The sequence below is a fragment of the Bradyrhizobium sp. URHA0013 genome, from assembly GCF_000518345.1.
Lineage (GTDB): Bacteria > Pseudomonadota > Alphaproteobacteria > Rhizobiales > Xanthobacteraceae > Bradyrhizobium.
The window spans coordinates 325593-439662 of the sequence record NZ_KI912427.1 but is presented as its reverse complement, the minus strand read 5'-3'; the positions used below and the strand labels follow the sequence as shown (position 1 = coordinate 439662).

106 protein-coding genes, 1 other RNA gene and 1 pseudogene (2 of these 108 only partly in view) are annotated in these 114070 nt (G+C 64.7%); 42 read left to right on the top strand and 66 right to left on the bottom strand.

Going from position 1 to position 114070, the window contains the following annotated elements; all coding sequences use genetic code 11:
- The 6 genes in view from N551_RS0131450 to N551_RS0131425 are tightly spaced (at most 23 nt apart) and all read right to left on the bottom strand, a layout consistent with a single transcriptional unit that may run on beyond the window.
- On the bottom strand, nt 1–178 hold the 5' portion of the coding sequence (locus N551_RS0131450) for a (2Fe-2S)-binding protein (RefSeq protein WP_027570302.1). It extends 119 nt beyond the left edge of the window; only the first 178 of its 297 coding nucleotides appear in the window; the start codon lies at nt 176–178; its stop codon lies beyond the left edge, outside the window.
- A 19-nt stretch (nt 179–197) separates the two neighbouring features.
- Nucleotides 198–1334 carry an FAD-binding oxidoreductase gene (locus N551_RS0131445; protein WP_027570301.1) on the bottom strand — a complete coding sequence of 379 codons (1137 nt, stop codon included), beginning with the start codon at nt 1332–1334 and terminating at the stop codon, nt 198–200.
- 8 nt (nt 1335–1342) lie between these two features.
- Nucleotides 1343–2149 carry an ABC transporter permease gene (locus tag N551_RS0131440; RefSeq protein WP_027570300.1) on the bottom strand — a complete coding sequence of 269 codons (807 nt, stop codon included), beginning with the start codon at nt 2147–2149 and terminating at the stop codon, nt 1343–1345.
- Entirely contained in the window at nt 2146–3021 is an 876-nt protein-coding gene (locus tag N551_RS0131435; RefSeq protein ID WP_027570299.1) for an ABC transporter permease, read from the bottom strand. The genes N551_RS0131440 and N551_RS0131435 overlap by 4 nt, the downstream gene beginning before the upstream one ends.
- A complete protein-coding gene (locus tag N551_RS0131430; RefSeq protein ID WP_027570298.1) occupies nt 3018–4052 on the bottom strand; it encodes an ABC transporter ATP-binding protein in 1035 nt (344 codons plus the stop codon). Before N551_RS0131430 ends, N551_RS0131435 begins: the two co-directional genes overlap by 4 nt.
- A gap of 23 nt (nt 4053–4075) precedes the next feature.
- Nucleotides 4076–5110, bottom strand: a complete 1035-nt coding sequence (locus tag N551_RS0131425) for an ABC transporter substrate-binding protein (RefSeq protein ID WP_027570297.1) — start codon at nt 5108–5110, stop codon at nt 4076–4078.
- Between the two features lie 271 nt (nt 5111–5381).
- Here N551_RS0131425 and N551_RS0131420 point away from each other — a divergent pair, with 271 nt between their 5' ends.
- Nucleotides 5382–6296: a LysR substrate-binding domain-containing protein gene (locus N551_RS0131420; RefSeq protein WP_027570296.1), complete on the top strand. Its 915-nt coding sequence runs from the start codon at nt 5382–5384 to the stop codon at nt 6294–6296.
- On the opposite strand, the gene N551_RS0131415 is transcribed toward N551_RS0131420, so the two are convergent.
- Genes N551_RS0131415 through N551_RS0131375 form a run of 9 tightly spaced genes read right to left on the bottom strand, consistent with a single transcriptional unit; the run spans nt 6286 to nt 15053 of the window.
- Nucleotides 6286–7659 (bottom strand): amidohydrolase family protein, encoded by a 1374-nt coding sequence (locus N551_RS0131415; protein ID WP_027570295.1) that lies wholly within the window; start codon nt 7657–7659, stop codon nt 6286–6288. The two genes, N551_RS0131420 and N551_RS0131415, sit on opposite strands and share 11 nt — an antisense overlap.
- Nucleotides 7656–9239 carry an ABC transporter substrate-binding protein gene (locus N551_RS0131410; protein ID WP_027570294.1) on the bottom strand — a complete coding sequence of 528 codons (1584 nt, stop codon included), beginning with the start codon at nt 9237–9239 and terminating at the stop codon, nt 7656–7658. The genes N551_RS0131415 and N551_RS0131410 overlap by 4 nt, the downstream gene beginning before the upstream one ends.
- 22 nt (nt 9240–9261) lie before the next feature.
- Complete coding sequence (locus tag N551_RS0131405; RefSeq protein ID WP_027570293.1) at nt 9262–9912, bottom strand: aspartate/glutamate racemase family protein; 651 nt, start codon at nt 9910–9912, stop codon at nt 9262–9264.
- Nucleotides 9913–9920: 8 nt separating this feature from the next.
- On the bottom strand, nt 9921–10805 hold the full coding sequence (locus tag N551_RS0131400) for a polysaccharide deacetylase (protein ID WP_027570292.1): 885 nt from the start codon (nt 10803–10805) through the stop codon (nt 9921–9923).
- On the bottom strand, nt 10792–11607 hold the full coding sequence (locus N551_RS0131395; RefSeq protein WP_027570291.1) for an ABC transporter substrate-binding protein: 816 nt from the start codon (nt 11605–11607) through the stop codon (nt 10792–10794). The genes N551_RS0131400 and N551_RS0131395 overlap by 14 nt, the downstream gene beginning before the upstream one ends.
- A gap of 14 nt (nt 11608–11621) precedes the next feature.
- Complete coding sequence (locus tag N551_RS0131390; protein WP_027570290.1) at nt 11622–12386, bottom strand: amino acid ABC transporter ATP-binding protein; 765 nt, start codon at nt 12384–12386, stop codon at nt 11622–11624.
- Complete coding sequence (locus N551_RS0131385; protein ID WP_027570289.1) at nt 12383–13240, bottom strand: amino acid ABC transporter permease; 858 nt, start codon at nt 13238–13240, stop codon at nt 12383–12385. Before N551_RS0131385 ends, N551_RS0131390 begins: the two co-directional genes overlap by 4 nt.
- Nucleotides 13237–14061 (bottom strand): ABC transporter substrate-binding protein, encoded by an 825-nt coding sequence (locus N551_RS0131380; RefSeq protein WP_027570288.1) that lies wholly within the window; start codon nt 14059–14061, stop codon nt 13237–13239. The genes N551_RS0131385 and N551_RS0131380 overlap by 4 nt, the downstream gene beginning before the upstream one ends.
- A gap of 35 nt (nt 14062–14096) precedes the next feature.
- Nucleotides 14097–15053: an N-carbamoyl-D-amino-acid hydrolase gene (locus N551_RS0131375; protein WP_081747991.1), complete on the bottom strand. Its 957-nt coding sequence runs from the start codon at nt 15051–15053 to the stop codon at nt 14097–14099.
- A 151-nt stretch (nt 15054–15204) separates the two neighbouring features.
- On the opposite strand from N551_RS0131375, the gene N551_RS0131370 reads away from it, so the two are divergent.
- Together N551_RS0131370 and N551_RS0131365 are read left to right on the top strand one after the other, a co-directional pair.
- Nucleotides 15205–16131, top strand: a complete 927-nt coding sequence (locus tag N551_RS0131370) for a LysR family transcriptional regulator (protein ID WP_027570286.1) — start codon at nt 15205–15207, stop codon at nt 16129–16131.
- Nucleotides 16132–16154: 23 nt separating this feature from the next.
- Nucleotides 16155–16874 carry a type 1 glutamine amidotransferase gene (locus N551_RS0131365; protein WP_027570285.1) on the top strand — a complete coding sequence of 240 codons (720 nt, stop codon included), beginning with the start codon at nt 16155–16157 and terminating at the stop codon, nt 16872–16874.
- A gap of 117 nt (nt 16875–16991) precedes the next feature.
- Here N551_RS0131365 and N551_RS0131360 read toward each other — a convergent pair whose 3' ends face one another.
- From N551_RS0131360 to N551_RS0131330, 7 genes are all read right to left on the bottom strand, one after another.
- Nucleotides 16992–17459 (bottom strand): nuclear transport factor 2 family protein, encoded by a 468-nt coding sequence (locus N551_RS0131360; protein ID WP_027570284.1) that lies wholly within the window; start codon nt 17457–17459, stop codon nt 16992–16994.
- Nucleotides 17460–17536: 77 nt separating this feature from the next.
- Nucleotides 17537–17941: a tol-pal system-associated acyl-CoA thioesterase gene (gene ybgC, locus N551_RS0131355; RefSeq protein WP_051462976.1), complete on the bottom strand. Its 405-nt coding sequence runs from the start codon at nt 17939–17941 to the stop codon at nt 17537–17539.
- 113 nt (nt 17942–18054) lie between these two features.
- Nucleotides 18055–18972 (bottom strand): metallophosphoesterase, encoded by a 918-nt coding sequence (locus N551_RS0131350; protein WP_027570282.1) that lies wholly within the window; start codon nt 18970–18972, stop codon nt 18055–18057.
- A gap of 129 nt (nt 18973–19101) precedes the next feature.
- Nucleotides 19102–20136 (bottom strand): Holliday junction branch migration DNA helicase RuvB, encoded by a 1035-nt coding sequence (gene ruvB / locus N551_RS0131345; protein WP_197031222.1) that lies wholly within the window; start codon nt 20134–20136, stop codon nt 19102–19104.
- Between the two features lie 155 nt (nt 20137–20291).
- On the bottom strand, nt 20292–20909 hold the full coding sequence (ruvA, locus tag N551_RS0131340; protein WP_027570280.1) for a Holliday junction branch migration protein RuvA: 618 nt from the start codon (nt 20907–20909) through the stop codon (nt 20292–20294).
- Nucleotides 20906–21433 (bottom strand): crossover junction endodeoxyribonuclease RuvC, encoded by a 528-nt coding sequence (gene ruvC, locus N551_RS0131335; protein WP_007599969.1) that lies wholly within the window; start codon nt 21431–21433, stop codon nt 20906–20908. Before ruvC ends, ruvA begins: the two co-directional genes overlap by 4 nt.
- Before the next feature lie 71 nt (nt 21434–21504).
- Nucleotides 21505–22251 carry a YebC/PmpR family DNA-binding transcriptional regulator gene (locus N551_RS0131330; protein WP_027570279.1) on the bottom strand — a complete coding sequence of 249 codons (747 nt, stop codon included), beginning with the start codon at nt 22249–22251 and terminating at the stop codon, nt 21505–21507.
- A gap of 206 nt (nt 22252–22457) precedes the next feature.
- Between N551_RS0131330 and N551_RS0131325 the strand changes: the two genes are divergently transcribed.
- On the top strand, nt 22458–24206 hold the full coding sequence (locus N551_RS0131325; RefSeq protein ID WP_027570278.1) for a methyl-accepting chemotaxis protein: 1749 nt from the start codon (nt 22458–22460) through the stop codon (nt 24204–24206).
- A gap of 109 nt (nt 24207–24315) precedes the next feature.
- Entirely contained in the window at nt 24316–25740 is a 1425-nt protein-coding gene (locus N551_RS0131320) for a methyl-accepting chemotaxis protein (protein WP_027570277.1), read from the top strand.
- Between the two features lie 322 nt (nt 25741–26062).
- On the opposite strand, the gene N551_RS39505 is transcribed toward N551_RS0131320, so the two are convergent.
- The gene (locus N551_RS39505) at nt 26063–26326 is read right to left on the bottom strand and encodes a hypothetical protein (RefSeq protein WP_007599963.1); all 264 of its coding nucleotides are present in this window, start codon (nt 26324–26326) and stop codon (nt 26063–26065) included.
- A 576-nt stretch (nt 26327–26902) separates the two neighbouring features.
- Here N551_RS39505 and N551_RS37560 point away from each other — a divergent pair.
- The 4 genes and pseudogenes from N551_RS37560 to N551_RS0131290 all read left to right on the top strand — a co-directional run.
- Nucleotides 26903–27043: pseudogene (locus N551_RS37560) on the top strand (ATP-binding protein); the annotation flags it as partial.
- A gap of 448 nt (nt 27044–27491) precedes the next feature.
- A complete protein-coding gene (locus N551_RS0131300; RefSeq protein ID WP_027570276.1) occupies nt 27492–27953 on the top strand; it encodes a (2Fe-2S)-binding protein in 462 nt (153 codons plus the stop codon).
- An 8-nt stretch (nt 27954–27961) separates the two neighbouring features.
- Complete coding sequence (locus N551_RS0131295; protein WP_027570275.1) at nt 27962–30130, top strand: xanthine dehydrogenase family protein molybdopterin-binding subunit; 2169 nt, start codon at nt 27962–27964, stop codon at nt 30128–30130.
- A complete protein-coding gene (locus N551_RS0131290; protein WP_027570274.1) occupies nt 30127–31470 on the top strand; it encodes a cytochrome c in 1344 nt (447 codons plus the stop codon). Before N551_RS0131295 ends, N551_RS0131290 begins: the two co-directional genes overlap by 4 nt.
- 49 nt (nt 31471–31519) lie before the next feature.
- On the opposite strand, the gene N551_RS0131285 is transcribed toward N551_RS0131290, so the two are convergent.
- The 5 genes from N551_RS0131285 to N551_RS0131270 form a co-directional block, all read right to left on the bottom strand.
- Nucleotides 31520–32344 (bottom strand): TIGR00282 family metallophosphoesterase, encoded by an 825-nt coding sequence (locus tag N551_RS0131285; protein ID WP_027570273.1) that lies wholly within the window; start codon nt 32342–32344, stop codon nt 31520–31522.
- Nucleotides 32322–32918 (bottom strand): 5-formyltetrahydrofolate cyclo-ligase, encoded by a 597-nt coding sequence (locus tag N551_RS0131280; protein WP_027570272.1) that lies wholly within the window; start codon nt 32916–32918, stop codon nt 32322–32324. Before N551_RS0131280 ends, N551_RS0131285 begins: the two co-directional genes overlap by 23 nt.
- Nucleotides 32919–33117: 199 nt before the next feature.
- Nucleotides 33118–33277: non-coding RNA, 6S RNA (gene ssrS / locus N551_RS37555), on the bottom strand.
- 211 nt (nt 33278–33488) lie between these two features.
- Complete coding sequence (locus tag N551_RS0131275) at nt 33489–33872, bottom strand: cell division protein ZapA (RefSeq protein ID WP_007599950.1); 384 nt, start codon at nt 33870–33872, stop codon at nt 33489–33491.
- Nucleotides 33869–34189: a DUF4164 domain-containing protein gene (locus N551_RS0131270; protein WP_026232773.1), complete on the bottom strand. Its 321-nt coding sequence runs from the start codon at nt 34187–34189 to the stop codon at nt 33869–33871. Before N551_RS0131270 ends, N551_RS0131275 begins: the two co-directional genes overlap by 4 nt.
- Before the next feature lie 411 nt (nt 34190–34600).
- Between N551_RS0131270 and tkt the strand changes: the two genes are divergently transcribed.
- The 9 genes from tkt to N551_RS0131225 all read left to right on the top strand — a co-directional run bounded on the left by tkt (nt 34601) and on the right by N551_RS0131225 (nt 44111).
- A complete protein-coding gene (tkt, locus tag N551_RS0131265; RefSeq protein WP_027570271.1) occupies nt 34601–36586 on the top strand; it encodes a transketolase in 1986 nt (661 codons plus the stop codon).
- 146 nt (nt 36587–36732) lie between these two features.
- Nucleotides 36733–37740: a type I glyceraldehyde-3-phosphate dehydrogenase gene (gene gap, locus N551_RS0131260; protein WP_027515515.1), complete on the top strand. Its 1008-nt coding sequence runs from the start codon at nt 36733–36735 to the stop codon at nt 37738–37740.
- Between the two features lie 33 nt (nt 37741–37773).
- Nucleotides 37774–37932, top strand: coding sequence for a hypothetical protein (locus N551_RS38500; RefSeq protein WP_155810047.1), 159 nt, complete (start codon nt 37774–37776; stop codon nt 37930–37932).
- Nucleotides 37929–39125 (top strand): phosphoglycerate kinase, encoded by a 1197-nt coding sequence (pgk, locus tag N551_RS0131250; protein ID WP_027570270.1) that lies wholly within the window; start codon nt 37929–37931, stop codon nt 39123–39125. The genes N551_RS38500 and pgk overlap by 4 nt, the downstream gene beginning before the upstream one ends.
- 66 nt (nt 39126–39191) lie before the next feature.
- On the top strand, nt 39192–40259 hold the full coding sequence (gene fba, locus N551_RS0131245) for a class II fructose-bisphosphate aldolase (RefSeq protein ID WP_027570269.1): 1068 nt from the start codon (nt 39192–39194) through the stop codon (nt 40257–40259).
- 168 nt (nt 40260–40427) lie between these two features.
- On the top strand, nt 40428–41453 hold the full coding sequence (locus N551_RS0131240) for a class I fructose-bisphosphate aldolase (protein WP_027570268.1): 1026 nt from the start codon (nt 40428–40430) through the stop codon (nt 41451–41453).
- A gap of 3 nt (nt 41454–41456) precedes the next feature.
- The gene (locus N551_RS0131235; protein ID WP_027570267.1) at nt 41457–42131 is read left to right on the top strand and encodes a thiamine phosphate synthase; all 675 of its coding nucleotides are present in this window, start codon (nt 41457–41459) and stop codon (nt 42129–42131) included.
- Between the two features lie 8 nt (nt 42132–42139).
- Nucleotides 42140–43234, top strand: coding sequence for a tetratricopeptide repeat protein (locus tag N551_RS0131230; RefSeq protein ID WP_027570266.1), 1095 nt, complete (start codon nt 42140–42142; stop codon nt 43232–43234).
- 85 nt (nt 43235–43319) lie between these two features.
- Complete coding sequence (locus N551_RS0131225; RefSeq protein WP_027570265.1) at nt 43320–44111, top strand: inositol monophosphatase family protein; 792 nt, start codon at nt 43320–43322, stop codon at nt 44109–44111.
- A 26-nt stretch (nt 44112–44137) separates the two neighbouring features.
- On the opposite strand, the gene N551_RS0131220 is transcribed toward N551_RS0131225, so the two are convergent.
- The 5 genes from N551_RS0131220 to N551_RS0131200 all read right to left on the bottom strand — a co-directional run bounded on the left by N551_RS0131220 (nt 44138) and on the right by N551_RS0131200 (nt 54090).
- Nucleotides 44138–45274, bottom strand: a complete 1137-nt coding sequence (locus N551_RS0131220; protein WP_027570264.1) for an AAA family ATPase — start codon at nt 45272–45274, stop codon at nt 44138–44140.
- Between the two features lie 281 nt (nt 45275–45555).
- Nucleotides 45556–48708, bottom strand: coding sequence for a multidrug efflux RND transporter permease subunit (locus N551_RS0131215; RefSeq protein ID WP_027570263.1), 3153 nt, complete (start codon nt 48706–48708; stop codon nt 45556–45558).
- 6 nt (nt 48709–48714) lie between these two features.
- Nucleotides 48715–49908 (bottom strand): efflux RND transporter periplasmic adaptor subunit, encoded by a 1194-nt coding sequence (locus tag N551_RS0131210; protein ID WP_155810045.1) that lies wholly within the window; start codon nt 49906–49908, stop codon nt 48715–48717.
- A 265-nt stretch (nt 49909–50173) separates the two neighbouring features.
- Nucleotides 50174–52774, bottom strand: a complete 2601-nt coding sequence (locus N551_RS36425) for an autotransporter outer membrane beta-barrel domain-containing protein (RefSeq protein ID WP_081747972.1) — start codon at nt 52772–52774, stop codon at nt 50174–50176.
- 296 nt (nt 52775–53070) lie between these two features.
- On the bottom strand, nt 53071–54090 hold the full coding sequence (locus tag N551_RS0131200) for a cyclopropane-fatty-acyl-phospholipid synthase family protein (protein WP_027570261.1): 1020 nt from the start codon (nt 54088–54090) through the stop codon (nt 53071–53073).
- A gap of 219 nt (nt 54091–54309) precedes the next feature.
- On the opposite strand from N551_RS0131200, the gene N551_RS0131195 reads away from it, so the two are divergent.
- The 4 genes from N551_RS0131195 (at nt 54310) to N551_RS0131180 (ending at nt 57146) form a co-directional block, all read left to right on the top strand.
- Entirely contained in the window at nt 54310–55332 is a 1023-nt protein-coding gene (locus N551_RS0131195) for a flagellar motor protein MotA (protein WP_027570260.1), read from the top strand.
- Nucleotides 55333–55336: 4 nt separating this feature from the next.
- The gene (locus N551_RS0131190; protein WP_027570259.1) at nt 55337–56365 is read left to right on the top strand and encodes a peptidoglycan -binding protein; all 1029 of its coding nucleotides are present in this window, start codon (nt 55337–55339) and stop codon (nt 56363–56365) included.
- On the top strand, nt 56365–56811 hold the full coding sequence (locus N551_RS0131185) for a GNAT family N-acetyltransferase (protein ID WP_027570258.1): 447 nt from the start codon (nt 56365–56367) through the stop codon (nt 56809–56811). Before N551_RS0131190 ends, N551_RS0131185 begins: the two co-directional genes overlap by 1 nt.
- A 113-nt stretch (nt 56812–56924) precedes the next feature.
- Nucleotides 56925–57146 (top strand): hypothetical protein, encoded by a 222-nt coding sequence (locus N551_RS0131180; protein WP_027570257.1) that lies wholly within the window; start codon nt 56925–56927, stop codon nt 57144–57146.
- Between the two features lie 331 nt (nt 57147–57477).
- Here N551_RS0131180 and N551_RS39115 read toward each other — a convergent pair whose 3' ends face one another.
- The 4 genes from N551_RS39115 to N551_RS0131160 all read right to left on the bottom strand — a co-directional run bounded on the left by N551_RS39115 (nt 57478) and on the right by N551_RS0131160 (nt 62071).
- Nucleotides 57478–57651, bottom strand: a complete 174-nt coding sequence (locus tag N551_RS39115) for a hypothetical protein (RefSeq protein WP_197031216.1) — start codon at nt 57649–57651, stop codon at nt 57478–57480.
- 343 nt (nt 57652–57994) lie between these two features.
- Complete coding sequence (locus tag N551_RS0131170) at nt 57995–58609, bottom strand: hypothetical protein (protein ID WP_027570256.1); 615 nt, start codon at nt 58607–58609, stop codon at nt 57995–57997.
- Nucleotides 58610–58905: 296 nt separating this feature from the next.
- Entirely contained in the window at nt 58906–59646 is a 741-nt protein-coding gene (locus tag N551_RS0131165; protein ID WP_027570255.1) for a hypothetical protein, read from the bottom strand.
- A 598-nt stretch (nt 59647–60244) separates the two neighbouring features.
- A complete protein-coding gene (locus tag N551_RS0131160; protein WP_027570254.1) occupies nt 60245–62071 on the bottom strand; it encodes an ABC transporter ATP-binding protein/permease in 1827 nt (608 codons plus the stop codon).
- Nucleotides 62072–62289: 218 nt separating this feature from the next.
- Here N551_RS0131160 and rpmE point away from each other — a divergent pair, with 218 nt between their 5' ends.
- Nucleotides 62290–62517 carry a 50S ribosomal protein L31 gene (gene rpmE / locus N551_RS0131155; protein WP_007599895.1) on the top strand — a complete coding sequence of 76 codons (228 nt, stop codon included), beginning with the start codon at nt 62290–62292 and terminating at the stop codon, nt 62515–62517.
- 163 nt (nt 62518–62680) lie between these two features.
- Here rpmE and N551_RS0131150 read toward each other — a convergent pair whose 3' ends face one another.
- Both N551_RS0131150 and N551_RS0131145 read right to left on the bottom strand, forming a co-directional pair.
- Nucleotides 62681–63190: a DUF1465 family protein gene (locus N551_RS0131150; protein ID WP_007599893.1), complete on the bottom strand. Its 510-nt coding sequence runs from the start codon at nt 63188–63190 to the stop codon at nt 62681–62683.
- Between the two features lie 531 nt (nt 63191–63721).
- Nucleotides 63722–63913 (bottom strand): DUF1192 domain-containing protein, encoded by a 192-nt coding sequence (locus N551_RS0131145; RefSeq protein ID WP_027570253.1) that lies wholly within the window; start codon nt 63911–63913, stop codon nt 63722–63724.
- A 111-nt stretch (nt 63914–64024) separates the two neighbouring features.
- Here N551_RS0131145 and N551_RS0131140 point away from each other — a divergent pair, with 111 nt between their 5' ends.
- Together N551_RS0131140 and N551_RS0131135 are read left to right on the top strand one after the other, a co-directional pair.
- Nucleotides 64025–65023: an NAD(P)H-quinone oxidoreductase gene (locus N551_RS0131140; RefSeq protein WP_007605500.1), complete on the top strand. Its 999-nt coding sequence runs from the start codon at nt 64025–64027 to the stop codon at nt 65021–65023.
- A 154-nt stretch (nt 65024–65177) separates the two neighbouring features.
- Entirely contained in the window at nt 65178–68054 is a 2877-nt protein-coding gene (locus N551_RS0131135) for an EAL domain-containing protein (RefSeq protein ID WP_026232774.1), read from the top strand.
- Nucleotides 68055–68066: 12 nt separating this feature from the next.
- Here the strand turns inward: N551_RS0131135 and N551_RS0131130 are convergent, their stop codons facing one another.
- The gene (locus tag N551_RS0131130; RefSeq protein ID WP_027570252.1) at nt 68067–68336 is read right to left on the bottom strand and encodes a hypothetical protein; all 270 of its coding nucleotides are present in this window, start codon (nt 68334–68336) and stop codon (nt 68067–68069) included.
- A 144-nt stretch (nt 68337–68480) separates the two neighbouring features.
- Here N551_RS0131130 and N551_RS0131125 point away from each other — a divergent pair, with 144 nt between their 5' ends.
- Complete coding sequence (locus N551_RS0131125) at nt 68481–69977, top strand: diguanylate cyclase (protein ID WP_027570251.1); 1497 nt, start codon at nt 68481–68483, stop codon at nt 69975–69977.
- A 106-nt stretch (nt 69978–70083) separates the two neighbouring features.
- On the opposite strand, the gene N551_RS0131120 is transcribed toward N551_RS0131125, so the two are convergent.
- Nucleotides 70084–70959 carry a UTP--glucose-1-phosphate uridylyltransferase gene (locus N551_RS0131120; RefSeq protein WP_007599884.1) on the bottom strand — a complete coding sequence of 292 codons (876 nt, stop codon included), beginning with the start codon at nt 70957–70959 and terminating at the stop codon, nt 70084–70086.
- A 204-nt stretch (nt 70960–71163) separates the two neighbouring features.
- Between N551_RS0131120 and N551_RS0131115 the strand changes: the two genes are divergently transcribed.
- Together N551_RS0131115 and N551_RS0131110 are read left to right on the top strand one after the other, a co-directional pair.
- Nucleotides 71164–72561, top strand: a complete 1398-nt coding sequence (locus tag N551_RS0131115) for a lytic murein transglycosylase (RefSeq protein WP_197031215.1) — start codon at nt 71164–71166, stop codon at nt 72559–72561.
- A gap of 202 nt (nt 72562–72763) precedes the next feature.
- The gene (locus N551_RS0131110; RefSeq protein WP_027570249.1) at nt 72764–74458 is read left to right on the top strand and encodes an SGNH family hydrolase; all 1695 of its coding nucleotides are present in this window, start codon (nt 72764–72766) and stop codon (nt 74456–74458) included.
- A 181-nt stretch (nt 74459–74639) separates the two neighbouring features.
- Here N551_RS0131110 and N551_RS0131105 read toward each other — a convergent pair whose 3' ends face one another.
- Together N551_RS0131105 and N551_RS0131100 are read right to left on the bottom strand one after the other, a co-directional pair.
- Entirely contained in the window at nt 74640–75014 is a 375-nt protein-coding gene (locus tag N551_RS0131105; protein WP_027570248.1) for a CsbD family protein, read from the bottom strand.
- A 73-nt stretch (nt 75015–75087) separates the two neighbouring features.
- The gene (locus tag N551_RS0131100) at nt 75088–75825 is read right to left on the bottom strand and encodes an SDR family NAD(P)-dependent oxidoreductase (RefSeq protein WP_027570247.1); all 738 of its coding nucleotides are present in this window, start codon (nt 75823–75825) and stop codon (nt 75088–75090) included.
- Nucleotides 75826–75923: 98 nt separating this feature from the next.
- On the opposite strand from N551_RS0131100, the gene N551_RS0131095 reads away from it, so the two are divergent.
- Complete coding sequence (locus N551_RS0131095; RefSeq protein WP_027570246.1) at nt 75924–76703, top strand: SDR family NAD(P)-dependent oxidoreductase; 780 nt, start codon at nt 75924–75926, stop codon at nt 76701–76703.
- A 200-nt stretch (nt 76704–76903) separates the two neighbouring features.
- Nucleotides 76904–77791, top strand: coding sequence for a TauD/TfdA family dioxygenase (locus N551_RS0131090; protein WP_027570245.1), 888 nt, complete (start codon nt 76904–76906; stop codon nt 77789–77791).
- Between the two features lie 129 nt (nt 77792–77920).
- Here the strand turns inward: N551_RS0131090 and N551_RS0131085 are convergent, their stop codons facing one another.
- A complete protein-coding gene (locus N551_RS0131085; protein ID WP_007605477.1) occupies nt 77921–78565 on the bottom strand; it encodes a YqgE/AlgH family protein in 645 nt (214 codons plus the stop codon).
- Between the two features lie 142 nt (nt 78566–78707).
- Between N551_RS0131085 and N551_RS0131080 the strand changes: the two genes are divergently transcribed.
- The 3 genes from N551_RS0131080 (at nt 78708) to N551_RS0131070 (ending at nt 82163) form a co-directional block, all read left to right on the top strand.
- Entirely contained in the window at nt 78708–79547 is an 840-nt protein-coding gene (locus N551_RS0131080) for a protein-disulfide reductase DsbD domain-containing protein (protein ID WP_027570244.1), read from the top strand.
- Between the two features lie 230 nt (nt 79548–79777).
- On the top strand, nt 79778–81145 hold the full coding sequence (locus N551_RS0131075) for a flippase (protein ID WP_027570243.1): 1368 nt from the start codon (nt 79778–79780) through the stop codon (nt 81143–81145).
- 193 nt (nt 81146–81338) lie between these two features.
- On the top strand, nt 81339–82163 hold the full coding sequence (locus N551_RS0131070; protein ID WP_027570242.1) for a sulfite exporter TauE/SafE family protein: 825 nt from the start codon (nt 81339–81341) through the stop codon (nt 82161–82163).
- Between the two features lie 46 nt (nt 82164–82209).
- On the opposite strand, the gene N551_RS0131065 is transcribed toward N551_RS0131070, so the two are convergent.
- From N551_RS0131065 to cysG, 12 genes are all read right to left on the bottom strand, one after another.
- Nucleotides 82210–82998, bottom strand: coding sequence for a 3-hydroxybutyrate dehydrogenase (locus tag N551_RS0131065; protein ID WP_027570241.1), 789 nt, complete (start codon nt 82996–82998; stop codon nt 82210–82212).
- A 1-nt stretch (nt 82999) separates the two neighbouring features.
- Nucleotides 83000–84175, bottom strand: a complete 1176-nt coding sequence (locus N551_RS0131060; RefSeq protein WP_027570240.1) for a patatin-like phospholipase family protein — start codon at nt 84173–84175, stop codon at nt 83000–83002.
- Nucleotides 84176–84253: 78 nt separating this feature from the next.
- A complete protein-coding gene (locus tag N551_RS0131055; protein ID WP_027570239.1) occupies nt 84254–84757 on the bottom strand; it encodes a CAP domain-containing protein in 504 nt (167 codons plus the stop codon).
- 91 nt (nt 84758–84848) lie between these two features.
- Nucleotides 84849–85886 carry a sulfate/molybdate ABC transporter ATP-binding protein gene (locus tag N551_RS0131050; protein WP_027570238.1) on the bottom strand — a complete coding sequence of 346 codons (1038 nt, stop codon included), beginning with the start codon at nt 85884–85886 and terminating at the stop codon, nt 84849–84851.
- Nucleotides 85876–86787 (bottom strand): sulfate ABC transporter permease subunit CysW, encoded by a 912-nt coding sequence (gene cysW / locus N551_RS0131045; RefSeq protein ID WP_027570237.1) that lies wholly within the window; start codon nt 86785–86787, stop codon nt 85876–85878. Before cysW ends, N551_RS0131050 begins: the two co-directional genes overlap by 11 nt.
- A gap of 9 nt (nt 86788–86796) precedes the next feature.
- A complete protein-coding gene (gene cysT, locus N551_RS0131040; protein WP_081747971.1) occupies nt 86797–87633 on the bottom strand; it encodes a sulfate ABC transporter permease subunit CysT in 837 nt (278 codons plus the stop codon).
- 36 nt (nt 87634–87669) lie between these two features.
- Nucleotides 87670–88671 (bottom strand): sulfate ABC transporter substrate-binding protein, encoded by a 1002-nt coding sequence (locus N551_RS0131035; protein ID WP_027570235.1) that lies wholly within the window; start codon nt 88669–88671, stop codon nt 87670–87672.
- A gap of 120 nt (nt 88672–88791) precedes the next feature.
- Complete coding sequence (locus tag N551_RS0131030) at nt 88792–89523, bottom strand: phosphoadenylyl-sulfate reductase (protein WP_027570234.1); 732 nt, start codon at nt 89521–89523, stop codon at nt 88792–88794.
- A complete protein-coding gene (locus tag N551_RS0131025; protein WP_027570233.1) occupies nt 89520–90035 on the bottom strand; it encodes a DUF934 domain-containing protein in 516 nt (171 codons plus the stop codon). Before N551_RS0131025 ends, N551_RS0131030 begins: the two co-directional genes overlap by 4 nt.
- A complete protein-coding gene (locus tag N551_RS0131020; RefSeq protein ID WP_027570232.1) occupies nt 90022–91677 on the bottom strand; it encodes a nitrite/sulfite reductase in 1656 nt (551 codons plus the stop codon). The genes N551_RS0131025 and N551_RS0131020 overlap by 14 nt, the downstream gene beginning before the upstream one ends.
- Nucleotides 91678–91688: 11 nt before the next feature.
- Entirely contained in the window at nt 91689–92006 is a 318-nt protein-coding gene (locus tag N551_RS0131015; protein ID WP_027570231.1) for a DUF2849 domain-containing protein, read from the bottom strand.
- On the bottom strand, nt 92003–93427 hold the full coding sequence (cysG, locus tag N551_RS0131010) for a siroheme synthase CysG (RefSeq protein ID WP_027570230.1): 1425 nt from the start codon (nt 93425–93427) through the stop codon (nt 92003–92005). The genes N551_RS0131015 and cysG overlap by 4 nt, the downstream gene beginning before the upstream one ends.
- A gap of 245 nt (nt 93428–93672) precedes the next feature.
- On the opposite strand from cysG, the gene cysD reads away from it, so the two are divergent.
- From cysD to N551_RS0130995, 3 genes are all read left to right on the top strand, one after another.
- Nucleotides 93673–94467 carry a sulfate adenylyltransferase subunit CysD gene (cysD, locus tag N551_RS0131005; RefSeq protein ID WP_027570229.1) on the top strand — a complete coding sequence of 265 codons (795 nt, stop codon included), beginning with the start codon at nt 93673–93675 and terminating at the stop codon, nt 94465–94467.
- Between the two features lie 19 nt (nt 94468–94486).
- Complete coding sequence (gene cysC / locus N551_RS0131000) at nt 94487–96403, top strand: adenylyl-sulfate kinase (RefSeq protein WP_027570228.1); 1917 nt, start codon at nt 94487–94489, stop codon at nt 96401–96403.
- Between the two features lie 288 nt (nt 96404–96691).
- Nucleotides 96692–98857 (top strand): malate synthase G, encoded by a 2166-nt coding sequence (locus N551_RS0130995; protein ID WP_027570227.1) that lies wholly within the window; start codon nt 96692–96694, stop codon nt 98855–98857.
- Nucleotides 98858–99007: 150 nt separating this feature from the next.
- Here the strand turns inward: N551_RS0130995 and N551_RS38490 are convergent, their stop codons facing one another.
- A complete protein-coding gene (locus N551_RS38490) occupies nt 99008–99163 on the bottom strand; it encodes a Thivi_2564 family membrane protein (protein ID WP_007599832.1) in 156 nt (51 codons plus the stop codon).
- 275 nt (nt 99164–99438) lie between these two features.
- Between N551_RS38490 and N551_RS0130985 the strand changes: the two genes are divergently transcribed.
- Nucleotides 99439–101532, top strand: coding sequence for a methyl-accepting chemotaxis protein (locus tag N551_RS0130985; RefSeq protein ID WP_027570226.1), 2094 nt, complete (start codon nt 99439–99441; stop codon nt 101530–101532).
- Between the two features lie 75 nt (nt 101533–101607).
- Here the strand turns inward: N551_RS0130985 and N551_RS0130980 are convergent, their stop codons facing one another.
- Entirely contained in the window at nt 101608–102261 is a 654-nt protein-coding gene (locus tag N551_RS0130980) for a DUF2865 domain-containing protein (protein ID WP_027570225.1), read from the bottom strand.
- A 17-nt stretch (nt 102262–102278) separates the two neighbouring features.
- Nucleotides 102279–103082 carry a L,D-transpeptidase gene (locus tag N551_RS0130975; RefSeq protein ID WP_027570224.1) on the bottom strand — a complete coding sequence of 268 codons (804 nt, stop codon included), beginning with the start codon at nt 103080–103082 and terminating at the stop codon, nt 102279–102281.
- A 212-nt stretch (nt 103083–103294) separates the two neighbouring features.
- Here N551_RS0130975 and N551_RS0130970 point away from each other — a divergent pair, with 212 nt between their 5' ends.
- The 5 genes from N551_RS0130970 to N551_RS0130950 all read left to right on the top strand — a co-directional run bounded on the left by N551_RS0130970 (nt 103295) and on the right by N551_RS0130950 (nt 107416).
- A complete protein-coding gene (locus N551_RS0130970; RefSeq protein WP_027570223.1) occupies nt 103295–104407 on the top strand; it encodes an AI-2E family transporter in 1113 nt (370 codons plus the stop codon).
- Between the two features lie 78 nt (nt 104408–104485).
- Nucleotides 104486–104857 (top strand): YqjD family protein, encoded by a 372-nt coding sequence (locus N551_RS0130965; RefSeq protein WP_027570222.1) that lies wholly within the window; start codon nt 104486–104488, stop codon nt 104855–104857.
- Nucleotides 104858–104933: 76 nt separating this feature from the next.
- Complete coding sequence (locus N551_RS0130960) at nt 104934–105389, top strand: hypothetical protein (protein ID WP_027570221.1); 456 nt, start codon at nt 104934–104936, stop codon at nt 105387–105389.
- Between the two features lie 187 nt (nt 105390–105576).
- Nucleotides 105577–106719, top strand: a complete 1143-nt coding sequence (locus N551_RS0130955) for an OpgC domain-containing protein (RefSeq protein WP_027570220.1) — start codon at nt 105577–105579, stop codon at nt 106717–106719.
- A gap of 88 nt (nt 106720–106807) precedes the next feature.
- Complete coding sequence (locus tag N551_RS0130950) at nt 106808–107416, top strand: TetR/AcrR family transcriptional regulator (RefSeq protein ID WP_027570219.1); 609 nt, start codon at nt 106808–106810, stop codon at nt 107414–107416.
- Between the two features lie 7 nt (nt 107417–107423).
- Here the strand turns inward: N551_RS0130950 and N551_RS0130945 are convergent, their stop codons facing one another.
- The 7 genes from N551_RS0130945 to N551_RS0130915 form a co-directional block, all read right to left on the bottom strand.
- Nucleotides 107424–109082 carry an HWE histidine kinase domain-containing protein gene (locus tag N551_RS0130945; protein ID WP_027570218.1) on the bottom strand — a complete coding sequence of 553 codons (1659 nt, stop codon included), beginning with the start codon at nt 109080–109082 and terminating at the stop codon, nt 107424–107426.
- Nucleotides 109083–109381: 299 nt separating this feature from the next.
- Nucleotides 109382–110005 (bottom strand): urease accessory protein UreG, encoded by a 624-nt coding sequence (ureG, locus tag N551_RS0130940; RefSeq protein WP_027570217.1) that lies wholly within the window; start codon nt 110003–110005, stop codon nt 109382–109384.
- Between the two features lie 50 nt (nt 110006–110055).
- The gene (locus N551_RS0130935; RefSeq protein WP_081747970.1) at nt 110056–110784 is read right to left on the bottom strand and encodes an urease accessory protein UreF; all 729 of its coding nucleotides are present in this window, start codon (nt 110782–110784) and stop codon (nt 110056–110058) included.
- A complete protein-coding gene (locus N551_RS0130930; RefSeq protein WP_027570215.1) occupies nt 110765–111373 on the bottom strand; it encodes an urease accessory protein UreE in 609 nt (202 codons plus the stop codon). The genes N551_RS0130935 and N551_RS0130930 overlap by 20 nt, the downstream gene beginning before the upstream one ends.
- A gap of 14 nt (nt 111374–111387) precedes the next feature.
- The gene (locus N551_RS0130925; RefSeq protein WP_007599815.1) at nt 111388–111687 is read right to left on the bottom strand and encodes a putative quinol monooxygenase; all 300 of its coding nucleotides are present in this window, start codon (nt 111685–111687) and stop codon (nt 111388–111390) included.
- 138 nt (nt 111688–111825) lie between these two features.
- Nucleotides 111826–113541 carry an urease subunit alpha gene (ureC, locus tag N551_RS0130920; RefSeq protein ID WP_027570214.1) on the bottom strand — a complete coding sequence of 572 codons (1716 nt, stop codon included), beginning with the start codon at nt 113539–113541 and terminating at the stop codon, nt 111826–111828.
- A 37-nt stretch (nt 113542–113578) separates the two neighbouring features.
- A protein-coding gene (locus tag N551_RS0130915; protein ID WP_027570213.1) for an HD domain-containing protein crosses the window boundary here: on the bottom strand, nt 113579–114070 show its 3' portion. The gene runs 48 nt beyond the window's last position; the window shows 492 of its 540 coding nt (coding positions 49–540); its start codon lies off the right edge, out of view; its stop codon occupies nt 113579–113581.

Here is a 114070-nt window from a genome sequence, read left to right as displayed (position 1 = left end):
CGCCCATCATGCAATAGGGCAAACGCAGCGCGCCGCTCACCGCGGTCGAACGGCGTGCATCGCAGCTCGAGGCCAGCAGCGCCGCAGAGACGGTGTCGCCCTGCCGCGCGGCGACGGCAACGCCATCGACGAAGATTTGCACCGGTGGCCGCTTGTCCTGCTCGGATCGTTTGAACATCCTGGCTCCTTCAATATCCCTAGTAGCCGCTGTTGTTCGCGGCACCGGCGGCGCCAAAACGGCTGGCCGAGAACGCGCCGACCAGCTCCGGCTCGAGCGCGCCCTGCTCGACCATCCGCGCGATCTCGAAAGCGTGGTTGGAGGCGAGCGTCACGCCGGAATGGCAGCAGGCGACGAAGGCGCCGGGATGCGTCTCCGACTGGTCGTAGATCGGAAAGCCGTCCTGCGGCATGACGCGGATGCCGGCCCAGCTCCTGACCACGTTGAGCCGCGACAGATGCGGAAACATGCGCTGGGCGCGATCGGTCATCACGGCGCTGATCGAATGCTTCATCGTACGATCGTCGAGCTCGTCTTCCTTGCTGTCACCGATCATCACCGTGCCTTCGTCGGTCTGCCGAATCGTGGTCAGCGGATGCGGCAGGAACGGCATGGTGCGCTCGGTCACCACGATCTGGCCACGGGTCGGGCCCATCGGGGCGTAGAGACCGACCATCGGCGCCAGCGTCTGGTTGGCATTGCCGGCGGCGAGCACGATCTTGGCGGCACGGAGCTCGCCCTGCGGCGTCGTCAGGCGGAATTCACCGCCGCTCTGGCTGATCGCCGAGACCGGACGCTCCGGAAGATAATCGATGCCGAAGGCCTTGAAGCCGGTGTGGAACGCACGAAACGTGCGCAGCGAATTGACGTGACCGTCGAGCGGACAATAACTGCCGCCCGAAACTTCAGGCCCAATCAGCGGCAGCGCCTTCTTCACCTCGGACGCCGGCAGCATCTCCATCTTGTAGTCGGCGGCGCCTGTCTGGTTGTGCATGCGCTTGACCAGCTCGGTGCGCTGACCGAATTCGTCCTCGCCGAGCGTGAGATGAAAGCCGCCATTCTGCTGAAGAGAGACATCGAGGCCAGTCTGCTGCTTCAACTCGGATGCGAGCCGGCCCCACGCCTGCGACGCCTGCACAGTCCACACCGTATAGGCCGGCATGCCGAGGCCCTTGCTCTGCACCCAGACCAGCGCAAAGTTGGCACGCGAGGCGCGCTTGGTGATGTCGCCTTCGTCGAGCACGGCGACGCGTCTGCCGAGCCGGCCGAGCCCCCAGGAGATGGCGGAGCCGAGCAATCCGCCGCCGACGACGGCGACGTCGTAATCTGTTCGCATGGATTCTCCTATCGCCCTGTATCGCCCTTGCCGGCGAGCACGCGGTCGAGCCCGTAGAAGCGGTCGAGCAGAATGAGGGCGGTCATGGTGATCGCGATCACGCAGGCCGAAACCGACGTCACCAGCGGATCGATGTTGTCCTGGATGTACAGAAACATGCGCACCGGCAGTGTTTCGGTGCCGGGTGCCGCGAGGAAGACGGTCATGGTGAGATCGTCGAAGGACTGGATGAAGGCGAGCGCCCAGCCGCTGATGACCCCGGGCAGGATCAACGGCAGCGTCACGCGGCGGAACAGCGTCCAGCCGCCGGCGCCGAGCGAGACCGCCGCCATCTCGACCGAGAGGTCCATGCCGGTCGCCGCCGCCAGCGTCAGCCGCAGCGCGAACGGAAACACGATGATGACATGCGCGATGATCAGCGCGGCGAAGCTGCCGCCGAGGCCGGCCGAGGTGAAGAAGCGCAGGAACGCGATGCCGAGCACGACATGCGGGATCATGAGCGGCGACAGGAACAGTGCCGCCAGTGCGTCTCGGCCGCGGAACCGATAGCGCGCGATCGCGAGCGCCGCAGGCACTGCGAACAGCAGCGCCACGAAGGAGGACAGTGCGCCAAGGCCAAGACTGACCCAGAAAGCATGGACGAATTCGGGATAGTTGGCGATCGCCCTGAACCAGCGCAGCGAAAAACCGTTTGTCGGCAGCGACAAGAAGCCTTCAGGCGTGAACGCGACGAGGCAGACGACGAGGATCGGCGCCACCATGACGATGACGAAGATGGTGTGGAAGATCAGCGCCAGCGGGCCATTCCGGCTCATCGGAACACCTCCGCGTAACGGCGCTCGATTAGTGCGTTGCTGCCGACGACGATCAAGACCAGCGCGGCCAGCAGCAGCGTGGCGACCGCCGCACCCAGCGGCCAGTTCAGCGTGTTGAGGAATTCGTCATAGGCGAGCGTCGCCGCCACCTTGAGTCGGCGGCCGCCAATGATGGCGGGCGTCGCAAACGCACTGGCCGAGAGCGAAAACACGATGATCGCCCCCGACAGCACGCCCGGCATGATCTGCGGCATGATGATGCGGCGGATGATGGTCACAGGGCCGGCGCCGAGCGACATCGCGGCATTCTCGATCTGCGGATCGAGACGCTGCAGCGCCGCCCACACCGACAGCACCATGAATGGCATCATCACATGCGCAAGCGCGATAACCATTCCGGTCTCGGTGAACATGAAGGGGATAGGCGCGCGGATCAACCCGACCGACATCAAGAGCTTGTTGACGAGGCCGTTATTGCCGCCGAACAGCAGCGCCCAGCCGAGCGTCCGCGCCACCACGGAAATCAACAGCGGCCCCAGGATGACCAGCAGGAAAACGCTCTTCCAGCGTCCGCCCATGCGGTTGAGGATGTAGGCTTCGGGCGCACCGAGCAGCGCGGTGAGCAGCGTGGTCAGGATCGCGATGCGAAACGTTCGCCCGAACATCTCGGCGTAATAGGGATCGGTGACGATCTCGTGCCAGTTCTTGAGGATGAAGACCGGCTCGATGCCCTTGTACTGGCCCCAGTCATGGAACGACAGCATCACGGTCATTGCCAGCGGAATCAGGAGCACGCCGACGAACAGCATCAAAGCGGGCGCGGTCAGCGCCCACGGCGTGCGTGCGTTTCGTTCCTCGGCGGAAGCGCTCATGCGACGCCTCTCACGCCCATGTCCTCCGGCCGCCAGGTGAGGTGAACTGCCTCGCCTTCGACCGGTTGCGACCGGCCGTCATTCTGGCGGATTACGGTCGCCGGGCCACATTCGCTGTCGCACTGGAACAGCCAGTGATTGCCTTGGAAGATGCGCGTGACGATCTTTGCGCTGAGGCCTGCGTCGCCAAAGTCGATCCGCTCGGGGCGAATGCTGATGGTGACGGGACCGCTGCGCCCGGCAGGCGCAGGCGCGCTCCACGAGCCGGCGATCAGTCGCGCAGGCGCACTGGTCCGATCGATCGTCGCGGCAAAGTCGTTGGTCTTGCCCAAAAACTGCGAGACGAAGGCCGAGGCCGGCTTCTCATAGGTCTCCTGCGGCGTGCCTATCTGCTCGATCCGGCCCTGGCTCATCACCACGATGCGGTCGGACAGCGACATCGCCTCGTTCTGGTCGTGGGTGACGAGGATCGTGGTGGTGCCGATGGTGCGCTGGATCTGGCGCAGCTCGATCTGCATCTCCTCGCGCAGCTTGGCGTCGAGATTGGATAGCGGCTCGTCGAGCAGCAATACGCTCGGCTTGATCACCAGCGCGCGCGCCAGCGCCACGCGCTGCTGCTGGCCGCCGGACATGCGGCGCGGATGGCGATCCTCGTAGCCGGCAAGCCCGACCATCGCGAGCGCAGCGCGGACGCGCTCGGTCCGTTCGCCGCGCGGCACATTGCGCATCTCGAGGCCGAAGGCGACATTCTCGGCCGCGGTCATGTGCGGAAACAGCGCGTAGCTCTGGAACACGATCCCAAGCCCGCGTTTGGCCGGATGGATCGCGGTCAGGTCCTTGCCTTCCAGCCGGATCGCGCCGCGGCTGGGATCGAGGAAGCCCGCAATCATTTGCAGGGTCGTTGTCTTGCCGCAGCCGGAGGGACCGAGGAAGGAGACAAACTCCCCCTTCCCCACCGCGAGACTGAAGTCGTCGACGACAGTCTGCGCGCCGAACTGTTTTGCGACCCGATCGAGCTCGAGATAAGCCATGACGCTGTCTCCGCCGCGAACGATCAGCGTTCGACCTCGCGATTCCAGCGCTTGGTCCATTCCTCACGCTTCTCGTTGATGACAGTCCAGTCCGGATTATAGAGCTTTGCCGCACGTTCGCCGATCGGCGCCATCTTGCCGAGCTCGGGCGGGATAACCAGCGATTTCAGCACCGGGCCGTAGCCGTAGTCCTTCAGCATCACGAGCTGGATCTTGGGTTCGAGCAGCATCTTGACGAAGCTGGACGCAAGCGGCGAGGCGTTCGGCTTGGTGATCGGACAGGCGGTGGTCAGCAGCGTCGCGGCGCCTTCCTTCGGGTAGACGAAGTCGACGGGGAAGCCGGTATTGGCGAAGCTCTGCACGCGGCCGGTGCCCCACACCGCGATTACAGCCTGGCCGGACTGGAACAGCTCGGTCATCTTGCCCGGCGACGGCTCATAGGCGAGCACGTTCGGATTGATCTGCTCCTTGAAGATCTTGAAGCCGGAATCGACGTTGGTTTCGCCGCCGCCGTTCATCTTCGACAGCATCACCAGCGCTTCGAGGCCATAGGTATTGTTGATCGGAGGGATCACGAGCTGCTTGGCGTATTTCGTGTCCTTTAGATCGTTCCAGGAGGTCGGCGGCGCCCAGCCCTTCTCCGCGAATACCTTGGTGTTGTACATCAGGCCGGTCGCGACGATGCCGATGGCGACCGCACGATCGTCCTTGAAGCGCGCGGTGTCGTAGAGATCGGCCGGCAAGCCATCGAGCTTGCCGCAGAAGCCGAGCTGGATCGCCTGGTACATCGGGCCGTCGTCGACGATGGCGACGTCGATCTGCTGGTTGCCCTTCTGCGCCTGGAGCTTGGCCAGCGTGTCGGTGGAGTTGCCGGCGACGTACTCGACCTTGACGCCGTTCTGCTTCTCGAAGGTCGGGATCACCTCGTCACGGATGGTCTTCTCGAACGAGCCGCCATAGCCGGCGACGTAGAGCGTCTTTTGCTGGGCCGTGGCGACCGACGGGGCGGCGATGAGGGCCGCGATGCTGACCGCTGTCAGAAGGCGAAGAGTCTTCATGTGGTCCGATCTCCATACCGGGATGAGGTGACGTGCCGACGAGTCTCGTTGGCTGAACCTTCCGCATTTCCTTCCGCGCAAAACCCCTCTCCAACAGGGCTCCGGCCCCTGCTCGACAGGTTTCGCGCGATCCGGAGGTTCGAACCCCTCCAATCTGCCGAAAAAGCGGGCCGTCTCCAGCTCTGATGAAAAAGATCGCAAACTCCGGCTTCCGTCGTCCAATGAATAATGGCACCCTCTGTATGCCTAAATGTTATGAATGGAATTCAGGATGGCGAGGATCAATTCGCGGCAGGTGGAAGCCTTCCGGGCGACGATGCTGACCGGAAGCGTGACGGAGGCGGCGGCGCTGATGAAAGTGACGCAGCCGGCGGTCAGCCGGTTGCTCCGCGACCTCCAGGCGCTGCTGAAGATGGAGCTGTTCGAGCGGCGCGGCACCGGCCTCGTGCCGACCGCTGCGGCCATGGCGCTCTACACCGAAGTCGAGCGCTCCTTCGTCGGCCTTGAACGGATCACGGCGGCAGCCGAGGAAATCCGGGGCCGCCGCACCGGCTCACTGCGGATCGCGGCACTTCCAGCATTGTCGAATGGCTATTTGCCGCGGCTCACCGGGCACTTCCTGAAGGAGCGTCCCAACCTCAACCTCGCTTTCTTCGGTGTGATCTCGCCGATCGTGGTCGATTGGGTGCTGAACAACCAATGCGACGTCGGCTTTGCCGAGGTGCCGATCGCGCATTCCGGCTTGCCGAGCCAGAAGCTGCCGGCGCCCGCGCGTGTGGCTGTACTGCCCACCGGTCACCGCCTCGCGGAAAAGGAAGTGCTGGAGCCCCGCGATTTCGAGGGCGAGACTTTCATTTCGCTGTCGGCGGGCTCGTCGAGCCGCCACCTCGTCGATCAGGTCTTCCATCGCCACGATGTCCGCCGCGTGCTCAGGGTCGAGACCACGCTCTCGGAGATCATGTGCGGCATGGTGTCGTCGGGGCTCGGGGTCGCGATCTGCGATCCCTTCACCGCGCAGGAATTTTCCACGCGCGGCGTCGTCGTCCGCCGCTTCCTGCCGCGCATCGACTTCGAATTCTCCGCCGTGTTTCCGGCGCAGCGCAGCCCCTCGCCGGTGGCGCTGGATCTGGTCGAGACCATGCGCAAGTCGCTCGCCGAATTCGACGAGGGAGCTCTCAGCCGTTGAACGCCGCCTGCGCCTCCGGCAGGTCCCAGATCTTGCCGATCGCAGCAGTCCCCGCCGCCGTGATCGCCGCCTCGTCAGCGCCGAGATAGCGGCCGGCATCGACCAGCATGCGGCCGTCGACCATGACCTGATCGATATTGGCGCGATTCGCGAGCGCGATCAGTGCGCGTCGCGGGTCGAACAGCGGCTGAAGATGCGGATGGGTGAGATCGACGATGGTGAGGTCGGCGGTCGCGCCCGGCTCGATCCGGCCGAGATCGGGCCGCTTGATGACATCGGCGGCGATTGCCGTGTTCGCCTCGATCAATTCGGGCGCGTTCGCGACGTCAGCCCGCGCCGAAGTGATCTTGGAGATCAGCGACGCCGCATTGAGCTCGCCGAGCAGGTCCATGTTGTAGCCGTCGGTGCCGACCACGGTGCGAACGCCGTGTTCCGCAAACCGGCTGAACGCGGCGGTGACGCCGGCGCGGGCGAATACGCGCGGGCAGTTGAGAACCGTCATGCCGCGCGCGGCCATCAGCTTGAGATCGTCGTCGGTGCTAAACATGCAGTGCGCCGCCATCAGATCGGGCGCCAGCAGGCCGAGCCAGTCGAGATATTGCGCCGGCGTGCGGCCGCCATAGCGCTTACCAATGGTTTCGACCTCGGCACGGCTCTGCGCCATATGCGTCGTGATGGGCACGCCAAGCTCGCGCGCCCGCGCGGCACAGGCCTTCAAGAGATCGGGCCCGCAGGTGTCGGTGGCATGCGGACTCATCGCAAGGCCGATGCGACCGTCGCCGCGATTGTTCCAGCGCTGGTAGAGTGCATCCCAGGTCGCCATGTCGGCTGTGCCGTCATCGCCGGAATAGTGCACCACGCCGTCGGGGCCGGCCTTGGCGTCCGACGTCGAGAACAGATAGGGCGCGCCATAGAAGCGGATGCCCATCTCTTCGGCGGCGTCGAACATCTCCGGGATCGAGTTCCGGAACGGCTCCATCACCGTGGTGGCGCCGCCCTTCAGGAGTTGGAGGATGCCGAGCCGCGCGACCGCCATGCGCTCTTCCGCCGACAAGATATCTGCACCGCGCTTGGTCAGCGGCAAGAGCACCGTGTAGACGATGCTCTGGTTGTTCTTGCGGCCATTGCCGTCCTCGGTGTGGCTGCGCGCCACCGCTTCCGAGAAGCAGTGATTGTGCAGGTTGAGGAGGCCCGGCAGAACGAAACGGCCGGGGCGGTCATGCACCTCGTCCGCGTGCGGCTTGTCGCGCGTGACCGCGGCGATCGTCTTTCCTTCGATCAGGACCCAGCGGTCGCGCAACACGTCCTGCGCGCCGTCCTTGCGAGACAGTACATAGCTGCCGAAAATTGCTGAGGTGCTCATGCGGGGCGTACGTTCCAGAAGACGGCGGTGCCGTCGAGAATGCCGGTGATAGCTTTGCGATAGGCGGTCGGCTGCTTGTACAGGCCGATCGGAATATAGGGGATTTCCTGAAACGCCACCGCCTGGATCTCGCGGCAGATGCGCTGCTGTTCCGCGAGCTCGGAGGCCGCGAGCCACTGGCTGCGCAAGGCTCCCATCTTCTCGCTCGCATACCAGCCGGCGACCTTGCCCTCGCCACGGATGTTGGTGTTGCCGGCCGGATTGAGCCAATCGATGCCCTGCCAGTTGCCGACCGCCGCGCTCCAGCCGCCCTGCGGAAGCGCATCCTTCTTGAGCTGGCGTTGCAGCACCACGGCGAAATCGAGCCCGGCATATTCGACGTTCATGCCGGCCTTGCGCAAGGAGTCGACGGCGATCTCGCCAAGCGGCTTCTGCGCCAGTGAGTTGGTGGGCACGAGCACCACGATCTTCTCGCCACTATACCCCGCGGCCTTGAGATCGGCCTTCACCTTGGCGTAGTCACGCGGGCCGCGGAAGACATCGAGGCCGACATCGCTGGCCATCGGGGTATTCGGCGCGAAATAGCCGATGGGGGAGACCTGGAAGTTCGGATCGGTCCCGGCGACCGCGGTCATGAAGGCGGATTGATCGATCGCCCCGAGGAGCGCGCGGCGAACGGCAGGATTGTCGAACGGCGGCTGTAGATGATTGAGGCGCAGCATGCAGGCATAGCCGCGAGGATCGAGGATGCGCGTCTCGATGTCGCCGGCAGCCTTGATGATCGGCAGCAGGTCGTGCGGCGTGGTCTCCTGCCAGTCCTGCTCGCCGGTCTGCAGCGCGGCGACGCCGGTGCCGGCATCGGGCGTGGTGGTCCAGACCACCCGATCGTAATGCACGATCTTCGGACCCGCGGTCCAATCCGGCTTGCCGTCGCTGCGCGGCTGATAGCGCTCGAACCTGGCATACGCGTTGCGCGCGCCCTGCACGCGCTCGGCGGCGAGATAGCGAAACGGGCCGCTGCCGATCACTTCGGTCAGCGGCTTGAACGGATCCTGGCTCGCCAGCCGCTCCGGCATCATGAAGCACGCGTTGATCGCGGCCTTGCCGAGCGCCTGCGGCAACAGCGGGAATGGACGCTTGAGGCGGAAGCGGATGGTGCGGTCGTCAGCGGCCGACAGCTCGTCCGTCGCCTTCATCAGCTCACCGCCAAAGCCGTCGCGCGCGGCCCAGCGGCGGATGCTGGCAACGCAGTCGCGGGCAAGCACGCGCTCGCCGTCGTGCCAGAACAGGCCGTCGCGCAAACTGAGGTCCCATTGCAGGCCGTCGCCGGAGACGACATGGCCCGACAGCATCTGCGGCGAGACTTGCAGGGAGGAGCTCATGCCATAGAGCGTGTCGTAGACCATGAAGCCATGGTTTCGCGACACCTGCGCCGTGGAATAGATGGGGTCGACGAAGGCGAGGTCGATGACGGGAATGAAGCGCAGCGTGGTCTGGGATTCGGCACGGACGATACCCGGGAATGACAGCGCCGGCACAGCGGCTGCGGCCTTGAGGAGCGAACGACGGGAGACGGGCATTGCGAGAGGCTCCTGAAGGATCTTACGTGTTCAGCAAGACCGCGCCGATCGCAGCGGCCACCGCCTGCTGCGCCGGCTCGACCACGGGCACACCGATGGCATCCGCAATCGCCGCGCGATGCGAGGCCATGCCGGCGCAGCCCATCACCACGACGTCGACACGGCATTGCGAGACAAGCGCGCGGCCGGCTTCAATCAACCGTCCCCGGATGTCCGCGCCTGCCGTCTCCGCCGCGCTCGCGCCGACCGACCAGCTTCCGGCATAGCGGCTGTCGACGCCCATGACCCGTGCCATCCGCTGCTGGCGGCGGATGCTCGACGGTGACAGCGCGATGATTCCGAAGCGCTCGCCGAGCATCAGCGCGCGAAAGATGCCGCACTCGGCGATGCCCATCACCGGGCGCCCGCCGGCCGCCTCGCGCACCGCATGCAGGCCGGGATCACTGAAGCAGGCGAGCACGAAGGCATCCGCATCGTCGCGCGACACCCGGTTGACCAGCGGCATCACAACGCTGTCGGCGTCGCGTTGCGAGCTGATGCCCGGCGGCCCCTCGGCAAGGCCGACGACCTCGATTTCGGGTCCGCCAGCGATGCGCAGCGGCGCGACGGCGTCATCGATCGCCGCCGTCACCGATGCGGAGGAGTTGGGGTTGATGACGAGGATGCGGGTCATGGCGTGGCTCAACTTTTGCCGGCCTCGTGGCGCAGGAAGTTGGCCGCGATCTTCTCACCGGTCGTGATCCAGACGTCCGGGCACGACTTTGCATAAGTCAGGAACTCACGCAGCAGGCGCAGCCGCATCGGTCGGCCGCTGCATTGCGGATGCAGGACGGTCGTCACCATCGCGCCCCAGTCTCTGGTTTCGTCGAGCTCGTCCTTCCAGATCGAAAGCACATGCTCCTTGGGAAAAATCGAGCGCGGACTGAAGCGCGCGGACAGGCCGTGCATCCAGTCGTCATAGCTTGCGGTCACCGGCAGTTCGATCGTGCCCGGCTTGCCGTCTGCGAGACGATGGCGATAGGGCCGCACGTCGTCGCGAAACGAGGAGGTGTAGACGAGGCCGTGGCGCACCAGCGCCACCCGCAGTTCCTCGGTGAACTCGCCGTAGGGCGCGCGGTAGCCGGTCGGCCTGACGCCAAGCCGGCGCTTGAGTGCCTCGAAGCCGCGCTCGAGCTCCTCCTCGATCCAGGGATCGCCGGGATCGGGAAGGAGATGGTGATAACCGTGGTGGCCGATCTCGTGACCGGCCTTGAGAATGGACTCGGCCATCGCCGGATGCGCGTCGACCGACCATCCCGTGACGAAGAAGGTCGCCTTGAGATCGAGCTGGTCGAGCAGCTCCAGCAGTTTCGGCGTGCCGACGCGCGCCTCATAGCCGCCATAGCTCATGGTGATGAGCCGCTGCGCGTGCACCGCGTCCTTGCTGGTCCAGGCGCTCTCCGCGTCCACGTCGAACGACAGGAACATCGCCGAATTGTACGGCCTCGGCCAGGGGTATTCCGGCGCAGGATCCGCGGTGTTGGCTGGGGTGAGCGGGATGCTCTGGAGTGCGTTACTGTCCAGCATTGAGGGTCGCCTTTTCGAGTGCGTTGTCGGTCAGTTTCCACTTGGCAAGCAGCGTACGATAAGTGCCGTCCGCGATCAGCGCGTCGACTGCCTCCAGCATGGCTTGCTGCAGCGCCTTTTCCTTGACCGGCAGAGCGATGCCAGTGAATTGCTGCGCGATGGGCTCGCCCACAGTCGCATAGGTGCCGGGCTCGAGGTCCATGATGTAGGGCAGCGTCTCGTTGCCCTGGGCGGCGGCATCGATGCGGCCCTGCCTGAGCTGGGTGCGGGCATCGGCCGAGCCGTCGGTCCCGACGAACTGGATCGGATTGGTGCCGCAATTCTTCTCGCTCCAGGCCGCGATCTGTGCCGGGAACATGGTGCGGCGGCTGGCGCCGACCTTCTTGCCACAGAGCGCGGCTGCGTCCTTGAACTCCGCCTTGCGCGACTGCTGCACGAAGAACTGCGGACCGCTGCGCAGATAATCGACGAAGGACGCGATTTCGTGCCGGCTGGCATAGTCGGTGAAGCCGGACAGGATGGCGTCCACCCGCCCGGTCGAGATCGACGGCATGAACTCGGCAAAGCTGGTCTCCTGCCATTCGATCTTGACGCCGAGCTTGCGGCCGATGGCCTCGCCGAGATCGATGTCGAAGCCTGACAACGCGTTGGTGGCGGGATCGCGGAACTCCATCGGCGGATAGTTCGGCACCAGCGCGACCTTGATGCTGCCGCGCTTGGCGATCTCCGCCGGCAGCTCGACTGCCATGACCGGAGCGCTCATGGCGCCAACGAGTGCCGCCGTAACCAGAAGTCTCTTCATCGATACGCCCCCATTCAGATCACTGCCGAAAGAAATGCTCTGGTACGTTCCTCGCGCGGCGCGCCCAAGACATCGGATGCGCGCCCCTGCTCGATGATCGCGCCCTGGTCCATGTAGACGACACGGTCGGCGACCTCGCGCGCGAAGCCGAGCTCGTGCGTCACGACCATCATGGTCATGCCGCTCCGCGCCAGCTCCTTCATGACCGCCAAGACCTCGCCGACGAGCTCGGGATCGAGCGCGCTGGTCGGCTCGTCGAACAGCATCAGCATCGGCTTCATGGCAAGCGCACGGGCAATCGCGACGCGCTGCTGCTGGCCGCCGGAGAGCTGGGCGGGATACCAGTCCGCTTTGGCCGACAATCCGACACGCCGCAGCAGCTCGATCGCCTCCGCACGCACCTCGTCGGATTTTCGACCCTGAACCTGGAGCGGACCTTCGGTGATGTTTTCGAGCGCGGTCTTGTGCGGAAACAAGTTGAAGCGCTGGAACACCATGCCCGTCTTCAGCCGCTGCCGCCCGATCTCGCGCTCGCTAAGCCGATGGAGCCGTCCGCCCTGCTCGCGCACGCCCAGGAGCTCGCCGTCGAGCCAGATGCCGCCGCTGTCGATCGCGGCGAGCTGGTTGATGCAGCGGAGCAGCGTGGTCTTGCCGGAGCCGGAGGCGCCGATCAGGCACATCACCTCGCGGGGCCGGATGTCGAGCGAGACATTCTTGAGAGCCTGAAACTCTCCAAAACTCTTGCTGACGGAGCGGATCGCGACGAGGGGTTTTGTCATCGCGCGAGCCGCAATGTGCCGCGCGCAAAACGGCGTTCGAGCAGCATCTGGAGCGGCGTCAGGACCGAGACGACGAGCAGGTACCAGAGCCCGGCCACGATCAGGAGCTCGATCACGCGAGAATTGGCGTAGTAGATGTTTTCCGCGTTGTGCAGCAGTTCCGGATACTGGATGACGCTGGCGAGCGAGGTCGCCTTCACCATGCCGATGAACTCGTTGCCGAGCGGCGGGATCACCACGCGCATCGCCTGCGGCAGGACGATCCGGCGCAGCGCACGCAAGCGTCCCATGCCGATCGCCTGCGCGGCCTCATATTGCCCGATATCGACCGACAGCATGCCGGCGCGCATCACTTCCGACGTATAGGCGCCCTGGTTGATGCCGAGCCCGAGCAGCGCGGCAAGGAACGGCGTCATGACGTCGACGGCGCGCGCGCTCCACAGGCCGGGAATGCCGATGGTCGGAAACACCAGCGCGAGATTGAACCACAGCAGCAGTTGCAGGATCAGCGGCGTGCCGCGGAACAGCCAGGTGTAGCCGGCGGCGACGGTCTTCAGCACCGGGTTGGGCGACAGCCGCATGATCGCGATGACGACGCCGAGGAAGATGCCGAGCGCCATCGCCAGCACCGCCATCACCATGGTGTTGACGATGCCTTCGAGAATGACCTTTGCCGTCAGGAAGCGGCTGACATAGGACCATTCGATCTGGCCGGCCGCAAACGCGCGCACGATCAATGCAAGTACAAGAACGATCAGCGCGGCGCTGAGCCAGCGAAACCAGTGCGGCTCGCGCGCGATCCGCATCCCCGACAGGTCAGGAAAACCCTCCGCGAGTGCCGGTGCCGTCTTCATTGCGACGCCGCGTTCAGCATGGGCTGGACGACCGCATTGGCGCCGAGACCCCATTTGTCGAGGACAGCCTTGTAGGAACCGTCGGCGATCATCGCCGCGAGCTTCTCCGTCACCGCCTCGCGAAGCACCGCATCGTCCTTGCGGAACATGATGCCCTGATATCCTTTGGCAAAGGGCTCGCCGATCACGCGGTATTTGCCGGGTTCCTGCGTCTGCGCATAAGGCAGCGTCTCGCTGCCCTGTACGGCGGCGTCGATGCGGCCCTGCTTGAGCTGGTTGCGGACGTCGATCGAGTTCTCGCCCGGCACGTACTGGATCACTGGCCTGCCGGCCGCCTCGCAATTCTGCTTGCTCCACTTCTCGATCTCGACCGGGAAGCTGGTGCTGCGGGTGGTCCCAACCTTCTTGCCGCAGAGATCGGTCGCAGCCTTGGCTTCGTTCTCCGCCATGACGAAGAACTGCGGGCCGGTCCCGAGATAATCGACGAAATCCGCGGTCTCGCGCCGCGAGGCGCGATCGGAGATGCCGGAGATGATGAAATCGGCGCGCTTGGTCTGAAGCGACGGGATCAATTCCGCGAACGGCGTCTCGCTCCAGACGATCTTCACGCCGAGGCGCTTGGCCAGTTCGTTTGCCAGATCGACGTCGAGCCCGACGAGCTCATTGGTCGCGGGATCGCGGTATTCCATCGGCGCGTAAGTGGAGTTGACCGTGAGCTTCAACGCGCCCGCTTGCTTGATCTCGGCTGGAAGCTCCGCCGCCTGCGCGGACGTCGCGGCCGCCAGCGCTGCGATGCCGAGGAAATACGAGAGGCGCGTCATATCGGCTCCTTTGCCAACGTTGTTGGAACGTCCTGTCAGTCTGCGTCGAGAACCGCGGGCTCGATGACGCCGGCGCGTTCGGTGATCACCCTGTATTGCTCCGGCCGCCGGTGCGCGGCGAAGTTGAACATCTTGTCCTTGCCCTGGCGGCAGAGGTCGAGATCGATGTCGGCGACGATCACCTCGTCGGTCAGCGTTGCGGCCTGCGCGACGATGCGGCCATTGGGATCGACGATGCAGGAGCCGCCGATCAGCCCGGAGCCGTCCTCCTCGCCCGCCTTCGCCACCGAGATCGCCCAGGTCGCGTTCATGTAGGCGTTGGCCTGCGTCACCAGCGTGGAGTGGAAGGTGCGCAAGGAGGCATCTTCCGTGCTGCCGCCATTGGGATCATAGGCCGCCGAATTGTAGCCGATGCAGACGAGCTCGACGCCCTGCAGGCCAAGCACGCGCCAGGATTCCGGCCAACGGCGATCGTTGCAGATCATCATACCCATGATGGCGTGGGCCCAGGCCGAGCCGGCGCGGAAGGCCGGAAAGCCGAGATCGCCATAGTCGAAATAGCGTTTCTCGAGCTGCTGGTAGCGCGCACCTTGCCGCGGCTCGACCGAGCCCGGCAGGTGCACCTTGCGATAACGGCCGAGCAGCTCGCCGTCGCGATCGACCAGGACGGCGCAATTGTAGCGGCGTCCATCCGGCGTCAGCTCGGCATAGCCGACATAGAAGCCGACGCGCAGCGCACGTGCACGGTCGAACAAGGCGGCGACGTTCGGGTTCGGCATGCCGCGTTCGAAATAATGGTCGAGCGCCTCGCCTTCGAGCAACCAGCGCGGAAAGAACGTGGTGAAGGCAAGCTCGGGAAACACCACGAGGCTGGCGCCGCGGCCGGCCGCCTCCTCCAGCAGCGCAAGCATCCGCGACAGCGTGTGCTCGCGCGTATCGGCTTTTTGCGTCGGCCCCATCTGTGCGGCGGCGGCGCGAAGGACACGAACCAAGATTGCCTCCAATCTGTGCGCAGTGGCGCCTCAATGGGCGAATGAACCCTTTGATGCGACGTGCAAATCCGCTGCCATTACGCGGAAGCGGGGCTGCAAAATCAATTCGTTCTGCTATGATGTTTTGGCCCAGAGTATAATCGGCAGTGATATGAACCTGCGCCAGCTCGAGATTCTCCGCGCCGTCATCCGCCACCGCACCACGGTTGCGGCCGCCGACGAACTGGCGTTGTCGCAGCCTGCCGTGAGCAACGCGCTGAAGACGATGGAGGCGCAGGCAGGTTTTGCGCTGTTCGAACGCGTCAACAACCGGCTGTTTCCGACCACGGAAGCGATGGCGCTCTACAAGGAGAGCGAGGCGATCTTCGCGCTGCACGCAAAGCTCGAGAGCCGCGTGCGCGATCTGCGCGAGAACCGCTCCGGGCATCTCGCGCTGGTCGCGACGCCGCCGCTCGCCTACAGCATCATCCCCTCGGCGCTGTCAGGTTTCCTGCGCCGTCGCCCGGAGACACGGGTGTTCTTCGACGTGCGGCGCTATGAGGGAATCATCGAAGGCGTGCTCAACCGCGTCGCCGAGCTCGGCTTCGCGCTCGGGCTGACACATCATCCAGGCATCGCCCACGAGGTGGTGCACACCGGCGAGATGGTGTGCGTGCTGCCGCCGCAGCACCCGCTCGCCGACCGGCCTGTGATCTCGGCAGCTGACCTGTCCGGCCTGCCCTTCATCGGGCTCGAGCGCGGCACACGGCTCGGCGAGGCCGTGCGTGACAGTTTCGCCCGTGCCGGCGCGCCGTTCCGGCCGACCGTCGAGGTGCGCTACTGCAACACGGCCTGCGTGCTCGCCGCCGCCGGCGTCGGCGCCGCGGTGGTCGATCCCTTCTCGCCGCGGCAGAACGGCGGGACCGGCCTCGTCGTGCGGCCGTTCGCGCCGACAACGCACGCGGTGGCCTATATGCTATGGTCGGAAGCAGAGCCGCTGTCGCGCCTGGCCAAGGCGTTTCTCAACGAGGTCCGGAAAGAGAGTGCGCTGCTGGAGCCCACAGCGCCACACCAGCAACATGGGGCAGGAAGCGACTGAGCTTGACCTTTACCGGAGGGCACATGGCACGCATCACCATCATCGAGACCGGGCAGGTCCCACAAAAATATCGCGAGCGCCACGGTTCATTCCCGGACATGTTCGAGCGCATGGTCCGCGCCGAGGATCCGACAGCCACGGTCGAGATCGTCAGCATCCCGAACGGCGATGCGCTTCCGGATCCGCGCAATTTGGAGGCGGTGCTGATCACCGGCGCGGCTGCCGGCGTCTATGACGGGCTCGACTGGATCGCGCCGCTGGAAGATTTCGTGCGCACCGCCTACGCCAGCAGGACACCGATGGTCGGCATCTGCTTCGGTCATCAGTTGATCGCACAGGCGCTCGGCGGCACCGTGCGCAAATCGGAGAAGGGCTGGGGCATCGGCCGGCACGTCTATCAGGTGCTGCCGGACAACGGCGTCGTCGACGGCGAAGCGGTCGCCATCGCCTGCTCGCATCAGGACCAGGTGATCGAGCCGCCGAACGATGCGCTGACCATCCTCTCCTCCGACTTCACCCCGCATGCCGGCCTGCTCTACGCCAACGGCGCGACGCTCACCCTGCAGCCGCACCCGGAGTTCGACTTGGGGTTTGCGCAAGTGTGCTGCGAGCTGCGCGACGGCAAGGCGCCGGACGCGGTCGTCGCCACCGCGAGGGAGTCGCTGGCGAAGCCGATGGACCACGCCAAGCTTGGTGGGGCGATTACGAGGTTTCTGGCACGCAAATCCATCCCCTCATCCTGAGGAGCGCGCTTGCGCGCGTCTCGAAGAATCGAGGCCCGGATGCAGCAACGGGGCCTGCATGGTTCGAGACCCCGCTTTGCGGCTCCTCACCATGAGGGCGAGAGTTGTTAGCAAGGCTCAGAACGGATCCGTCCCCAACCCCGCCACATCCGCCGGCCGCGGCCCCGGTGCCGGCCAGTGAAACCGCCGGTCCTTCTCCGCGATCACCACGTCGTTGATCGAAGCCTCGCGCCGCCGCATCAGGCCGTGCTCGTCGAACTCCCACTGCTCGTTGCCGTAGGAGCGGTACCACTGGCCGTTCGCATCGTGCCATTCGTACTGGAAGCGCACGGCGATGCAGCTATCGTCGAACGCCCAGAGGTCCTTGATCAGGCGGTAGTCGTGCTCCTTCTCCCATTTGCGGGTGAGGAACGCGACGATGGCTTCGCGACCCTGAAAAACCTCGGAGCGATTGCGCCAGCGGCTGTCCTCGGTATAGGCGAGCGAGACGCGCACCGGGTCGCGCGAATTCCAGGCATCCTCGGCCATACGCGCCTTCTGCGCGGCGGTCTCACGGGTAAAGGGCGGAAGCGGCGGGCGCGACATGATGGCCTCATCGGTTGGCGGGAGTGCAATCTATCGCCGCGCGCGGGGGAGTCGAGAGGCCGTCCGCTATCGCCCGATCACGAAATCAGATCAGCCTTCATCAAGGCGCGGATCGATTTCGGGATCGGCTGGGCGCGGCCGCCGCTGATGAAGGCGACGCGCACCTCGGCCTTCACCAACACCTCCTCGCCGCGGCGCACCTCCTGCGCCAGCATGATGGAGGCGCCCTTCACCGCGACCGGCCAGGTCACGACATCGAGCACATCGTCCATCCGGGCAGGCTTGAGGAAATCGAGATGCATCGAGCGCACCACGAAGGCGAAGCTTGCGTCTTCCGTCTCGGCCTGCTCGAACAATGCCTGCTGCTCGGCGCCCATCAGCCGCAGATGATTGGTCCGTCCGCGCTCCATGAAGCGCAAATAGTTGGCGTGATAGACGATGCCGGAAAAATCCGTGTCCTCGTAGTAGACGCGGACCTGCATGTGGTGGCGGCCGTCGCGGATCTCGCCGTCGAGATGAGCTGTCACGTCACGAGCCTCTTCGCTTTCGGTAACCAGACCGTTTTGCGCAAAAACGGCCGGCTGCGCAAGCGCGGCTAGACGATCAAAGGCCCCCGACCCAGCGTCACCTCGACGATCTCCGGCGGCACGCCGACGCGGAGCGGCATGATGCTGCAACCGAGGCCGCCGGAGATGATGACGTCGCATTTCAGCCGGACATGCCCGTAGGCGAGCCGGAGGCCGTGCTGCGGCGGAACTGCCGGCGACCAGCCGAGCAGGCGGACCTGACCGCCATGGGTGTGGCCGGACAGCTGCAACGCGACGCGGGCGGGCACGCGCGGCGCGATATTGGGCTCATGCGCGAGCAGGATGATCGGCGCATCGTCGCTGACCTTGGCAAGCGTCGCGTCGAGATCGTCGGCGCCGAAGCGCCCCGTGCTCCGGAAGCGTCGCGCCGGCAGAAAGGCGAGCTGATCACCGAGGCCGGCGAGCCAGAACGCGCGACCATCCTTGGTGAGCCGAATGACGTCGTTCTCGTAGACGGGAATACCGGCCGCCTCCAGCGCGCGATGCGCGACCGTCGGCCCGTGGCCGGCCTGCTGCACGGTCCGGTCCGCCCAATAGTCGTGGTTGCCCATGACGGCATGGACGCCGAGCGGCGCTTTCAGGCCGGCCAGCACCTTGGCCCATTCGTTCGCCGGAATGATGCGCGTGACCTGGTGCAGGCCCGCGACATAGTCGCCGAGCAGCACGATGATATCCGCGTTGAGCGCATTGGTGCGATCGACGATGGCCTCGATTCGCTCCAGCGACATCCAGGGATCGCAGGCGTGGATGTCGGCGATCACGGCGATCTTCAGCGGAAAATCCGCAGGCCATTGCCGCGGGGTTGGATGATAGCGGGTGACCCGAAGCCGCAGCATCGGCTCGACGCCGACGCCATAGGCCGCGGTCGATACACCGAGGGCGGACAGGCCGCCGATGGAACGGAAGAAATGACGGCGCGTGATCATGGCAGCCCGATCGTGATGCGGCTTCTTGATGCGATCCTATTGGAGCGGAAATGGGGTGCGTTTGTGCAGACCCTCTGCACGAGATGACCGGAAATTCATGACGGCCCGAGTAGGCTGCACTTGCCCAGATCAGTCGTCGCTCTCGTCGGTGCCGAACAGGCCGAACTGTGCCGCCGCATCGCGCGAGGGCTCGGCTATCCCGAGATGGCGGAAGGCGTGCGAGGTGAGCAGGCGGCCGCGCGGGGTCCGCTGCAGATAGCCACACTGGATCAGATAGGGCTCGATGATGTCTTCGATCGCGTCGCGCGGCTCGGACAGTGCGGCGGCCATCGTCTCGACGCCGACCGGGCCGCCGCCATAGTTCTGCGCGATGGTCGTGAGGTAGCGGCGGTCCATCGCATCGAGGCCGGCGGCATCGACCTCGAGCGCGCTCAGCGCGTGATCGGCAATCTTGCGATCGATCCTGTCGGCATCGGCTGCCGAGGCGAAATCGCGCACGCGGCGGAGCAGCCGGCCGGCGATGCGTGGCGTGCCGCGCGCGCGTCGCGCGATCTCGTTGGCGCCATCCGCGCTCATGCCGACGTTGAGCACGCGTGCGCCACGGGTGACGATGCTCTCAAGCTCTTCGATCGTGTAGAAATTCAACCGGATCGGAATGCCGAAGCGGTCGCGCAAGGGATTGGTGAGCAGGCCGGCGCGCGTGGTGGCGCCGACGAGGGTGAATTTCGACAGCTCGATCTTCACCGAGCGCGCCGCCGGGCCCTCGCCGATGATGAGGTCGAGCTGGAAATCCTCCATCGCGGGATAGAGCACCTCTTCCACTGCAGGGCTGAGGCGATGGATCTCGTCGATGAAGAGCACGTCGCGCTCTTCGAGATTGGTGAGGAGTGCGGCGAGATCGCCGGCCTTGGCGATCACCGGGCCCGACGTGGCGCGAAAGCCGACGCCGAGCTCCTTGGCCACGATCTGCGCCAGCGTGGTCTTGCCGAGGCCGGGGGGACCGACGAACAACACGTGATCCAGCGCCTCGCCGCGCTTGCGCGCCGCCTCGATGAAGATGGACAGATTCTTGCGCGCCTGCTGCTGGCCGACGAAATCGGACAGCGATTGCGGGCGCAGCGCGGTGTCGCCGACATCATCGCTGCGGCGCTCGGGCGTGACCATGCGGTTGGCCTTGGGATCGCTCACTCAGCGGACTCCCGAAAATCGTAGGGTGGGCAAAGGCGCTCTTCGCGCCGTGCCCACCATGTCGCTGATCGCTCCATAGATGGTGGGCACGCTTCGCTTTGCCCACCCTACGAGATTGACCATTTCCGCGCTCACTTCGACAGCTCCTTCAGGCCCAGCCGGATCAGCTGCGCGGTCCCGGCGCTCTCGCCTGCACTGCGCGCGGCCGATGCGATCGCGGCCGCCGCCTGCGGCTGGCCGTAGCCGAGATTGACCAGCGCTGAGATCGCGTCCGCCACGGGTCGCGGCGCGCGCTGGTCGTCGACGGCCCCGGCGAGGTGCACGACCGCCGGATCAACATTGGCGAAGGCCGGCGCCTTGTCCTTCAGTTCGGTGACGATGCGCTCCGCGACCTTGGGGCCGACACCGGGCGTGCGCGCCACCGCGGCCTTGTCGCGCAACGCGATCGCGTTGGCGAGGTCGGACGGCTGCAGCGTACCGAGCACGGCGAGCGCGACCTTGGCGCCGACGCCCTGCACGGTCTGGAGCAGGCGAAACCATTCGCGTTCCTGGTCGCTGCGGAAGCCGAACAGTTTGATCTGATCCTCACGAACATAGGTCTCGATCGACAGCACGGCGGCCTCGCCCGGCGAGGGCAGATGCTGCAGCGTGCGCGTCGAGCAATGCACCTGATAACCGACACCGCCGACGTCGAGGATGACGAAATCCTCGCCGTAGGAATCGATCAGGCCCTTGAGCTTGCCGATCATAAGCCGGCCACCTTCAGCCGCAGCGCGGTGCTCTGGCGATGATGGGCATGGGTGATGGCAATGGCGAGCGCGTCGGCGGCGTCCGCGGACGGCGGATCGGCCTTGGGCAGCAAGATCTTGAGCATCATCGCGATCTGCTGCTTGTCGGCGTGGCCGGCGCCGACCACCGTCTTTTTCACCTGGTTCGGCGCGTATTCGGCAACGCTGATGCCGAACATCGCGGGCGCGAGCATGGCGACGCCGCGGGCCTGGCCGAGCTTCAGCGTCGCGACGCCGTCCTTGTTGACGAAAGTCTGCTCGACCGCGGCTTCCATCGGCTTGTGACCGGACAGGACGGCGGCGAGCCCCTCATGGATCGCGAGCAGCCGGCTCGCCAGCGGCAAATCGTCCGGCGGCTCCACCGAGCCGCAGGCGACGTAGATCAGGCGGTTGCCCTCGGCCTCGATCACGCCCCAGCCGGTACGGCGCAGGCCAGGGTCGATGCCGATGATGCGAACGGGGCCACGAATCGGGAGCGTCGTCATGGGCCAGTGATAGCGGCTGGCCGCCGTGGGGGAAACAGAAACAGAACGGAAGTAACAGGGGAAGTGGCCCCCTACCCGCCCATCTTCGCCAGCAGCGCGTCCGACACCTCGAAATTGGCGTAGACGTGCTGGACGTCGTCGTGCTCGTTGAGCAGGTCCATCAGCTTCAACAACTTCTCGCCGGTCTCGTCGTCGACCGCGACCGTGTTCTGCGGTTTCCAGATCAGCGCGGCCTTGCGCGGCTCACCGAACTTGGCTTCCAGCGCCTTGGCGACGTCGCGATAGCCTTCCGTCGAAGCATAGATCTCGTGGCCGGCTTCGCTCGAGATCACGTCGTCGGCGCCGGCCTCGATCGCGGCATCCAGCACCGCATCGTCAGAGGCGACGCTGCGGTCGTATTCGACGATGCCGGTGCGGTCGAACATGAAGGACACCGAGCCGGTTTCGCCGAGATTGCCGCCGGACTTGGTGAAGAAGGAGCGGATGTCGGAAGCCGCGCGGTTGCGGTTGTCGGTCAGCGCCTCGACGATGACGGCAACGCCGCCGGGTCCGTAACCCTCGTAGCGGATCTCGTCATAGTTCTCGCCGTCATTACCGAGCGCCTTCTTGACGGCGCGCTCGATATTGTCCTTCGGCATGTTCTCCTGGCGCGCCGCCGTGATGGCCGCACGCAGGCGCGGGTTCATGTTGGGGTCGGGCGTCCCCAGCTTGGCCGCGACGGTGATTTCCCGCGCCAGCTTGCCGAACAGTTTCGACTTCTGGGCATCCTGCCGCCCCTTGCGGTGCATGATGTTCTTGAATTGGGAATGTCCGGCCATGCGTGATCTTCTCTAGGGGAATCGTGCGCCAAGGTGAGCGTGGGAAGCGCGGCCTTATAGGCCGCCACCCCCCCGGAAAGAAAGAGGCTCTACGACTTTAAGGTAACACCGTACGGGCCCGTGCCTAGATGTCAGGCATCGTTAACCCTGATTTCATTCCAGCCTGCGAAAATAGCGTCCGACCGTCCCCCGACAAGAGAGACCTGATGGCATTCGGACTATTTCGGAAGCGTCTGCCGGACATGACTGCAACTGCGGCTGCCCCGCAGGCTGCACAGCCGGCGGCCAATTCCGAGCCTGCCGCGGCCGTCGAAGGCGATTCGGCCAAGGAGATCCTGGAACTGTTGGAACTCGAGCTGGGCGCCATGATTCGCCAGCTCGAGCGCGCCGCCAATTCGGTGGCCGGCGGCGCCGAGGCGACCGCCACGACGCTTGCCGCCATCCGCGACCGCACCGACGCGCTGACCGGCCGGACCAACGCCGCGCAATCGAACGCCTCCACCTTCGCCCATGCCGCCGACAAATTCACCCAGTCGGCACTGGGCATCGGGGCGCAGGTTCGCGAGGCCGGCAAGCTCGCCGACGAGGCCAGCGCCGCGGCACAGGAAGCCCGCGCCAATGTCGATCGCTTGCGCGAATCCTCGGCCGCCATCGGCAACGTCGTCAATCTGATCGCACAGATCGCGCGGCAGACGACGCTGCTCGCGCTCAACTCGACGATCGAGGCCGCGCGCGCGGGTGCGGCGGGAAGAGGCTTCGCGGTCGTTGCCACCGAGGTCAAGGCACTCGCGGTGCAGACCCAGGGCGCGACCGAGGAGATCACCAAAAAGATCGACGCGCTGCAGCGCGACGCCGCCGGCTCCGCTGATGCGGTGCACCGCATCTCGCAGGCGATCGAGGCGATCCGCCCGGTGTTCGAGACCGTCAACGGCGCGGTCGCCGAACAGAACGCCACCACCAGCGAAGTCTCCGGCAACGCGACAAGCGCGTCGGAGTTCATCATCTCGGTCGGCGAAAGCGCAGCCGAGATCGATGCTGCGACCAAGGCGGCCGAGAGCCACGGCGAGAACGTCGCCAGCGCCGGCAGGGCGGTCACCACCTTCGCGCAGAAGCTGAAATCGCGCTGCGCGGTGCTGCTCAAGCAGAGCGAGCACGACGACCGCCGCAAGACCGAGCGGCTGCCCTGCCATCTCAAGCTCGAGACCGCGCGCGGCGTGATGCCGGTCTACGAGATATCGATGGACGGCGTGCTGATCGGCGGCGCGGATTCGGGCTGCCTAGCATCGCAAGCCATGGTCGAAGGCACCCTCGAAGGCGTCGGCGCCTGCCGCCTGCGCGTGGTCGAGCAATCCAAGGCCGGCGCCCGCGCGCACTTCGTTAGTCCCAATGCCGAGCTCCGCGAGAAGATCGAAGACCGGCTGTGGTCGATCCATGAGGAGAACACGGAATTCGTGACCCGCGCCATGGAAGCGGGCAACGCACTGACCGCGATCTTCGAGAAGGCGGCCGCCCGCGGCGACGTCAAGATCGACGACCTCTTCGACACCGATTATGTCGAGGTCGCCGGCACCGATCCGCAGCAGTACCGCACCAGATATCTGGACTGGGCCGACCGCGCGCTGCCGGCGTTCCAGGAAGCCTTTCTGGCAAAGGACCCGCGCATGGCGTTCTGCGCCATGGTCGATCGCAACGGCTTCCTGCCGGTGCACAACAGGATCTATTCGCATCCGCAGCGGCCGGGCGATGCCGCCTGGAACACGGCCAACAGCCGCAACCGGCGGATGTTCAACGATCCGGCTGGGTTGGCTGCCGCGCGCAACCTGCGCTCGTATCTGGTGCAGAGCTATGCGCGCGACATGGGCAACGGAAATACGGTGATGATGCGCGAGATCGACGTTCCGATCCGCGTGCAGGGCCGGCACTGGGGCGGATTCAGGACGGCCTACAAGCTCTAGTGCGCGCTCAGGCAAGACGCCAAAGCGCGAATCACCTCCTAAGATCGATATTGGAATGGGAATGCCGCGGAGAGCCGGCGAACGGCTCTGACTGGAGGACTCTCAAGACATGTCCCTCGTACAACTTGCAGTACTGGACACCGGCTCCAACCGAACGCTTGCCGAACGGCTGATCGATCAGCTCGCCGACCGCATCGGCGGCCTCGGCGTGGAACTCGCTGACATCGCCGGCAACGTCCAGGAAGTCGCCAACCGCGTCGCGAACCAGTCGGACCGGTTCCATCACCTCCAGGAAACCGCCGAGACGATGGTCTCGGCCAATCACGACATCGCCAATGCGTCGCAGGCGGTGCAAACGACGACGTCAGCGGCGGTCGGCGAGATCGCGCAGTCGCGCGGCGCGGTCGACGCCGCGGTCAGCCATATCTCCGAGCTCGTCGCGGCGGTGGACCGGATCGAGGCGCGCTTGAGCGCCGTCGGCTCCGCGCTGGCGCAAGTCGCAAAAGTGTCCGGCTCGATCGAGGCGATCGCGAAGCAGACCAATCTGCTCGCGCTCAACGCCACCATCGAGGCGGCACGCGCCGGCAATGCCGGCCGCGGCTTCGCGGTGGTCGCAAGCGAGGTCAAGAACCTCGCGGAGGCCACCCGCCAGGCCACACACCAGATCTCCGACACCGTGCGCGATCTCGACGGCCAGATCGAAGGCCTGATCGGCGAGAGCAGCGACGCCTCGCAGCGCGCGAAGACGGCCGGCGAAGGTGCCCAACGGATCTCCGGCATCATCTCGCGGGTCCAGCAGGGCTTCGCCTCCGTGGAAGCGGAGATCGGCAGCGTCACGCGCGCGGCAACCTCCAATCTCGGACATTGCGACACCGTCATCAGCGAGCTGAACGAGCTCGCCAAGGGCGTCGACCTCTCCTCACGCGATCTCAAGAACGCCGATCAGCGCGTGACCAAACTGCTCGACACGTCCGAAGGCCTGATCGCGCTGATCGCCGACAGCGGCGTCGAGACATCGGATGCGCCGCTGATCCGCACCGTTGTCGAGACCGCCAAGCGGATCTCGGATGAGTTCGAAGCCGCCATCGGCCGCGGCGAGATCACGCTCGACCAGTTCATGGACCAGAACTACCGGGAAATCCCCGGCACCGATCCCAAGCAGTACAACACCAACTACGTCGAATTCACCGACCGCGTGCTGCCCGCGATCCAGGATCCGATCCAGAAGTCCGATCCCCGCATCGTGTTCTGTGTCGCCTGGGCCAAGGGCGGTTATCTGCCGACGCACAACCCGAACTACCGCCTGCCGCAGGGCAAGGACCCGGTCTGGAATAACGCCAATTGCCGCAACCGCCGCCTGTTCACCGATCGCGCGGTGCAGAAGGTCGCGGCCAACACCAAGCCGTTCCTGCTCCAGACCTATCGCCGCGACATGGGCGGCGGGCAGTTCGTGCTGATGAAGGACTTGTCCTCGCCGATCATGATCCGCGGCAAGCACTGGGGCGCCTTCCGGATGGGCTTTCGGCAGAGCTGAGGGTCGTCGCGACGCGGTTGCGGCGGCGACGCGATGGCGTCCCTGAATCAAAAACCTCGAAAACAACCCCATGCACAGTAGCCGGGGGGAGTGAAATCAATGGCTTAAGCGCCCGATGATCGTCGATCCAGGCGTCTCTGAAGCGCTTGCGGCGTCGGGCAAAACAGGCGTAGAGTGCTATTATTCCGAAATTTCCAGTCCCTCCCTTCTCTCCTTGTCGGAGCCACGCGATGCGAGCCAGTGGCCTATCCCCGCCAGACAAAGAAAGGCCGCCACCGGAACGAAACGATGACGGCTTCTTGCTGGCTTGCGAAACCGGCCTTTATCGTCCGGCTCCAACGCGATTGACGCCACCATTCGCATTGCCACCGGCGTTATGACGGACTGCGGCGCGGGCCACCGGGCGCGGCCTGAGCACGACGCCTGCCCGAGCAACGCAACCCGCCGGATATTCTACGTACTGGCAGTAAATCACCGCCTTGGCTGGGGTTGGACTGAGCGACAGGGTTGCAAGCCCAAGCAGGCCGCTGGCGGCGATGCCCGCGACCGTCGCTGACTTGATCGAAAGAAGCTTCCTCGGATGCATGGCGGACCTCCCTCTTCGCACTTGCGTCACCGAGAGGTGACGGAAGCGCCTCAGGTGCGGCTGAACATTGCGTAGGCGTCGCAATGCGCGGGTTCGATTGATCTACATCAACCTCACGCGCGGAGTGAGCCGCAATCTCGCGAGCGGGGCTTAGGGAATTCATGGAAGGGTTTCTGTCATGCTCCGCTTCATTCTTGCTTCTCTTGCCGCTTTCGTTTTGCTCACCGCCTGCTTGATCCCCGATGATGCCGAGGCCCGGCGCGGCGGAGGTGCCTATCGGGGTGGCGGCGCTTACCGCGGCGGTGCGGTCGCAGTTCGAGGACCGCGGGGCGGCGGCGCTGTTGCAGTGCGCGGCGCAGGCTATCGGGGCGGCTATCGCGGCTACGGCTATCGGGGCTACGGTGTAGGAGCGGCAGCGGTCGGCGCGGCTGCCGTTGGCACTGCTGCGTACCGCCGCAGTTGTTACGATGCTTACGGAAACTACATTTGCGCTTATTGATCCGTGGCAACGCCCGATAGCGCGGCTTGACCTTCTGTGCGCACAACAAAGCGCCGACGATGACCGTTCGAGCCGTTTACACCAGCAAAGCGGAAGGCATGGGCATGGGCCTGTCCATTGCGCGCACCATTATCGAAGCGCACAACGGGTTCATATCAGCGAGTAATCGGGAGCACGGCGGTGCCCCGTTCACGATCAGGCTTCCCTTTGCCGGTTGATGCACAACGGTGCCCGTACGCGGAGACGGACCCCTCACCCGAGTGAGCCTGCGTCTACGGGCGTCGCTGCCCTCTCCCACAAGGTGAGAGGGCACATCAATGAGTCGCCGCAATTGATCGCGTCAGAAGTCCGCGCCGTCGATCGACTTCCATAATCGCACGAGTTTCGTCATCGCATGATTTTGCGCATTCGCACGATCATCCGCGGCGATCAATGACGCTGTGAAGAAAAAGCGTCAGAAAATGACGATTATCATATCAATTAGCCCAAAATCACTGCAGCGATCGCCGCACAAATTTGTGAACGTCATGGCCTGACGCGCTCGCTCCGCAAATATGCATTGCCGGAGATCTCGACGCTTCATCGTTTCGCATCGATATGATTATCGTCGCGCGCAAATTCGCTGACTAGATCGCCGCAAGCGATCGGGCGAGCAAGGGGATGCATATGGCAACTGTTCTCACCATCAATGGCGAAACGAAATCGTTCGACGCGCCACCTGAAATGCCCCTGCTGTGGGTGCTGCGCGACGTCCTCGGAATGACCGGCACCAAGTTCGGCTGCGGCATCGCGCAGTGTGGCGCCTGCACCGTGCACGTCGATGGCAAGGCAGTGCGCTCCTGCGTGCTGTCCGTCAGCGCCGTCGCGAACCGCGCCATCACCACCATCGAAGCCGTCGGCAACACGCCATCCGGCGCGAAGGTGCAGAAGGCCTGGCTCGATCTCGAAGTGGTCCAGTGCGGCTACTGCCAGTCCGGCCAGATCATGTCGGCCGCGGCACTGCTGGCGGCAACGCGCAATCCTGACGATTCCGACATCGACGCCGCGATGGCCGGCAACATCTGTCGCTGCGGCACCTATGTGCGCATCCGCGAGGCGATCAAGCACGCCGCCAACGGCCAGTCCTGAGGTCCGCCATGAATGCACACAACAACGTTTCCCGCCGCGCGCTTCTGACCGGCGGCCTCGCGAGCGGCTTCCTGCTCGCCTTCCACCTGCCGCTACGCGCCGCCCCCAACGAGCCGGTGCAGCCGGAGGACAAGACCGACGGCAAGTTCGCGCCGAATGCCTTCATCCGCATCGATCCTGAAGGTCTGACCACACTGGTGATGCCGCAGGTCGAGATGGGACAGGGAATCTATACCGCGGTCTCGATGATCCTGGCGGAAGAGCTCGACGCGGACTGGTCGAAAGTCCAGCTGCTGCACGCTCCGGCCAACGAGAAGCTCTACGGCAATCCCATTTTCATCATTCAGGCGACCGGAGGCTCCACGTCGGTGCGGGCGTTCTGGAAACCGCTGCGCGAAGCCGGCGCCAGCGCGCGCGCCATGCTGGTGCAGGCCGCAGCCGCGCAATGGAACGTCGATCCCGCCAGTTGCACGACCTTGAAGGGTGCGGTGACCCACAAGGCGAGCGGCCGGACGCTCGCCTACGGGGCGCTCGCGGCTGTCGCAAGCAGCCAGACGCTGCCCAAGGATGTCCCGCTCAAGGACCCCAAGGATTTCGTCTATATCGGCCAGCCGTTCAAGCGACTCGACACACCCGACAAAGTCAACGGCAAGGCCGTCTACGGCATCGACGCCATCGTGCCGGACATGAAGTTCGCAACGCTGGCGCAGTGCCCGGTTTTCGGCGGCAAGGTCGGCAAGGTCGATGACCGTGCCGCGAAGAAGATTCCGGGCGTGCGGCAGATCGTCGTGCTCGACGATCTCGTCGCAGTCGTCGGCGACCACATGTGGGCGGCGAAGAAAGGCCTCGATGAGCTCGACATCGAGTGGAACGAGGGACCGAACGCGAAGATCGATTCGAAAGCGATCTGGGACGATCTGCGCGCTGCCAGCGCAAAGGACGGCGTGGTCGCCAAATCCACCGGCGACATCGCCAAGGGCCTCGCGAGCGGCGACAAACTCGAAGCTTCGTTCGAGCTGCCGTTTCTCGCCCACGCAACGATGGAGCCGCTGAACGCCACGGTGCATTGCAAGTCAGATTCCTGCGAGATCTGGACCGGCACGCAGATCATGGCGCGCGTGCAGTCGGAAGCGGCCAAGGTGGCCGGCCTTCCGGTCGACAAAGTGACCGTCAACCAGCATCTGCTCGGTGGCGGCTTCGGCCGCAAGCTCGAGCCCGACATGGTGGTCACGGCCGTTCGCATCGCCAAGCAGGTCGACGGGCCGGTCAAGGTGGTGTGGACCCGCGAGGAGGACATTCAGCACGATATCTATCGACCGGTCTATCGCGATACGATCGCGGCGACCCTGTCGGGCGGCAAGATCGTCGGCTGGAAATACAAGATCGCCGGCGCGGCGATCATCGCGCGCTGGCTGCCGCCGGCGTTCCAGAAGGGCATCGATATCGACGCGGTCGATAGCGCCACCGACGTGCCCTACGAGATCCCGAATGTCCACGTCGAATATGTGCGGGCCGAACCGCCGGCGATACCGACCGGGTTCTGGCGCGGGGTGGGGCCCAACAACAACGTGTTTGCGATCGAATGCTTCATCGACGAGCTGGCGCGCAAGGCGGGCAAGGACCCGGTCGAGTTTCGCCGTGGCATGCTGGCCAATCGGCCGCGCTTCCTGTCCGTCCTCAATCTTGCGGCAGAAAAGGCCAATTGGGGTCAGCCGTTGCCGGCACGCGTCGGGCGCGGCGTGTGCCTGCAGCCGTCGTTCGGGAGCTTCATCGCAACCGTGGTGGAAGCGGAGGTCGACGAGCAAGGCGAGATCAATCTGCGCCGTGCGACCTCGGTGGTAGACACCGGCATCGCGGTCAATCCAGATACGATCGTGGCTCAGGTCGAGGGCGGGCTGATCTTCGGCCTGACCGCCGCGCTGTACGGCGAGATCACCATCGAGAAGGGGCGCGTCCAGCAGTCCAACTTCAATGACTACCGGATGTTGCGGATCAACCAGACGCCGAAGATCGAGGTTCACGTGGTCAAGAGCGGCGAGGCGCCCGGCGGAATTGGCGAGACCGGCACGACAGCCGGCCCGCCGGCACTGCGCAACGCCATTTACGCGGCAACCGGCGTCGCGCTGCGGCGCCTGCCGATCGATCGGAAACTGCTGGCTGCGGGGAAAAAGGCATGAGCGGCAAGATGCGTATCCTCACTGGCCTCGTCGTGATCGCCATTGTCGTGGTGGCGCTCGGCGTCTGGATCATCCGCGGGCCCGGCCCGCTCGACTTCGCGGGCGGCACCAAAGTGGCGCTGGCGGATTACCGTGCCGGCAAGCCGGCCGGCGTGCCGGCAAAGCTCGAAAAGGCTGGCATGGTCGAGCGCGGCGAATATCTCGCGAAGGCGGCCGACTGCATGGTGTGCCACACCAAGCCGGGCGAGAAGGACTATTCCGGCGGGCTCGGCTTCAAGCTGCCGTTCGGCACGCTCTATTCCACCAACATCACGCCGGACAAGGACACCGGCATCGGCAATTACAGCGACCAGGATTTCCTCAACGCCGTCCAGCGCGGCAAGCGCCATGACGGCGCCCGGCTCTATCCGGCGATGCCATACACGTCCTACACCTATATGACCGACGAGGACGTGCTGGCGGTGAAGGCGTATCTGTTCAACCTGCCTGCGGTGCGCGCGAAGCCGCCGGAGAACACGCTGTCGTTCCCGTTCAACCAGCGCTGGGCGATGATTGTCTGGTCGGTTGTGTTCAATCCAGACACGCGCTTTGCGCCCGATACATCGAAAAGCCCGGAGTGGAATCGCGGCGCCTATCTCGCGGAGGCGCTGGCGCATTGCGGCGAATGCCATACGCCGCGCAATCTCGGCTTCGCGCTGGACAACCGCAAGAAATTCGCCGGCGCGATCACGGCCGGCTGGCGCGCCTTCAACATCTCCTCCGACAAGGCCACCGGCCTCGGCGGCTGGCGCCACGAGGATCTGATCGCCTATCTGTCGCTTGGCCATGCGCCGGGCCACGGCTCGGCGTCGGGTCCGATGGGCGAAGCGGTCGATCACAGCTTCAGCCAGTTCGCGCCCGAGGACATCCGCAGCATCGTCGCCTATCTGCGCAGCGTGCCGCCGCAGCCCTCGCCCGAGCTGCCCGCAACCACCGCGCCCGTCGCGCCCGCCTCGCACAAGGACGGCGTCACGGCGGATGCGCGCGGCAAGATGGTGTTCGCCAGCGCCTGCGCCAGCTGCCACGGCTGGAGCGGCGAGAGCCCGGTCTCGCCGATGGCGACGCTGACCGGCACCTGGGCGGTGAACGATCCCGCCGCCACCAACGTCGCGCAGATCGTGCTGTCAGGCACCAAGCGCCACACGCCTGATGGTGCGCTGTCGATGCCGGCGTTCGGCAACGCCTATAGCGACGACGAGATCGCGGCGGTGGCGAATTACGTCACGGCGCGGTTCGGTGCGAAGGGTTCGAAGCTGACGGCAAAGGACGTGGCGAAGTTGCGGGAGCAGACGGCGGAGTAAATCCCGATGTCGTCCTGGCGAAAGCCAGGACGACACTGAATTTATCCCTTCAGCTCAACCAGAATTTCGGCGTCGTCGGCTCCAGCCGGCCGCCCATGCGCACCGGCGCGATACGCAGTGCGAGTCCGGTCGCGTCATCCGTCTCCACGGCTACGCCGCTCAGCGTCGCAGCGCCTGCGGCCGGCTCGAAGCGGCCTGAGGGTATCCCTGAGGTGAACCTCCGCAGCGGCTCTTCCTTCTGCATGCCGATGATGGAGTCGTAGTCGCCGGTCATGCCGGCATCGGTCATGTAGGCGGTGCCGCCCGACAGGATCTGGTGGTCGGCGGTCGGCACATGGGTGTGAGTGCCGACGACGAGGCTGGCGCGGCCGTCGCAGAAGAAGCCGATGCCCTGCTTCTCGCTGCTCGCCTCGCAATGGAAGTCGACGACGATGGCGTCGGCGGCAATGCCGAGCGGGCAGGCGCCGAGCTCGCGCTCCAGCGCTGCAAAGGGATCGTCGAACGGGGTCATGAAGACGCGCCCCAAAGCGTTGACGACCAGCGCGTGCTTGCCGTTCTTGGTCTCGACCAATGCGGCGCCGCGGCCGGGCGTGCCGCGCGGATAGTTCGCGGGCCGCACCAGGCGCTCGGCGCGCTCGATGAACACCAGCGCCTCGCGCTGGTCCCAGGAGTGATTGCCGAGCGTCACCGCGTCGGCGCCGGCGTCGAGAAACTCCTGATAGATCGCTTCCGTGATGCCGAAGCCGCCAGCGGAATTCTCGCCGTTGACGACGACGAAATCGAGCGACCAGTCCTTGACCATGCCGGGCAGATATTCGGCGATGGCATTGCGCCCGGCACGGCCGACGACATCACCCACGAAGAGAATGCGCAACTTCAGAACTCCGGAAATCGAATACGTCGGATTCCGTTAGCACATAATCCAGCGCCACGTCGTGGGCTAGTGCCGGAACCGCCTTGATCTCCTGCGCTGCAAAAGCGAGCCCGATGCCGACGATGGTCTTGGTTTTTCGCAGGTGCGCGAAGGTGTGGTCGTAGTGCCCTGCGCCATAGCCGATGCGATGGCCGAGACGATCGAAGGCAGCGAGCGGCGTCAGCATGATGTCGGGAATGACTTCAGCGGCGGCCGGCGACGGCTCGGGAATGCCGAGCGGGCCCATCATCAGCCGGTCGTTCGGATGGAAGACGCGGAAGATCAGCGACTGGCCGCGCGCGGTGACGCAAGGCAGCGCCAGCCTGGCGCCCTGCTCGGCGAGCTTCTTCAGCAGCGGCATCGGATCGATCTCGCTGCGGATCGGCGAATAGCCTGACACGATGCTGCCAGGCAGGAGCTGGAACGGCAGCCCGCGCTTGGCGAGCTTGGCGGCGGCGGCGGTGCGCTTCTTTTCGCTCAGCGCATCGCGCGCCGCGAGGGCTTTGGCACGGAGTTCGGCTTTGGTGTTGGTCATGCGCGCTTGCTCCGAAGGCTGAGCCTTGCTCCGCCGTCATCGCCCGCGGAAGCGGGCGATCCAGTATTCCAGAGACGCCAGTGCTTAGACCTCGACGCCGCGGCGTACTGGATGCCCCGGTCAAGCCGGGGCATGACACCGAGACTGACCGCAAGCGTGTCGGGGACGCAATTCGAAGGACACGAGCAGAAAACAAAAGTGCGAAGCCGCGAACGCCGTTGAAGCACTCGATCCCGGAGTTCCCTACGAAAGTAGGTGGGCACCATATGTCCGAGCCCACGGGCTCGGCCAGGGACAGTTCCCTAAAGGATCGATAAGGCCCCGGGGATAATGGCTCCTGACGCGCGTCGCAGCCCCGCTTGGGCAATGTAACAACGATGCTGACGAATCGCCATAGCGATCGCACGTGGCCGCCCGGATGCGGCAAAAACGCCGGGCCTGCATGGTTCGAGACGCCCGCCTTGGGCGGGCTCCTCACCATGAGGGTTTAGCAGCGCCACGAGGCACGACCTCATCGTGAGGAGCCCGCGAAGCGGGCGTCTCGAAGGATGGCCGCAACGAAACTGCCCCTCAGCCGATGGCGATCCCGTTGCCGACGGTCCGGTTCAGGACCTGGGTCGACTTCTCGATGCGCTCGGCCGCAGAGTTCAGTGCGTTCACGACCGCTGTCTGGGTCAGCCGGGCGCGCTCGACGGCGGCGTTGCGGAAATCCCGCAGTTCGGTCAGCTCCTGCTCCATGGTGCGGATGCGATTGCCGGCGTCGACCAATTCGTCGCAGACGGTCAGCGCCGCCATCACGGTAAGCCTGGCATCACCGATCTCGCCGAACTTTCCGCGCAGCGACTGAATCCGCGTCTCCAGGCTTTCGGCGAGCTTGAGCAGTCGCACCTCCTGGCCCTCCTCGCAGGCCATGCGATATTGCCGGCCGTTGATGGTGACGTTGATGTGGCTCATCCGTCCTCTCCGGTATCGAGCACCGAACGTATCGTGACGATCGCGGAATCCAGCCGATCGGAGATCTCGCGGCTGGAGCGCTCGAGCTTGCGCGCCTTCACCAGCGCGCCGTCGAGCTCATCGGCGAGACGCGAGCGGTCCGCGCCCAGCGCCTGAATCCGCGCCGCGAGCTCGTTCTCGTCGCGATCGGCATCGCGCCGCCGCTCCACCGCGCTTTCGAGCGAGTCGAGCGCCGCCATGAGCCTGCGGGTCGCGATCTCGATCTCGACGGCCGAGGACTCGGTCATGGCAGAGCTGTTGGATACGCGATCGTTCATGCAGTCAGCGGCGGAACCTGTGGCCTATCCCCGGGGGCATTTACCTTGGAGCTTGCCGTCCGGCAAAAGACTCGGTTCGGCAAGCGGTTAGAAGCAGAAATTTACGTGGCAAGCTAGCGGAGCGCAACGCCGCCACGAAACTATGCACTGATAGATCGGGATGGGTTCATCCCGATCTATCAGTTCCTGCCGGGCATGATCTGGCCGGAAAACCGGCCTCCACTTTGCGCTAACGCGGCCCTTCGGGTCCGGATCATGCCGTAAGCAACTTTTACCGCCAAACCGGCGTTTGATTGCCTTGGCCTGTCGGAACCGAGATGCTATCCCAGCCGCGACCCCAGCGGCCGAAAGGCTCCTTCCGGCGCGGCCAAATCCAGCCACAAGCGCCTCATTTCAGACGGATTTTCAGACATGACGCAGGTCGATCACAACCGTATGGCCAATGCGATCCGCGGCCTTGCCATGGACGGCGTCGAGAAGGCGAAATCGGGTCATCCCGGCCTGCCGATGGGCGCCGCCGACATGGCGACCGTGCTGTTCACGCAATTCCTGAAATTCGACGTCGCCGCGCTGGACTGGCCGGACCGGGACCGCTTCGTGCTTTCGGCCGGGCACGGCTCGATGCTGCTCTATTCGCTGCTGTATCTGATCGGCAGCCCCGAGATGACGATCGACCAGCTCAAGAATTTTCGCCAGTTGGGATCGCTGACGCCGGGACATCCCGAGCACGGCCACACCAAGGGCATCGAGACCACCACCGGTCCGCTCGGCCAGGGCATTTCCACCGCCGTCGGCATGGCGCTCGCCGAGAAGATGCTCGCCGCCGAGTTCGGCAAGAAGATCGTCGACCACCACACCTACGTGCTGGCCTCGGACGGCGACCTGATGGAAGGCGTGTCGCAGGAAGCCATCGCGATGGCCGGGCACTGGAAGCTCAACAAGCTGATCGTGCTCTACGACGACAACGGCATCTCGATCGACGGCCCGACCTCGATCTCCGACTCCGTCGACCAGGTGAAGCGGTTCAAGGCGTGCGGCTGGGCCGCCGAGAAGATCGACGGCCACGACCAGGCCGCAATCGCCGCCGCGATCACGCGCGCGCAGAAATCAAACAAGCCCACGCTGATCGCCTGCCGCACCACCATCGGCTTCGGCGCGCCGCACAAGGCCGGCACCAACAAGGTGCACGGCGAGGCGCTCGGCGCCGAAGAACTCAAGGCCGCCAAGGAAAATCTCGGCATTTCGCTGGAGCCGTTCTCGGTGCCCGACGACGTGCTGAAGGCCTGGCGCGCGGCCGGTAGCCGTGGCGCGGCGGCGCGACAGGAATGGGAAGCAAGGCTCGGTGAACTCGGCAGCCGCAAGCGCGCCGAGTTCGAGCGTCGCCTGCGCCACGAGCGCCCGGCCGCGCTGGCAAAGGCGTTCAAAGGCTACAAGAAGGAGCTCTTGGAAAAGCCGATGAATGCGGCGACCCGCAAATCCTCCGAAGCCGTGATCGAAGTGATTGCCGGCGCGATGCCGATGGAATTTCTGGCGGGCTCGGCCGACCTCACCGGCTCCAACAACAACAAGGCGAAGTCGGCGACCGCGTTCTCCGCCAAGACGCCGAAGGGCCGCTTCATCCATTACGGCATCCGCGAACACGGCATGTGCGCGGCGATGAACGGCATCTTCCTGCACGGCGGTTTTGCGCCGAACGGCGCGACGTTCCTGGTGTTCACGGATTATGCGCGGCCCGCGATGCGGCTCGCCGCGTTGATGGGGACCGGGGTCGTTTATGTGATGACCCATGATTCCATCGGCCTCGGCGAAGACGGCCCGACCCACCAGCCGGTCGAGCATCTCTCGGCGCTTCGCGCCATTCCCAACATGCGCGTGTTCCGCCCCTGCGATTCCATCGAGGTTGCCGAGTGCTGGGAGCTCGCGCTCAATCGCATCGACGGCCCGACGGTGCTGGCGTTGACCCGGCAGAACCTGCCGCAACTGCGCACCACCGCACCGAACGAGAGCCCCTGCCGGTTTGGTGCCTACGAGCTGGTGGCCGCCCAGGGCGAAGCCAAGGCGACGCTGTTCGCCTCGGGCTCCGAAGTGGAGATGGCCGTGGCCGCCCAGAAGCAGCTCGCCGAGCGCGGCATTCCGACCCGGGTGGTTTCGGTTCCCTCGCTCGAGCTGCTGCTAGCGCAACCAAAGGAGCGCCGCGACGAGATCATCGGCAACGCCCCCATCAAGGTCGCGATCGAGGCCGCCGTGCGCTGGGGCTGGGACGCCGTGATCGGCCAGGATGGCGAGTTTATCGGCATGCACTCCTTCGGCGCCAGCGCCCCTCTCAACAAGGTATTCCAGCACTTTGGCATTACCGCCGAGGCCGCGGTTAACGCCGTTCTGAAACGCGTTTCCTGAGAGTTGAGATTGCCGAAAAAAAGGACTACCTAACTCTCATATGATCAAGCCCCGCCCGGCCGAACCGGGCGTCCGCCCTAAAAAAACCCTCGCAGGCGCGCTAGCGCGTTGTGCGGGATGACAACGGTCATTGAAGGAGACGAAACATGGCAGTCCGCGTCGGAATCAACGGCTTTGGCCGCATCGGCCGTAACATCCTGCGGGCCATCGCCGAGTCCGGCCGCAAAGACATCGAGGTCGTCGGCATCAACGATCTCGGCCCGGTCGAGACCAACGCCCATCTGCTTCGCTTCGACAGCGTCCATGGCCGCTTCCCCGGCACCGTGACCGTCGATGGCGACACGATCAGCCTCGGCGGCAACAAGATCAAGGTGACCGCCGAGCGCGATCCCTCCAAGCTGCCCTGGAAGGATCTCGGCATCGACATCGCGATGGAATGCACCGGCATCTTCACCTCGAAGGACAAGGCCTCCGCGCATCTGACCGCCGGCGCCAAGCGCGTTCTCGTTTCTGCGCCCGCCGACGGTGCCGACGCCACCATCGTCTACGGCGTCAACCACGACACGCTGACCCGGGAACATCTGGTCGTCTCCAACGGCTCCTGCACCACCAACTGTCTCGCGCCGATCGCCAAGGTGCTGAACGACCTCGTCGGCATCGAGACCGGCTTCATGACCACGATCCACGCCTATACCGGCGACCAGCCGACGCTCGACACCATGCACAAGGATCTCTATCGCGGCCGCGCGGCTGCGATGTCGATGATCCCGACCTCGACCGGCGCCGCCAAGGCGATCGGCCTCGTGCTGCCGGAACTGAAGGGGAAGCTCGACGGCGTCGCGATCCGCGTGCCGACCCCGAACGTCTCGGTCGTCGACCTCAAGATCGTCGCGAAGCGCGCCACCGATCCGAAGGAAATCAACGAGGCGATGAAGCGTGCCTCCGAGCAGCAGCTCAAGGGCATCCTCGGCTACACCACCGCGCCGAACGTCTCGATCGACTTCAACCACGACCCGCACTCCTCGACGTTCCACATGGACCAGACCAAGGTGCAGAACGGCACGCTGGTGCGCGTGATGTCCTGGTACGACAATGAGTGGGGCTTCTCGAATCGCATGGCGGACACCGCCGTGGCGATGGCGAAAGTGATCTAACTCAGACGCGTCACGGCACAGCCGGAGAACGCCATGACCTCGCAACTCGTCGCCCTCGCGCTCCTCTTGGCGTTGATGGGCGGCCTGTTGTTCCTGTTCTTGCGATCGGCCTCGAAGATCAAGCCCGATCCGGATCGGAAGATCGAGGACTGGCCCAACATTACTCAAGGCGGTTCAGGGGATCCCTCGTGACCAACAAATTCCGCACCCTCGACGACGTCGATGTGAAGGGCAAGCGCGTGCTGCTGCGCGTCGATCTCAACGTGCCCATGGAGAACGGCCGCGTCAGCGACGCGACCCGGCTCGAGCGCGTGGCGCCGACCATCACCGAAATCTCCGACAAGGGCGGCAAGGTCATCCTGCTCGCGCATTTCGGTCGGCCGAAAGGACGCGATGCTAAGGACTCGCTCAAGCCCGTCGCCGAGGCGCTGTCGAAGGTCGTGAAGAAGCCCGTAGGCTTCGCCGACGACTGTATCGGCGAGCCCGCAGCCAAGGCCGTGGCGGCGCTGAACGACGGCGACATCCTCTGTCTGGAAAACACCCGCTTCCACAAAGAGGAAGAGAAGAACGATCCGGCCTTTGTCGCGGAGCTCGCAAAACTCGGCGACATCTGGGTCAATGACGCGTTCTCGGCCGCGCACCGCGCCCATGCCTCGACCGAAGGCCTCGGCCACAGGCTGCCCGCCTATGCCGGCCGCACCATGCAGGCCGAATTGGTCGCGCTGGAGAAGGCGCTGGGCTCACCGACCAAGCCCGTCATCGCGATCATCGGCGGCGCCAAGGTCTCGACCAAGATCGACCTGCTCGAAAACCTCGTAACCAAGGTCGACGCACTCGTGATCGGCGGCGGCATGGCCAACACCTTCCTGCACGCCCAGGGCGTCGGCATCGGCAAGTCGCTGGCCGAGAAGGATCTCGCCGCGACCGCGTTGCGCATCATGGAAAAGGCGGAAGCCGCCAACTGCGCCATCATCCTGCCGGTCGACGCTACCGTCGCCTATCATTTCGCGGCCAACGCGCCGTCGCATGCCTATGGCCTCGACGCGATCCCGGCCGACGGCATGATCCTCGACGTCGGTCCGCAGTCGATCGCGCGTGTCCATGCCGCGATCGACGATGCGGCGACGCTGGTCTGGAACGGACCGCTCGGTGCCTTCGAGATGCAGCCGTTCGACCGCGGCACGATGTCCGCCGCCAAGCATGCCGCCGAGCGCACCAAGGCCAAGAAGCTGGTCTCGATCGCGGGCGGCGGCGACACCGTTGCGGCCCTCAACCAGGCCCATGTGGCCGGTCAGTTCACCTATGTCTCGACCGCCGGTGGCGCATTTCTTGAATGGATGGAAGGCAAGCCCCTGCCCGGCGTCGAAGTTCTGCGCACCAAGTAATCGGTCGGCAAGTCGTAGCCGCCTTCAAGCAGTGGCCTTGCAGGCCCAAACGGGAGAAAAACACAGATGGCTCGGATCACGTTGCGTCAATTGCTCGACCATGCGGCGGAGAACGATTACGGCGTCCCGGCCTTCAACATCAACAACATGGAGCAGGCGCTGGCGATCATGGACGCGGCCAACCAGGTCGACGCGCCCGTCATCATCCAGGCCTCGCGCGGTGCGCGCTCCTACGCCAACGACGTCATGCTCAAGCACATGATGGACGCGGTGACCGAGATCTACCCGCACATTCCGGTCTGCGTGCATCTCGACCACGGCAACGAGCCGGCAACCTGCATGACCGCGATCCAGGCCGGCTTCACCTCGGTCATGATGGACGGCTCGCTCAAGGCGGACGGCAAGACCCCTGGCGACTGGGGCTACAATGTCGGCGTCACCAAGACCGTGACCGAGATGGCGCATCTCGGGGGCATCTCGGTCGAGGGCGAGCTCGGCGTACTCGGCTCGCTCGAGACCGGCATGGGCGACAAGGAAGACGGCCACGGCGCCGAGGGCAAGCTCAGCCACGACCAGCTCCTGACCAATCCGGATGAAGCCGTGAAGTTCGTCCAGGAGACCCAGGTCGACGCGCTCGCGATCGCGATGGGGACGTCCCACGGCGCCTACAAATTCACCCGCAAGCCCGACGGCGACATCCTCGCCATGAACGTGATCGAGGAGATCCACCGCAAGCTGCCGAACATGCATCTCGTCATGCACGGCTCCTCGTCGGTGCCCCAGGACCTCCAGGACATCATCAACGCCTATGGCGGCAAGATGAAGCCGACCTGGGGCGTGCCGGTGGCCGAGATCCAGCGCGGCATTAAGAACGGCGTGCGCAAGATCAACATCGACACCGACAACCGCATGGCGATGACCGGCCAGATCCGGAAAGTGCTCAAGGACAATCCGGAAGAGTTCGACCCGCGCAAATACCTGAAGCCCGCGATGGAAGCGATGACCAAGCTGTGCAAGCAGCGGCTCCAGGAATTCAATACCGCTGGCCAAGCCTCCAAGATCAAGAAGGTGCTGACCACGGCCGAGATGGCCAAGCGCTACGCCAAGGGCGAGCTCGCCCCGAAGGTGGCGTAAGCCAGCCCCCACTTTCTCCGTCATTCCGGGCGGTAAGCCCGGGATGACGCCTTGTTGCCGGCGCCAAAGCCCCTCCCCCCTACCCTGCGACGAACGTTAACTCGGCATTTGCCCGAGAACGGTCTATTTTCACCGGCAAGGGCAGAATCGTTTTGGGAGGACATCTCGATGAATCTGACTGAGCTGAACAGGATCGCGACCGCTCTGGTCGCGCCCGGCAAGGGCATCCTTGCCGCCGACGAATCCTCCGGCACCATCAAGAAGCGCTTCGATGCGATCGGCGTGGAATCGACCGAGGAGAACCGCCGCGACTATCGCGAGATGCTGTTCCGCTCGAACGAAGCCATGAGCCGCTATATCTCCGGCGTCATCCTCTATGACGAGACGATCTGGCAGAACGCAAAGGATGGCACGCCGCTGGTCAAGCTGATCGAACAGAGCGGCGCCATTCCCGGCATCAAGGTCGACGAAGGCACGCAACCCCTGCCGATGTGCCCGGGAGAGCTCGTCACCGTCGGGCTCGACAAGCTCGCCGAACGGCTGAAGAAGTATTATGAGCGCGGCGCGCGCTTCGCCAAATGGCGCGCGGTGATCGACATCGGCAGTGGCATCCCCTCGATGACCGCGATCAGCGTCAACGCCCACGCGCTGGCGCGTTATGCCGCGCTATGCCAGGCCGCGCAGATCGTGCCGATCGTCGAGCCCGAAGTGCTGATGGACGGCGATCACGACATCGATCGCTGCTATGAGGTGACGAGCCGTGTGCTCAACAAGACGTTTCAGGAATTGCGCGTGCAGCGCGTCGCGCTGGAGGGCATGGTGCTGAAGCCGAACATGGCCATCTCCGGCAAGAAGTCTCCGAAGCAGGCTGCCGCCGAGGAGGTCGCGGAGAAGACGATACGGCTGCTTAGAGCGTGCGTGCCCGCGGCGGTGCCCGGCATCGCCTTCCTCTCCGGCGGCCAGTCGGATGAAGAGGCAACGGCGCATCTCAACGCCATGCACAAGCTCGGCCCGCTGCCCTGGGGCCTGACCTTCTCCTACGGTCGCGCCCTCCAGGCCGCGCCGCAGAAGGCCTGGTCGGGTAAGGCCGAGAACGTCGCAGCCGGACAAAACGCATTCAGTCATCGCGCGCGCATGAATGGCCTCGCCTCTAGGGGCGAATGGCAAAGCGGCCTGGAACAGAAAGCAGCCTAGATCTTGTCGAACAAATCTCCTCCGCCGCGTCCGGCGCCGCGCCTTTATCTCGCGACGCCCGTTGTCGACGATCCCGCTTCGCTTCTGGCCGAGCTGCCCGGCCTGCTCGCCGCCGCCGACGTCGCGGCCGTGCTGTTGCGTCTGAAGGTGACCGATCAGCGCACCATGATCTCGCGGATCAAGGTTTTGGCGCCGCCGGTTCAGAAAGCGGGGGCAGCCCTGCTCGTCGACGGCCATCCTGAGCTCGTCGCACGCGGCGGCGCCGACGGCGCGCACCTGCCCGGCATCGCCGCGCTGAAAGAGGCGCTGCCATCGCTCAAGCCCGACCGCATCGCCGGCGTCGGCGGGCTGACGACGCGGCACCATTCCATGGATGCGGGCGAGATCGGCGCGGATTACGTGCTGTTCGGCGAGCCCGACGCAAAGGGCCAGCGGCCGTCGTCTCAAGCGATCGCCGAGCGGCTGGACTGGTGGGCCGAGCTGTTCGAACCGCCCTGCGTCGGCTTTGCCATCTCGCTGGAGGAGGCCCACGAATTCGCCGCCAGCGGTGCCGATTTCGTGCTGGTGGGCGACTTCATCTGGGCCGATCCGCGCGGACCCAAGGCGGCGCTGATCGAGGCCGACGCTGCGATCAAGAAGGCTCATGCGGCTGCGCTTGCAGAACAGGAGCACGGCTAGCGCCCGTCATGAAGCTCCCGCGCATCACCATCCTGGCCACGCTGCTGCTCACAGTGCCCGCGGCCGCGCAGCTCCAGATCACGCCGCCCGTGGCAACGCCGAACCCTCCGGCCGAGAAAAGCAAGGACAAGCCGAAGGCCACGCCGCACACCATCACCAAGAAGAAGGAAGCGGCGCCGGCACCAAAGCCTTCAGCTTCCCCCAAGCCTTCAGCCTCTCCAAAGCCTGCTCCGGCCGCGACCGTGATCCCGGCGCCTCCGGCCGACAATCCCAACGTTGATCTGGTGTTCGGCGCCTATCAGCGCGGCCAGTACAAGACCGCCTTCGAGCTCGCCACCGCCCGTGCCGAGACTGGCGATGCCAAGGCAATGACCATGCTGGGTGAGCTCTATTCCAACGCAATGGGCATCCGGCGCGACTACGCCAAGGCGCTGCAATGGTACAAGCGCGCGTCTGATGCCGGCGACCGCGAGGCGATGTTCGCGCTCGCCATGCTCAGGATGTCCGGCCGTGGCGGCCCGGTCGACAAGAACGAGGCGGTCAAGCTGATGGCGTCAGCCGCCAAGCTCGGCGAGCCCAAGGCGGCCTATAACCTCGCGCTGCTCTATCTCGACGGACAGACCCTGCCGCAGGACGTCAAGCGCTCCGCCGAGCTGCTGCGCCAGGCGGCTGATGCCGGCCTGCCGGAGGCGCAATACGCGCTCGCGACCTTCTACAAGGAAGGCACTGGCGTGCCGAAGGATTTGGAACGGGCGGTGCGTCTGCTCCAGGTCGCCACGCTGACCGACAATGTCGATGCCGAGGTCGAATACGCCATCGCGCTGTTCAACGGCACCGGCACGCCGAAGAACCAGCCGGCGGCCGTCGCCCTGCTCCGCAAGGCGTCCCGCCAGGGCAGCGCGATCGCGCAGAACCGGCTGGCCTGGGTGCTGATCAACGGCATGGGCACGGCCGTGGACAAGGTCGAGGGCTTCAAATGGCATCTGGTGGCCAAGACCGCCGGCAAGGGCGATCCGGAGCTGGACAAGCAATTGTCCGATTTGCCGGCCGAGGACCGGGCCAAGGCCGAGGCCGCCGCCAGGAAATGGCTCGGGGCCAAATGACTTGACGTTGAGGCCTCCGCAGGGCACCCCATCCCTCAAACAAGCGCGATTTCGCGCCATTTCCCCCGATCAAGACCGGAAGCTCATGCTGTATTCCGCAACTATCAACGTCATGGTCAAGGCCGCGCGCCGCGCCGGCCGCAGCCTCAAGCGCGATCTCGGCGAGATCGAGCATCTCCAGGTCTCGCTGAAGGGACCGGCGAATTTCGTTTCGCTGGCCGACAAGCGCGCCGAGGAGATCCTCTACCAGGACCTCGCGAAGGCGCGGCCCGGTTACGGCTTCATCGGCGAGGAAGGCGGCACGCGCGAGGGATCCGACAAGAGCCACACCTGGATCGTCGATCCGCTCGACGGCACCACCAACTTCCTACACGGCATCCCGCAATTCGCGATCTCGATCGGGCTGTCGCGCGAAGGCACGATCATCGCCGGCGTGATCTACAACCCCGCCAATGACGAGCTCTACATCGCCGAGCGCGGCAAGGGCGCCTTCCTCAACGACCAGCGCCTGCGCGTGGCCGGCCGCCGCCAGCTCAACGAATGCGTGGTGGCCTGCGGCCTGCCCCATATCGGCCGCGGCGACCACGAGGAATTCCGCCGCGAGATGACCGCGATGCAGGAGCGCGTTGCCGGCCTGCGCCGCTTCGGCGCCGCCTCGCTCGACCTCGCCTTCGTCGCCGCCGGTCGCCTCGACGGCTACTGGGAGCGCAATCTGCAATCCTGGGACATCGCGGCGGGCATGATCATGCTGCGTGAGGCCGGCGGAACGATCACCGACATCGACACGTCGGGCGATGCCCTGGTGACGGGCAATGTCGTGTGCGGGAATGAGTTCGTGCACGGGGAATTGGTGAAGATTTTGCGGAAGCCGGCGTAACAGCTCGACGGCTCGATCTACGACGCTCAAGAATCGTCGTCCTCGTCGGAATCGTCCTCGTCCTCGCGATATTCACCGCCGATGGTCAGGCCCTCGATCGCTGTGGCGCCTCTCGACTTGATGACCCGGCGAAGCGGGACCGAGCTCTCGCTTCGCAGTGCGTCCATCAGCTGTTCCGAATGGGTGACGATCCAGATGTCGGCGCGGCGCGACGCCTTGGCGATGAGCCGGGCCAGCGGCGCCAGCAGCGACGGATGCAGGCTGGTCTCGGGTTCGTTCAGCGCGATGAACGGCGGCAGCCGGTAACCCATGAACACCGCGAGCAGGCAGATGTATTTCAGCGTCCCGTCGGACAGTTCATGAGCCCTGAACGGCCGCGGCATATCGGGCAATTGCAGAGCGAATTCGCACCTGCCATTTTCTTCCCATGCGCGGAGTTCGGCGCCCGGGAATGCATCCTGGATTGCGTCCTGCAGGTCGCTGGCGTCTTCCCGAATGACATAGAGGGTCGCCAGGGTGGCAGCTAAATCGATTCCATCGGCGCTGAGCGAGGGCGTTGCGATTGCCAGACAAGGCTTTCGTATCGGCGACGCCGGATCAGTGCGAAAGTCATGATAGAATCGCCAGCCCAGCATTGCATTTCTGATCAGGTCGATTTCCGGGCATTGCTTGCCGTCGGAAAAAGCCGCAAGCGCGGTCTCTGACGGCAGCACCGCGTCCTTGTGCGCGTTCCAGGCGCCGCTCTCGCCGCGGACGCTGATGAGCGAATTGATGCGCTCCATCAGCTTGACCCTTCGTTTGCCTTGCGTCGCCTCGATCATTTCGGTCTTGATCATCGGCTCGCCGGAAAACGCGGCCTGAGCCGGGCTGGGAAACCCCAGCTCGATGGAATAGCTCATGCTGTCGAATGTGGCCGACAGCCGCAGCCGGCCATCTTCGCCTCGTTTGCGTGTGCCGGACCAGCAGACCGAATTCAATCCGCCTTCATCGGCGATCGTGCGGGTGATCTGACCGGTCGCCGCGTCGCGCAACAGCGACAAGGACTTGTAGAGATTGGATTTGCCGACACCATTTTCGCCGACAAACACCGACAAGGGATGGATGGGTATGGAGAGCCGCCGAATGGAGCGATAGTTCGAGATCGCAATGTCGGACGGACGCATCACATGCTCTCGATCGGCGGGTGACTGGGCATTCGCGCGCACGGTGCGAATACGTTGTTTCAATCCAGGGATGCAGTCTGGATTGAGGCCTCCGAGAAATCAAGCCGACCGATCCGGCGCTCAGTGGCCGACTCTCACCAGCGCAAACCCAACGGTCATCATCCGCGAAGGCGGATGATCCAGTATTCCAGAGCGTCTGTTGGGTACGGAAAGGCCGCGGCGTACTGGATGCCCCGCCCCCCGTGCGCAATTGCGCACTAGGCGGGGCATGACACCTCACCTTACGGCTTGGCCGGCGCGGGCGGCCCGTACATCTCGGCCTCCTTCGCCACCTTCTCCCGATCCCCACCCAGCACGCGTTGCACCGAGACGAAGAACACCGGCACCATCAGCAGCGCCAAAATCACCACCGCGATCATGCCGCCCATCACGATGCTGCCGAGCGCCTGCTGGCTAGCGCCGCCGGCGCCATGGGCGATGGCCATCGGCAGCACACCGCAGATGAAGGCGAGGCCCGTCATCAGGATCGGACGGAAGCGCAGGCGGCAGGCCTCGATGGTGGCATCCACCAGCGGCTTGCCTTCTTTCCGCAGATCCTTGGCGAACTCGATGATCAGGATCGCGTCCTTGGCCGCAAGCCCGATGATAGTGATCAGGCCGACGGTGAAATAGACGTCGTTGGGCAGGCCGCGCAGCATGGCGGCCACCACCGCGCCGACGATGCCGAGCGGCACGGTGAGCAGCACCGCGAGCGGAATGGTCCAGCTCTCGTAAAGCGCGGCCAGGCACAGGAACACCACGAACACCGAGAGTCCGAGCAGGAACGGCGCCTGCGAACCCGACAGTTTCTCCTGAAGCGACTGTCCGGTCCATTCATAGCCGAACCCGCGCGGCAGCTTGCCGGCGAGCCGTTCCATCTCGGCGATGGCATCGCCCGAGGTGAAGCCGGGTTTCGCCTCGCCGGAGATGCGCACCGCCGGATAATAGTTGAAGCCGGTAATCTGCGTCGGTCCGCGCGCCCATTCCACGGTGGCAAAGGACGAGAACGGCACGAGCTGGCCGCGGCTGTTCTTGACGTTGTAGTTGAGGATGTCCTCGGTCCGCATGCGGTCGCGGGCATCGGCCTGCACCACGACGCGCTGCATGCGGCCGCGGTTCGGGAAGTCGTTGATGTAGTTCGAGCCGAGATTGGTCGAGATCGTATTGTTGATGTCCTCAAAGGTGACGCCGAAGGCGCCGGCCTTTTCGCGGTCGATCACGAGATTGACCACGCCGGCCTCGGGCAGGCCTTCGACATAGACCTTCTGAAGCACAGCGCTTGCATTGGCCTCCGCGATCAACTGATCGGCGGCGCGCATCAAGGCCGGATAACCCTTCTGGCCGCGATCCTGGAGGCGGAACGAGAAGCCCGAGGAGTTGCCGAGATTGTCGATCGGCGGCGGCTGCAGCGCGGAGATCTTGGCGTCGCGGATCGACGACGACAGATCGCGGTTGATGTCGGTGACGATCGCCGCTGCAGAATCCTTCGGCCCGCGCCCCGACCAGTCCTTCAGGGTGATGAAGGCCTGCGCGGTGTTCATGCCCTGGCCGGAGAAGCTGAAGCCGGTGAGGAAGGTGACGTTGTCGACGCCCGGGCGCTGCGCCAAATATTTTTCCACTTTCTCGATCACCGCCTCGGTCCGGCCATAGGACGAATCCGACGGCGTCTGCACGTCGGTGGTGACGAAGCCCTGGTCGTCGACGGGCAGGAAGCCGCCGGGCAGGTTGACGAAGGCCCAGGACAGGCCGGCGAGCAGCGCGACATAGACCAGCATCAAGCGGCCGGTGCGCTTCAGCGAGAAGCCGACGGTGCGGGAATAGCCCTCCTTGCTGCTGTCGAGCATACGGTTGAACCAGCCGAACACGCCCTTCTTGGCATGACCGTGGCCGGCAGCGACGGGCTTGAGCAAGGTCGCACACAGCGCCGGCGTCAGCGACAGTGCGAGGAAGGCGGAGAAGCCGATCGCGGCGACCATGGTCACGGAGAACTGGCGGTAGATGATGCCGACCGAGCCCGGGAAGAACGCCATCGGCACGAACACGGCCATCAAGACCAGCGTGATGCCGATAATGGCGCCGGTGATCTGCGACATAGCTTTCCGCGTCGCTTCCTTCGGCGGCAGCCCCTCCTCCGCCATGATGCGCTCGACGTTCTCGACCACGACGATGGCATCGTCGACGAGGATGCCGACCGCGAGCACCATGCCGAACATCGAGAGCATGTTGATGGAGTAGCCGGCGAGCAGCAGCGTGGTACAGGCGCCCAGCAGCGCTACCGGCACCACGATGGTCGGAATGATGGTGTAGCGGATGTTCTGCAGGAACACGAACATCACCACGAACACCAGCACGATGGCTTCGACCAGCGTCGACAACACCTTCTTGATCGAGGCCTCGACCACGGGCGTGATGTTGTAGGGAATCTCGTAGCCGATATTGGCCGGGAAGAAGCGAGACAGCTCCTTCATCTTCTCTTCGACGGCACTCGCGGTCGCCAGCGCGTTGCCGGTCGGCGACATCAGCACGGAGAGGCCGGCGGTCGGCTTGCCGTCGAGACGGGTGTTGAACTGGTAGCTGAGGCCGCCGACCTCGATGCGCGCGACGTCGCGCAGCCGCACGGTCGAGCCGTCGGCATTGGCGCGCAGGATGATGGTGCCGAATTCGTCCGGGGACGAGAGCTGGCCCTTGACCAGCACCAGCGCGGAGGTGCGCTGGGTCGCGGTCGACGGCTCGGCGCCGATGCTGCCCGAAGCGACCTGCGCGTTCTGCGCGGCAATGGCCTTGTTGACGTCGTCGGCGGTCAGGCCATAGCCGACCAGCTTTGCCGGATCGACCCAGACGCGCAGGCTGCGTTCCGTCGAATACAGCGTGGCGCGGCCGACGCCGGGGATGCGGCGGATTTCGCCGAGCACGTTGCGGATCATGAAGTCGCCGAGGCCGACCTCGTCGAGGCTGCCGTCGGTCGAATTCAGCGTGATGATCTGGAGCACCGCGCTGGAGGCTTCCTCGATCAGGATGCCCTGCTGGATCACGGCGCGCGGCAGCCGCGCCTCGACGCGCTTGATGCGGTTCTGCACCTCGACCGAGGCGGCGCTGGTGTCGGTACCCGGCACGAAATTGGCAATGATCTCGACCTGGCCGAGCGAGTCGCTGGTCGATTCGAAATTGAGGATGCCGGAGGCGCCGTTGAGCTCCTCCTCGATCAGCCGCGTGACGCTGTTGTAGAGGTTTTCGGGCGAGGCCCCGGGATAGCTGGTCGAGATCGAGATCGAGGGCGGCGCGATGATCGGATACTGCGCGATCGGCAACAGCGGAATCGAAATTGCGCCGACCAGACAGATGAACAGCGCGACCACCCAGGCGAAGATCGGCCTGTCGATGAAGAAGCTCGCCATGGCGCGTTACCGCGTCAGCTTCTGGGCGTGCCGATTGTCGGCGGTCGCATCCGCTTCCGACCAGGATTGCGGCTTGACCCTGTCGCCGGCGGCGAACTTCTGGAAGCCTTCGACCACGACCTTGTCGCCGGCCTTCAGTCCCTCGGTGACGAACCAGATTCCGTCCTGCACCGAACCGGTGCGCACCGGCTGCACCGCGATGTGGTTGTCGTCCTTGACGACGAACACCTCGCTGCCGCCGCCGCCGTTGCGCTGGATCGCCTGCTGCGGCACCGCGATCGCGTCGCTATCGAGGCCCTGGTCGATGCGGACGCGGACATACATGCCCGGCAGCAGCTCGCGCTTGGGATTGCGGAACTCGCCGCGCAAGGTCACCTGACCGGTATTGGCGTCGACCTTGGCGTCGGAGAACAATAGTTTGCCGTCGAGCGAGTAGAGGGTGTTGTCGTCGAGCACGAGATGCACCTTGGCGGCATCGGGCGCGATGCGCTCGAGGTCGCCGCTCTCGAAGGCGCGGCGGAGCTGGTTGAGTTCATTTACCGACTGGGTGAAGTCCGCATAGATCGGATCGAGCTGCTGAATGGTGGCCAGATTGGTCTCGTTCTGGACCGCGAGCGCGCCCTCGCTGACCAGGGCGGCACCGACGACGCCGTCGATCGGCGCGCGCACGGTGGCGTAGTCGAGATTGAGCTTGGCGCGTGCGAGGTCGGCCTTGCGGCCCTCGACCTCGGCATGGGCCTGGCGCTCGGCCGCGATCGCCTTCTCGTTCTCGGCTTCGGGCGCGGCGCGCTGGGCTGTGAGCGTGGCGATGCGGCGGGCCTGCTGCTGGGACTGCATCAGCGCGGCCTCGGCCTTGGCGACCGCGGCGTCGTTGGCCATCACCTCGACCTCGAACGGACGCGGATCGATCCGGTACAGCGGATCGCCGGCCTTCACCTCGCTGCCCTGTCGGAACAGGCGCTCGACCACGATGCCGGAGACGCGCGGCCGCACGTCGGACACCCGCGTCGGCGCAATGCGGCCCGGCAGCTCGCGCACCACGGCGCGCGGCTGCGGCTTGACGATGACGATGCTGACATCGGGGTCGTTGGGCTGGGCTGCTGAAATGGCGGAGCTGGATTCGTCGCAGCCTGCCAACAGCGGCGTAAAGGCCGCGAGCATCATTGCAACGCATGCCGATCGCGCGCGAAGTCCTGACATGAAGTTAAGTGCCCCGATATTGTTGAAACTGATCACGCGCCGCGGGGCCCGTTCTGGGCCATGGCACGCGGCTGATGCCGTCAAAATAGAGGGGACGTGCTGCGACGCAACGCACCTTGCGGGCGGCCCAATGTCACACGGCCTATGCTGCTGAAGTCAGGGCGCTTTTTGCGCCTCACCCGATTGTGAGTCCGGTTCCACCGCCGCGTGCTGCGACAGAAGATCGCAACGAGCGGTGTTCCCACCCTGCTGCGGGCGGCGTGACTCACCAGGTGAGACGGAAGCCCCCCGTGCCCTTGTAGTTGCGGTTGTCCGAGCCGTTGTTGAGGCTCGCATTATAGGAGACCTCGCCGAAGACAGCGTAGCGCCCGTTGGCCCAGCTATAGGTGCCGCCGCCGCCGATGCTGCCCCACAGCCGATCTTGCGCATTGGCGAAGCTGGTGCCCGCGACATCGACGGTGGTGCCGTTGAGAAACTCGTAACGCAGATTGGCGATGCCGTAGACGTCGGAGCGCACGATGCCCGTGCCGTCGTTCCAGGTCCTCTGATGGTTGAGTGCAAGACCGGCGCGGCCGAGCAGGCTGTCACCATCGCGCAACGCGACCGGCGCGCCGAACCGATCGGCAAAGCCGTCGAAAGCGACCTTCGCATAGGAAAGCTGCGCCTGCGGCGTCAGCAGCCAGCCATTGCCCAAACCGATCCGCTTGCCGGTTTCGGCGCTGAAGGCATAACCGAGCCCTTCATTGCCGTGGATCAGGCTGCCGGCCAGCACGGAACTGAGATCGCTGCGATAGAACATCGACTGCGCCTGACCGTCGACATAGAAGCCGTTGTCGCCATACCAGGTCAGCGTGCTGCCGACGCCCGTCCCCTCGACGCGGATGCGCCCGTTGCCGAAGAACGACGCGACATCGGCGGTCGTCAGGCCGTATTGTGCCGTGAGCCCGACGAACAACCGGCCCCGCTCGTTCTCAAACGCAAGGCCATCGAGCCCGGTCTGCACTTTCAGATGGTCGGCCTTGTAGGTCGAACCCGCAGTGTTGGAGGGCTGCAAATCCGAATGCCCGCCTTCGATTCGGCCCCAGAACGCCGTCGGCGCCGGTGAAGCCGCCCCTGGCACCGGCGCGGCGCCGGCGCGCGCCATCGCATCGCTGCCGCCCCAATAGCGGTTGCCGACGCGCTGCTGCAGGGTCGGCAGATCATTCATGCCGAGCAGCACCTGCGCATAGTTTTCGTACAGCGGAACGCCCGGCTGATAGAGTGGACCGGCAGGTGTCGCGGGCGGCGGGTTGAGCAGGCTTGAGCGCAGATACCAATCGCCGTCGCCCGGGCTGGCAATGCCGTTCTTCTGCAACGTATAGGCATAGGCACCGCCGACCACCGCCTGCTCGCCGTGAAAGACATAGCTGCCCAAAAGCGAAAAGCTGCCGTTGGACGCGCCGACCACATCGATCACCTTGATGCCTTCGCCGGTCTGCGCGCCGGTGCCGCCGACATTGGTGACGCGCAACGACGACGAACCGGACGTGCTTCCCTGCACTCGCAACAGATCGGTCTGAGAGCCATCGCCGCCGAGCCGGCTGTTGAGCTGCACGGTGCCGCCACTGCCGACATAATTGCCGGCAACGCTCAGCGTGGTGCCCGGCGCGCCGCCGAGGGTGACCGTGCCGGCATTGTCGAGCGAAGCGAGCGTTTGATTGAAGCCGGCAAGGTCGAGCGTGCCGCCGGAGGCTACCGCAAAGGCCGAGGCCGCGCTGAAGGTGTTCGCGGCTCCGGCGCGCAAAGTGCCGCCGTTCACATTGGTCGCGCCGTTGTAGGTATTGGCGCCGGCCAGCGTCTGGGTGCCGCCAGTGAGCGTCAGGCCGCCGGTGCCGCCGATCACGCCGGCAAACTGATCGTTCGCGTTGGTGATGGTGAGATTCTTCGCACCCAGCGCGACGGTGCCGGTTCCTGCCAGGCTTTGAATGCTCGTGCCGGCGGCAGTGATGCCCGAGATACTGAAGGTTCCGTTTGCCACGACCCGGCTTGACGCGGCTGCCGAGCCAGTAACGGCGAGGGCAAGCGTGCCCGTCTGGATCACCGTCGCACCGGTATAGGTATTGGCTGCGCGGAGATTGAATGTACCTGTGCCGGTCTTGGTCAATCCGCCGACGCCGGAAAAACCGGAGCTCGCGCTCACGGTGAAAGCCTGGGTGTCGACGGTGAGCCCGCCTGTGGCGATGTTGAGTGTTCCCGCCGAAAATCCACCGATGAAGAAGGCGGTATTTATCCGGGCGCGCAGGATGGCGTTATCGAAATTGACCTGTCCGGTTCCGACAGCGACGCGTGCGAGAGTGTTCGTCTCGAGTGTGCCGCCACTATTGATATTGAGCGTGCCCGCGCCGCCAGCGAAGGTTCCGAGCGCAACCCCTGATTGGGCGACGACTCTGGCGCCGTTCTGGATGTTGAGTGTGCCATTGCCACTGGCGCCGATTTCGATCTGATCGCCGGATGTGATCCATTGCGATCCGGCGCCGCTGACAGTCACGGTGCCGTTGTTCCCGCCTGCGACTCCAATCGCGAGAGACGCGCCGTTGCTCGTCAGCGTGCTGCCGTTCTGAATCGTCAGACTGCTGGAAGATCCGCCAAGGAAGAGGCTTCCGGTCGCTCCGACTGCCGCGCCGCCGATGCCGAGCACGGTCGGGTTTGGCGAGGTCGTATTGATGTTGACGCCGTTGCCCGCGATTGGGACCACTCCGCCCGACCAGTTGCTGCCGACCGTCCAGTCATTGCTGGTCGTACCGGTCCAGCTTTGGGCGGAGGCGGATGCTGTGGACAGGGCTATCAGTGCCGCTGCCGAGGCGCTTGCCAGAAGCAAGCGAAGCATTCGCGTCCGGGTGTCGCTGGATCGAGAGCGCTGCGTCCGTTTCAGACTCCTCCGCAGCGGATCATCGTGGTGTCGTCGGATCGAGGCAGCACCGATGCATTCGCGCATACGTCATTCCAATTGCGTCCGCACCGTTCGGGGATGCGGATTTATGTCGTCCACGAAGGACAACCACGACGATAGGCGAGCGGAAATGATCAGACAACAATCGCAACATGTTCCTGCAAAGAAAACGCGCAGCGTGTGCCGTTTGCGCAACGAAAGACGCTTAACAAATTCTTTCGAGTGTCCGCGCCTTATCCCGCCGCCTTCATTCGATAGTGGCTGACGCCCCACTCGGTTCCGTCGGCGTAGCCGAACAGGCCCGAGGTCGCAAGAAAGAACCAGCGCCAGCGTCGCATCTGCAGGGCGGTCTCCTCGCCATGGATGTTGCGCAAGGCCGCTTCGATGAAACAGCGATGGGTGTCGAAATTCGCGAGCCAGTCGTTGGCGGTGCGCTGATAATGCGTGCCGCTCCAGCACCATTCCTTCTCGACCGTGAAGATATCGTCGAATTGCCTGACGAGGTGATGGCTCGGCATCAGCCCGCCCGTTGAGACGCGCTGCGCGATCCAGTCGTCGCGATCGGCCCGGTCGAACAGGTGAGAGCCGGAGCGATGGGCGACGATGTGCATGAAGAAGCGCCCCTCGGGCGCGAGCCATGACCGCAGGCGCGTCATCAGCTTGCGCCAGTTCATCACGTGTTCGAACATCTCGACCGAGACGATGCGGTCGAATTGGCCGTCAGGCGCGAACACGTTGATGTCCGCCGTGACCACCCGCAGGTTGAGGAGACCGCGCAGCCGTGCCTCTTCCTCGATATGGGCGCGCTGCGCCTGCGAGCTCGACACCGCCGTCACCTTGGCGTGCGGAAACTGTCGCGCCATCCACAGCGACAGCGAGCCCCAGCCGCAGCCGAGCTCGAGGATGGTCTGGCCGTCGGCGAGAGCGGCATGCTCGGCGGTCTGGCGCAACGCCTCCTCCTCGGCCTCTTGCAAGGTGGTCGCGTCCGTCTTGTAGAAGCAGCAGGAGTATTTGCGGTTTGGACCGAGCACCTTCGCAAAGACCGAAGCGGGCACCTTGTCATGCCCGGCCTCCGCGTCCTCGGCGATCGGCCGCAGCATCATCCGCCCGGCGAAGGTGGCATCGTCGGCCCCGCCCAGCGCGGACAGGCGCGTCACCGTGCGCGAGCACAGGCGCTGGATCGCCGCGCGGATCACGACATCAGGCAGCGGCACCCGTTCGGCAGTCCCGATGATCGCGGACACGACGCTCATGCGACGACTCCGTCTTGGGCGGCGGGTTTTGGGCGCCAGGGGGAAAAGTGCGATTTGAACCTGTGGAATGCCGACGATTCGCAAAGTACGTCCTTACCAAAGCCCGGTTTCAGCGTTGGGTTCCCCAGCTGTCCCCGAAATCGGCGCATCCGGCGCTTTTTTTGGGCTGGCGCTGTGCCATAGTGCGCCCCGCAAGCAAGTTAACGGATGATACCGGCCATGCCGCCAGGCGCCTCGCCCCGCTCCTCCATCGACATCGAATATACAAAGCTATCCTCGCCCAGCGTCTTCCTGGTGCGGATGCTGGTCTTCCTGGTGCTCTGCGCCCTGGTCGGGGTGGTGCTCTATAAGCAGATCATCCAGGCCTTCTTCGCCAATCCCGGGCTCAATGCCCTGATCGGCGGCGTGCTGTTCATCGGTATCATCCTGGCCTTCCGCCAGGTGATCCGGCTGTACCCCGAAGTCTCCTGGGTCAACAATTTCCGCATCGCCGATCCCGGCCTTGCGCCCGCCCGCCACCCCAAGCTGCTGGCGCCGATGGCGATGATCCTCGGCGGCGAGCGCACCGGGCGGATGTCGATCACCCAGACCACCATGCGGCACCTGCTCGATTCGATCGCGACCCGCCTCGACGAGGCCCGCGACATCTCCCGCTACATGACCGGGCTGCTGGTTTTCCTCGGCCTGCTCGGCACCTTCTGGGGCCTGATCGAGACGGTCGGCTCGGTCGGCAAGGTGATCGACGGGCTTAAGGTCGGGGGCGATTCCGGCGCCCTGTTCGACACGCTGAAGGAGGGGCTGGCCGCCCCGCTCGGCGGCATGGGCATCTCGTTCTCGAGCTCGCTGTTCGGCCTCGCCGGCTCGCTGATCCTGGGCTTTCTCGACCTGCAATCGAGCCAGGCGCAGAACCGTTTCTACACCGATCTCGAAGACTGGCTTGCCACCACCGTGCGCGAATATGGCAACGGCGAGGTGGCGGTCGCCTCCGGTGGCGGCGGTGGCATTGCCAGCGGCGAGCTTCAGGCCGTCGTCGAGCGCTTACGTTCGGTGCTCGAGGAAGGCAGCGGCAGCCGCGGCACCACCGCGGCGATGGCGAGCCTCGCCGAAGCCATCCAGGCGCTGGTCTCGCATATGCGGACCGAGCAGCAGATGATCCGCGAATGGGCCGACGGCCAGGGCGAGCAGAACCGCGAGATCCGGCGCCTGCTGGAGCGCATCGCGCGTCAGCCCGAGAAGGGTTAGCGAAATGGCACTGGCGCGCGGCCGCCGCGGCGATACCTCCTTCAATTACTGGCCCGGCTTCGTCGACGCGCTGTCGACGCTGGTGCTGTCGATCGTGTTCCTGCTGTCGGTGTTCCTGGTCGTGCAGTTCTTCCTGTCGCAGGAGGTCACCGGCAAGGACAAGGCGCTGGAGCAGCTCAACGCCAAGATCGCGCAGCTCAACGAATTGCTGTCGCTGGAGAAGCTCGGCAAGCTCACGCTCGACGACCAGGTCTCGTCGCTGAAAGCCGGCCTCGCTTCGGCCGAGAGCGAGCGCGACCGCATCAAGGGCCTCTATGACGGGCTTGCCGCCGCCGGCAACGATGCGCAGGGCAAATCCTCCGAGCTCGGCAAGGCACTGGACTCCGAGAAGGCGGTTTCCGCCCGCGCGCTGGCGCAGATCGAGGTGCTGAACCAGCAGATCAGCGCGCTGCGGCGGCAGCTAGCGGCGCTGGAAGAAGCGCTCGACGTCAGCGAGAAGCGCGATAAGGAATCGCAGAATCGAATTGCCGATCTGGGGTCTCGCCTGAATGTCGCCCTGGCGCAGCGGGTTCAGGAATTGTCGCGCTACCGCTCGGAATTCTTCGGCCGGCTGCGCGCCATCCTCGGCAACCGTCCCGACATCCGCATCGTCGGCGACCGCTTCGTATTCCAGTCCGAAGTGTTCTTCGACACCGGACAGGCGGTGCTGCTGCCCGAAGGCCGCACCGAGCTCGACACGCTGGCGACCGCACTGATCGAGCTCGACAAGAAGATCCCGAACGAGATCCCCTGGGTGCTGCGCGTCGACGGCCACACCGACGTGCGCCCGGTCAACGGTGCGAATTTCAAGTCGAATTGGGACCTCTCGGCCGCCCGTTCGATCTCGGTGGTGCAGTACCTGATCTCGCTCGGCGTGCCCGCCCAGCGCCTTGTCGCCGCCGGCTTCGGCGAATTCCAGCCGCTCGACACCGCCAACACTGAGGAAGCCTACAAGCGCAACCGCCGCATCGAGCTGAAGCTGACGGAGCGGTAGTGAGCGCCCTCCATCTTCGTCCTTACCTTCCCGCGGACGAGGCCGCCTCAATCGATCTCTGGCATCGCACCTGGCAGCAGGCCTATCCGCAGATCGACTTCGCGGCACGGCTGGACTGGTGGCGCGAACGCTGGCGCAAGGAGCTGGTGCCGAAGGCTTCGATCGTGGTGGCGGAGCAGGACGGCGCACTCACGGGCTTCGTCACCATCGACGGCGACGGCTATCTCGACCAGCTCGTTGTCGATCCCGCGCATTGGGGCTCGGATGCGGCGCGGCTGCTGGTGGACGAGGCCAAGCGCCTGTCTCCATCGGGCGTGACGCTGCTCGTTAACAAGGACAACACCCGCGCCATCCGCTTCTATGAGCGCAACGGCTTCGCGCATGCCGGCGACGAGGTGAACCCGACCTCGGGCCGGCCGGTACTGAAGATGATGTGGCAGCCTTAGATTCTGACGGTCTTGATTCTGGCGGGCGTGACGCCCGTCACGTCGGGATCCCATGGCGGCAGCTATTCGTTGTGCCTCGAGAAGGTGCGCCGGCAAGCGGATGGAGATGACCGATGAAACTGAGCGATCTGGCCAAGGGATCTTCGGTCCTGCTCGGCGTCATCGTCGCCGGATATGTCTCCACGAGCTATGTCGACCAGCGCCTCGCCACGCCGGTCAAGACGACGAGTGCTCCGACGAACGGCCTTGGGCCATCGGCCTGCGTCGATGAGGACGGGAGCTGGAAGAACTGGCCATGGCCGAATGTGCCGGCGCTGTCGCCGAAGTGTCGATGATCGGCGCTGTCGCGTAACTCGCCGTGACGCGCTCTCGGCTCAGGCGGAGTTCGAGCTCGAATTGCCAGCTCTTGGCTTTGAGGATCGCGTGGCGGCTTTCTTCGCGAAGCTCGATCGACTCGTTGATCGTTCGCTGCGCCCGCTCCAGGAGTTCGCGGGTCTCTTCGCTGTATGGCTGGGCCATGATGCGCACTCCCGTTGAGGCGGGAGCGCAAATCATCTCTCAGGCACCGACGCCTATGGACGAGCCTTTGGCCGGCGATACCTGATTAGGCGCCACATCCGGGGGAACCGCAAGGTCCATCCACTCGGCTCAGGGCGCGCGGGCGCCCTATCCGAAATTCCGGAAGCCCACGATGAGCAATCCGAAACTCAACACAGCGATCGCGCCTGTGCCCACGATAACAAGCAGGGCCGCCTTCCACCCCGCAAGGCCGCGCTTTTGCTGCCAAATAGCGAACAGGATGAGGAGGATGAAGAGTACCGGACCGATCAGAACAATCATTCAAGTATTCCAATGACAACGTCGTTTCAGATCCACCGCACGGATCGTCAAGTCCTGCTGGACCTGGACCATTCCAAATCCGACCAGGAAGGCAAGTGCGCAGCGCTCCCAATACGAACGGCACCAAGCTCCCTCCCTCGAGGGCTTGGGCGCTGGCTATCGGCCGCCGGCATCACGTCCGGGCCCGTCTTCCGCGAGAAACGTCCGCGCCCGCGCTCTGTCGGAGATTCGTGGCGCGCGGATCGTGAAGCCTCCCTCGTTGAGGGCTAGATCGGAGGACCATTGGCGAGTGGGCGGAAGCCTTCTTTGTTTCAGGGGAGGGAAGGCCGGCAATTCGCTGAGCTTAGGATCTGAGCCCCAACATCGATGAAATATCGATCAGTTTGAAATGCTTACCAAAGACTGCAATGCCGCAGCCGATCAGGGTACTGACGAGCATGGCGCAACCGACGCTGATCGAAACACTGTCGCCTCGGGAAATCAGAAAGAACGACGAGAAAACTCCGCCAAAAAATCCGGCGATACCCGCAATCAGAATGATGCGCTGATTTGACTGCTCCCATCCGGCCTTCTGCTTTTGTAGCTCGAATTCACGAGCTTCCTTTTCGTTGGAGGAGACTGCAATCCGGAGCTGTTCTTCCTTCTCGGCAATGACGCGGTTAAGTGATTGGATGTTTACGTTGAGAGTGGCAATCTCGGCGTTTTGTGCTGCGATTAGGATAGCTTGAAGTTCGTCGTGCTTAGCCTGGAGAACTGGCACCAGTTCTTCCAACTTATCGAATGACTGACTGATCGCAGCGTTGTCCTCCTCGAGGAATCTGGTGGCCAGGCGGTTCCCCTTCTTGCACCATACCTCCCAGATCCGTTTACCTAAAAGGATATGAGGACCGCAGATCTCTTCGAGTGGCTGCCCTTTATAGATCTCGTGGAATGCCCTTTCAGCCTGCGCCTCAGTCATTGGCATGGAAATCCCCCCTGAAAAGTCGGCACACTACCAGCGGTAGAATGCGCCAATCAAGCGGGTTAGCGGGCCGCTGGCCTTGTGGATTCGCGTCCCGTGCGCCGATTTCTCAGGAATGCGCACCAGCCTTCAGGATTGTTCCCGGAGTCAGATGCTGAGTCTCGACAGCAGGACGCCCACCAGCCCTTCGGTGATGGCTCCAGCTCCGATTGATCGTACTGCGCAGCCTCATTCTGGAGGCGCTAGGGGCTCTTATCGGACTTCAGAATTGGGTTGTCCGATCTTGGCCGTGATTATTCCTCTGCTTGGCTCTTTTCCACGTCTCGGTTTAGTGCCTCCTTGAACATTGGAATGTCTAGCATCGCCCCCATCGTGTGCTTACGCAGATAATCTTTTGTCATGGGAGTGTTTGAAGCAAGTTGGGCGACTGCAGGCGAAGGATCCAAATAAATCCCGTAAAGCAAGAGCAGACGGTCTGCGGCGGTGAGATCGCGAACCTCTCTCTCAAGATCAGCCTTGCGGTACGCCAGAAATGAACTGTCATCAAACTGGATGGCATTCCAGGTTTGGAGCGGGTCTACTGGACCGGGTGTCAGCGTCTGAAAGTGAGACGCCATGCGCTTCTCCCGCTGCTTCCAACTGTTCGGATCACCGAGAAGAATGAATTCTGGGTGGTCCTCGCAGCGTGCCCAAGCCCAATGCGCCAGCTTGTTCCGCGTTTTCTTTACTGCCTCTACGACCTGCAGGACCGCTGAGAAAACTCGAAATTCTGACGAAGACATCATGCTCCGTGCCGCGGCTTCAATGGCTTTGGTTTGAAGGCTTTGTGTTTGTAGGATCGAGAAGATGGCGAGGGCCGGCGCGGCATCTGCACCCAGCAGCCTTATCAACAAAACACTCAGTTCGCGTTCAACCGATGACCAACTGGCGAAGATCTGACAGACCAGCGCGGCCATTTCAGGTTTATCGGCCAAAACTTTTACGTCGAGGACGATGTGAGGGTTTTTGACAAACGCGGTTATTCGCTGCGGCATCGACGGTCCAACCATTTGCGCGTGCGGACAATAGTCTAACCGAGTCGCCGCGGGTCCTCCCAGGGCGCAAAGCAAAACCGGTGGCCCGGCTCCAAGGTCGCTAGGCTGCGGGGGTCAAATCTGATGCAACGCCCCCTGATGCAACGCCTTTGGAGCTGATTTCGATCAGCGAGGGGCCTGGAAGAGCGGGATGGACAAGTCTAACCCTTAGCCGTCAGATCGAGAGCGAGGCGGTCCGGTCCCACTGCGGAAGAGTCGCGTTGGTTCAAGTGATTGCGGACCGTAAGGCCAACGTCAGCCTGTCGCGGCGCCGGCCGGCCGAACCGAAAGCGGGGAAGGCAGCCCGATCAACCTTGCGAAGCGGCCTATCCCAATCGTGCTGCTCGATTAGATGGACAAATATCCGCTATCGACCGGCTACGAAGGGAGACCATGTGGTGCGACCCTCCCGCCAAATCTCCGCTGTCATTCCCAGCGAAGGCGGGGAATCCAGTACGCCGCGGCTTCTCGATTAATCACTGTCGTCTCGGAGTACTGGATCGCCCGCCTTCGCGGGCGATGACACTGTGAGTGGGGCAGCAGTCCGAACGCCTCCGCCTCACGCCCCCTCGAACTGCAACCTCGCCAGCCTGGCATAAAGCCCGTTCGCGGCCACGAGCTCCGCATGCGTGCCCTGCTCGACGATCCTGCCCTGGTCCATCACCAGGATGCGATCGCACGACAGCACGGTGGCGAGGCGGTGCGCGATCACCAGCGTGGTGCGGTGGCGCATCAGTTCTTCCAGCGCGGTCTGCACCAGCGTCTCGCTTTCGGCATCGAGCGCGGAGGTGGCTTCATCGAGCAGGAGAAGCGGCGCATCGCGCAGGATCGCACGCGCGATCGCGATGCGCTGGCGCTGGCCGCCGGACAGCGTCACGCCGCGCTCGCCGAGCGGGGTGTCGAAACCTTCGGGCAGGCGGCGGATGAACTCGGCGGCGTGCGCGAGCTCGGCGGCGCGCTCGACCTCGGCGTCGGTGGCATCGGGCCGGCCGAAGCGGATGTTGTCGCGGGCACTTGCCGCGAACACATTCGATTCCTGCGGCACCAGCGCGATGCGCGAACGGAATTCACGCGGATCGGCGGATTTGACCGGCACGCCGTCGAGCGAGATCGCGCCGCTGCGCGGATCGTAGAAGCGCAACAGCAGATGAAAGATCGTGCTCTTGCCGGCGCCGGACGGACCGACGATCGCGACCTTCTCGCCGGGGCGCACGGTGAACGAGACGGCATCGAGCACATTGACGTCGCGCCGTGCCGGATAGGCGAAGCTGACATGGTCGAAGCCGACTTCGCCGCGCGCCGGCACCGGCAGCGCGCGCGGCGACGCGGGCGCGGTGATATCGGGCTGCACATGCAGGATCTCGAACAGGCGCTCGGAAGCGCCTGACGCCGCCGAGATCTCGCCCCAGACCTCGCTGAGCTGGCCGAGGCCAGCAGCCGCGAAGGCCGCATAGAGCACGAATTGGCCGAGCCGGCCCGGCGTGATGGTGCCGGTCAGCACGTCGTGCGAGCCGATCCAGAGGATCGCGACCACGCTTGCGAACACGATGAAGATGATGATGGCGGTGAGCACGGCGCGCGCCTGCGTAGAGGTGCGCGCGGCCTCATAGGCCTGCTCGACCTCGCCGCCGAAGCGCCTCTCGGCGAGGCTCTCGCTGGTATAGGCCTGCACGGTACGGATCGCACCGACGAGTTCGCTCGCATAGGCGGAGGCCTCGGCCAGCGTGTCCTGCGCATTGCGCGACAGCCGCCGCACCCAGCGCCCGAAGGCGACCAGCGGCAGCACGATCAGGGGAATGGCCAGCAGCACGAAGCCTGATAGCCGCGGGCTGGTGATCACCATCATCGCCGCGGCACCGAAGAACATCATCAGGTTGCGCAGTGCGATCGAGACCGAGGCGCCGACGGAGGATTTGATCTGGGTGGTGTCGGCGGTCAGGCGCGACACCAGCTCGCCGCTGCGCGCCGAATCGAAGAAGGCCGGCGACAGCGACAACAGATGGGCGAAGACGTCGCGCCTGAGATCGGCAACGATGCGCTCGCCGATCGTCATCACGAGGTAGTAGCGCGCGGCGCTCGCGAGTGCGAGCACGGCGACGACGGCGATCATCACCGAGAAATAGCTGTTGATCAGCTCGATGCCTTCAGGCGTCAGGCCGAAGTCGATCATCCTGCGCACCGCGACTGGCACCAGCAGGGTGGTCAGCGCCGCGATCGTCAGCGCCACGAAGGCCAGCGCAGCCCGGCCGCGATAGCGCGCGACATAGGGCGCAAGCGCCAGCAGCGGCCGCAGCTTCGCGCGGCTCTTCGCCGGCGCCTCGACCAGGTCGGCCTCGATCGACGGGGCCTCCGCGGGCCCGGTTTCAAGCCGTTCTACTGCGCTCATGAGATCCGACCAAAAGACAAAGAGAGGTAGTCTGCTCCAGATAGGCCGCGCGAGCAGGCGTGGCAAATCCGGGATGTCCCTTAGGGGGCCGCCCGGTCCCCTAAGGCCCCAAAGGCTCTGCAATGGCTTGTTTTACAGGGGCCCGTGGGGTATAGACCCCGCCAAATCCGTCATTCGATAGCCACTCAAGTGAGGCGCCGGGGCGCCGAGGAATTGCCATGAAAGCCGAAATTCACCCGAACTATCATACGATTAAGGTCGTGATGACCGACGGAACCGAGTACCTGACCCGCTCCACCTGGGGCAAGGAAGGCGACACGCTGAACCTCGACATCGACCCCAAGTCGCACCCGGCCTGGACCGGCGGCAACGCGCAGCTGATGGATCGCGGCGGCCGCGTCTCGCGCTTCCAGAAGAAGTTTTCGGGCTTTCTCAAAAAGGATTGATCCGGCCGCAAGGCTGGAGACGAAAAACGCCCCCGAAGAGCCGGGGGCGTTTTTCGTTTTGGGTGACGCTCGTCATTGCGAGGAGCTCTTGCGACGAAGCAGTCCAGACTGTCTCCGCGGAGGGATTTCTGGATTGCTTCGCTACGCTCGCAATGACGGGGGCTTACCGCTCGAACGCGGCCTTCAGCGCGTTGAGATGCGGCACCAGCGGGTTGCCGATCGAGGAATGATCGACCGGCGGGGTGTGGATGGTGGTGTCCAGGCGGCGCACGCGGGTCTGGAGGCTCATCGAGCGATGGATCAGATCCTGGAGCTGCGACGGCAGCTTCTCGATGCTGTCGGTGGAGCCGGGATCGGCGGCGGAGAGCTTGACCTTGGTTTTTTCCCGGTTGGCCTGGCCCAACGTCATCTCGCCTTCCTTGACGGCGCGGTGCAGCAGCAGCCATGAGGCGAGCTGCATCAGGCGGGTGGTCAGACGCATGCTCTCGGTCGCATAGGTGAGGCTGACGGCGCGATCGAGCGCCTTGGCCTCGGTGCGGCCGGCGCCATCGAGATAGGCGGCGGTCTCCTCGACCAGGTCCATGCCCTCGCGGAACAGGACGCCGAACGCCGCAGAATTGGTGAACCGCTCGCTGAGTTGAACGAGAGCGCCTTCGGCTTGCAAACGTTCCATGGTTAACGCCCCTTACGCAACTGTCTGACTGCCCGGCTTTGGCGCCGGCTTATGATGAACAAATCATTGCGCGGGCGGGACGCCGAGTCCAGTGACAAGCATGGATATGGTTTCCGCGGGTCTTTGCTCGGAATTCAACCGGCGCGAGACGCAAAAAGGCGGAGCTGGGCGCAAAAAAAGAGCCGCCGGAAAACCGGCGGCTTTGAAAGTTGATAACAGGGAGGCGTCAAACAGAGTGGACAGGAGCCACTCGGTGTCCAAACAAGGACAGTTCCCAGTCATAAACTCGAAAGCTTAATGTGGAGTAAACGAGCGAATATTTTGAGGGTTCGTTAGCCATGTCGGTCAGTGGCCGAGTGCGCCCGCGGAACGAATTCTCTCCGTCGCCCCGGCCTAGTGCGCAATTGCGCACGGGGCCGGGTCCATAGCCACAGGGAAAGTCGCGCGAACAGGCAACTCCGAGTCTTCGGAAAACTGCTCGCACGGCGTATGGGTCCCGGCCTCGCCGGGACGACAGCTATTGTTTCGAGCCTACTTCTTGAAAACGCTGTTCGCCGCATCGCGCGAGGCGCGCTTCTTTGTTGCGGCTTCTTCCAGCCTTGTGATCTCGCCCTTGAGCAGCGCGATGCGCTCGGTCAGTTCCTCCACCGACAAGAGCGAGAGATCCTGTCCGATGTCATGGCTGATCTTCTTGCGCGGGCGGTCGTCGTCTTCCATCGCCATCGTGGTTCCTCCTGCGTTCGCATCACAAGCGGCTGAGGCGGTTGCCAGCCTGCACCGCGCTGGCTAAGCAATGGCCTCGTTCCATCCCGCACCTTTGCTCAAGGACACATCATGGACAAGCTGCCCGCGCAAATGACCGTGGTCGCCATCTCGAAACCCGGCGGACCGGAAGTGCTGGTGCCGGAACAACGGGCGCTGCCGCAGCCCGGCCCCGACGAGATCCTGGTCAAGGTGCAGGCCGCCGGCGTCAACCGGCCCGACGTCGCGCAGCGCTCCGGCGCCTATCCGCCCCCGCCCGGCGCCAGCGACCTGCCCGGCCTCGAGATCGCCGGCGAAGTGGTGGCCGTCGGCAGCAACGCCAAGCGGCACAAGATCGGCGACAAGGTGATGTCGCTGGTCGCCGGTGGCGGCTATGCGCAGTACTGCATCGCCCAGGACGGCCAGGCGATGAGCGTGCCGCCGTCGCTGTCGATCAAGGAAGCCGGCGCACTGCCGGAAACACTGATGACGGTCTGGCACAATGTGTTCGAGCGCGGCGGGCTGAAGGCCGGCGAGACGCTGCTGATCCATGGCGGCTCGTCCGGGATCGGCACCATGGCGATCCAGCTCGCCAAAGCGTTCGGCGCGAAGGTGATCGTCACCGTGGGATCGCAGGACAAGATCGATGCCTGCCTCAAGCTCGGCGCCGATCGTGCCATCAACTACAAGACGGAAGACTTCGTCGCCGTGGTCAAGGCGGAGACGAACAATGCCGGCGCCAATCTGATCCTCGACATGGTCGCCGGCGACTATGTCGACCGCAACTATGACGCCGCCGCGCTCGACGGCCGCATCGTGCAGATCGCGACCCTCAACGGGCCCAAGGTCACCGTCAACATCGCCAAGGTGATGGTGAAGCGCCTGACCCATACCGGCTCGACGCTGCGCCCCCGTAGTAATGCGGACAAGGCGGCGATGGTGGCCGCGATCGAGGCGAAAGTGATGCCGCTATTGCGCGAAGGCCGGGTCAAGCCACTGATGGACAGCACTTTCCCGCTGGAAAAGGCATCCGACGCGCACCGGCGGATGGAAACCTCGGCACATATTGGCAAAATTGTGTTGGAGGTCTAGGTCAGCGACCCACAGGGCAGGCCGGAAACCCTTTGATTTTCCTTGCTTTCGTGGCATCTATCGCGACGCACCGAACCACCTTGTTCCGTTCGGAAAACGCCGTGCACCGAAGAGCCTGCACCGAAGAGTTTGCGTCGAACGCGGAGAACTGACCTTGCGTCTGATCAGGTGCCTCGCGCCCATAGCGCTGGGCCTCATGATTCTCGTCTGCGCGTTCCCGGCGCGCGCGCTCGACGCTGTCAGCGTCCGCGGTGACGCGCCCGCAATCGACCTCACCGGCGTGCTCGAGCATCAGCGCAGCGACGCCGACCGGATCCAGGTCTCCACCGCGCCCGGCACCGACGGCATCGTCCGCCGCATCGAGGTGCGCGCCCGCGAGGGTGGCCAGAACTGGGTGGTGTTCGCGCTCGCCAACAACACCGACGACCAGCTCGACCGCCTGATCGTCGCCCCGCATTACCGCATCGTCTCTTCGGGGCTGCTGTGGCCCGATCTCGGGCTGTCGCGCATCGCGACCATCACGCCCTCGACCGGCGACCGGCCGGAGCGGCAGGAGAGTCCGACCGCCGACGTCTTCCGCGTCACCCTCGATCCCGGCGCCGTCGTCACCTTCGTCGCGGAGCTGCGCACCGACAAGCTGCCGCAGCTCTATCTGTGGGAGCCGGAATCCTACAAGGACAAGGTCAACTCGTTCACGCTGTACCAGGGCATCGTGATCGGCATCTCCGGCTTGCTGGCGCTGGTGCTGACCATTCTGTTCGTGGTCAAGGGCAGCATCATGTTCCCGGCCGCGGCGGCGCTGGCCTGGGCGGTGCTGGTCTATATCGGCGTCGATTTCGGCTTCTGGGGCAAGGTGCTCGACATGTCGAACAACGCCGAGCGCATCTGGCGCGCGGCCGGCGAGGCGATCCTGGCGGCGACGCTGCTGGTGTTCCTGTTCGCCTATCTCAATCTCAGTCGATGGCACGTGCGCTATTCCCACATCACGGTGGGCTGGCTCGCGTTCCTGGGCTCGCTGGTGGCGCTGGCCCTGTTCGACCCTGCGGTGGCCTCCGGCATCGCGCGCATATCGCTGGTGCTGATTGCCTTCGCCGGTTTCGCGCTGATCGTCTATCTCTCCACCCACGGCTTCGACCGCGCGGTGCTGCTGATCCCGACCTGGTTCCTGCTGGTGGTCTGGGTGGTCGCGGCCGGCATGACGGTCGCGGGCTCCGTCACCAACGACATCGTCGGCCCTGCCCTGCTCGGCGGCCTCGTGCTGATCGTGATGCTGATCGGCTTCACGGTGATGCAACATGCGTTCGCCGGCGGCGGCGCCACCACCGGCGTCGTCTCCGACATCGAGCGCCGCGCGCTGGCGCTGGCCGGTTCCGGCGATCTGATCTGGGACTGGGACGTCTCCGCCGACAAGGTCTTCACCAGTCCCGAGACCGAAGCCCTGCTCGGCCTCAAACGCGGCACGCTGGAAGGTCCGGCCGCCTCCTGGCTCGAAGTGCTGCACCCGCTCGACCAGGACCGTTTCCGCGCCGCGCTCGACAGCGTGCTCGACCAGCGCCGCGGCCGCCTGGTGCAGGATTTCCGCCTGCGCACGCCGGACGGTCACTTCATGTGGTTCGCGCTGAAGGCGCGCCCGGTGGTCGGCTCGGACGGCGAGGTCTCGCGCGTGGTCGGCACGCTCACCGACGTCACTGAGCTCCGCAACGCCGAGGAGCGCCTGCTCCACGATTCCGTGCATGACAATCTCACCGGCCTGCCCAACCGCAAGCTGTTCATGGACCGCCTCGGCGCCGTCGCGCATTTTGCCAAGACCATGCCGACGCTGCGGCCGACGCTGATGGTGATCGACCTCGACCGCTTCAAGCAGGTCAACGATTCCGTCGGCATCGCGGTCGGCGATTCCATCCTGCTGACGCTGGCCCGCCGCCTCACCCGCATCCTGAAGCCGCAGGATACGCTGGCGCGGCTCGCCGGCGATCAGTTCGGCCTGATCCTGCTGTCGGAGCAGGACCCCGCCCGCATCACCGCCTTCGCCGAGACCATCCGCAAGACCATCCGCGCGCCGATCGCCTTCAACGAACGCGAGATATTTCTCACGGCCTCGATCGGCCTTGCCTTGTCCGATCCGCAAGTTCAGCTCACGGACGAGATCATCAAGGACGCCGAGCTTGCGATGTATCACTCCAAGCGCATCGGCGGCGACCGCATCGACGTCTACAAGTCCGCGATGCGCGCGCGAAAGACCGACCGGCTGACGCTGGAGAGCGAACTGCGCCGTGCCATCGAGCGGCAGGAGCTCACGATCCTGTACCAGCCGATCGTGCGGCTTGAAGACCGTTCGGTCGCCGGCTTCGAGGCGCTGGTGCGCTGGGATCATCCCAAGCTCGGACGCATGGCGCCGTCGGAATTCATCACCATCGCGGAAGAGACCGGCCTGATCATCGACCTCGGCATGTTCGTGCTCGACCAGACCGCCAAGCAGCTCTCGATCTGGCAGCGCGCGATGCGCTCGCGCGAGCCGATCTTCGCATCGGTCAACGTCTCCTCGCGGCAATTGCTGCGCCATGATCTGATCCACGACATCCGCACCGTGCTGTCGCGCTCCTCGGTCGCGCGCGGCACGCTGAAGCTGGAACTGACGGAATCGCTGGTGATGGAGAATCCGGAGCACGCGGCACAGATGCTGACGCGGATCCGCGAGCTCGGCACCGGGCTGTCGCTCGACGATTTCGGCACCGGGCATTCGTCGCTGGCCTATCTGCAGCGCTTCCCGTTCGACACCATCAAGATCGACCAGTCCTTCGTTCGCACCACCAACCGCGGCACCCGCCCGGTGATCCTGAAGTCCATCATCGCGCTCGCGCACGACCTCGGCATGGACGTGGTCGCCGAAGGTGCCGAGACCGATTCCGACGCGGTTGAGCTCTACCAGATGGGCTGCGAATATGCGCAAGGGTTTGCCTTCGGCGAACCCATGGATGCCGACGCCGCGATGCGCCTGCTCACGGAAGTGCGCCTGGAAGCGGCGAGCTAGCTTCCCCTCGCCTCACCCAGGCCTGCGCCGGTCACTCTTCAGCTTGGTGAACCGCACGCTCTCGCCGTCCGGCATCCGCATCGCCTTGAAACCCGCGGCGAGGCAGGCTTCGCGTTGCGGCATTTGGATATCCGGGCTGCGCAGGCTGTCCCACCATGAGGCACGATTCGCCGCGCGCGGCAGGGCCGCGCCGATGATCTCTTCGATCTGTTCATAGGTCAGCACGAATTCCGTCTGCTTCTGCCGCATCAGATAATCGCGCAACGCGTCGTAGTCGTTCACCGCTGTCCTCTTCGCTGGTCGAAGGCCCGCTTTGCCCAAAAACGTGAGCCGCGGAAACCAATTTTTAACTCATTCCGGCAGCGCCGTCCCGGCTTAAACACTACTCAAGCTTTCGGGCGCATTCACTGGTGCCGGGAGCAAACGATGTTGTCTCGATGGCGCGACGTCACGGCCCGACGGCCATGGCGGCTTTCGGCGAAGCTGCTGATCATCTCGTCCGTGGTGACGGTGATCGGCTTTTCCGCCATTTGCGTCAACGTCATGCTGGACATGCGCCGCGGCGAGGAGGCGCTCGCCCGCCAGACGCTGGAAAACCTGGCGACGACCATCGAGTCCGACGTCAGCCGCAACATCGAGATCTACGATCTGGCCCTCAAGGCGGTCGCCAGCAACATGCTGCTGCCGGAAATCGCCACGGTCTCGAAGCCGATCCGTCACCTCATCCTGTTCGACCATTCGACCACGGCGAGGCATTTCGGCGCGATCCAGGTGTTCGACGCCGACGGCCGGTTGACCATCGACGCCTCGACGCTCGATCCCGTTGCCGTGAACCGGGGCGACGAGGATTACTTCAAGGCCCATCGGGACAGTCCCGAAACGGGCCTCTTCATCAGCCGCCCGATGCTGTTCCGCGGCGCCTATGCAATCGTGCTGAGCCGGCGCATCAGTGACACCGACGGCGGCTTCCTCGGGGTCGTCGCCGGCTCGATCCGCTTCAGCTATTTCCACGAGTTGTTCGAGCGGCTGAACCTCGATCCCCATGACACCATCACCGTGCTCAAGCGCGACCGCACCATCATGATGCGGCGCCCGTTCGACCTCGACGTGATCGGCACCAACCTGAACGATCGGCGGACATGGAAGGCCGAAAATCTCCGGGTCGGCGCCTCCTATGCGGGCCAGGGCCCGGTCGATCCGACTCCGCGACTTTATGTGCGCAGCAGCGACAGCGGTCCGCTGTTCGTGGTGGCGGGCAAACCGCTGGCCGCGGTGTTCGAGCTCTGGCAGAGGGAAGCCTACCGCATCGGCGCCGTGGTGCTGGCGCTCAGCCTGTTCATGCTCGCATCGACGCTGGTGCTCGCGCGCGAGATCGGCCGGCGCGCCGAGGCCGAGCGCAAGCTCGAGGAGATGGCGACGACCGACGCGCTCACCGGCCTGAAGAACCGCCGCAAGTTCGACCAGGTGATCGACGTCGAATGGCGCCGCGCGATGCGGCAGCAGACGCCGATCGCGCTCTTGATGATCGATGCCGATCACTTCAAGGCCTACAACGACACGTTCGGCCACCAGGCCGGCGACCAGGTGCTGGTCGGCATCGCCATCTGCATTTCCGATTCGGTGAGCCGCGCCGGCGATTGCGCGGCGCGCTATGGCGGCGAGGAATTCGCGGTGCTGCTGCCGGGCACCTCGGTCACCGACGCCCTCACGGTGGCCGAGAAGATCCGCGCCAAGGTGCAGGGCTGGTCCGACGACCACACGAGCTCGACGGTGTCCTGCGGCATCGCGAGCCTCGTTCCGACCACGGGCATGGACTGGCCGCTGCTGGTCGCCGCCGCCGACAAGGCCCTCTACGCCGCAAAAGCCGGCGGCCGCAACCAGTCGGTGGTCGCGAGCCTGCCGAAGCTGTCGCTGGTGGCGTGAGGAGTTCGTTCCGTCATTGCGAGCGAAGCGAAGCAATCCAGACTGTCGCCTCGGAGGCAGCCTGGATTGCTTCGTCGCTTCGCTCCTCGCAATGACGAGCGGAGCGCTACTGCCCCAGATATTTCTTCATCTCCGCAATGAGCCCGTCACGCAGCTCCGGCCGCTTCAGGCCGTAGGCGATATTGGCGCGGAGGAAGCCGGGTTTGGAGCCGCAATCGTGGCGCTCGCCCTCGAACTCGACGCCGTAGAATTTTTGCGATCTGGCGAGGCCGATCATGGCGTCGGTGAGCTGGATCTCGCCGCCGGCGCCGCGCTCCTGGGTCTCCAGGATCTTGAAGATCTCCGGCTGCAGGATGTAGCGGCCGGTGATCGAGAGGTTGGAGGGCGCGGTGCCCTTGGCCGGCTTCTCGACCATGCCGTCGACCTCGAACATCTTGCCGGTGCGTTTGCCGACGCCGCAGATGCCGTATTGATGGGTCAGATGATCGGGCACCGGCTCGACCGCGATGACGTTGGATTTTTCGCCGAGCTTGCTGGCGGTGTCGATCATCTGCTTCAGGCAGCCGGGCGAATTGAGCACGAGTTCGTCGGGCAGCACGACGGCGAACGGTTCGTTGCCGACGATGTCGCGCGCGCACCAGACCGCGTGACCGAGGCCGAGCGGCGCCTGCTGGCGGGTGAAGCTGACGGCGCCGGCCTCCGGCTGGTTCTGCGCCAGAACGTCCTGCTCGGTCTTCTTGCCGCGCGCGGCCAGCGTCGCATCGAGCTCGAACATCCGGTCGAAATGATCTTCGATGACACTTTTGTTGCGTCCGGTGACAAAGATGAAGTGCTCGATGCCGGCTTCCCGGGCCTCGTCATAGACGTACTGGATCAGCGGCTTGTCGACGATCGTCAGCATTTCTTTCGGCATCGCCTTGGTGGCGGGCAGGACGCGGGTGCCGAGGCCGGCAACCGGAAATACGGCTTTGCGGATTTTCATGGGATTGATCGAATACCTGAGGAACACGTGAAGGGAGCAATGGCATCTTGCTAGCTTGTTTGCAGCCGCCAACAAAGGCGGATGTGGGGCCTCATCCTCACAGAGTTAAGAAAAAGGCCACCATCAAAATTTCACCTTTGTTAAGCTGTTGGCAACCGTAACCAGGCCTCCTGAGGGGCGGATTTTGGCCGGACAGGTGTGGACATGATGCAATCAATGGCAGGGCTGGCAAAACGGGGCGGGTCCGTGACCGGTGCGACGATGATTGCGGCCGCCCTGCTGTTCCCGCTTCCCGCCGGCGCGCAGGCTCAGAACGGTCTGTCAAATCTGTTCGGCGGTATCTTCTCCGGCCCCAACGCGGCGCCTTCGCCAGCAGCGCCCGGGCCCAGCGGGGCTCAAACGGGAGTTCAACCCTGGACCGGCGAGGACGGCGCCTCCGGTCATCCGCTGATGACGGCCGCCGCGATCCGCGAGGCCGCGGGCAATTTCAACAATTGCGTCGCGGGCATGTGGCCCGATGCCGCACGGCGCAACATCACGCAGGAAAATTTCCAGCGCTTCACGGCAGGCCTCGCGCCCGATCTGCGCATCATGGACCTGATGGATTCGCAGCCGGAGTTCACCAAGTCGATCTGGGACTATCTCGACATCCTCGTGAACGACAACCGCCTCGCCAAGGGCCGCGAGGTCCTGGCCAAATACAAGGCGCAGTTCGACGCCACCGAAAAAGCCACCGGCGTCGATCGCTACATCATCGCCTCGATATGGGGCATCGAGTCCAACTACTCGACCCAGATGGGCGACCGCAGCGTGCTGCAATCGACCGCGACGCTCGCCTGCATCGGCCGCCGCCAGGCTTACTTCAAGGACGAATTCCTCTCCGCGCTGGAGATCCTCAACCGCGGCGATCTCAGGCCCGAACAATTGCGCGGGTCCTGGGCCGGCGCCTTCGGCCCGACCCAGTTCATGCCGACCGCGTTCAAGCGCTTTGCCGTGGACGGCGACGGCGACGGCCGGCGTGACGTCGTCGACAATCCCTCCGACCTGATTGCGTCGACCGCCAACAATCTGAAGAAGGACGGCTGGCAGGCCGGCCAGACCTGGGGCTACGAGGTCGTGGTGCCCCAGGGCTTCAACTACATGCTGGCCGATCGCGCCAAGGCGATGACGGTGGTGCAATGGGAAAAGCTCGGCCTCAAGCGCCCGGCCAACCAGCCCTTCCCGCATCCGGCCGAGAAGGCCTATCTGCTGGCGCCGGCCGGTGCCCAAGGGCCGGGCTTCCTGATGCTGCAGAACTTCCGGGTCATCATGAAGTACAATCCGGCCGAGGCTTATGCGCTGGCGATCGGCCATTTCGCCGACCGCCTGCGCGGCGGCCAGCCGTTCGTGCAGCCTTGGCCGCGGCAGGAACGGGAGCTGTCCCGGACCGAACGGCTGGAACTCCAGCAGCTGCTGGCCCAGCGCGGCTTCTACAAGGGCACTCCCGACGGTCAGTTCGGCGGCCAGACCCGGGAAGCCCTGCGCAATTTCCAGGCCTCGATCGGGGTCCCCGCGGACGGATTTGCCTCCTCCGACGCGCTGGACCGGCTGCGCGGGCGGTAAAATCGCGTCGAAAGTAACCCTGAACAGGGATTTTGGCCGGCAGTCTTGACCGGGGCGGCGGTTCGCCGTGTATGGGCCAATAATCTTGGGCCAAGGATCTCAAGGATCTGAAGAGAATCTGAAAGAGAATCTGCCCGTTTGGCGCCCGATTCCGTTATTATATCGAGCCTGTCCTGATCCCCATTGCACGTGCCGAGATCGCATGTCGAAGAAGTCCCTGTTCAAGGTGCTGACCGAGACCGGCCCGCTGATCGCGCTGGGGACGGCGCTTGCGATTCTGGTGTCGGTCGCGGGACCCGCCTCGGCGCAGTTCTTCAACTTCCCCGGCTTCGGCGGCCCACCGCAGCGCGCGGCTCCGCCGCCGCCGCGGAACGGTGGAGGTGGCGGTGGCGGTGGCGGTGGCGGATGGTTCGGCGGCGACTTCTTCGCGCCGTTCCAGCAGCAACAGCCGCAAGCACCGCGTCAGGACTTTTCGCGCGCGCCGGCGCCGGCCAAGCGCGAGACCATTCCCGACAGGAACGTGCTGGTGATCGGCGACGCCATGGCCGATTGGCTCGCCTACGGCCTGGAGGATGCCTACACCGAGCAGCCCGACATGGGCGTGATCCGCAAGCACAAGACCACGTCCGGCCTGATCAAGTATCAGCCCAAGGGTGAGCCCTCGGACTGGACGGCTGCTGCAAAGGGCATTCTCGAGACCGAGAAGCCCGACGTGATCGTGGTGATGCTCGGCCTCAACGACCGCATCGCGATCCGCGAGGCGGCGGCGCCCGATAAATCGGACAAGGCGACGGACAAGAAGAACGACAAGGGCGCGCGCGGCAAACCACCGGCCAAGCCCGGCGATGCCAAGCCCGGCGACACCGCCGCGAAGCCGGACGACAAGCCGGCCGATGCCGACCTGCCGCAGGATGATGCCGACAACGCTGACGCACCCGCAGTCGCTGCGCCCGAGAAGACCGCGCGTAACCCGAACGGCCTCTACGAATTCCGCGACGAACGCTGGGTCGAGCTCTACGGCAAGAAGATCGAGGAGCTCGCCAACGTCCTCAAGTCCAAGGGCGTGCCGGTGCTCTGGGTCGGCCTGCCCGCGATCCGCGGTCCCAAGGGCACCGCGGACATGCTGTTCCTGGATTCGCTCTATCGCGAAGGCGCGGCCAAGGCCGGCATCACTTACGTCGACGTCTGGGACGGCTTTGTCGACGAGGCCGGCCGCTTCTTGCAGAAGGGCCCGGACTTCGAAGGCCAGATCCGTCAACTCCGCAGCGGTGACGGCGTCTATTTCACAAAACCCGGCGCGCGCAAGCTCGCCCACTATGTCGAACGCGAGATCACCCGCCTGCTCGCCGGGCGCTCCGGCCCGATCGCGCTGCCGAGCGAACCGGCGACCCCCGACACCAGTGCCGAACCCGGCAAGCCCGCGCCGCGGCCGCTGGCCGGCCCGATCGTGCCGCTGGTTGCGGCCTCGATCTCGACCGATCAATTGCTGGGTGGGCCGGGCTCACGTCCTGCCGCCGTCGATGCGCTCGCTGCGAAGACGATGGTGAAGGGCGAGCCACTGGCTGCGCCGGCCGGCCGCGCTGACGATTATGCCTGGCCGCGCCGCGAAGTCGGCCGCGAGCAGGCCAAGGGCGATACGCCGGTCGCCGCGACGACGCCTGATGGCGGTACGCCGGGTGCGGCCGCAGCGATCGCCCCGCCAAAGCTTGCGCCAAAGAAGCCACCGGTGCCGCAGCAACCGGCACAGGCAGCGCCATCGATGCGAGATTTCTTCGGCTTTGGCTCGCCGCCGCCCCCGCCGCGTCAATTGGCGCCGGCGCCGCGCAATCCGAATCCCAACCCCGCGATCCCGCGTCCGCCTGGCAATGTCGGGCGATCGGCGGAAGTGTTCCGATAATTTTCTAAGCTGAGATCTCGTGTCCCCGACGCGCTGCAGCGTGAAACGCTGCTGCGCAGAGCCGGGACCCAGCACGTCCGACAGTCACAAAAGAATGGGCCACAAAAAGAATGGGCCCCGGCTCACAGTGCGGCGTTACACGCCGCACTGCGTCCGGGGCCAGATGCTTATTGCGTTGGCTTCAGCCGTAATAGCGCCAGCGCGGCGGCGGGCGGCGGGAAGGCCGTGCCATCAGCAACGCGAGCGCGAAGCCTATGCCGCCGGCGACCAGCAGCGCGCCGAGCGGGTTGTCCTGCACCTTCTGGGCAATCGCCTGCGAACCGTCGCGCAAGGTTTCGGCCGGCTTGTCGTAGGCGTCCTTGGCATAGCTGGCCGCGGTGTCGGTCGCGTCACGTACGGCATCCTTGGCCTGGCCGTAGAGATTCTGCACCGTGCCGGCCGCTTCGCGTGCCTTGCCCGACGCCTGTGTCTGCGCATCGCCTGCGAGATCACCGACAGCGCCTTCCGCGCGTCCGGCGAATTCCTTGGCCGATCCGACAATCCGATCTTTATCCATGATGCTCCTCCTCGGGGGTCAGCCCAAGTAACCGATCAGGAGCGGCGCAGTTCCATCTGACTTGAAATTGGACTCAGAGAATCAGCCCGCCGTCGACGACCAACGTCTGGCCGATGATGTAGGACGACAGCGGTGATGCCAGGAACAGCGCCGCGCCCGCCATGTCAGCAGGCGTGCCCAATCGCCGCAGCGGAATGCGTGAAAGTGCACCTTCGAGCCGCTTGGGATTCTCGGTCGTGACCTTCGTCATCTTGGTGTCGACCAGACCGGGCGCGATGCCGTTGACGCGGATGCCGTCTTCGGCCCAGGCCTCGCCCAGCGTCCGTGTCAATCCGACAGCCCCGGTCTTCGACGCGTTGTAAGCAGGATTGCCCATGGTGGAATGATAGGCCGCGGTCGAGGACACCATGATCAGCGATCCCCGCGAGTCCCGCAGCATGGAATGAAATCGCGTGGCGCAGGCCATCAGGCTCATCAGGTTGACCTCGACGACCTTGCGAAAGCCAGCCATCTCGAACTCGCCGCGGCGATAGAGCACCGCGCCCTGCGCGAGCACCAGGATATCGAGCCGATCGAACGACGGCTTGAACGCTTCGACCGCTCCGGCATTGCCGACGTCGAGTTGCGCGTAGGAGAGACCGGTGAGATCCGAGCCCTCCTCAGCTGAATATTCCTTCGCGTGAGCACGCGTGCCGCAGACCGCGACTTGCGCGCCCCTGACGCGAAAGGCTTGCGCGATACCGCTGCCGATGCCGCTGGATCCGCCGACGACCAGCACCTGCTTGCCTGAGAAATCGAGCTCGTTCGTCATCGCTGGCCTCCCCGATCGTCTTGCTTGTTTGACCTGTCTGCGGATCGATGACAGCCTTGTCAATCACAACAAGAACAAGCAGAGCACGAGGAAACACCATGTCCGATTTCAAACAGCTCAGCCGCTCCGTGAAGGGCCTGACTGTTCTCGTCACCGGCGCGGCCAGCGGCATGGGACGCGCAACGGCCCGCGTGTTCGCCACCGAGGGCGCCAACGTCGCCGTCACCGACTATGACGAGCAGGGCGCACTCGCCGTGGCGAAGGAGATCGCGGCAAGCGGCGGAGCCGCGAAAGCCTGGAAGCTCGACGTGGCCGACGGCGATGAGATCAGGCGCGTGGTCGGCGACGTCGCGACGCATTTCGGCGGGCTCGACATCATCGTCAACAATGCCGGCATCTCCGTGCGCGTCGCGATCGACGACGAGGCCTATGAGGACGCCTGGGCTAGGGGTATCGCGGTGATGCTGACGGCTCATCCGCGCATCATCCGCGCCGCGCTGCCTCACTTGCGCAAGTCGAAGAGCCCGCGCATCGTCAACATCGCCTCGACCGAGGCGCTCGGCGCCACCGCTTTGCACAGCCCCTATTCGGCGGCGAAGGGCGGCGTCGCCAGCCTCACCCGCTCGCTCGCGGTGGAGCTCGGCCGCGAAGGCATCACCGTCAACTGCATCTGCCCGGGGCCGGTCCGCACCGCCATCACAGACAGGATCTCGGAAGAGCACAAGACCATCTACGCCAAGCGCCGCACTGCACTGGGCCGCTACGGCGACCCCGAAGAGGTCGCGCACATGACGCTGAGCCTGTGCCTGCCGGCAGCGTCCTTCCTCACCGGCGCGGTGATCCCCGTCGACGGCGGCCTGATGGCGCGCAACGCGTGAGCGGCACCAAAGGTGCGTAGCCTGGATGGAGCGCAGCGCACTCCGGGGTTCTCACCTCGCGGGAAGACTTCCCGGATTACGCTGCGCTCCATCCGGGCTACGGGCAGCTATGCGCGCCTAGCGTTGACATCGCTTGTTACGGGAGTAACTTTTTCACCGACAGAGCGGACCAACCGCTCGCGGTTCGCGGGAGAAACGTCATGACGATCGCCATCCGGCAGCTTCACAAACATTTTGTCGGCGAGGTTTCCGGCCTCGACCTGCGGCAACCTCTCACCGAGGCCGAGGCGCGCGAGATCGAAGCCGCCATGGACAAATATGCGGTGCTGGTGTTCCACGACCAGGACATCACCGACGAACAGCAGATGGCTTTCGCGTTGAATTTCGGCCAGCGCGAGGACGCGCGCGGCGGCACGGTCACGAAGGAAAAGGACTACCGCCTCCAATCGGGCCTGAACGACGTCTCCAATCTCGGCAAGGACGGCAAGCCGCTGGCAAAGGACAGCCGCGCGCATCTGTTCAACCTCGGCAACTGCCTGTGGCATTCCGACAGCTCGTTCCGCCCCATCCCGGCAAAATTCTCGCTGCTGTCGGCCCGCGTGCTCAACCCGAAGGGCGGCAACACCGAATTCGCCGACATGCGCGCGGCCTATGACGCGCTTGACGACGAGACCAAGGCGGAGATCGAGGACCTCGTCTGCGAGCACTCGCTGATGTATTCGCGGGGATCGCTCGGCTTCACCGAATACACCGACGATGAGAAGCAGATGTTCAAGCCGGTGCTGCAACGTCTCGTGCGCACCCATCCCGTTCATCGCCGCAAGTCGCTCTATCTCTCATCGCATGCCGGCAAGATCGTCGGCATGAGCGTCCCCGAGGGTCGGCTGCTGCTGCGCGATCTCAACGAGCACGCGACCCAGAGCGAGTTCGTCTACGTCCACAAATGGACGCTGCATGACCTCGTGATGTGGGACAACCGCCAGACCATGCACCGCGTCCGCCGCTACGACCAGTCGCAGCCCCGCGACATGCGCCGCGCGACGGTCGCAGGCACGGAGCCGACGGTCCAGCAGCAGGCGGCGGAGTAGGCGTTACTCAGCAATCGGTGTCATCGCCCAGCTTGACCGGGCGATCCAGTACTCCGAGACAGTTGTGATAGAACCGATGCGCCGCGGCGTACTGGATGCCCCGCCTTCGCGGGGCATGACAGCGAGGCGCTAGGCGTGCCCGGCCTCGTTCGAGAGCATGCCGGGATCGATGCCGATCTTGCGCAGTGCGCGCCCGTATTTTTCGTCGACGTCATCGCCGAAGATCAAATCCGAATCCGCGTCGCAATGCAGCCAGCCGTTGCTCTGGATTTCGGTCTCGAGCTGGCCGGGCGCCCAGCCGGCATAACCGAGCGCGAGGATGGCGTGCTTGGGGCCGGAGCCGTTGGCGATGGCGCGCAGGATGTCGACGGTCGCGGTGAGGCAGACGCCGTCGTCGATCCGGAGCGTCGCGTTCTCGATGTAGAAATCGCTGGAGTGCAGCACGAAGCCGCGGCCGGTATCGACCGGACCGCCGCGCAGCACCTTCATGCTTTCGGCGTTCTCAGGCAGCTTGATGTGCTCGCCCTTGTTGATGATGCCGAGCTGCTGCAACAGCTCGGGGAAGTCGATGCTGCCGGCCGGGTGGTTGACGATGATGCCCATCGCGCCTTCGGCGGAGTGGGCGCAGAGATAGATCACCGAGCGCTCGAAGCGCTCGTCGCCCATCACGGGCATGGCGATCAACAGCTGGCCGTCGAGGTAGCCCGCCGAACTCGGGAGCGCGGGGGCTGACTTGCGGGTGCTTTCGCCCGTCCTCTTGCCTGTGGGAGCCATCGGTGAAGCACTCCGGTTTCAATTCCTATCCTGATGTCGGGCCGGGCCGCTGTCAAATCAAGGCTTGCAGGGCCTTGATTCAAGTGCATCCATCACAAGCAATTCAATGGTTTGCCGCGGGGTGACCCTGTAAAGACGTACCATGCTGACAAGAGTTCCCCGGCGTGCGGCGATTGGCGTCGCGACAACCCTGCTCGCGTCGTCGCTGGCGCTTGCGGCCCATGCCAACGACGCATCGCCGTGGCAGCGCGATGGACATTCCGCGGTGCGGTTGCTGGCGGGATCGCGCAGCGGCGCCGTCCTGCTCGGCGGTATCGCCTTCCAGATCCAGCCCGGCTGGAAAACCTATTGGCGCATGCCGGGCGATTCCGGCGTTCCGCCGCGCTTCGATTTCTCGAAATCCGACAATGTCGAGGCGGTGACGGTGATGTGGCCGGCCCCGCAGAAATTCGACGACGGCGCGGGCGGCCATTCGATCGGCTATCACGACCAGATCGTGCTGCCCCTGCGCATCATCGCCAAGGCGGCCGACAAGCCGGTGACGTTGCGCGCCGAGATCAATTATGCGGTGTGCGAAAAGCTTTGCATTCCGGTCGAGGCCCGCGCCGAGCTTGGCTTCAACAGCGTCGCCTCGACCGAGGACGCCAATTTGCGTGCAGCGCTCGACACCGTGCCCAAGCCTGCCACGATCGGCGATCCCAATCCGCTCACCATCCGGGACGTCAAGCGCGACGGGCCCAAGAATGTGGTGGTGGACGTCGTCGTGCCGGATGCGCGCACCGTCAATCTCTATGTGGAAGGTCCGACGCCCGATTGGGCGTTGCCGATCCCGGCGCCGGTCGAGCCCAGCCCACCGGGCGTGAAGCGATTTTCTTTCGAACTCGACGGACTGCCGCCGGGCGCCAAGCCCGACGGCGCAGCGCTGAAGTTCACGCTGGTCGGACCGGAGAAGTCGTACGAGTTCAATACCAATTTGGACTGAGACGTCGTCCTGGCGAAAGCCAGGACCCATTACCCAGGGATTAGTTTGGCGAAGATTCCTTTTTTGGAACTGCTACCCAATTCCTCCTGACAGATCACGCGGTATGGGTCCTGGCATTCGCCAGGACGACATCCTTGATCCAACCGAATCTTAACGAATGGTTGCTAATCCCCAGGGCTCCTGCGGCAAGTCTGCCGCAGCACTCGTGCGCGCCTCGGGGACCCTTCGATTTGGCCGTGATGGATGCAGAACCCGCAACGACCGGACCTGCCGGCCTGATCGCGCGGCTGCGCGAAAAATTGACGGGCGGGTCGAGCGAGGCATCGCTGACGCGACGGCTGGCCGGCACCATCTTCGTTATCCGCGTGATCAGCGCGGGCCTTGCGTATTTCTCGCAAGTGCTGCTCGCACGCTGGATGGGGACGTCGGACTACGGCGTCTATGTCTATGTCTGGACCTGGGTGCTGCTGCTCGGCAGCATGATGGACTTCGGCATCTCGGCCTCCGCGCAAAAGATCATTCCGGAATACCGCGCCCGTGGCGAGCATGCGCTGCTGCGCGGCTTTCTCTCGGGCAGCCGTTGGCTGACCTTTGCCGTTTCCGCGCTGGTCTCGCTCGGCCTCGCCGGTCTCGTCAAATTGCTGTCACCCTGGATCGAGCCGGCCGAAGAGCTGCCGCTCTATATCGGCTGCATGACGCTGCCCGCTTTCGTCGTCGCCAACACCCAGGACGGCATCGCGCGCTCGCATGACTGGATGCAGCTCGGCCTGATGCCGCAATTCATCATCCGCCAGGCGCTGATCATCGGCATCACGGCCTGCGCCTTCCTGCTCGGCTATCATCTCGGCGCGGTCGCCGCGATGATCGCGAGTGCCGGCGCGGTGTGGATCGCGATGACCGGGCAGATGGTGGTGCTGAACCGCAAGCTCGCTGGTCACATCGAGCCCGGTCCCAAGGCCTACGACGTCAGCGGCTGGCTCGCCGTCTCGCTGCCGATCCTGCTGGTCGAAAGCTTCTATTTGCTGCTGTCCTACACCGACGTGCTGGTGCTTCAGCAGTTCCGCCCCTCCGACGAGGTCGGCGTCTATTTCGCCGTGGTGAAGACGCTCGCGCTGGTCTCCTTCATCCACTACGCGATGTCGGCAACGACCGCGCATCGCTTCGCCGAATACAATGCAAGCGGCGACAAGGCGCGGCTGTCGGCTTACGTGGCGCATGCCATCAACTGGACGTTCTGGCCGTCGCTGGCGGCGACCATCGTGCTGCTCGCGCTCGGCAAGCCGCTGCTCTGGCTGTTCGGGCCGCAATTCGTGGTCGGCTACGACATCATGTTCGTCGCCGCCATTGGCCTGGTGGTCCGATCCGCGATCGGCCCGGTCGAACGGCTGCTCAACATGCTCGGCCAGCAGAAGATCTGCGCGCTGGCCTATGCGCTGGCCTTTGCGATGAACCTGGTGCTCTGCATCGCGCTGGTGCCGCACTTCGGCGGCCATGGTGCTGCGGCCGCGACCTCGATCTCGCTCAGTTTCGAGACGGTGCTGCTGTTCTGGATCGTGCGACAGCGGCTCGGGCTGCACGTGCTGGCGTTCGGGAAATAGACTTCCGCCTGCCTCGCGTGCTGCCCTCGGGGAACGGCTGCTTCGAAGCGCGCCCGGGAACAACGCGAATGCCTACCTATCGCCAGGAGCGCAGCACGATTTTTCTTATTACCCCCAATCGGTTGCGCTGCAGGGAAAGTTTATTCTACGTCATATTGCCCAACTGACGAGATAAACCTAAGATTCCCTGGACATGATCGATCCACTCTACGTCGCCTCCGGGTTCGGCGTCGGCCTGCTGGTCGGGATGACCGGCGTCGGCGGCGGTTCGTTGATGACGCCGCTGCTGATCCTGCTGTTCGGGATTCATCCATCGACCGCGGTCGGCACCGACCTGCTCTATGCCGCCGCCACCAAGACCGGCGGCAGCTTGGTGCATGGCTGGTCGCGCAGCGTGCACTGGCCGGCGGTGCTGCGGCTCGCCTGCGGCAGCCTTCCGGCGAGCGCGCTGACGCTGCTCGTGCTGTGGAAGCTCGACCTCAAGAGCGATTCCGAGCGCAATCTCGTCAACCTCGTGCTCTGCTTCGCGCTGCTGCTGACCGCGACCTCGCTGATCTTCCGCAGATCGATCATGGAGCGCTATCGCCGGCGCCTGGAGCAGGTCGATGACCGCACCACCGCGATCGCAACCGTCGTCACCGGAATCGTGCTCGGCGTGCTGGTCTCGATTTCATCGGTCGGCGCCGGCGCGGTCGGCGTCACCGTTCTGCTACTGCTCTATCCGCGCCTGCCGGTGGCGACCATCGTCGGCTCCGACATCGCCCATGCCGTCCCGCTGACGCTGATCGCCGGAATGGGGCATTGGGCTCTTGGCGACGTGGATTGGGCGCTGATGGGCGTGCTGCTGTTGGGCTCGCTGCCCGGCATCATCGTCGGCAGCTTCAGCGCGACGCGCGTCCCCGAGACGGTGCTGCGCCTGACCCTTGCCTGCGTGCTGTTCGTGGTCGCCGGCAAGATCATGTTCGCGGAGCTGCACCTGTCCTCGGCATTCGAGACGGCGCTGGCCTGGACGCACTGAACGAAAACGGCGGAGCTCGGCTCCGCCATTTGCCAGCCGTCGCGCTCTACTCCGCGGTCCAGCCGCCGTCGATCGACAGGTTGCTGCCGGTGATCTGCGCGGCATCGTCGCCGCACAGGAACAGCGCGAGGGCTGCGACCTGCTCGGAGGTGACGAACTCCTTGGTCGGCTGCGCATCGAGCAGCACGTCGTTGATGACCTGGTCGCGCGTGAGATTGCGGGCCTTCATGGTGTCGGGGATCTGCTTCTCCACCAGCGGCGTCCAGACATAGCCGGGGCTGATGCAGTTGCAGGTGATCTTGCTGGTCGCGACCTCGAGCGCCACGGTCTTGGTCAGGCCGGCGATGCCGTGCTTGGCCGACACATAGGCCGACTTGAAGGGCGAAGCGACCAGCGAGTGCGCGGAAGCGGTATTGATGATGCGGCCCCAGCCCTTCTTCTTCATGCCGGGGACGGCTGCGCGAATGGCATGGAACGCCGAGGACAGGTTGATCGCGATGATCTGATCCCATTTCTCCGGCGGGAATTCCTCGATGGGCGAGACGAACTGGATGCCGGCATTGTTGACGAGGATGTCGACCGAACCAAAGCTCTTCTCGCCGAGCGCGATCATCCCGGCGATCTCGGTCGGCTTGGTCATGTCGGCCGGCGAATAGACCGCCTTCACGCCGAAATCGGACTCGATCTTGGCGCGCTCCTTCTCGATGTCCTCCGGCGAGCCGAACCCGTTGATGACGACATTGGCGCCGGCGGCGGCGAAGGCGCGCGCATAGGCAAGCCCGATGCCGCTGGTCGAACCGGTCACGACGGCATTCTTGCCTGACAGACTTCCCATATTACTCGCTCCTTTTTGGCGGGGGCGCAGTGACGTCCCCCGTGAGATCGTAGGTCACCATGGTCTCGCCGGATTGCGGCCGCTCGAGCCAGTCCTTGTGGCGCATCGACAGATGCACGTCACGCACGCCGGCTTCCCAATGCTCGACCATCGCGACATGCGAGAAATCGTAATCCTTGGACGAGGATTCGTAATTCTTGCTGCGGTAGATCAGGTGCACCACAGTCACAGTGCTTTCGCGCGATACCTTGGCAAGGAATTCCACGGAAGGGTCGTTCTTGAGATAATCGGGCAATTTGGAAATCAGGTCGCGCACGGCCCTGCGGGCGTTGTGCACCTGCTTGTTCTTGTCAGTGTTCATCCGCGTGCGGCTGGAGAAGCGGATGTCCTTCTCGCGCTCGGTCGCCTCGAGCAGCGAGGTCGGCAGATCGCCGCGCGCGCTGAACAGGTCGATCTGGAAGATCAGGAGATCGCGGTCGGTCTCGGCGTCCAGCACGTAGTCGAGCGGCGTATTGGAGGCGATGCCGCCGTCCCAATAATGCTCGCCCTCGATGACGATGGACGGAAACCCGGGCGGTAGCGCGCCGGAGGCCATGATGTGCTCGGGGCCGATTTTCTTGCCGAGCTTCCTGAACTCGAAATTGTCGAAATATTTGAAGTTGCCCGAGGTGACGCCGACCGCGCCGACCGACAGCCGCGTCTTCAGATCGTTGATGCGGTCGAAATCGACCAGTCGCTCCAGCGTCTTCTTCAGCGGTGCGGTGTCGTAATAGCTCTCGGCCTGCGGGCTGCCGGGCGGCCAGAGCGGCGCGGGCGGGATGCGCGGCGTGAAGAAGCCTGGCACGCCGAAGGTCGCGATCAATGCGGCGCTGGTCGAGTTGAACAGTTCGCGGCTGTGATCGCTCTTGCCGATCGGCTTCCACGGCACCGGCGCGGAGACCATCTCCCAGAATTCCTTGAGCCGCTTGACGCGCGTCTGCCCTTCGTTGCCGGCGATGATCGCGGCGTTGACCGCGCCGATCGAGATGCCGGCGACCCAGTCCGGCTCGAAGCCGGCATGGCAGAGCGACTGATAGGCGCCGGCCTGATAGGAGCCGAGCGCGCCGCCGCCCTGGAGGACCAGGACACGTTGCGCGTTCGCGGGGATTGTTGCGACTTCTGGACTATGATCGGTCATGCGGGAACAGTAGCAGATGGCGAGCGACCGTGGCGACAGTCTGCCGCGGCGTCAATGCATCCCGGGATCAAGTCTGGCTTATCGGGCGTCCGTCGAGGCCAGGATCATGGTCCAGAACACCTTGTATTTGGTGCCGGGAGCATAGCCCGCCGCGATGCCTAATTTTGTGACACCGCTCTTGAGCATGTTGGCGCGGTGGGGGGGCGAGTCGCGCCAACCCGAAAACGCTTCCGCCAGCGTGTGATAGCCAGCCGAGACGTTCTCTACTGCAACGGTCGCCGGATAGCCGCCGGCGCTGAGGCGCTTGGCCAGCGGCGCGCGGACGTCATGGTCCATCTTGTTGGCCGCTGCCATGGCTTGGGACTGGGATTCGGCGAGCCGCATCAATTCGGGGTCGATCACGACGGTCCCGAGCCCGTTGTTCTGGCGGTATTGCGAAATCATGATCGCTGCCGCCTGCGCATCGAGCTTTGCGCCCGGGACAGCCATATCGGCATACATCGAGGGTTGCTGGACCGGTGCTTCGTTGCCGGCGCAGCCGGCGAGCAGCAAAGTGATGAGTATTGCGGCCGCGGCGCGCATGAACAGGAGCCCCCAAATCAGGGGGCCGTTGTTGCATACCAACCGTGGCTGAAAGGTGAATATTGAGGAAAAATTGACCCTTTGATCCCGCTCAGGTGCCCGCAAATATCCGGTAGCGGCGGGGCTCCAGGCCGATCGTGTCGCCGGCGCGCAGTTCCCTGTCGCGGGGAGCGTCGATCTCGATGGTCTCGCCGCCAGCGAGTGCCACCTCGGCCCGCTGTACGGGACCGAAATTCCGGACATGCCGCACGGCGCCCTCGAAGGCCCCGCTGCCGGGCGGGCCGACCAGCATGTCGTGTCGCCGCACGAACAGTCTTGACGCGCCAGGCGCAAGCCCATCTGCCGCGAGCTGAAGCGGCCGGTCGCCGAGCGTGATGAGACCGTCGGCGATCAGCACCGGAAGCTCGATGGATTCGCCGATGAAGCTGTGGACGAAGGCGGTCGCGGGGCTCTCATAGACGTCATCGGGCGAGCCGATCTGCTCGATCTTGCCCTTGTCCATCACCACCACGCGGTTGGCGACTTCGAGTGCCTCCTCCTGGTCATGGGTGACGAAGATTGAGGTGACGTTGATCTCATGGTGCAGCGAACGCAACCATTTGCGCAGCTCCTTGCGCACCTTGGCGTCGAGCGCGCCGAAGGGTTCGTCGAGCAGCAGGATGCGCGGCTCGATCGCGAGCGCGCGGGCCAGCGCGATGCGCTGGCGCTGGCCGCCGGAGAGCTGGCTCGGATAACGGTCGGCGAGCCAGTCGAGCTGCACGAGATCGAGCAGCTCCTTGACGCGCGCGCGGATGGTCGCTTCGTCCTTGCGGATCGCGCGCGGCTGCACGCGCAGCCCGAAGGCGACGTTCTCGAACACCGTCATGTGGCGGAACAGCGCGTAGTGCTGGAACACGAATCCGACGTGCCGCTCGCGCGCCCCCTGCGCCAGCGCATCCTCGCCGTTGAAAGACACCTCACCGGAATCGGGCCAGTCGAGGCCGGCGATGATGCGCAGCAGCGTTGTTTTGCCCGAGCCGGACGGACCGAGCAGCGCCAGCAGCTCGCCGTCATTGACCTTGAGGTCGACGCCGTCGAGGGCTTTGAAGCTGCCGAACTTCTTGACGAGATTCCTGACTTCAATGCTCACTTGCGTCGTGTCCTTCGTCGAGGTGATTTTCCAGAACGGTTTTCGCGATCAGCGTGATCAGCGCCAGCATCGCCAGCAGCGAGGCGATCGCGAACGCCGCGACGAACTGGTATTCGTTGTAGAGAATCTCGACCAGCAGCGGCATCGTGTTGGTCTCGCCGCGGATATGGCCGGAGACCACAGAGACCGCGCCAAACTCGCCCATCGCGCGCGCGTTGCAGAGCAGGACACCGTAGAGCACGCCCCATTTGATGTTGGGCAGCGTGACGCGGAAGAAGGTCTGCAGGCCCGAGGCGCCGAGCGAGATCGCGGCCTCCTCCTCTTGCGTGCCCTGCTCCTGCATCAGCGGGATCAACGCACGCGCCACGAAGGGGAAGGTCACGAAGGTGGTCGCAAGCGCGATGCCGGGCACCGCGAACAGGATCTGGATATCATGATCGCGCAGCCAGCCGCCGAAATAGCCCTGCGCGCCGAACAGCAGCACGAAGACGAGGCCCGAGATGACGGGGCTGACCGAGAATGGCAAATCGATCAGCGTGATCAGGAAGGTCTTGCCCGAGAATTCGAATTTTGCAATCGCCCAGGCCGCGACCAGGCCGAAGACAAGATTGAGGCCGACGGAAATTGCCGCAACCAACAGCGTCAACTTGATTGCGGACAGCGCTTCCGGGTCGGCCAGCGCGGCGAAATAGGCGAGGACTCCCTTCGAGAAAGCCTGCGCGAACACCACGACCAGCGGCAGCACGACGAAGACAGAGAGAAAGGTCATCGCCAGCGCGATGATGACGATGCGGACCGCGCGCGGTTCGGTGCGCAGGTTGTTCCGCGCGGCCGCCGCATGCGCGCGTGCCTTGGCGTCGGGAGCCGAGAGCGAAACCGAATCTGCGATCTGCATCGTCATGATCCGCCCTCAGCGTGCCGGGATCCGGCTCTGCGCCCAGCGCTGGAGCCGGTTGACGGCGAAGATGATGACGAAAGACACGACCAGCATGACCACCGCGATGGCGGTCGCGTCGGCATAGCGGAATTCGGAGAGCCGGATCACGATCAGCAGCGGCGCGATCTCGGAGACGTTGGGCAGATTGCCGGCGATGAAGATCACCGACCCGTATTCGCCGACGGCGCGTGCGAAGGCGAGCGCCAGCCCCGTGAGCAGCGCCGGGCCGAGCGAGGGCAGGATCACGCGGATGATGGTCTGCCAGCGGCTCGCGCCAAGACTTCCGGCGGCCTCCTCGATCTCAGGGTCGAGGTCCTGGAGCACCGGCTGCACGGTGCGCACCACGAAGGGGATGCCGATGAAGATCATGGCGACGAAGATGCCGACCGGTGTGAACGCCACCTTGATGCCGGCCGCCGCAAGCGGCGCGCCGAGCCAGCCCTTCTCGGCGAACAACGCGGTCAGCGCGACGCCGGCGACCGCCGTCGGCAGCGCAAAGGGCACGTCGACGATGGCGTCGAACAGCCGCCTTCCCGGGAAGCGGTAACGCACCAGCGCCCAGACGATGATGCTGCCCATCACGAGATTGACGCAGGCGGCCGCAAAGGCGAGTCCAAAGGACACGCGCAACGCATTCAGGGTGCGGCGGCTGGAGAGGATGTTCCAGAACTGCTCGGGGCTCAGCTCAAGCGATTTCAGAAACAGGCCCGCGAGCGGAATCAGGATGATGATCGACAGCCAGGACAGCGTCAGCCCCATGGTGAGACCGAAGCCCGGCAATGTCCGGCGTCGTGCTGCGATTGCGCTCACCAGGCCCCCTGTTTAAGCCCCGCCGACAGCGCCCGATCAGTTCTTGTAGATCTGATCGAAGACGCCGCCGTCGGCAAAATGTTCCTTCTGCGCCTTGGTCCAGCCGCCGAAAAGTTCGTCGATCGTGAACAGCTCGACCCTCGCGAAGGAGTTTTCGTGTTTTTTGGCGATCTCGGGATCACGCGGACGATAGAAGTTGCGCGCCGCGATTTCCTGACCTTCCTTGGTATACCAATATTGCAGGTAGGCGTCGGCGGCGTTACGGGTGCCTTTTTTATCGGCAACCTTGTCGACGATCGTCACGGGCGGTTCCGCCAGGATCGAGAGCGGCGGCGCCACGATCTCGAATTTTTCCGGACCGAATTCCTTGAGCGCCAGGTACGCCTCGTTCTCCCAGGCGAGCAGCACGTCGCCGACGCCGCGCTCGACGAAGGTCACGGTCGCGCCGCGCGCGCCGGTGTCGAGCACCGGCACCTGCTGATAGAGCTTTCCGATGAAATCCTTGGCTTTGTCCGCCGAGCCGTATTTCTTCTGCGCAAAGCCCCAGGCCGCCAGATAATTCCAGCGCGCGCCGCCTGATGTCTTCGGGTTCGGCGTGATCACGGCGACGCCCGGCTTGAGCAGATCGTCCCAGTCCTTGATGCCCTTCGGATTGCCCTTGCGGACCAGAAACACAATGGTCGAGGTGTAGGGTGACGAATTCTGCGGCAACCGCTTCTGCCAGTCAGCCGTCGTGAGGCCTTTGCCCGCGATGGCATCGATGTCGTAGGCGAGCGCAAGCGTCACCACGTCGGCCTGCAATCCGTCGATCACGGCGCGCGCCTGCGAACCGCTGCCGCCATGCGACTGCTTGATCTCGACGCTCTTGCCGGTTTCCTTCTGATACGCATTCGCGAACGCCTTGTTGAACTCGACATAGAGCTCACGCGTCGGATCGTACGACACATTCAGCAGATTGATGTCAGCGGCGAGAGCCGAGCTTGCCAACAAGCCTGTCACGAGCAGTCCTGCAGCGAGCGGAACGATACGGCGCATCATGTCCATCTCCATTCACATCAATGACGTCGGCGTCATCGATGGCAGGCATAACTCGGGTCGAAACGCGCTTAAGTCAACGGAACCGGATTTTCTTGTTCGTAGCAGGGCAGCGTGACCATGCTACGAAGTCTTCATCGTGTGGATGCCGCATTCCGTCTTGGCCCGGCCGCGCCAGCGACCGGCACGCTCATCCTCGCCTTCGGCCGTTCTGCTCGTGCAAGGCATACACCCAACCGACAGGAATCCGGACGCAACCAGAGGATGACGCGGCAATTTGGCACGGGCGAAGATCGCTTCGAGTTCCTCGCGCGAAACATTGGCGAAGGGATTGAACTTCAACCGTGCACCGTCGTCCTCGACCACTGGAATGCCGGCGCGCGCGCTGCCTTGGAAGCGCTTGCGGCCGTTGAGCCACGCATCGAACGGCTTCAGCGCCCGCGCCAACGGCTCGACCTTGCGAATACGGCAGCAGGCGTCGGGATCGGAGAACCAGAGGTCGCGGTCGGGATCCTCGCGCGACAGCATCTCCTCGGCGGGCTTGATCGAGCGGACGTCCGTCAGGCCCAGCGTCGCGATCAGCGTGTCGCGATAGGTCAGCGTCTCCTCGAACAGCCAGCCGGTGTCGAGGAAGATCACCGGGATCGCCGGATCGACGTCGGCCATGACCTTCAGCAGCGTCGCCGATTCCGTGCCGAAGGACGACACCAGGGCAAGCTTGTCGCGCCCGACCGTCTTCAACGCAGCGGCGATGATTTCGGCGGGCGAGGCATCGCGCAAGGCGCGATCGAGCTCCTCCGCCGAGGGCAGCGCAGAGACGGAGACTGACGAAACTGAAGGCGCGATTGCGTTCACGTGCCGACACCTTCGGAGTGACGCAGTTGCATGCGCCGGTGCAGCGCCGTGATGCGGCCGTCGCCGGTGGGCTGGTAGAACACCGAGTAGCGCTTCGCGGTCTGCATAAAGGCTTCCGCGTCGGCCTGCTTCTTGACGTCGAAGGAATCGAAGCCCGCGCGCAGCATGAACACGAACTGGTCCCGCAGGATCTGGCCCGTCGCACGCAATTCGCCGCGGTAATTGTAGCGCTCGCGCAGCAGCCGCGCCTGGCTGTAGGCGCGTCCGTCGCGGAAGGTCGGGAACACCAGCGCGACGACGGCGATCTTGCCGAGATAGGGCACTAGCTCGGCGATGTCGCGACTGTTCGGCCAGATCACGCCGACCTTGCCGGTCCGCTTAAGCAACGCATCCGCCTCGCCGACGAAGCGTTCGGCCGGCACCAGGATGTCGCCGCCCTTGGGCAGCGGCGTGTCGACGGCGAGCTTGACGAAGCTGTCGTCGGCGATCTTTCCGCCGTTAACGAGTGGCATAAACGCGCTCCTTGAAGGGTTCGACGCCGAGGCGCTTTACGGTGTCCATGAACAGCTCTTCGGGCCGCTCGCGCAGCGCTAGATAGGCTTCCACGATGTCCTCGACCACGTCGGCGACCTCGTCGAACTTGACGCCGGGGCCGATCAGATTGCCGAGCGCTGCGCTCTCGTCGGCGCGCCCGCCGATGGTGATCTGGTAGACCTCCTCGCCGTTCTTCTCGACGCCGAGAATGCCGATGTGACCGACATGGTGATGGCCGCAGGCGTTGATGCAGCCGGAGACGTTGATGTGCAACCGGCCGATCAAATTGGCCAGCTCGTGATTGGCGAAGCGCCGCGTCAGTTCCTGCGCGATCGGGATCGAGCGCGCATTGGCCAGCGAGCAATAGTCGAGACCCGGGCAGGCGATGATGTCGGTGATCAGATTGACGTTCGGCGTCGCCAAGCCGAGCTTGTCGAGCGCCTTCCACAGCGCCGGCAGGTCGCGCTTGGCAACGTGCGGCAAAGCGAGGTTCTGCTCGTGGCCGACGCGGATCTCACCGAAGGAATATCTGTCGGCGAGATCGGCGAGCGCATCCATCTGCTCGGCGGTGGCATCGCCCGGAGGCGCTCCGATCGGCTTCAGCGAGACCGTGACGATGGAATAGCCCTGGACTTTGTGCGGAGCCACCGAGTTCTTGCGCCACGCCTCGAAATCCGGATCGGCCGCGGCCTGGCGCAGCTCATCTGGCATGTGCGGCAGCTTCTCGTAGGCGGGATAAGTAAAGCGCGAGCGGATGTCCTCGACCACCTCGTCGTCGATCTGGAGCGAGGAGTTGCGGATGTGCTGCCATTCCTGCTCGACCTCGCGCGAGAACTTCTCGATGCCCAGTTCGTGCACCAGGATCTTGATGCGCGCCTTGTAGATATTGTCGCGGCGGCCGTACTGGTTGTAGACGCGCAGGATCGCTTCGATATAGCTGAGAATGTCGCGGCCATGCACGAAGTGCTTGATGGTCTTGCCGATGAACGGCGTACGCCCAAGCCCGCCGCCGACCAGAACCTCGAAGCCGGTCTCGCCCTTCTCGTTCTTGATCAGCTTCAGCCCGATATCGTGGATCTTGATCGCGGCGCGGTCGTGGTCCGACGCGGTGATCGCGATCTTGAACTTGCGCGGCAGGAACGAGAATTCCGGATGCAGCGTGGTGTGCTGGCGGATCAGCTCCGACCAGATGCGGGGATCCTCGATCTCGCCGGGCGCGACGCCGGCCCACTGGTCCGAGGTGACGTTGCGCATGTTGTTGCCGGAGGTCTGCATCGCATGGATGCCGACCTCGGCGAGATCGGCCAGCGCATCCGGCAGCTCGGCGAGCTTGATCCAGTTGAACTGGATGTTCTGCCGCGTCGTGAAATGCCCGTAGCCGCGGTCGTATTTGCGCGCGACGTGGGCGAGCGCCCGCAACTGGTTGGACGCCAGCGTCCCGTAGGGGATCGCGACGCGGAACATGTAGGCGTGCAGTTGCAGATAGACGCCGTTCTGCAGCCGCAGGATCTTGAACTCGTCCTCGGTGAGCTCGCCGGACAGGCGGCGCTTAACCTGGTCGCGGAATTCCGAGACGCGCTCGTTGACGAGCGTGCGGTCGATTTCGTCGTAAGCGTACATGAGAGAATGCCTTAAACCTGGACCGGCTGTCCGATGGTCACGCCGGTGCGGCGGATCTGTTCGCGCAGATTGCCGGGTTCGACCTTGCCGTCGGCGCCGACCTCTACCGGCGCGATATAGGGACCGATCGCGCCCACGTCATCGGCCACGGACTCGGCAAGCAATGCTTTCGCCTCGTCGGAGTTGCGCACGATCGCGGCTTCCGAGAGGTCGGCAGACCAGCCGTTGGTGGCGGTACGGTACACCACGATGCCGTCCCAGGTGCGATTGGCGGTCACGACCGAGGGGCCGGCGATTTTGATCTTTTTCTGTTCAAGCGGGGAGGTCATTCGGCTGCATCCAATAGGTCAGAGATGATTTGCTTTGGGGTTTGACGGCGAAGCGATCCGGCATGCCGGACCACATCGCCGATGATGAGAATGGCAGGCCCGCCATTGGTCCGTCGCACCAGCTCAGGCAGGTCGCGCAGCGTGCCGATCGCGCCTTGCGCATCGGGGCGCGTGACGCGGGCGAACACGCCGACCGGCGTCTCCGGCGAACGGCCGGCGGCAAACAGGCCAGCGCGTATAGCGGGCGCAGCCGTCATGCCCATGTAGACCACGACGGTCATCCTGGCGTCGGTCAGCGTCGACCAGTCCACGACTTCCGCGTCGCGCGCCTTGTGCGCGGTGAGGAAGGTGATGCGGGTTGCTTCGTGACGGTAGGTGAGCGGCACCTCGAAATCGGCGGCGCCACCAAGGCCTGCGGTAATGCCGGGAATGATCGAATAAGCAACGCCGGCAGCACGCAGCGCTTCGACTTCTTCGCCGCCACGGCCGAACACGAAGGGATCGCCGCCCTTCAGCCGCACCACACGCTGGCCGGATTGCGCGGCCTCGATCATGCGCTTGTTGATGGCGTCCTGCCCGATGCCGGGCTTGCCGACGCGGCGGCCGACGGGCACACGCGTCGTGTCACGGCGGATGCGATCGAGAATTTCAGGCGAGACCAGTTCGTCGTGGAAGACGATATCGGCATCCTGGAGCGCGCGCAGCGCCTTGATGGTGAGCAAATCCGGATCACCTGGACCGGCGCCGACCAGAGCGACCGAGCCTTCCGGCTTGTCGGCCCGCGCAAACGCGGATGGATCGGAAATCGCCTTGAGCGCTGCGTCCGCCTCGCCTTTGCGGCCGGCCAGAATGGCAGCGCCAATCGGGCCATCGATGACGCGCTCCCAGAAGCGGCGGCGCAGCGGAAACTCGGCAATACGTTCGTTGACGGATTTGCGGAAGCCGCCGATGAACTCGGCGAGCTCGCCGATGCGCGCCGGCAGCAGCGCCTCGATCTTCTCGCGCACGCGCCGCGCCACGACCGGCGACGTGCCGCCAGTGCCGACGGCGACCACGACATCGCCGCGATCGACGATCGCCGGAAAGATGAAGCTGGAATGCTCGAGATCGTCCATGACGTTGACGGGCAGCCCGAGCGCCTTGGCGCGGGCCGACATCGCCACGCCGACATCGCCTGCGCCGGCGCAAACGACGGCGATGATTCCCGAGAGATCGGCGGTCAGCGGATCGGCCGCCGCAATGTCGATACGCGCGGCGTCCTCGGAGCTCAGACCCAGGTCCTGATTGCCGTCGATCGCATGCACGCGAATGCGCGCACCGGCCGCAGTGAGCACGCGCAGCTTGGCGCGCAAAAGCTCACCCGCACCGATGAGGACCACCGGACCGGCCTTGAGATCGAGGAACACGGGCAAGAACCGCATACGATACTCGCTTCCCCCACATCCGGGGTTGACTGGAATTATTTTCTATATATGTGTCGTTTCGAGCGCGCAAAGAGAAAATTTTTTCTTCTCCCTTGCACCGCAACTATAGAATTTTCGCCTCCAAACGCAAAGTGGCAGAGATGCATCTTCTCAAGGACAATTCCACTGCTGGCGGGCTGAGCAGCCCCGCTCTCGCCGAGCGCGTGCCCGCGCAAGAATTTTCTGCCGACCTGGCACCGAGCATGGACCATCTCGACCAGCTCGAGGCCCAGAGCATCTACATCTTCCGCGAGGCTTTTGCCCGTTTGAAGAAGATCGCCCTGCTGTGGTCGCTCGGCAAGGACTCCAACGTCATGATCTGGCTGGCGCGCAAGGCGTTCTTCGGCCGTCTGCCGTTCCCGGCCCTCCATGTCGACACCGGCAAGAAGTTTCCGGAGATGTATCGCTTTCGCGATCACTACGGCAAGGAATGGGATCTCGATCTGCGCGTCGAGCCCTGCCCGCCGATTGATGCCGTCGACCCAACGCTGCCGCCCGCCGCCCGTTCCGCCGCGCGCAAGACCGAGGGGCTCAAGATGGCGCTCGGCAAATACGGTTTTGACGGCCTGATCGCCGGCATTCGCCGCGACGAGGAGGCGACGCGCGCCAAGGAGCGCGTGTTCTCTCCGCGCGGCCTGGAAGGCAATTGGGACGTGCGCGACCAGCCGCCGGAGTTCTGGGATCATTTCAATGCGTCGCCGCCGCAAGGCGCGCATTTGCGCATCCATCCGATCCTGCATTGGACCGAGTCCGATATCTGGGCCTACACCAAGCGCGAGAACATCCCGATCATCCCGTTGTATCTGTCGCAAAACGGCAAGCGCTATCGCTCGCTGGGCGATCAGGACATCACCAATCCGGTCGCCTCAAACGCGTCGAACATCGACGAGATCCTGATCGAGCTCGAGCAGACCAAGGTGCCGGAACGTTCCGGCCGTGCGCTCGACCACGAGACCGAGGACGCTTTCGAGCGCCTGCGCGTCGCCGGCTATCTCTGATCAAGGACGCGAGCGTCGTATGAACATGATCGTCACCCCCGCATCGCCTGCGACCCCGAACGGCACCACGCGTCCGCAGGTCCGCATCGTCATCGTCGGCCATGTCGACCACGGCAAGTCGACGCTGGTCGGCCGCCTCTTGCACGAGACCGGCAGCCTGCCCGACGGCAAGCTCGACATGCTCAAGGCCGTCAGCGCGCGACGCGGCATGCCGTTCGAATGGTCGTTCCTGCTCGACGCGCTGCAGACCGAGCGCGACCAGGGCATCACCATCGACACGACGCAGATCCGCTTCCGCACCAATTCGCGCGACATCGTGCTGATCGACGCACCCGGCCACGCCGAATTCCTGCGCAACATGATCACCGGCGCCTCGCAGGCCGACGGCGCGGTGCTGATCATCGACGCGCTCGAAGGCGTGCGCGACCAGACCCGGCGGCACGGCTATCTTCTGCATCTGCTCGGCGTGAAGCAGGTCGCGGTCGTCGTCAACAAGATGGACCGCGTCGACTTCTCCGCCGAGCGCTTCAAGGACATCAGCGACGAGATCTCGGCGCATCTGCAAGGCCTCGGTGTGAAGCCCACGGCCGTGATCCCGATTTCCGCCCGCGACGGCGACGGCGTCGCCGAGCGCACCGACCGCATCGGCTGGTACAAGGGTCCGACCGTGGTCGAAGCGCTTGACAGGCTCGAGCCGGCGCGGCCGCTGGAAGCGCTGGCGCTGCGCCTGCCGGTGCAGGCGATCTACAAGTTCGACGATCGCCGCATCGTTGCGGGCCGGATCGAATCCGGCAGCCTCATCGCCGGCGACGAAATCGTGATCATGCCCGCCGGCAAGATCGCCAGGATCAAGACTGTCGAGAGCTGGCCGGTGACGCCGATCGCGGGCCGCCAGGGTGCAGGCCGCTCGGTCGGCATCACGCTCGACCGCGAGCTGTTCCTCGAGCGCGGCGATATCATCGCGCATACGAACAGCGCGCCGCGCGAGACGCGGCGGCTGCGCGCGCGGATCTTCTGGCTGCACGACAAGCCGCTGGCCAAGGGCGACCAGCTCCTGGTTCGCTGCGGACCGAAGGAAAGCCGCGCCACCGTTGTCGCAATCGAGAAGGCCGTCGATCCGGGCGAGCTGTCGAGCGTCGAGAACAAGGCGATCGGGCGCAACCATGTCGGCGAGATCGACATTTCCCTTTCGAATCCGATTGCCACCGATCCCTACACGGAAAATCCCCGCACCGGCCGTCTCGTGATCGAGGTGTCCGGGCGCATCGCCGGCGGCGGTCTCGTGCTGTCGGTCGATGCCGGCCAGCGCGCCGTGCCCGTCGACATCGTGCCGGTGGAATCCGCGCTGCGGCCCGACGAACGCTCCGCGCGCTATCGTCACAACGGCGCCGTGATCTGGCTCACCGGCTTGCCCGCCTCCGGCAAGTCGACTCTCGCAAAAGCGCTGGAGCGGCGGCTGTTCAGCAATGGCGGCTCGCCGATCCTGCTCGACGGCGATACGCTACGCGCCGGGCTCAACAGCGATCTCGGCTTCTCGACCGCCGATCGCAGCGAGAACATCCGGCGTCTCGCTGAAGTCGCGACGCATCTCGCTCGCAACGGCCACATCGCCATTGTCGCCGCCGTTTCGCCCGCCCGCGAGGACCGCGCCACCGCGCGCCGCATCGCCGACACTTCGTTCCGCGAGATCCACGTCGCGACGCCTGCGGAAATTTGCGAGGAGCGCGACCCCAAGGGCCACTACAAGAAGGCCCGCGCCGGCACGCTCGCGTCGTTCACCGGCATCCTCAACGACTACGAGACGCCGCAAGCCGCTGAGCTCGTGATCGACACGTCGACGCGGACGGTCGCCGAGGCGGCGGACGAGATCGAACAGATGCTCAAGACGACCGGCGTGCTGTTCGACGAACTCGTGGACCTCGCCGCGAATATTTGAAGCCGGGCTGCTGCCCCGCTGTCGTCGCCCGGCTTGACCGGGCGACCCAGTATTCCACCGACTGCAGTGATTCAGCCCAGAGGCCTCGGCGACTGGATTCCCCGCCTTCGCGGGGAATGACACCGTGCGTCCCCCACCTCGCCTTGACATTTTGACAACTTTTGGGGGCCTTCTCACGGCCCCGATTTTGGGGCTAATAAGACCCCGAAAGCCGCTCCTTGGAGCGCATTTTGCTGCTGTCGGGTCAAAAGCAGCCAAAAACAGCCATTTCCAACGAGAAAGCCCATCATGAAACGCGTCGACGCCCACGGATTGAAGATTGCTCCCGTCCTGTTCGATTTCATCGCCAAGGAAGCGGCCCCGAAGACGGGAACCGCGCCGGATGCGTTCTGGGCCGGGCTTGCCGCCATCATCAAGGAGCTGGGCCCGAAGAACCGCGCGCTGCTGGCGGTGCGCGACACGCTGCAGGCCAAGATCGACGACTGGCACCGCGCCAACAAGGGCAAGGCGTTCGACCTCAACGCCTATACCGCCTTCCTGAAGGAGATCGGCTATCTCGTCCCGGAGCCGGCGACGCAGAAGGTCGAGACCACCAATGTGGACGAGGAGATCGGCAAGATCTGCGGCCCGCAGCTGGTCGTGCCCCTGACCAACGCACGCTACGCGCTGAATGCGGCGAATGCGCGCTGGGGCTCGCTCTATGACGCCTTCTACGGCACCGACGCGATCCCGCACGATCCGTCCGAGAACGGCAAGGGCTACAACAAGGCGCGCGGCGACAAGGTGATCGCAAAAGCGAAAGCCTTCCTCGATGCCGCCGTGCCGTTGGCGACCGGCAGTCACACCGACGTCACCGCCTATAGCGTTGTCGCAGGCCAGCTCGCGGTGAAGCTGAAGAGCGGCAACGCCACCGCGCTGAAGAACGCCGCGCAATTCGCGGGCTTCCAGGGCGACGCAGCCGCACCGAGCGCGGTGCTGCTCGCCAACAACGGCCTGCATGTCGAGGTGAAGATCGACCGCAGCAGCGCGATCGGCAAGGACGATCCGGCCGGCGTTGCGGACATGGTCATGGAGTCCGCGGTCTCCACGATTCTCGACATGGAAGACTCGGTCGCGGCCGTCGATGCCGAGGACAAGGTGCTGGTCTATCGCAACACGCTCGGCCTGATGGACGGCACGCTGTCGGCCGATTTCGAGAAGGGCGGCAAGACGCTGACGCGCTCGCTCAATGCCGACCGCAGCTACACGACGCCTGACGGCAAGGGCGAGATCAAGCTGCACGGCCGCAGCCTGCTGCTGATGCGCAATTGCGGTCACCACATGTTCACCGACGCGGTGCTGGACGACAAGGGCGAGGAAATTCCGGAAGGCCTGCTCGACGCCGCCGTCTCCGGGCTTCTTGCCGTGCATGATCTGAAAGGCAACTCCAAGGTCAAGAACAGCCGCACGGGATCTGCCTATATCGTCAAGCCGAAGATGCACGGCCCCGACGAGGTGTCGCTGACCTGCGAGATCTTCGATCGCGTCGAGAAAATGCTGTCGCTGCCCGAGAACACGCTCAAGATCGGCATCATGGACGAGGAGCGGCGCACCACCGTCAACCTCAAGGCCTGCATCCAGCGCGCCTCCAAGCGCATCATGTTCATCAACACCGGCTTCCTCGACCGTACCGGCGACGAGATCCACACCTCGATGGAGGCGGGTCCGATGATCCGCAAGAACGAGATGAAGGCGCAGCCCTGGATCAAGTCCTATGAGGATTGGAACGTCGACATGGGCCTGACCTGTGGCCTGCCCGGCCATGCCCAGATCGGCAAGGGCATGTGGGCCGCGCCCGACAAGATGGCGGACATGCTGGCCCAGAAGCTCGCCCATCCGCAGGCCGGCGCCACCACCGCCTGGGTGCCCTCGCCGACGGCCGCGACGCTGCACGCGCTGCACTACCACCAGGTCAACGTCACCGCGCGCCAGCAGGAGCTCGCCAAGGGCGGCCCACGCGCGAAGCTCGAAGACATCCTCACCATCCCGGTGTCGAAATCGAACTGGGCACCCGACGACGTCAAGCAGGAGATCGACAACAACTGCCAGGGCATTCTGGGCTATGTCGTGCGCTGGATCGACCAGGGAGTCGGCTGCTCCAAGGTGCCTGACATCCACGACGTCGGCCTGATGGAAGACCGTGCCACCTTGCGCATTTCCAGCCAGCACCTCGCCAACTGGCTGCACCAGGGCGTCATCACCGAGGCGCAGGTGATGGAATCGCTCAAGCGCATGGCGGTCGTCGTCGACAAGCAGAATGCGGACGATCCCATCTACAAGCCGATGGCGCCCGCCTTCGACGGCACGGCCTTCAAGGCGGCTAGCGACCTCATCTTCAAGGGGCGCGAGCAGCCGAACGGCTACACCGAATACATCCTCACCGCCCGCCGCCGCGAGGCCAAAGCGGCGGGGTAGGCCCGAATAACCGAGCACCAAAGCCCCGGCTCACGCCGGGGCTTTTTTGTTGGAGCCGTAGCCCGGATGGAGCGAAGTGTAATCCGGGGCCGCTATGGTTTGGGGCAAGACCCGGATTGCGCTGCGATCCGTCGGGCTACGAAAGCCCGGCTAGAACACGGCCAGATATTTCAGCAGCGACACGATGCCGATGATGATGACGACGACGCGCGCGATCTGCTTGGCGCGGCCGTCCATCGGCAGCATGTTGATGAGGTAAAGTACGAGAATGACGACGAGAAAGGTGACGAGTACGCCGACCAGCATCGCTAGGACCCCCCTTTAGGCAAAATTGCTGACAGTCTCCTAACGCGCAACTCCCGGCTTGGTTCCATCGACGCAACCCTCTGCAACTTCTAGTAAATACGTACTTCTACCGTCAGCCGGCCTGCCTAAAACTTTACCCTTTTCCTTTCAGATGCAGTCACCGTTTGGGCCCTGAGCCACAAACGGCATGCGATTGCCTGGTCTTGCGTGCGCCCACTTTTGCGATGTTGCCGGGGCGACTTCACGCACTTTGTAATGGGAATTGGGGGACTTCGATGCTGAATCGTCTGACCGTATCCGCGCTGCTGAAGGCGGTGATCGCGATCACGTCGGTCTGCGTGGTGATCGCACTCTCGCTCACCGCCTACGAGTCCTGGGATCGCCTGAAGACCGCCAACCGCATCTCCCAGATCGCCGACACGTCCGCCGATCTGTTCAAGGCGATGCACAATCTGCGCACCGATCGCTCGACCACGGTCCGCCTCCTGAACGCGACCGAGCCGATGGACGGCGAGATCGAGAAATATCTGCGCGCCCTGCGCGATGCCCAAATGCCCGCGATGGCGCGCGCGATCGAGCTGCTGCCGACCATCGACTTTCCGCAATCGGGTACGCTGGTACCGGAGCTCGCACGCCTCTACAAGCTGCTGATCGAGGAGCAGAAGCAGTTCTGGGAGGATGTGGCCAAGCCGAAGGACCAGCGCCGCGCCGGCCTGCCCAAGGAATACATGGAGACGACGCAGGGCCTGCTCGACACGCTCGACAAGCTTTCGAACACGTTGGCCGCCACCGTCAATCACCTGGACGCCGCGATCGACCAGCTCCTGTCGATCAAGCAGAACGCCTGGCTGCTCCGCAACACCGCGGGTGAGGCGTCGCTGATCGTCTCGACCGGGCTGGCCGCCGGCAAGATCACCCCGGAAGGCCGCTACGCCTATACCCAACATGTCGGCGGCACGAGCGCGATGTGGAAGGCGCTCGAGTTGTCGACGTCCGGCATGCAGTTGCCGGCGGGGCTCGCCTCCGCGATGGCCTCCGCAAAGTCCTCTTATTTCGAGCCGCAATATCTGGCCTTGCGCGACCGTCTCGCGGACGCGCTGGTCAAGGGTGAGAAGCCCGAGATGACGGCGAACCAATGGAGCCCGCTCACGGTCGGTCGCATGGCGAGCGCGGTCGCAGTGGCAGAAGGTGCACTCGATGCTGCCAAGATCCACACGCAGGAGCAGCGCGGCGCCGCGCAGCGCGCACTCATCGTGCAGCTTACGCTGCTGGCGCTCGCCGTGGGGCTTGCCGTCGGCGCGATCATGCTGGTCAGCCGCCGCGTCATCACTCCGCTCAACACCATTCGCGACGCCATGCTCAAGGTCGCCGGCGGCGACCTTGCCGTCGACAGCGGCTATCTCGACCGCAACGACGAGATCGGCGCGCTTGCCGGCGCGCTGGAGACCTTCAAGCAGCAGGCCAACGAGAAGCTCACGATCGAGGCGCAGGAGCGCGAACGCAACGCGGGCGCCTCGGCGCGCCAGCGCGCGGTCGAGACCTATGTCGGCGAGTTCGAGGGCGCGGTGCGCAAAACGCTCGGCGAATTGAGCGAAGCCTCCGGTGAAATGCGCAAGACCTCGGGCGATCTCTCCGCGGTATCGCGGCAGACCAACGACCGCGTGCAGGTCGCGGGCAAGGCCTCCAATGACGCGTCCATGAGCGTCGACAGCGTCGCCGCCGCCGCGGAGGAGCTCAGCGCCTCGATCAACGACATCAGCCAGCAGGCCGCGCATGCCGCAGGCATCGCCAGCCGCGCCGTGACCCAGGCGCGCGACACCGACGGCACGGTCCAGGGACTTCAGAAGTCGGCCGGCCGCATCGGCGAGGTTGTCGGCCTGATCAACACCATTGCGCAGCAGACCAATTTGCTCGCGCTCAACGCCACGATCGAGGCGGCCCGCGCAGGCGAAGCGGGGCGCGGCTTTGCCGTGGTCGCCTCCGAGGTGAAGTCGCTGGCGAGCCAGACGGCCAAGGCAACCGAGGAGATTTCCGAGCAGATCGCCGACATCCAGAAGGTCGCGGGCGATGCCATCAGCGCGATCCAGACCATCGGCGGCATCATCGGCGAAGTGAACGAGGTTGCGACCGCGATCGCCGCCGCCGTGCAGGAGCAGGGAGCGGCCACGCAAGAGATCACCCGCAGCACCCAGTTTGCGGCGCAGGGCACCAAGAACGTCTCGGACAACATCACGGGCGTCAAATCCGATGCGGACGCTGCGGCCGCTGCCGCCGACAACGTGAAGCACGCCTCCGAGATGCTGGAGAGCCAGAGCCGCCAGCTCGGCCATGAGGTCAGCGACTTCCTCGGCAAGATCCGCGCGGCGTAGCGTAGGCCGTTAAAGAGAGAGCCGCGCCCCACACCCTCAACGTCGTCCTGGCTTTCGCCAGGACGACGTTGAGGGCTACTCCTTCGCCACTACCGGCACTTGGCGGAATCTTGCGCGCACCGAATCCGGCAACGGGGAGAAATTCATCGCGACACCGCGGCGGTCGTTCGCATTGCGGCTGGCGACCACCAGACCGTCGGCGCCCGCGACGATGTCGCCCTTGCGCAACGTGGGATCGTCGTCGACCTTGACCTGAGCGAGCCCGACCGGATCTTTGCCGTTGCAGGTGCAGCCTGCGACAATCTCATTGCGATAGCGGAACGCGTTGGGCAGGTCGGAATAGGATTTCCCCTTGTCCGTCGTCGCGTCCTCGATGTTGCCGCCATAGACCAGCGAGGTCTCCGAGGCCGGACAGAAGCTCTTGCAGGATTGCGCCTTGCTCTCGGAATCATTTCCCTGCGCCGGGAAATAACGTCCGTCGCAGCCGCGCACGCAATAGGCGGTGCCGCCGCCATAGGAGGCCCGCTGACGCGGCGCGTCGTAGCGTGGCGTGTCATCGGTCTGGAACGGCATGCGAATATCAGGCGCCGCCCGCCCGCGGAAGCCGCCGAACAGGGCCGAGAAAAAGTCCTCCGCATGGGCCGATGGGGTCAGCGCGAGGCCGAAGGAGGCAACGGCGACGAATGCCGCCGCGCCACCGGCGAGTTTGCCGATCGAACGTCTCTTCATGTGACCTCACGCGCCCCTTAGTTTACGGCCGAATTCGAAATGTTCAGCGCCTGACGGCCCGAGGGCAGCGCCGTCACGGCCGGACGCTTGCGCACGGAATCCCCGCCTTTGGCCATCAGCGGCGCGTTCTTGGGCAGAACAACGACCTTGGCACCGACATTGACGCGGCCGAACAGGTCGGTGACGTCCTCATTGGTCATGCGGATGCAGCCGGACGAGACGAACTTGCCGATCGTGGTAGGATCGTTGGTGCCATGGATGCGGTATTCGCTCGACCCGAGATACATCGCACGCGCGCCGAGCGGATTGCCGGGGCCGCCAGCGACGAAGCGGGGCAGATAGGGTTGGCGCGCGATCATCTCGGCCGGCGGATGCCAATCAGGCCACTCCGCCTTGCGGCTGACGCTCTGCACGCCCGACCAGGTAAAACCCTCGCGCCCGACACCGACGCCATAACGGATGGCGCGGCCCTGGCCGAGCACATAGTAAAGATAAGTATTGTTGGTATCGATGACGATGGTACCGGCCGGCTCGCTGCGGTCGAAGCTGACAATCTGCTTGCGCAGGCGATCGGGCAGCGCGGCATCCTCGTCGGAGGCCTGCGCGTTCGGGCTTGCATAGCCTTGGTTCGCATAGCCTTGGTTTGCATAACCCTGCGAATAGCCCTGGTCCTGCGGGTAGACCTGATCCTGCGGATAGGTGTAGCCCAGTGTCTGTGCGCTTGCGGCGCCGAACGGCACTGCCAGCAAAGCGGTTGCGAACGCGAAAGCGGTGATGCGGCGCGGCGATAAGCGGCGTCGGACTGCAGAGAACTTCGTCATGTGCTGCCCCGTTGGATACCTGCATCAGGGTGATGCTCTGGTCCGACCAACGCGGTCGAGCCGATACAAGTTCCCCTGCCCGATGCAGCAGCGACGTCACAGTCAAGCGAGCATTTCTTCACGAAGCCGCGATGGAACTCCCAGGGCGCTTGGACGTTCTCTCCTGGTCGTTGGGCGCGCGGACCGAACAGACTCCGTGCCGGAGAGGTATTGTGCGCGTCCTTCCCAGTGAACGTATGACTTCCGGCAACGGCGAAGGCACCCCGCTTCCCGAGAGCCACGGCGAGCTCCCCCCGGTGATCCGCCGCACCGAGCTCGTCGCCTTCTCGCTCGCCGGACTGCTCCTCATTGCAATCGTCGCGGTGCTCTATGTCGGAAAGGCGTTCTTTCTGCCTGTCGTGATGGCGTTCGTCACCGGCACGATGCTCTCACCGGCAGCGACCTTCCTGGAGAAACGGAAAGTGCCGCGGAGCCTCGCCGCCGCGCTGATCGTGTTCGCGGTGACCGCCGTGGTCGGCTTCATCGTTGCGCTGATCGCCTCGCCAGCGATGGAATGGAGCTCGCGCCTGCCCGAACTCGGCGCGCAGTTGAAAGACAAGGTCCACGTGTTCGACCGGCCACTGGCGCTGTGGCGGGAGCTGCAGATGATGCTCGGCGGCTCGGAGGGATTGCCAAGTTTCCAGATGCCGAAATTCGACTGGGTGCAGCCGACGATCGAATTCCTGTCACCGACCTTTACCGAATTCCTGCTGTTCTTCGTCACCCTGATCCTGTTCATCGCCAGCTGGCGGGACCTGCGACGGGCGATGATCATGACCTTCAGCGATCATGAGGCACGGCTGCGCACGCTTCGCATCCTCAACGAGATCGAGGTCCATCTCGGCAACTACCTCTTGACCGTGACCCTCATCAATGTCGGCGTCGGCGTCGCCGCCGGCATTGTCTGCGCGCTCACCGGAATGCCCAATCCGGCTGGCCTCGGCGCGCTCGCGGCCACCCTCAATTTCATTCCGATCATCGGACCGGTGGCCATGTTCGCCATTCTGGTCGTGGTGGGACTGGTCACTTTCCCGACCGTCAGCGGCGGCCTGATGGCGGCGCTCGCCTTTGGCGGCATCACCTTCCTGGAGGGACATTTCGTCACGCCGACCATCATCGGCCGGCGGCTGGCGCTCAATGCGCTCGCGGTGCTGCTGGCGCTGGCGTTCTGGACCTGGCTGTGGGGCCCGATGGGCGCGTTCCTGTCGTCGCCGCTGCTGATCGTCGCCCTGATCCTGAAGGAGCATCTGTTGCCGCAGGATTCGCCGCAGCTCCCGCAGGACTGACCGGTTTCCGTGGACGGAACTTACGCGACGACGAAACGTTTCCCGGCTGTCTCAACCGTCAACAGCTCGGAGCCCCCGATGTCCGCCACCAATGCCGAAGCCGGGATGAGAGACTGGACCGACAAAGCCACCCGAGAACGCCTCGAGAAGGATGTAGCAGCCGTGAAAAGCGATATCGCCGCCCTCACCGATCAGATCACCGACGCGCTCAATACTTTTGCCAACTCCTCCAGCAAGCAAGCCCGCCGCGGCTATAGCCAGGCGCGCGAAAACGTGGATTCCGCGATCGACGATATGTCGGAACGCGGCAGCGCGATGATGGGCGCGGCACAGGAGGCCTATGGCTCGATCGAGGAGACGCTGGAGGACGCGATCACGCAGCGGCCGCTCGCGACCGTTGGGCTCGCGCTCGGCATCGGCTTCCTGATCGGCGCAGTCTGGCGTCGCTGAGATCGCGAACGGGTATTAAGACGGTGGCGCAGCGGCGCCGCCGGTGCCGGCTTGTGGGGATCTGAGGAGCAAGGCCATGTTTCAGCGCATCATCGACGGGATCAGCGCATCCACCGGTACTACTGTGCGGCTGACGTCGCTGGCAGCAGGCGCGGCGCTCGCACTCTTCATCACCACGTGTTTCCTGTGCGCGGCAGCGTTCATTTCTGTGCTCAACAAATATGGTCCGGTGCAGGCCTGCCTCGCCGGTGCAGGCATTTTCTTTCTGCTGACCCTGACCGCGGCGGTGAGCTATTGGGTCTACAAGCGGCAGCTGCGCAAGCAAGCTCATATCGCAGCCGAGCGCGCCACGAGGTCGGCGGCCTCGAGCATGCTCGCGGACCCCATGCTGCTCGCCACCGGACTCCAGATCGTTCGCGCCATCGGGATCAAGCGGCTGTTGCCGATCCTGGCGATCGGCGGCGTCGCGCTCGGAATCATGGCGAGCCGCGCCGGCGTACCCGACGATGCTTCGGCCGAACCTGCCGAGTAGCGGCTAGCGCGCGTTAGAAAATTTCGTCATAGGTCCCGCAAGCGCATCTTTCGGAATTCGACACCCGCGGGCGCCCCGCCAAATTTGCGTCGCCCGACGCGAATGTCCCTACTCACGCAAACGCTACTCGGATAGGCAGGCGGTTGCCGCTAAAAGCAGCGCCCCTGATTCCAAAAGTCATTTTTCGATGAAACCGTCTGTCCAGGCGAACCTCGCCGCATTCCATCACGACCCCCGGCTCTATTTGACGCTCGGCATCGCCAACTGGTCGGTTTTCGTCGACCACATCCCGAACAACGTGGTCAATTTGCTGACGCTGCGCAACTTCGGCTTCAGCGGCGCCGCAGACTTGTTCGTGTTCGTGGTGGGCTATGGCGTCGCGATCATTCACGGCAGGATAGCGCTTGAGCGCGGCTACGTTGTCGCGGCGACGCGCATCTTTCGCCGCGTCTGGCGGCTGTATGCCGCCTATGTCGTGCTGTTCGTGATCTATATCGACACCATCGCCTATGTCGCCTCTCAATCGATGGCGCCCGAAATCATCCACGAATACAACATATCGGGAATTCTCGAACACCCGCTGCGCATCCTGGTGCGTGGCCTCGTGCTCCAGGAGGAGCCGCTGAATCTCGATCTGTTACAGCTGATGATCCCGCTGATGGCCTTCTTTCCGTTCGCGCTGTGGGGGCTGTTGCGGCGGCCGAACCTGACGCTTGTGGCATCGGTCGCGCTGTACGTTGCGGCGCGCTGGTTCGACTGGAATTTCCGGGTCTATCCGGACCAGGAGTGGACCTTCAACCCGTTCTGCTGGCAGATGCTGATGGTGCTGGGCGGCTGGTTCGCCGTGACCGGTGCGTCGGGCCGCGCGCTACACGGCCTGTCCTGGCTGCGCGTGCTTGCAGGCGCCTATCTCGTATTCGCAATGGCGATCACGCTGATGCGCCACTCGCCGGCGCTTGCCGCCTACCTGCCGGACATCGTGCTCGACAACATCACGCCGACCGACAAGGAAAACCTCGCACCCTATCGCGTAGTCCACTTCCTCGCACTCGCTTTCATCGCGACACATCTCGTGCCGCCCGATCATCCCGGCCTGCAATGGAGATCGCTGCGGGCAGTCATCCGATGCGGCGAGGAATGGCTCGCGGTGTTCTGCGTCGGCGTATTCCTGTCCTTAGCCGGCCATCTCATCCTGATCACCGGTGCCAATCTGATGGTGATGCAGATCGCCGTGAGTCTGGCCGGCTTCGCGGCGATGGCCGCGGTCGCATATTACATCGCCTGGTCGAAGCGGCAGGACCTGCCGGCGGCCTTGCGGCAGCAGGCCTAGCCCGGCACCTTCCGATTCCGCTAGGCCGGCCATCGCGGCTAGGCTAAGCGGAGCGGCAGCGGATTGCGCGAGGAGGCGGGGCGTGGCGATGGCGAATGGCGGGGGTGAGGGAGCCGACAGCGCGCCCCGGCGCGGCCGGCCGAGGTCGATCGAGACCACCAACGCCATTCTCCAAAGCGCCTATGCGCTGATGGCCACCACCGGCCTTGCCGCCACCACCATCGACGCGATCGCGCGCCACTCCAGCGTCTCCAAGATGACGATCTACAAATGGTGGCCGTCCCGCGAAGCCTTGCTGATCGATGCCTTCCTTCATCAAGCCGCGCAGATGCTGCCGCTGCCGCCTGCAAGCTCGGGCAGCCCCGCCGCGCGCGCACGCCGCCATGCCGCCGCCTATGCCGAAGCGCTCCAGGGCGAGTTCGGCAAGGTCCAGCTCGCCGTCATCTCCGAATGCATCTCCAAGACCGGCTCGGCGGAGCTGTTCTACGCCCGCTACCTGCAATTCCGCCGCGACGCGCTGGTCGAGATGATCGCCGCCGGCCAAAACGACGGCAGCATTCTGGCGGAAGCACCGCCGGAGGATCTCTACGACGCGATCTATGGCAGCCTGTTCTACCGCTACGTCTTCGGCATCGCGCCGATCACACCGGCCTACGCGCGCAATCTGGTTGACCTCGTGCTGCGGCCGAAGAGCTAACCTGGAATCACCGCGCGGGCCGGATCGGTGCCGACAGCTTGTCGGTGCGGTCGCGCTCGGTCATGTCCTCGACCGTCTCCATCGGCGCGGTCAGCTCGTAGACATAGGAGACGTCGGTGAAATAGCGCTTGGCGGTGCCGCCGAGCGCCTCCGGCGCGACGCGGTCGAGCAGGATCAGGCCGAAATCGGAATCGGGGCGGCGCGTCGCTTCGCTGGTGTTGAACTCCTCCCAGCGGAAATAGAAGACCTCGCCGGCCCCCTCGTTCGTCACCGTCCAATTGGCAGTGATGTGCGGATGCTTGCCGACCAGCGACAGGCCCTCGTCGGAGTGCGAGGCGAGCTCGAAGAACAGCAGCGACAGGCTCTGCGCCGCGCGCGCGCTGACTGCGATATCAGGGCCGGTGACGGCGATGCGATCGGCATGCGGAATCGCGCGCGCCTCGAACAGGCCCTTCAGCTTGACACCCTGCCACTGGCTCTCGCTGAGCAGCGAGACGACGTTGGACATGGCGTGGATGCGGCCGATCAGGAGCTCGCGCGCGACATCGATGTCGGAGCCATGGCGCAGCGTGCGGGTCACGATCGACTGGATCACCGCCAGGATGTTTTTGACCCGGTGGTTGAGCTCGTCGATGACAGCGGTCAGCCGGCGTTCGAAGCCGATTCTGACCTGGATTTCCCGGCTGAGCCGCAAATTGTTGTAGGCGACGTAGCCGAACAGGCCGCACACCATCGCGGTGATCGCAAAGCCGATCGCCGCCACGATGATCGCAGTCTGTTCGGCGCGGCGCGCCGAATTGGTCTTGGCGTAATAGCCGAGCTGCCAGTCGCGGCCACCGAAGCTCACCGTGCGCGTCGCCGACGGCGCGGGCCCATCGGCCGCCGTCGTTCGGCCAGAGACGACGCCTTGATCGTTGGCGACCAGCTCGCCACCCTCCAGGCGCGGATCCTTCAGCGCGACCGCGAACAACGACATGTCGTCGTTGGTCAGCATCAGGGAAGAGAGCTCGTAGGAAAATGTGATGAAGCCCGCCGGCTCCGTTGCGCCCTCGGGGATGACGGGAGCGGCCACAATGATGCCGATGGGCCCGTCGCCGCGCAGGAGGGCAACCGGTTCTGAGGCAACCGATCTCTTCTCCACTCTGGCGCGCGTCAGCATGGCGCTGCGCACCTGGTCCTGGTCGTAACTGCGGCCAGGCAGCCCCTTGGTCTCGTTGCTGCGCGGCTCGAGATCCAGCAGCACGTCGATCGGCTGGGTGACACCTGCCGGATCGATCGGCTTGTCGTCATAGGTGCGGATTCGCGGATTGGGGAAGCCGGCGCTCGCGATGGCGGCCTGCGCTGCGGCAAGCTCGTTCGGCTTCAGGCGGGCCACCCAGCCCGCCACCACGAAATCGGTCTTGAAGGCGTAGATGGCCGAGCGCAGCGGCTCGAGCATGTTTGGCTTGAGCACCGACGGTGCCCGGAACAGGCCGGAGGCAACCCGCGCGAGCAGTTCACGCTCGGTGAGCCGGTCCTGGACCAGGCTCGCATGGACGTCGATCGCGCGCGCAAGCGCGATCCGGTCCAGCGCCAACTCCTGGTCGTGGACGCGATAAGCCGCAAGCCCAGAGAGCAGGGCTCCGAGAAGAGCAATGAAGCCGATGATGAAACCCAGCCTGACCACGCGACTACTCAGGCGAAAGCAGGAGGTCGGCAATAAACACGGAGCATATGGACGCCGCTCGAACGGGCACGTGCCGAAACAGGGTGAACCCCAATGGCCGAGATAATGGAGGAGGAGGCATCGATACGCAACTTGGGTCGCCTGAGAAGCTTAAAGCCGCCCGGCCGATGGTCGGGCCGGGATGGATTTGCTCCGGGCACCGGAGGTAATCAATTGCCGTGACCGAAATTTGTTCCGCGAACACGGCTCTGCCCACGCCGTTATCGGGGGAAAACGCCTGCGCCAGGTGGTCGCGCCGGTCAGCTGGCCCGTTTCAAGCCTCCTTTGGCCTCGATGAAGCCGATGATGCGGTCCAGCCCCTGGCTCTTCTTCAGGTTGGTCATGACGAACGGTCGCTCGCCGCGCATGCGCCTGGCGTCCGTCTCCATCTTTTCCAAGGAGGCGCCGACATAGGGCGCCAGGTCGATCTTGTTGATCACAAGGAGGTCGGACCGGGTGATGCCGGGGCCGCCCTTGGACGGGATCTTGTCGCCGGCCGCCACGTCGATGACGTAAATGGTGAGATCGGCGAGCTCAGGGGAAAAAGTGGCAGCGAGGTTATCACCGCCGGATTCGATCAGCACGAGATCGAGCCCGGGAAACTTGGCGCGCATATCCGCCACCGCGGCGAGATTCATCGAGGCGTCCTCGCGGATCGCGGTGTGCGGGCAGCCGCCGGTCTCGACCCCGGCAATGCGATCCGGCGTCAGCGAGCCCGAGCGCACGAGGAATTCCGCATCCCATTTGGTATAGATGTCGTTGGTGATCGCGGCGATGTCGTAGCGCTCGCGCATGGTCTTGCAGAGCAGGTCCATCAGCGCGGTCTTGCCCGATCCGACCGGACCGCCGATGCCGACACGCAAGGGACCGTGAGATGTAGCCATTGCTTCTTTCCTATCGTCGTCCTGGCGGCTGCGGAGTGTACTGGCCGCAATCAAGATCTGAACAGCCGCGTATATTGTGTCTCGTGCCGCAGGCTGGCGAGGTCGGCGCGAAACGTCGTGCCGCCGACATCGTCCAACGTCGCATTCAGCGCACGATTCGCAGTCGCGGCAACCGCGGCTTCCAGCTTCACCAGCACGCGCTGGCTGTCGGTCTGGCCGAGCGGAATGAGCCGACTGGCCGCGGAAACCCAGTTCGAGACCAGCGCATGCAGGAAGGCGTGCAGCGTCGGCGCCAGCGGCACGCCGTGCATCGCGGCGACCACGCCAACGGCAACGGGATAGACCAGTGGCGTCCGGCATGCCGCAACCATGCCATCCAGCCCGTCGGCATCCCACGCGGCGCGGGCGATATCGATGAAGGCACGGCCCTGCGATGTCGTTTCCAGCTGCCGCTCGCGCGAGGACACGAACGCCGCGGCGAGCTCGGCGATATCGCTCAAGGTGTCGCCCTCGCCCGCTTCAGTGGCGCGATAGGCGTGGACCAGAAACGTCGCATCGCAGAAGCCCGAGCCATCGCGAAGCATCGAATCGAGCCAGTCCGCCAGCGTCGCGGTGTCGGTGATGTCGCCGGCCTCGACCGCCCATTCGATGCCGCTGGAGTAGGAAAAGCCCCCCACTGGAAACGCGGGCGACAGCCAGGTCATCAACCGGTACAGCGCCGCCGCCTCGCGCTCCGCGAGGTCGCGGGCCGCGACCGGCTCATTTGTGGTCATGAGCATGCTTCTGGCCGTGGTGATGATCGGGGTGATCGCAATGCTCGTCGTGGTGATGGTGATCGTGACCGTCGCCATGTGCGGCATGATCATGGTGGTGGCCATGATGATCATCGTGGCCATGATCGTGATGCGCGTGGTCGTCATGTCCATGCGCATGACCGGCATCGGCATAGGCGCCGCCCTCGGGATCGAACGGCGCCTCGATCTCGATCACGCGGGCACCGAGGCCCTTCACCATGGCTTCGATGACGTGGTCGCGGCGGATGCGCAGGCCCTTGGCCATGATCTGCGTCGGCAGATGGCGATTGCCGAGATGCCAGCCGACGCGAATAAGGTGGTGCGGATCGTGGCCGCGGATCTCGAGCAGCGGCTCGGGCGCGGCGACCACCTCGACCAGCCGGCCGTCCTCCAACACCAGCGCATCGCCGCCGCGCAGCGCGACGGCATTCTCCAGGTCGAGCAGGAACTCGAGCCCCCGCGTCCCCGTCATCGCCATGCGGCGGCGGTGTCGATCGTCGAAATCGAGCACGACCGTATCCGCCGGCGCTTCCGCGAAGCGGTGTTGTCCCCTGACCTGCGTCGCCCGGATCATGCGCTTTTACCCCGTTACCGTGTCTCGACCTTCTCGGGCGTGATCACTTCGATCTTCGGCGGCGCCGTAAAACACTTCACCGCGACGCGGCCGAAGGTCTTCATGTGCTCCATGGCGCGATGCGGCACCAGCGCCTCGGCATTCTCCCACTGCTCGACGAACACCATCTTGGCGGGATCGGTGACGCTCTCATGCAGATCATAGGCGATATTGCCGGGCTCTTTCCGGGTCTCCTTGATGCAGGCGGTGGCGGCTGCAATGAATTCGGCGCGCGTTTCAGGCTTGATGGTCAAGGTGGCGACGACATAGATCACGAGAAATCCTCCCGGCTTTTCTTCTGGGCTTCAGATACCGGGCGGGACCTTAGACCAGGCGGGATCGAACGCAAAACCGGAAAAGCTGTCTCCGATACGACCAAGACATATTCTTGGGACATGCGTTGAGGCGCTATTTCAGTACATGAAATATCGCTGCGCCATCGGCAGCACCTCGGCGGGGGCGCAGGTCAAAAGCTCGCCGTCGGCACGGACCTCATAGGTCTCCGGATCGACCTCGATATTGGGCGTGGCGTCGTTGTGAATCATGCTCTTCTTCGAGATCCTGCCGCGGGTGTTCTGGACTGCATAGAGCTTCTTGTCGATGCCGAGCTTGCGCGCGAGGCCACCGGCGATCGCGGCCTTCGAGGTGAACACCACAGAAGACGCAGTGCGCGCCTTGCCGAAGGCGCCGAACATCGGCTGGTAATGCACCGGCTGCGGGGTCGGGATCGAGGCGTTGGGATCGCCCATGGGAGCCGCGACGATCATGCCGCCCTTGACGACGCAATCCGGCTTGACGCCGAAGAAGGCCGGCGACCACAGCACGAGATCGGCGAGCTTGCCCTTCTCCACCGAGCCGATCAGCTTCGAAACGCCGTGGGCGATCGCGGGATTGATCGTATATTTGGCGATGTAGCGCTTGACCCGGAAATTGTCGTTGTCCTTGCCCTTGTCCTGCGGCAGCGAGCCGCGCTGCTTCTTCATCTTGTCGGCGGTCTGCCAGGTCCGGATGATGACCTCGCCGAGGCGGCCCATGGCCTGGGAGTCCGAGGAGATCATGGAGAGCGCGCCGAGATCATGCAGGATGTCCTCGGCCGCGATGGTCTCCTTGCGGATGCGGCTTTCAGCAAACGCCAGATCTTCCGCGATCGAGGGGTCGAGGTGGTGGCACACCATCAGCATGTCGAGATGCTCGTCGATGGTGTTGCGCGTGAAGGGCCGCGTCGGGTTGGTCGAGGACGGTAGCACGTTCTTCAGCCCCGCGACCTTGATGATATCAGGGGCGTGACCGCCGCCGGCGCCCTCGGTGTGGAAGGCGTGGATGGTGCGGCCTTTGAACGCCTTGATGGTATCCTCGACGAAGCCGGATTCGTTCAACGTATCGGTGTGGATCATCACCTGGATGTCGTAGTCGTCGGCGACCGACAGGCAGGTGTCGATCGCGGCCGGCGTCGTGCCCCAGTCCTCGTGCAGCTTCAGCGCACAGGCGCCGGCCTTGATCATCTCGACCAGCGCCGCGGGCCGCGAGGCGTTGCCCTTGCCGGAGACGCCGAGATTGACCGGGAAGGCGTCGAACGACTGGATCATCCGGCCCATGTGCCACGGCCCCGGCGTGCAGGTGGTGGCGAACGTGCCGTGCGACGGACCGGTGCCGCCCCCTAGCATCGAGGTGACGCCCGACATCAGCGCGTGCTCGATCTGCTGCGGACAGATGAAATGGATGTGGCTGTCGAAGCCGCCGGCGGTGAGGATCTTGCCTTCACCTGCGATCACGTCGGTGCCGGGGCCGATGATGATGGTGACACCGGGCTGGATGTCGGGATTGCCGGCCTTGCCGATGCCAGCGATCATGCCGTCCTTGATCGCGACGTCGGCCTTCACGATGCCCCAGTGATCGACGATCAGCGCATTGGTGATGACGGTGTCCGCCGCGCCCTGCTTGTTGGTGACCTGCGACTGGCCCATGCCGTCGCGGATCACCTTGCCGCCGCCGAACTTCACTTCCTCGCCGTAGGTGGTGAAATCCTTCTCGACCTCGATGATGAGGTCGGTGTCGGCCAGCCGCACCTTGTCGCCGGTGGTCGGGCCGAACATGTCGGCATAGACGGAACGCTTTATTTTGACGGACATCACAAGCCCCGTTTGCGTTTGAATTTTGGATCGGTGCTCACAGCGAGGTCCTCGCTGTGAGCACCGTGTCGTCGAATGTCGTATCCAGCCAGGAGTTACCGCCGCGGCAACCGGCGACAACCTGCTCGGCCCAGTCGGTGTAATCGACGAGGTCGTCACGTTCCGCGGCCGTCGGATCCGAATGCACGCGCGCGCCGATATTGCTGATCTTGTCCGCGATCTTGATCAGCCTGGCGCCAGCCGATTTTTTCGGTGCGTCGAGCGCCTGACGCCGCCGCCGCTCCGGCTTCGGCAGGCTCATATCGTCGGTGCATTCCTCGACAAGCGACGCGACACGGTCGGAGAATTTTTGCGCGAGCTCCTCGCGCGTGGTGTCGGTGTCCTCGATCGCATCATGCAGCCAGCCGGCGGCAACGAGTTCGGCGTCGGTGCCGTCGGTCGCGGTCGCAAGCAGGTTCGCGACCTCGGCGAGGTGGTTGATGTAAGGCTCATGACCGCGGCCCTTGCGCGCCATGCCGTTGTGGCGGCG

What these genes read in the sequence shown, in the direction of transcription:
- N551_RS0131430 (WP_027570298.1), bottom strand. Translation starts at nt 4,052, where the DNA reads ATGGCTTATCTCGAGCTCGATCGGGTCGCAAAACAGTTCGGCGCGCAG.
- N551_RS39115 (WP_197031216.1), bottom strand. Translation starts at nt 57,651, where the DNA reads ATGATTGTTCTGATCGGTCCGGTACTCTTCATCCTCCTCATCCTGTTC.
- N551_RS0131380 (WP_027570288.1), bottom strand. Translation starts at nt 14,061, where the DNA reads ATGACGCGCCTCTCGTATTTCCTCGGCATCGCAGCGCTGGCGGCCGCG.
- N551_RS0131350 (WP_027570282.1), bottom strand. Translation starts at nt 18,972, where the DNA reads ATGATCACGCGCCGTCATTTCTTCCGTTCCATCGGCGGCCTGTCCGCC.
- N551_RS0131070 (WP_027570242.1), top strand. Translation starts at nt 81,339, where the DNA reads ATGATCGATCCACTCTACGTCGCCTCCGGGTTCGGCGTCGGCCTGCTG.
- ureC (WP_027570214.1), bottom strand. Translation starts at nt 113,541, where the DNA reads ATGTCCGTCAAAATAAAGCGTTCCGTCTATGCCGACATGTTCGGCCCG.
- N551_RS0131330 (WP_027570279.1), bottom strand. Translation starts at nt 22,251, where the DNA reads ATGGCCGGACATTCCCAATTCAAGAACATCATGCACCGCAAGGGGCGG.
- N551_RS0130980 (WP_027570225.1), bottom strand. Translation starts at nt 102,261, where the DNA reads ATGAAGAGACGTTCGATCGGCAAACTCGCCGGTGGCGCGGCGGCATTC.
- N551_RS0130930 (WP_027570215.1), bottom strand. Translation starts at nt 111,373, where the DNA reads ATGATCCGGGCGACGCAGGTCAGGGGACAACACCGCTTCGCGGAAGCG.
- ruvA (WP_027570280.1), bottom strand. Translation starts at nt 20,909, where the DNA reads ATGATCGGCAAGCTCAAGGGCCTGATCGATTCCTACGGCGAGGATTTC.
- N551_RS0131210 (WP_155810045.1), bottom strand. Translation starts at nt 49,908, where the DNA reads ATGTCAGGACTTCGCGCGCGATCGGCATGCGTTGCAATGATGCTCGCG.
- N551_RS0131065 (WP_027570241.1), bottom strand. Translation starts at nt 82,998, where the DNA reads ATGGGAAGTCTGTCAGGCAAGAATGCCGTCGTGACCGGTTCGACCAGC.
- cysG (WP_027570230.1), bottom strand. Translation starts at nt 93,427, where the DNA reads ATGCGGTTCTTGCCCGTGTTCCTCGATCTCAAGGCCGGTCCGGTGGTC.
- N551_RS0131360 (WP_027570284.1), bottom strand. Translation starts at nt 17,459, where the DNA reads ATGTCGCGCCCGCCGCTTCCGCCCTTTACCCGTGAGACCGCCGCGCAG.
- N551_RS0131275 (WP_007599950.1), bottom strand. Translation starts at nt 33,872, where the DNA reads ATGAGCCACATCAACGTCACCATCAACGGCCGGCAATATCGCATGGCC.
- N551_RS0131395 (WP_027570291.1), bottom strand. Translation starts at nt 11,607, where the DNA reads ATGAAGAGACTTCTGGTTACGGCGGCACTCGTTGGCGCCATGAGCGCT.
- N551_RS0131125 (WP_027570251.1), top strand. Translation starts at nt 68,481, where the DNA reads ATGTTGTCTCGATGGCGCGACGTCACGGCCCGACGGCCATGGCGGCTT.
- N551_RS0131320 (WP_027570277.1), top strand. Translation starts at nt 24,316, where the DNA reads ATGTCCCTCGTACAACTTGCAGTACTGGACACCGGCTCCAACCGAACG.
- tkt (WP_027570271.1), top strand. Translation starts at nt 34,601, where the DNA reads ATGACGCAGGTCGATCACAACCGTATGGCCAATGCGATCCGCGGCCTT.
- N551_RS0131090 (WP_027570245.1), top strand. Translation starts at nt 76,904, where the DNA reads ATGACGATCGCCATCCGGCAGCTTCACAAACATTTTGTCGGCGAGGTT.
- N551_RS0131440 (WP_027570300.1), bottom strand. Translation starts at nt 2,149, where the DNA reads ATGAGCCGGAATGGCCCGCTGGCGCTGATCTTCCACACCATCTTCGTC.
- ruvC (WP_007599969.1), bottom strand. Translation starts at nt 21,433, where the DNA reads ATGACGACGCTCCCGATTCGTGGCCCCGTTCGCATCATCGGCATCGAC.
- N551_RS0130975 (WP_027570224.1), bottom strand. Translation starts at nt 103,082, where the DNA reads ATGACGAAGTTCTCTGCAGTCCGACGCCGCTTATCGCCGCGCCGCATC.
- N551_RS0131025 (WP_027570233.1), bottom strand. Translation starts at nt 90,035, where the DNA reads ATGCCACTCGTTAACGGCGGAAAGATCGCCGACGACAGCTTCGTCAAG.
- N551_RS0131370 (WP_027570286.1), top strand. Translation starts at nt 15,205, where the DNA reads ATGAACCTGCGCCAGCTCGAGATTCTCCGCGCCGTCATCCGCCACCGC.
- N551_RS0131390 (WP_027570290.1), bottom strand. Translation starts at nt 12,386, where the DNA reads ATGACAAAACCCCTCGTCGCGATCCGCTCCGTCAGCAAGAGTTTTGGA.
- N551_RS0131080 (WP_027570244.1), top strand. Translation starts at nt 78,708, where the DNA reads ATGCTGACAAGAGTTCCCCGGCGTGCGGCGATTGGCGTCGCGACAACC.
- fba (WP_027570269.1), top strand. Translation starts at nt 39,192, where the DNA reads ATGGCTCGGATCACGTTGCGTCAATTGCTCGACCATGCGGCGGAGAAC.
- cysW (WP_027570237.1), bottom strand. Translation starts at nt 86,787, where the DNA reads ATGACGATGCAGATCGCAGATTCGGTTTCGCTCTCGGCTCCCGACGCC.
- N551_RS0131015 (WP_027570231.1), bottom strand. Translation starts at nt 92,006, where the DNA reads ATGACCTCCCCGCTTGAACAGAAAAAGATCAAAATCGCCGGCCCCTCG.
- N551_RS36425 (WP_081747972.1), bottom strand. Translation starts at nt 52,774, where the DNA reads ATGCTTCGCTTGCTTCTGGCAAGCGCCTCGGCAGCGGCACTGATAGCC.
- N551_RS0131035 (WP_027570235.1), bottom strand. Translation starts at nt 88,671, where the DNA reads ATGATGCGCCGTATCGTTCCGCTCGCTGCAGGACTGCTCGTGACAGGC.
- N551_RS0131325 (WP_027570278.1), top strand. Translation starts at nt 22,458, where the DNA reads ATGGCATTCGGACTATTTCGGAAGCGTCTGCCGGACATGACTGCAACT.
- N551_RS0131055 (WP_027570239.1), bottom strand. Translation starts at nt 84,757, where the DNA reads ATGCGCGCCGCGGCCGCAATACTCATCACTTTGCTGCTCGCCGGCTGC.
- N551_RS0131085 (WP_007605477.1), bottom strand. Translation starts at nt 78,565, where the DNA reads ATGGCTCCCACAGGCAAGAGGACGGGCGAAAGCACCCGCAAGTCAGCC.
- gap (WP_027515515.1), top strand. Translation starts at nt 36,733, where the DNA reads ATGGCAGTCCGCGTCGGAATCAACGGCTTTGGCCGCATCGGCCGTAAC.
- N551_RS0130935 (WP_081747970.1), bottom strand. Translation starts at nt 110,784, where the DNA reads ATGCTCATGACCACAAATGAGCCGGTCGCGGCCCGCGACCTCGCGGAG.
- N551_RS0130950 (WP_027570219.1), top strand. Translation starts at nt 106,808, where the DNA reads ATGGCGAATGGCGGGGGTGAGGGAGCCGACAGCGCGCCCCGGCGCGGC.
- N551_RS0131445 (WP_027570301.1), bottom strand. Translation starts at nt 1,334, where the DNA reads ATGCGAACAGATTACGACGTCGCCGTCGTCGGCGGCGGATTGCTCGGC.
- N551_RS0131060 (WP_027570240.1), bottom strand. Translation starts at nt 84,175, where the DNA reads ATGACCGATCATAGTCCAGAAGTCGCAACAATCCCCGCGAACGCGCAA.
- N551_RS0131365 (WP_027570285.1), top strand. Translation starts at nt 16,155, where the DNA reads ATGGCACGCATCACCATCATCGAGACCGGGCAGGTCCCACAAAAATAT.
- N551_RS0131190 (WP_027570259.1), top strand. Translation starts at nt 55,337, where the DNA reads ATGGCACTGGCGCGCGGCCGCCGCGGCGATACCTCCTTCAATTACTGG.
- N551_RS0131105 (WP_027570248.1), bottom strand. Translation starts at nt 75,014, where the DNA reads ATGGATAAAGATCGGATTGTCGGATCGGCCAAGGAATTCGCCGGACGC.
- N551_RS0131385 (WP_027570289.1), bottom strand. Translation starts at nt 13,240, where the DNA reads ATGAAGACGGCACCGGCACTCGCGGAGGGTTTTCCTGACCTGTCGGGG.
- N551_RS0131165 (WP_027570255.1), bottom strand. Translation starts at nt 59,646, where the DNA reads ATGCCGCAGCGAATAACCGCGTTTGTCAAAAACCCTCACATCGTCCTC.
- N551_RS0131110 (WP_027570249.1), top strand. Translation starts at nt 72,764, where the DNA reads ATGTCGAAGAAGTCCCTGTTCAAGGTGCTGACCGAGACCGGCCCGCTG.
- N551_RS0130985 (WP_027570226.1), top strand. Translation starts at nt 99,439, where the DNA reads ATGCTGAATCGTCTGACCGTATCCGCGCTGCTGAAGGCGGTGATCGCG.
- N551_RS0131420 (WP_027570296.1), top strand. Translation starts at nt 5,382, where the DNA reads ATGGCGAGGATCAATTCGCGGCAGGTGGAAGCCTTCCGGGCGACGATG.
- N551_RS0131400 (WP_027570292.1), bottom strand. Translation starts at nt 10,805, where the DNA reads ATGCTGGACAGTAACGCACTCCAGAGCATCCCGCTCACCCCAGCCAAC.
- N551_RS0130955 (WP_027570220.1), top strand. Translation starts at nt 105,577, where the DNA reads ATGAAACCGTCTGTCCAGGCGAACCTCGCCGCATTCCATCACGACCCC.
- ruvB (WP_197031222.1), bottom strand. Translation starts at nt 20,136, where the DNA reads ATGGTCACGCCCGAGCGCCGCAGCGATGATGTCGGCGACACCGCGCTG.
- N551_RS0131160 (WP_027570254.1), bottom strand. Translation starts at nt 62,071, where the DNA reads ATGAGCGCAGTAGAACGGCTTGAAACCGGGCCCGCGGAGGCCCCGTCG.
- N551_RS0131280 (WP_027570272.1), bottom strand. Translation starts at nt 32,918, where the DNA reads ATGACCAACACCAAAGCCGAACTCCGTGCCAAAGCCCTCGCGGCGCGC.
- N551_RS0130995 (WP_027570227.1), top strand. Translation starts at nt 96,692, where the DNA reads ATGAAACGCGTCGACGCCCACGGATTGAAGATTGCTCCCGTCCTGTTC.
- N551_RS38490 (WP_007599832.1), bottom strand. Translation starts at nt 99,163, where the DNA reads ATGCTGGTCGGCGTACTCGTCACCTTTCTCGTCGTCATTCTCGTACTT.
- N551_RS0130965 (WP_027570222.1), top strand. Translation starts at nt 104,486, where the DNA reads ATGTCCGCCACCAATGCCGAAGCCGGGATGAGAGACTGGACCGACAAA.
- N551_RS0131150 (WP_007599893.1), bottom strand. Translation starts at nt 63,190, where the DNA reads ATGGAACGTTTGCAAGCCGAAGGCGCTCTCGTTCAACTCAGCGAGCGG.
- N551_RS0131300 (WP_027570276.1), top strand. Translation starts at nt 27,492, where the DNA reads ATGGCAACTGTTCTCACCATCAATGGCGAAACGAAATCGTTCGACGCG.
- N551_RS0131180 (WP_027570257.1), top strand. Translation starts at nt 56,925, where the DNA reads ATGAAACTGAGCGATCTGGCCAAGGGATCTTCGGTCCTGCTCGGCGTC.
- N551_RS0131140 (WP_007605500.1), top strand. Translation starts at nt 64,025, where the DNA reads ATGGACAAGCTGCCCGCGCAAATGACCGTGGTCGCCATCTCGAAACCC.
- N551_RS0131095 (WP_027570246.1), top strand. Translation starts at nt 75,924, where the DNA reads ATGTCCGATTTCAAACAGCTCAGCCGCTCCGTGAAGGGCCTGACTGTT.
- N551_RS0131295 (WP_027570275.1), top strand. Translation starts at nt 27,962, where the DNA reads ATGAATGCACACAACAACGTTTCCCGCCGCGCGCTTCTGACCGGCGGC.
- ureG (WP_027570217.1), bottom strand. Translation starts at nt 110,005, where the DNA reads ATGGCTACATCTCACGGTCCCTTGCGTGTCGGCATCGGCGGTCCGGTC.
- ybgC (WP_051462976.1), bottom strand. Translation starts at nt 17,941, where the DNA reads ATGCAGGTCCGCGTCTACTACGAGGACACGGATTTTTCCGGCATCGTC.
- N551_RS0131405 (WP_027570293.1), bottom strand. Translation starts at nt 9,912, where the DNA reads ATGACCCGCATCCTCGTCATCAACCCCAACTCCTCCGCATCGGTGACG.
- rpmE (WP_007599895.1), top strand. Translation starts at nt 62,290, where the DNA reads ATGAAAGCCGAAATTCACCCGAACTATCATACGATTAAGGTCGTGATG.
- N551_RS0131145 (WP_027570253.1), bottom strand. Translation starts at nt 63,913, where the DNA reads ATGGCGATGGAAGACGACGACCGCCCGCGCAAGAAGATCAGCCATGAC.
- N551_RS0130960 (WP_027570221.1), top strand. Translation starts at nt 104,934, where the DNA reads ATGTTTCAGCGCATCATCGACGGGATCAGCGCATCCACCGGTACTACT.
- N551_RS0131225 (WP_027570265.1), top strand. Translation starts at nt 43,320, where the DNA reads ATGCTGTATTCCGCAACTATCAACGTCATGGTCAAGGCCGCGCGCCGC.
- N551_RS0131200 (WP_027570261.1), bottom strand. Translation starts at nt 54,090, where the DNA reads ATGAGCGTCGTGTCCGCGATCATCGGGACTGCCGAACGGGTGCCGCTG.
- N551_RS0131020 (WP_027570232.1), bottom strand. Translation starts at nt 91,677, where the DNA reads ATGTACGCTTACGACGAAATCGACCGCACGCTCGTCAACGAGCGCGTC.
- N551_RS0131100 (WP_027570247.1), bottom strand. Translation starts at nt 75,825, where the DNA reads ATGACGAACGAGCTCGATTTCTCAGGCAAGCAGGTGCTGGTCGTCGGC.
- cysC (WP_027570228.1), top strand. Translation starts at nt 94,487, where the DNA reads ATGAACATGATCGTCACCCCCGCATCGCCTGCGACCCCGAACGGCACC.
- N551_RS0131215 (WP_027570263.1), bottom strand. Translation starts at nt 48,708, where the DNA reads ATGGCGAGCTTCTTCATCGACAGGCCGATCTTCGCCTGGGTGGTCGCG.
- N551_RS0131220 (WP_027570264.1), bottom strand. Translation starts at nt 45,274, where the DNA reads ATGCGTCCGTCCGACATTGCGATCTCGAACTATCGCTCCATTCGGCGG.
- N551_RS0131120 (WP_007599884.1), bottom strand. Translation starts at nt 70,959, where the DNA reads ATGAAAATCCGCAAAGCCGTATTTCCGGTTGCCGGCCTCGGCACCCGC.
- N551_RS0131435 (WP_027570299.1), bottom strand. Translation starts at nt 3,021, where the DNA reads ATGAGCGCTTCCGCCGAGGAACGAAACGCACGCACGCCGTGGGCGCTG.
- N551_RS0131240 (WP_027570268.1), top strand. Translation starts at nt 40,428, where the DNA reads ATGAATCTGACTGAGCTGAACAGGATCGCGACCGCTCTGGTCGCGCCC.
- N551_RS38500 (WP_155810047.1), top strand. Translation starts at nt 37,774, where the DNA reads ATGACCTCGCAACTCGTCGCCCTCGCGCTCCTCTTGGCGTTGATGGGC.
- N551_RS0131290 (WP_027570274.1), top strand. Translation starts at nt 30,127, where the DNA reads ATGAGCGGCAAGATGCGTATCCTCACTGGCCTCGTCGTGATCGCCATT.
- N551_RS0131230 (WP_027570266.1), top strand. Translation starts at nt 42,140, where the DNA reads ATGAAGCTCCCGCGCATCACCATCCTGGCCACGCTGCTGCTCACAGTG.
- N551_RS0131410 (WP_027570294.1), bottom strand. Translation starts at nt 9,239, where the DNA reads ATGCCCGTCTCCCGTCGTTCGCTCCTCAAGGCCGCAGCCGCTGTGCCG.
- N551_RS0131415 (WP_027570295.1), bottom strand. Translation starts at nt 7,659, where the DNA reads ATGAGCACCTCAGCAATTTTCGGCAGCTATGTACTGTCTCGCAAGGAC.
- N551_RS0131170 (WP_027570256.1), bottom strand. Translation starts at nt 58,609, where the DNA reads ATGACTGAGGCGCAGGCTGAAAGGGCATTCCACGAGATCTATAAAGGG.
- N551_RS0131195 (WP_027570260.1), top strand. Translation starts at nt 54,310, where the DNA reads ATGCCGCCAGGCGCCTCGCCCCGCTCCTCCATCGACATCGAATATACA.
- N551_RS39505 (WP_007599963.1), bottom strand. Translation starts at nt 26,326, where the DNA reads ATGCATCCGAGGAAGCTTCTTTCGATCAAGTCAGCGACGGTCGCGGGC.
- N551_RS0131115 (WP_197031215.1), top strand. Translation starts at nt 71,164, where the DNA reads ATGATGCAATCAATGGCAGGGCTGGCAAAACGGGGCGGGTCCGTGACC.
- cysD (WP_027570229.1), top strand. Translation starts at nt 93,673, where the DNA reads ATGGACCATCTCGACCAGCTCGAGGCCCAGAGCATCTACATCTTCCGC.
- N551_RS0131270 (WP_026232773.1), bottom strand. Translation starts at nt 34,189, where the DNA reads ATGAACGATCGCGTATCCAACAGCTCTGCCATGACCGAGTCCTCGGCC.
- N551_RS0131425 (WP_027570297.1), bottom strand. Translation starts at nt 5,110, where the DNA reads ATGAAGACTCTTCGCCTTCTGACAGCGGTCAGCATCGCGGCCCTCATC.